Source organism: Chryseobacterium taichungense, assembly GCF_900109935.1.
Lineage (GTDB): Bacteria > Bacteroidota > Bacteroidia > Flavobacteriales > Weeksellaceae > Chryseobacterium > Chryseobacterium taichungense.
Genome location: NZ_FOBV01000001.1, coordinates 1 through 115,343 on the forward strand (window position 1 = coordinate 1; position 115,343 = coordinate 115,343).

The following is a 115,343-nucleotide window of genomic DNA, read 5'->3' on the forward strand; positions in this document are numbered from 1 at the left end:
TACAAAAAAGTAAATAATTTGGGATACAAAACCGCAAAAAGGAGAATAGCTATGGAACTTCGAGATATGATTACTGCTATTTTAATCGTATTTGCGGGAGGGGATCCCACAAAAGTTTTCAAAACATAAAAAGGTCGGAATTTCTTCCGACCATGACTAGGACAAAGCCCGTTCTTATCATCTCCTTATTTTAGATTGTTTAAGCATTTTGCACCAACACTTCGTTGCTTCGTCTCGGAGCTTTATCACACAGCAGATCGGCGATACTTTTTGAAATCAGGTTTCCTTCCGTAAGATTATCCAGCCAGAAAAATTCTCCCGCTGCATTGATTTCGATAAAATAATATTCATCTTCAGGAGAAACAATGATATCGATCGCTCCGTAATCTACGTGGTAAACATCCAAAAGTTCCAGCAGTTTTGCCTCAACATCTGACGGCAGTTCCGTGGGAACCCACTTGTCAATAAGATTAACACCATCTTTTCTCCAGTCGATTTTTGCAGCTTCTGATTGTTGAGAATCAATTTCGAACGCGAAAACATCCTGTCCGACAACCGTTACCCTCAGTTCTTTTTTCTTTTCAATTTTTTTCTGAAACTGCATCGGGCAATATAAAAGCGTATCCAGCTCCTCCAGTTTATCTTCATTCACAACATTGGTGAATACTACGCTCTCCACTCCGTCTTCGTAGATTGCAAAACCAGTCTGCATTTTTGCCACCACATTCTGATGTTTAACAACAAACTGCTTTGCTTCTTCAGGATTATTAGTGACACAGGTCTCAGGAATTTTAAGTCCTATTTTATCCGCGATTTTCAGCTGCTCTTCCTTGCTGTCTAGTCTTCTGTAAACACTTGGTTTCCCAAGAGAATAAACATCTACGGATTCCAGGAAACCGAAAAGTGTGTTGCGGATTTCTCCCATCGCTGCGCCAAAAAATTTTTCGTCCATTTCTTCTCTAAGGCCATTTCCAATATTGTATGCTCTTCTGTACCAGACTGCGGAAATATCATCCAGACGATGCTTCTTTTCGGGAATTTCGAGAGTAGTCGTCCATTTTCCATCCTGAAAAATGGTGGATAATTTATTTTTTAAAGGATATTCATCAACATTAAAGCGGATTACCTCACATCCGTTTTTATCAATATATTCGGTTACTTTTTCGATTGAAAAATTGTCTCCTGTATGCGTAATTATTAAAATTTTATTCATTGGTTTTCATTCTTTTTATAAGGTTATCGGCAATTCGCTGTGCGATGGGAAAATCAAGATCTTTCTGAAGCATTCCCCATTCTCCCTGCGGGTTGACTTCCAGAAAATAATAACTTCCGTCTGCTCCTTTGATCATATCTATGGCACCGATATAAAGGCCCATTTCGTTCATCATTGCGGTAAGATTTTGTTTAATATTTTCGGGAAGAAAATAGGCCGACCAGAAATAATTGCCCTGAGCAATTCTCCAATCGGTATTTTCACTGTTGTTGATTTTTCCTGTGAAAAATTCTCCGTCGAGATAAACGATTCTTAATTCATATTCTTTTTCAATATAGGGCTGGAAAATCATCGGACAATACTCAATATCCGCAATACCCTCCAAAGCATCTTCATCAATGATATTGGTTGAAAGAAAATTTTCCCCGCCCATGGACTTTGAGATCACGCCGTGAAGTTTTGCGACCATTTTCCCGTTACAGTATTCATGGAAGAAAGCAGTAATTTTATCAGCATCGTTTGAGAAGATGGTTTTCGGAACAGTTAATCCATGCTTTTTAGCGATATTAAGCTGCAGCATTTTGTTGCCGTCAATTTTATTTTCATTTTCGAAAGGATTGATCCATGGAAGATGCTCAAGTGCCGTGAAGAGATTGTAGCGCAACGTAGAATATTCTTTAAAAAATATCCTTCTGTAGTCTTCATCAAGCTCTTCCGGAATATTGATCTGCCACGACTTCCTATGCCATACTGCTGTAATTTCTTCCGATTTTATGGTATTTCCGGACTCATCTGTAAGCTCAAATCCATTTTCGCTGATACTTATTTTCTGATCATTATTTAATTTATCGGAATTCAGCCGGAAATATGGGATATTTTTACTTTTAAGATATTCAAAAAAGATATCAATATTATAAAAGTCGCGGGAATGTGTAATGCAAAGAATCATTTGCCGGTTTTTATTAAAAAAGGAAACTTAGAGTGTAAGTTTCCTTTCGATATAATTTGTTAATGTTCTGTATTAACTCTTCATTATACAGATGGAGAATCATCGTCACCGTCTGATGGATATTTCATGGTCTGAGCCATGTCATACTGAGGTTTTGTGATCGTATCTGCAGTTTTTGACGTTGTGATAGGACCATCCTGCGTTGCAATCGTAACATCAGTTCCTCCTTTGATTTTCTCAGGATCCTGAAGTTGTTTTTCAAGGAAAGACGCGAAGAATGGCTTCTTCTTTGAATTTTTGTTTTTCATAATAATTTTAATTTAGAGTTTCTTGAAATATAATTATTTAGTTTTTAAACTGCATTTGCATCTTCGTCACCGTCTGAAGGATACTTCATAGTAACATTATCACCTCCTGGTTTTGTAACATTGTCGCGAAGAGAACTTGTTACATTATCCTGCAATACAGAAGTCACTGCTCCTCCTTTAACTGTTTCCGGATCTTTGATCTGCTTCTCTAAGAATGAAGCGAAGAATGGCTTTTTGGATTTTTTACCTTCCATAGTATTAATATTTTATGATTTAGAATGCTCTAAAGTATTAAAAAAATATCACCTAAAGAAGATAAAAATATTTTTTAAGAAAATTTTAACAAATTACAACAAATAGAGAATTTTATTAATTAAAATTCAAAAATTGTTTAACAACATTAGCAAAATCAACAGGATTTTCCGCCTGTACCCAGTGTCCGGCATTCTTTACCGTTACAAATTCTGCTTTTGGAAATTGCTGTCTTATCGCAAAATGATCCTGCGGAAGAATATAATTTGATCTTTCACCGGCGATGAATAATGTCTTCCCTCCAAAAACACCGAATTTTATGGCATTGGATACAAATTCATTATACTTTTCAGATAATGTTTTAAGGTTGAATCTCCAGTTCAGTTTTTTATTATCGTCCCAATATAGATTTTTAGTCAGAAACTGAATGGTTGATTTTTCAGGAATATACTGACTCAGTACAGCTTCAACTTCATTTCTTGAAGTTACCGTATTGAAATCAACAGATTCCAGTGCTTTGATGATTCCCTGGTGATGCGGAGGATATGCTTTAGGTGAAATATCAACAACAATAAGGCTTTCAACCTTTTCCTGATATTTTATTGCAAATTGCATCACAGCTTTTCCGCCAAGCGAATGGCCAAGAATATGAGCTTTTGAAATTCCATAATGATCCATATACCGGAGAATATCATCAGCAAGATCGTCATGAGACATACTTTCTGAATGAAAACTACGTCCATGATTACGAAGATCGATAAGATGAACAGGAAGGTACTCTCCCATGTCTTTACCGAAACTTCCCCAGTTGTCAAGCATTCCGAATAACCCGTGAAATACCAGAAGCGGTGTCGACGAAAGATTTTCGCCAAATATTTTTGAATTTAAAATTTCCATACGTTTTTTGTTTTTGGATTGAAGATCAATGATGGAAGCTGGAAGTTTTATCAAATACTAAACTTTCAGCTTCTAATTTGACTGCAAGCCATCATTACCATTTCGCCAGCCTTTTTAAATAAGCCTGAACTGTATTTTCCAATCCCATGTATAAAGCTTCGGAAACCAGCGCGTGACCGATGGAAACCTCCAGCAGGTTTGGGATATTGTCGGCAAAATATTTAAGATTATCTAAACTTAAATCATGCCCGGCATTTAATCCCAAGCCAAAATTAGCAGCCACAACAGCCGTGTCATAATAAGGTTTTATGGCTGATTCTTTATCGACAATATAGTTTTTGGCGTAAGCTTCGGTATATAGTTCTATTCTGTCAGCTCCAGTTTTTGCGGCATATTCTACCAGTTCCGGTTGAGGATCCAGAAAAATTGAAGTACGGATCCCCGCATTTTTAAACTCTGCAATAATTTCCGTAAGAAAATCGAGATGTTTTCTGGTGTCCCATCCTGCATTGGAAGTAATCGCATCATCGGCATCAGGAACAAGCGTCACCTGCTCAGGTCTTACATCTAAAACCATATCAATAAATTCCCTGTGCGGATTACCTTCAATATTAAACTCCGTTGTCACAAGTGGTTTAAGATCATAAACATCTTTTCTCGTGATATGTCTTTCGTCAGGTCTTGGATGAATGGTAATTCCCTGTCCGCCAAACTCCTGAATTTTAACAGCAGCCTCCGTCACACTGGGCATGTCGCCTCCTCTTGCGTTTCTTAAGGTTGCAATTTTATTAATGTTTACACTAAGTTTTGTCATTTTACTGATACGTTTTTGAAATAGTCTGATAATAATTTTCCGTCACTGACATCATCAAATATATCCAGAACTATTCGATCTTTATACAGCTGCAAAGCTATTGATAAAATCCAAAATGCAGAAATGAAACGGTGATTTTTTACCTTTTAAAGAGCATTATATATATTGAAAAATTACACTTTTACCTGCATGACTTCAAGATCAAATTCTTTTGAAGCGACCAGCAAATGATCAAAAATATCTGATTGGATTTCCTCAAAACGTACCCATTCTGTATCTGTGGTAAAAGAGTAAATTTCAAGCGGAAGACCCTGCGGCGTAATATTAAGCTGACGTACCATCACTGGACCTTCTTTATCAAGCTCAGGAATTCTTTCGATATATTTCTGGGCATAATATCTGAAAACACCAATATTGGTAAGCTGTCTCCCATTGATGATTTCTTCCTTATGCATCATATTTTCCTTTTCTTTTTTCAGCTCGATGGAACTTTTATTTAGATAATCTGCAATAAGATTAATACTTTTCAGACGTTCGATATCTTCATCTGTAAGGAATTTAAATGAATTGATATTAAAGTAAATTGACTTTTTAATTCTCCTTGCATTGGTTTCTGAAATCACCTGAAGGTTTTTAATTTCCGTTGTCAGAAGATCATAGGTAGGAATCGTTGAAAAGGTTCTGTCGAAATTATTGATTTTCGTTGTCAGAAGGTTGATCTCCGAGATATTTCCCTCCAAATTATATTTTGGAATGCTCACCCAATCCCCTACTTTAAGGTTTTTTGAAGTGGCCACATGAAGCCCGGTGACAAATCCTAAAATGGTGTCCCGGAAAACCAAAACCAGAACGGCGGTTATCGCTCCTAAACTTCCGACAATCGTTGTCCCTTTAATTCCGAAAATCACGCAGATTCCGACTACTGAAAATAAGAAAATTCCTAAAATCTTCATTGTTTCGGAAATGGCATTCAGCGCCATGATTCTGTAGAAGTCCTGTTTGATAATAAAATAGTTCCTAAAAGCTGACAGTCCTCTGTACAACATTCCCGCGAAGATCATAACCATCCCCAAGTTTACAGATCTTATAAGGAAATTTGTTGTTTTATCAAGTGCACCAGCAAAAATAGATTCATGAATACTTCCAACAATCAAAAGCGCAAATAAATGGGCAAGCGAATTGGTGATTTTTGATTCGTAAATAGAATTGATAACTGGATATTTTTCTTTATTTCTAAAAATTCTGAAGACACTATTAATGATAATCTTAAAAATAAAATCAAAAACCAGAAAAATACAAATTAACAGTGTGATTTTTACAATGATATGGAATACGAATGCAAACCCATCGGGCGCTATTCGGCTGATGTATCGGTAAAGTGGTTCACTTAATCCCTGTATAAGGTCTTTGGTTTCTTCTAATTGATCGTTCATTACAACAAATTTAGGAAAATAAGGATGATTTCTTATAGGATTCTATGCATCAATTTTTATCCCAAAATGGATTTTATACACTATTTTAATGAAAATTAGAACTTATTTAAATTTAACTAAAAATAATTTTTGCAGATCATGTTGATATGCGATCTAAATGCAAATAATATAGTACAGTCTCTATTACACCGTTATGAAAATATAAAACTTTGATAAACTTCCGTAAATAATTATAAAAAAAATCACATTTTAATGAATTTATATTCAATTATTTATTATATTTGATTATAACTAAACAATTACAACGAAAAAGTTATTGCCGTACATTGTTTAGCATCCTAAACAGGAATTTAGATGTAATACATCTAATCCTACACTACGCAATTGTAAACCTTTAATAAAAACTTCACCTTAAACATGGAAGTGGCTTTTATAGAGCCACTTTTTTTTATATCTTTTCATTAAATTAAACTATATGGATACAACCTTAATTGATATTCTCTGCCTTATTCTCCTGTTTCTGGGAATTTTAGGGACCTTTCTTCCCGTTTTGCCGGGATTACTTTTAAGCATTTGCGGACTTCTGATTTATAAATTCGGAACCGATGCAGACTTGTCGATGATTTATGTTTGGGCATTTATCATACTTACCATCGCCTCAGTAGTACTGAATTACGTAATTCCCGCAAAAACCAACCAGAAGTACGGAGGCACACGCTGGGGAAGCATTGGCTCGGTAATCGGTACCATTGTTGGACTATTTCTGCCTATTCCTTTAGGCTTTTTAGTCGGAATGTTTGCCGGCGTTTTCATAGGCGAACTTCTTCACGACAGCAAAGATTTCAATAAAGCGCTAAGATCGACGAAAGGAGCTTTTATAGGATTTATCTACGGAACTGGATTTAGCTTTGTTGTCGGTGTGGCAATGTTTTTGGTGGTAGTACTGAATATGCTTGCTATTATTTAAAAGAAATAAGAAATGTTGTACAAAACCGTTATATTAAGCTTAGGATTATTATCATTAATCAATTGCAAAACGCAGAAAGAAGCGAACGTTTCAACAGAAAATCAGGTGGAAAATTCAGGAAACCTTACCAAAAATACCAAAGACGGCTCCATCATCTATTTCAATGAAGGGGAAAACAGGTTTTTGAATAAATACCAGATGAATGTTACATTCAAACGCATTTCGGAAGACAGCAGATGTCCGAAAGATGTCAACTGCATCTGGGCAGGTGTTGCTGTGGCTGAAATTGAAGTAATGGGAACCGCAACAAGACCCATGACTTTATCACTTGCAACCGTAGATAACAAAGGAAGAGATTATCATCAATCCGCAGATTTCAACGGCTATAAAATTACTTTAATGGAAGTGAATCCTTATCCCGAAGCAGCACAAGGTTCAAATGCACTGAACGATAAGTACCGGATCGGTATCAAAATTCAAAAATCCGATGAAGACTCTACCATGAAATAGGCTTTTTGCCTTTAGATACAAGATATTCATTAATTTTTGAGAAAGGTTTGCTTCCGAAAAAACCTCTGTGAACAGAAAATGGCGACGGATGCGCAGATTTTAAGATAAAATGTTTAGCCGGATCAATGAGTTCGGCTTTTTTTTGTGCAAAAGCGCCCCATAATACAAATACAACATTTTCTTTTTTATCTGAGATTTCTTTAATAATAAAATCCGTGAATTTTTCCCAGCCTAAATCCTTGTGAGAGTTTGGAGAATGTGCACGTACCGTTAAAGTCGCATTTAATAATAAAACGCCCTGCTTTCCCCAGTCATCCAATTCCTTGGACCTTCTTTCAATTCCAAGATCATCTTTAAGTTCGATAAAAATGTTTTTCAGCGATGGTGGCGCGGCAACCTGCTCTGAAACGGAGAAACACAGTCCATTTGCCTGATAATCATTATGATAAGGATCCTGACCGATAATTACTACTTCAATATCGTCAAAAGGAGTAATCTCCAACGCTCTGAAAATCTGACTTTTCGGAGGAAACACTTTTGTTGTTGCATATTCCTGCTTTACTTTTTCCCAAAGATTTGTAAAATATTCGGTGTTTTTTATAGGGGCTAATATTTCTGTCCAGGTCATATTACAATAGTTTATCTTATTAATTAAATATCAACATACACAGATCAAAAGAGCTGCCAGCTATAGCAAACATTAATAATTTTTCAAATATAAAAAATATATACTGAATGTATTTATTGGTTAATCGATAAAGTAACCATTAATAGCTGCGCACACAACAAATTCAGCGTGACTTTCATCAGCAAATTTCCCATCAGAGTTTATATGATTTATTTTATCATCTAACATTTTAACCTGAAATAAATTAAAAATCAAACATTAGCCATTTAGAACGAAAAATTATCAAAAATAAACATAAAATATTAAAAATCAGATAAAACATTATTTTTTAAAGATTTATATCATATTCAAAAATTATCATAAAATTAACATAATATCTACCTTTATATCATAAAACAAAGGAATATTAAATAATATAACTATTAAATATTTATCGATATGAAAACTTTAAGAATTTTCTTGAATACAACAATCCTATGCGGAACATTATTTTTTTATCAAAATGCAGAAGCACAAAAAATCAATCAGAAAACCACTACTATTCTTGTTAACGGAACCTCCCCTTTACACGATTGGGAAATGAACTCTTCAGCTGCCACTTTTACAGCAACCGTAAATGGAAACAGCATTGCCAATGCCACCTTTACCATGCCTGTAAAAAACCTGAAAAGCAAAAAAGGAACTACCATGGATAATAAAGCGTATGAAGCTTTAAAAGCAGCGCAATATCCTACCATTTCATTTACCGCATCATCAATCAATATGGGTAAAAGTAACATCAGCGGAAAGCTGACTATTGCAGGAGTTTCCAAAAATGTTTCATTTCCTGTAAATGTTGCTAAAAATGAAAACACCTATACCATTTATGGAACAGAAACCGTAAAACTTTCAGATTATGGAATGAGCAGACCTGGTTTCATGGGCATAAAAACAGGAGATGAGGTGACAATAAAAGTAAATATTGTAGCACAGTAAACCAATGAAAACAACATTAAAATCAAGCATTATGAAAACCAACTACATAAAAACAGCACTATTAGGAACCGTTTTACTCACCAGCGCCGCACAGGCTCAACAGTTTCCACTTGATAATCTGAAACCGCGGGATCAAAGAGGTATTAATATTTTTGAAAATCCTAAAGATTCCGTAACCACCTTTGAAAAACTTAAAGTAAGAATCGGAGGAGCTTTTGCCCTACAATTCCAGGGACTTAAACATGAAAGCGGCGCAGATCAATCCGTACCGGCAACCCAGCTTTACGATATCGGAAACAACTTCAACTTACCTACAGCTAACCTCGATCTTGACGTGGCGTTATATGACGGTATCAATTTACATTTAAGAACGTTCTTGTCTTCCCGTCACCACAATGAAACCTATGTAAAAGGCGGATACATCCAAATTGACAAACTGGATTTTATCCAAAAAGATTTTTTGAGTGACTTTATGAAACATTCAACCATTAAGTTTGGTCATGACGAAATCAACTATGGAGATGTGCATTTCAGAAGAAGCGATAACGCCTACACCACCCAAAATCCATTTGTAGGAAATTATCTGATGGACGCTTATGCAACCATGATCTTTGCTGAATATTACTACCGACGAGACGGCTTTATCGGAATGGGAGGTATTACCAACGGAAGACTTAACCAAAATGCCAACGGCGGAACAAGCCCTTCATTATATGGTAAAATAGGTTACGACAAACAGCTGACCAGCGACCTGAGAATACGTCTTACAGGATCCGTTTATAATACAGCCAATACACAGAGACTTGACTTTTATGACGGTGACAGAGCCGGATCAAGATACTATTATGTAATGGAAAATGCAGCAGCTACCTCTTCTGCCAACTTCAGATCAGGACAAGTAGTACCGGATTTTAAAAATAAAGTTACCTCTTTCATGATCAACCCGTTTGTGAGATATAAAGGTCTTGAATTTTTCTGAACTTTTGAAAGCGCTTCAGGACGAAATTTAGCAGAAGTTGACAGAAGAACCTGGAACCAATATGCCGGAGAGCTGATTTACCGTTTCGGAAATGATGACAATCTGTACTTCGGAGGAAGATATAACAAAGTAAAAGGTGAGCTGGCAACAGGCGATAAAGTAGACATTACCCGTTTCAATATCGGCGGAGGCTGGTTTATGACCAAAAATATCCTTGCGAAAGCAGAATATGTAAATCAGAAATATGACGGCTATCCTACTTCAAGCATCCTGTATGATGGCAAATTCAACGGATTTGTGCTCGAAGCAGCCATTTCTTTCTAAATGAAAATCAACCGTAAAAGTTTTATTTAAAACTTTTTCAAAAACAATCTGAATTATGAAAGCTTTTTTAACTGCCATTCCGTTTTTATTTGGAATATTCATGAATGCTCAGGAAAATTATGTTCAGATCAGCGGAAGCACCAATATCAATACTTTTAAATGTACGAATAATACATTCAAAGCACCAGGAGGGAACTTTATGATCAGCGAAAAAAACCTTCCTAATATCGCCCTAAAAGTAGATGATTTTGACTGCCGCAACAGAATAATGACTTCCGACTTTCAGAAAACCCTTTCAGCAGAAGACCACCCTTATCTTCATGTAAAGTTTCTTTCTTTAGATAAAAGCAAAACGGTGTATAATGCACAGATCGAAGTGAAAATGATTGACAAAAGCAAAATATATAATGTTACTTTTTGTCTGCAAAATGGGAAATTCACCGGTAAAAGAAGCGTAAAATTCAGTGATTTCGACATATCACCTCCAAAAAAAATGGGCGGAATGATTGTTGTAAAAGATGATCTCAATCTGGTATTTGCACTCTCAGCAAACACGCAATAATACAAAATACATTTTAGGTTGCACAAGAAAATGCTTAGAGATTGATGAAGTCTGCAGTAAATTTATACTGCAGACTTTTGGAGTTTAAAAGTCATTATCTTTATTACTCTTCAGACTGAAAACCAGATTATCAGGAAATCCTTCGTCCTCTCTATCTTCTTCCAAAGCGAAGTGGTGCCGTAGAAGTATTTTTTGTGAATCATTATTAAATCGATCTGTCATGGCAACTATTTCGGTTAGATTTAAATTTTTAAAAGCAAAATCGATCACTGTTGATAATGCCTCGGACATGAAACCTTTTTTATGATAATCAGGAAGCAGTTCATAGCCGACTTCAGCAGTTTGCCGGTCTTCAGAAAAATTCCAGAGACAGATCGTACCGATAAGACCAGGTTGCTCTTTTAAAGAAATCCCCCAATAGAATGTTTCGTTATTCCTTGTTTTTTCTTTAATTGTCAGGATAAACTGAAGCGCATCGTAATTATTTTTCGGAGAATTCCTTTTCACAAAACGATTAATCACTTCATTGCTTCTGATCTTTAAAATATCTTCAACGTGACTTTCGTTGATTTCTTTTAATTGTAATCTTTCGGTTTCCAGTTTCATATTTCAAATTTACTAAAACTAAGTCTTGAGCTAAAAATTTTTATAAACACATTAGAAAACTTTAAAGTTTATCATATTGAAGATAATAAAGATCACATAGAAGAAAATCAAAGATTTTCAAAACTAATGTGTTCTTGTTTACGGCAAAAATTTAACTTCAAATAACTAATGTGTTAAAATTTTGTTGATTTGTGGATTTAAATAAATGGCTGTTTAAACTTTTATATAACCGCAAAAGTTGCAAAAGACGAGCTCAACTTTTATTTAAAGTTGATAATTACAAATGAAAAGGTTACAATAACTTAAAAAAATCTTCGATTTTTATTCTTTTGAAAACTTTAAATACAGTAATCATTTCATTGTGATTATCTTTTGCAACTTTTGCGGTTAATTCTGAAATTAGTTTAAACAAGTTTTAAATGAAACAGACTCATTTTCAAATTAATTTCACATTTTCTCACTAAATTTGCCATGTGTTTATAAATAAAGAAGATTTAAATGAATTAGAGTTTCCGCAATTGCTCGCGGAAATCTCCCCTTTTGCATCTTCTCCAAAAACGAGAGAAAAAATTCTTCAGCTTCGTCCGATGGAAATTAACGAGGCAGAAATTTCCCTAAAAAAAACTTCAGAATATTTATCCAGCTTTGAAAGCTCAAATGCAATTCCGTTTGATGAATATGAAGATATTGAAAGCGAACTAAAACTTATGCTGATCGAGAATTACCGTCTCGAAAATAATGCGTTCATCAAAATAAAAACCATTACGGAACAGATCGGAAAACTTCAGAAATTTTTCCCGACGATGCCCGAAACTTTCCCTACTTTGATGGAAGATGTTTCCATTCTTGAGTTTAGAAAGGAGATTATTGATAAAGTTGACAAAGTTTTCAACCGTTTTGGAGAGGTTAAGAGTGAAGCTTCACCTGTTCTAAAAGTACTTCGATCTGAAATCCAGTTGGCCAAGAAAGCCATTCAGGAAAACTTTAACCGCGCTTTGTTTAATTACGGTCAGAGTGAATTCTTGGATGACATCCGTGAAACAATCATTGATGACCAGCGGGTTTTAGCAGTAAAATCAGGATTCAAGAAAAGAGTTCCCGGAAGAGTATTGGGATTATCTAAAACAGGTTCCATCACTTATATCCAGCCGGATTCTGTGGTGAAGCATTATTTTAAGCTTAAGGAAAACGAAGAGGAAGAAAAAAAGGAAATTGATAAAATCCTGCGAAAATTAACGGCCGAGCTTGCAGAATTTCAACCTCAGCTGTGGAGATACCAGAAGTATATTTTTGACCTGGATTTAACGAGAGCAAAAGCAAAATTTGCAGAGCTTATCAACGGTGTTTTACCGAAAATCAACCGACATAAAACTTTAAGGCTGAGAGAAGCATTTCATCCTTTATTATTCTTAAGGAACAAGGCGGAGAATAAAACCATTTTTCCACAGACATTAACATTAACGGACCATAACAGGATCATCTGTATTTCCGGACCAAATGCCGGAGGAAAATCTATTACTCTAAAAACAGTAGGATTACTTCAATTAATGATCCAGAGCGGAATTTTGGTTCCGACCCATCCGAAATCCGAAATGTTTTTCTTTGATAAAATCATGACGGATATTGGTGATAATCAGTCTATTGAAAATCATCTTTCGACCTATTCATCAAGACTGAAGAAAATGGGTGGAATTATTCGTGAAGCTGATGCCAATACCCTGCTACTGATTGATGAGTTCGGTACAGGTTCAGATCCTGAACTGGGTGGTGCGTTAGCAGAAAGTTTTCTTGAGTTTTTCTATGATAAGAAGAGTTTTGCCATTATTACCACACACTACACCAATATCAAGCTGGTGGTAGAACAGCTTCCGAATGCACAAAATGCGGCGATGCTTTTTAATGAAGAAACGCTTGAGCCGATGTATAAGCTGGAAGTCGGACAGGCAGGAAGTTCATTTACCTTTGAAGTTGCAGAGAAAAACAAAATTCCGAGATTTATTATTCATTCTGCTAAGAAAAAAGTGGAACATGATATTGTAAATCTTGATAAAACAATCGTAAAACTTCAGCAGGAAAAGTATGAGGTTGAAAAACTGAAAACCGATCTTGCCGAAAGAAAGGAATCTGTCGAAGATAAACGGGATAACCTGCAAAAACTGAACGAGCAACTTCAGCAAAAGCTATATAACTTCCAGAAATTATATGAAGAAGAGCATCGTAAACTTCAGTTCGGAAATAAGATTGAAACCTTCATCGACAGCTATACCAAAGGCAAATCAAGAAAAGATGTGGTGAAAGATTTTGTAAAGCTTCTGGAGCAGGAAAAATTCCGTAAGCTGGGAGCTGATAAAGATGAAAGCAAACGCCTTCAGGTTGTTAAACGAAAAATCACGCAACAACTGAAGAAAGAGGAAGTTATCGAAAAGATTGCCGAAACCAATGAAAAGCTGGAAGAAAAGCGAAAAACCGACCGCGCTTTGTGGATGAAAGTCGGACAACGGGTGCGTATTTCAGGAAGCACAAGTGTGGGAACTATTGAAAAAATTTCGAGAAATAAAGTGATTGTGAATTACGGAACATTCAAGACGACAATTGATGCGGATGAACTGGAGAGGATTTAATAATTAAATATAAAATCAGAGAGCTTTAATCAGCTCTCTTTTACTTTTTATAGCAAATTTGAGAATTGCAACAACATTATTATCTTCCGAAAAATATTTAATTAATATATTTGAACTGTCAAAAAAAATTCATGATGATTTCCGTAAAAAAAACGTTGTATTTATCAATTTTCAGTTTTCTTTTTATGGCTTTTGCCAAAGGGCAGAATAAAGTCCCTTTCGGTGTTGTAAAAGCTGAAGAAGGATACGCTATGGTGCGTGTTCATAAAGATGATTACCGAAAAATTATTGATAAAATCCGAATGAAAACCGGTGATGTTTTTATTTACGTAAAACCAGCTCCCGGCGAAACCGAATGGATCTGGATCAAATATCCTGAAAAAGATGACACCGACAAGCCATTCGTTAGATACGACAGCATTACAAAAGAAGGAATGGTAAACAAAAGCCGCGTGGTTTTCGTGGATAAACTGCCACAATTCACTCCGTCAAAATCAAAAAACGGAAAATCACTGATCTTTACAGACGACACCAACCCTAAAATTCCTGGAAACCAGAGAACAAAAGTGATTATCGATATCTACCCTTCTTATGCAAAACTTAAGAAACAGGAAAAGGATGCGGACGGGAATATTATTAAAATTGACAAAGTAAAATCCTGGGGTGTTGGCAAAGAGATCCCTGAAGGAATGACGGAAATAAAATCTATACGGGTTCAGCAGCCGGGAAGAGGCTCTGTCTTTGTGAGAGATGCTATCAAAAATATGTTCCAGCCGACGATGGATTTCAACAATATCGGTGTAACAGCGATTGATAACGATCATATTTTCCTCTATATGATCAATGGTTCCGGCGAAAACAGATATACAACGATTTGGACCATCAAACAAGGGAAGGTTCAAAGCCAGATCATTTACAAAAACCCTGAATAATTCACCAATAATCACTACTTTTGCTGCCGAAAAGAATTTACTTTTGGCTCTTTGCCTTATGTTTAAACTTTTCAGGAAACTGGTTTTGCTTAGCTGCAGATTAAAAGGGAATCGTGTGAAAATCACGAACTGTCGCGCAACTGTAAGTAACTGAAGTCTTTATTAAAAAGTCCACTGTACAGATTACGGGAAGGAAATAAAGATGTTACAAGTCAGGAGACCTGCCTTTTTCTTCACAATAAAAACTTTCGCGATTTGAAGTTTGTTGATCTAATGGATATTCAGAGATTTTCTTCTCTGCATTTTTCTGTTTGTTCTGAAAACATTCATTTCGCTTTAATTAATAATGTAATATGACTACAGAAGAAAGAATTGAAGCATCCGAAACCCGAATTTTCAAAGCCGTTTTTCCCAATACAACCAACCATTACGATACTCTTTTCGGAGGTACTGCCATGCAGCTGATGGATGAGGTTGCCTTTATCGCTGCAACACGATTTGCGAGAAAGCGTGTCGTGACCGTGAGTAGTGATAAAATTGATTTTAAAAGATCTATTCCTGCCGGAACAATTGTAGAACTGATCGGAAAGGTCATACATGTTGGAAACACGAGTATGAAAGTAAACGTAGAAATCTATACTGAACAGATGTATTCTTATGAAAGAGAAAGGGCGATCGTGGGAGATTTTACTTTCGTAGCGATTGATGAATTCAAGAAACCAATTCAAATACTATAAAGGGCTTCGGCGGCCTTTGGCCGCCGAAGCTATTATCTTTTTATCTCCCATAGATTGGGCAGATTTATACTTGAGGAAATATATGTAACCATTTGCTAAACCTGTGTAATTTGTGCAATCTTTGGGAGAATTCTATTAAAAGCTTAAGTCGATCTGATTTAAATTTACTTCAACACCTTCTCAGTTTCCAGATTTTTAATTAAGAGTAATTGAAAGGCCTCTCCCAACTCATCAGAGGCCCTGCTTATGGCATTTTCCAGCATATTTCTGATTTGTTTTTCGGTAACTCCGGCTTCCGTCCAGCTTTTTCCTGAAGTATGTGAATTTAGGATAAAAGGCATGATCCGGTCAATGGCGCAGGCAAAAATAGCATCCGGGGTTTGTTCTTCCTCAAATTCCAGCCAGAGATTGAAAAATTCCGACCGCAACGGTTCGTCTAAAATCCCGAAGATTTTTTGAGCTGAAACTTTTTCTCTTTCAAATTTTCCAACCATTGCTGCTTCATCAAACAAGAAAGTATCTCCCGCTTCAATTTCAACCAAATCGTGAATGGATAACATTCTGATGACTCTCAATAAATCTATATCCGCTCTGTTTTTCGCATATGGAAAAAGGATTTGTGCTAAAATAATGATCTGCCATGAATGTTCTGCCGTGTTTTCTCTTCTGGAATCGTCTGCATTGTAATTTCTTCTCTGTACATTTTTTAAGGCATCAACTGCCAAAATAAAATCGATTTCCTTTTGTATCTTCATTGTTAATCTTTGTAATATTCTTTTATTGGATACGTTTTAACATTTTGTATCCATTTATCATTGATAAATTCGCGTTTTGTCACGACAACTTTTTCTCCACCGGTTGCATCTTCTTCCAGTTCATAAACTTTAAATAAACCTCTTTGTGGCAATACAGAATATTCTGTCGTGAGATGCCAGCAACATCCTGATTTTGAGTATGTAATTAATCTTTTCCTCCCAGAATCTGTATTAAACATACCCAAATTATCATGAGCCAAGCCCGTTAATTCCTCACTTAAAACAAACTGTTTTTTAGTAATATTAAATACATAGACATCGTAAGAAGGTCCGCTATAACCACTTTCGTTACCATTTCTTATGGCAATATCTTCCGTTCCGTCAAAATTAAAATCATCAAAAACCAACGGACTTTGTTCATCATATAATTGAATGATGTTCGCGGTAGGCTTTTGATCTTCATTTAAATAGAAATTAAGATCATCAGATGTTAAAGTCTGAAATTTTTTGGAAGTATTCCTATCAAATAATTCTATTACAGCTTTTCCTCTACATTCTTCGTTATCACAGGTTTCGACATTAATTTTTACATCATAATTCTTCGATGCATCTTTTAATTCAAACTGAGCCTGACCAAAAGTAAGATTTCCTATAATAAGGAATGGCAGCAGAGATCCGTACTTTATCATATTTTGCGTTTTTTTAAGTGAAAAATTATTTCAATATATTACAAAAATAAGGGTTTTGATTGTAAAGCTGTTCTGTTTAGCATATTAGTTGTATTTTTAATTTAAATATTTGATATGTCTTCAAAATTCAATTATCCGCCGGAAATTAAAGAAAAAAGAAAATTGTATTCCCTTTTCAACGGGGTAAAAGATCCTTTAGGAGTGATCAGTGGAAATCATGCCATTGCAGGAGACAGCTATCATCTGAAAGCAACTTTCACAAATAAATATTTTATTTTTTCTCAGGATAAAGAGCTTGTCGAATATATTTTAAAGCAAAATCATAAGAATTATTTTAAATCTGAAATACAATCGGTCACTTTAGGAAAATATCTTGGAAAGGGATTATTGACCAACAATGGAAAAGATTGGCTTAAACAGCGAAGATTAATTCAACCAGGATTCAGTAAAGCAAAAATTGCCAATCTGGTTTCTATTATGAAAGAAGAGATCGATTCGGCTTTTTCACCTTTTGACAAAGAGCCTGAAATTGATCTCTACGACTTTTTTCATACGCTGGCTTTCAATATTGTCGCGAAAACTCTTTTTAGTTCGGATATTGATGAAAGTAAGGTAAAAGAATTAGGCAAAATCATCACTGAGGTTCAAGAAGTTTTTGCAAAGGAAGTAAGAATCCCTTTTTATACTCAAATTCTACAAACGCTTGGAGTAATCGACAAAACAATAAGAAAAAGCAACAAAGCAAAACAAATTATTCAGAGCGTTCTGGAAAAAAGAAGAAATTCCGGAGATGAGAAGAATGATTTGCTGGATATGCTCATTCACACACGATATGAAGACACACAGCTTCCGATGTCCGATGAACAGCTGGTTGATGAAATGCTTATCCTTTTCATTGCAGGCCATGAAACGACTGCGAATGCTTTAAGCTTTATCTTTTTTGAGATCAGTCAGAATCCTGAAGTAGAAAAAAAATTACAGCAGGAAATTACAGAAGAAGGCGAAAATCTTTTCACCACGGAAAACTTAATGAAAAAATCTTATACTTCCAATGTCATTAAAGAAGCCATGAGATTGCATTCTCCGGCTTGGGCAATCGACCGTCAGGCTTTGGAAGATGATCATTTTAAAGATTATTCCTGGAAAAAAGGAACTTTAATTATACTCTATATTACAGGGTTACACAGAAATCCAAAGTACTGGAGTGATCCTGATTCCTTTATCCCGGAACGTTTTGATGATGAAAATGCCAAGAATTTTGCGTACTATCCTTTCGGGGCGGGGCCCCGACTTTGCATTGGTGAACATTTTGCTATGATGGAAATGGCTCTTATCGTCCGTAAATTCTACAAAGACTACAGCTTTATATCTTTTCATAAGGAATTGCAGAAAAAAGCATTAGTTACCTTAAGAACAACAAGCTTAAAAGGTAAAATTATAAAAAATTTAACCTAATTTTCTCAAACTTCTCATTTCAAAAAATATAGTATTAAAAATAATTATTCTGATTTTCAATTAGTTAATCATTTGTTTTAAATTTTTTCACTACTTTGTATTGCATAATACCATTTAAATTACATATCTTTGTAATGTAAAATCGAAATAGGATCATCTAGCTAGGTTCCGGATTTCGAAAATTATATAACTAATTAACAAAACTTATTAAAGATGAATACTGAAAATACCAAAGCGCAAATGCGAAAAGGAATTCTGGAATTCTGTATTTTAAGTCTCATCAACCATCGTGAAATGTATGTTTCCGACTTAATAGATGAACTGAAAAAAGGAAAACTGGATGTAGTGGAAGGAACACTCTACCCTCTTTTAACAAGATTAAAAAACGGCGAATTTCTTTCGTACAGATGGGAAGAATCTACAGGGGGACCTCCAAGGAAGTACTACCAGATTACTGAAAAAGGCAAACTGTTTTTAGATGAACTTCAGAATACCTGGAATGAATTAACAGATTCAGTTAACCAAATCACTCAAAAACCTTAAAAAACAAAGCTATGAACAAAACACTCTCAATAGGACTCGCAGGTTATTCTTTTACCATAGAAGAACACGCATATATAAAGCTAAGCGATTATCTGAATGCACTGAGAAGCTCATTGGATGCTTCTGAAGCAGACGAGGTAATGCACGACATAGAAATCAGAATGGTAGAAATCTTTAAAGATTCTATGGCAAAACGTGAAGTGATCAACGACTCTGATGTAGAAAGAGTCATTGCACAAATCGGAAGCCCTGAAAAGATCGAAGAACAGGAAGAAGCGTATTATTCTGAAAAAAATACAAAAAGAACAGGTAGCGCAGGGACTGAATATTCTGACAAAAAACAGCTGTTCCGTGATCCGGAAAGACAAAAAATCGCCGGTGTATGCGCAGGTCTTGCTCATTATGTAGGAATGGATATTACTGCAATGAGAGCCATCTGGCTGGGAATTTTCATCCTCGGAATCTTTACAGCGGCTATTTCATCAACGTTGGTTTTCTTGCTTTACATCATCCTTTGGGCGGTATTACCAAAAGCAGAAACTGCAGCAGATTTCCTGAAAATGAAGGGAAAGCCTATGAACTTCGACAATCTTAAGAATGAGTCTAATAAATTGGTACAGTTTGCCAATGAATCTACTCAGAGGGTCGGAGAGATCTACATCGAAAACAAACCTTATATCAATAACGCTGGTAGCGGATTGTGGAACGTTTTACGATATATTCTGGGGGGAATCTTTGCATTCATGTCATTTTCATGCCTGATCGGTGTATTCGTAGTATTCGGTTTCATGGGAGCAGACAGCGACTTCCCTCCTGTAAGTGAAATGAATTTCTACTTCGATAACGACAATATGAAATACGTTATCATGGCATTAATTACCATTGGAAGTTTATTGCCTGCTATGTTGTTCGGATTATTAAGTATTAAATTAATTTCCCCTAAAACAAAATTAAGAAACACAGGTTGGGTGATTGGAGCATTATTCCTTGCATTGATCGCTTTGGGTACGTATTTCGGATTCAGCATGGCTAAAAAAGAAATGTTCCTGAAAGGTCATAAAGAAGATACGGAAGAAGTGTCGATCAATACAAACTCTGACAGCATTTATGTTGATTATAAGCAGGTTAGCATCCCTCAAAACTTCAAAGGATATGACGACGATATTTATTCTGATAAAGTTTCAGTGTATGAAAAGGATTGGATTCACGTTGATGTAACAAGAAAAGCCGATATTAAAACGCCTTATCTTATCATTAAAAAAGAAGCAAAAGGATATAATCTTCCGCTGAATGTAAATGTTCCTGTGGAAGTGATTAACAATAAGATTATTCTTCCTAACTACATTAAATACCCTTACGAACACCGATTCAGAGATTACAGTATCGATTATGAACTGGTGCTTCCTTTAAAAACAGTGGTTATTCCTGTGAAAAATGACGGAATCAGCTTCGACGGAGATCTTAATGCAGACGGAATAAATGATAATGATCAGGAAAGAGATGAAGATGGAAACATTAAAATCGAAAAGAATAAAATCACGGTAAATGGTTCTACTATTGAATATAATTCGGATGACGAAGATAGTGACAGCATCATTGTAAACGGCAAAAAAGTACCGAGCAACCAGGCAGATAAAGTGATCGATTCAATGAAGCACAGCATTAAGAAAATGAAAGGAGCCAATATCGATTTTAAAGTAGATGAAGGTAAAAACGAAATTTCCATACAAACTAAATAACTAAACTGCAGAGAGTGGCAGAAGGTGTGAATGGATAGCACAACCGTTTGAAATTCACACCCTTCTTCTCTCACTGAGAATTAAAAAAATTAGAATTTAGTTCGCTATGTAAATAAAATACATTACATTTGTGTAATAAAAATATAACCAAAAAACACTCAAAAATATTAACTAATCATGATACAACTGGCATTAGAAATTGTAATGAAAATCGTAGATTTAATCAGCGGTTTATTTTAAGAGCGATAATATTTCAATATATTTGTAAAGTATAACCAAAGCTTGGTTATACTTTTTTGTTTTTAATTCAGATTTTATGAGAAAGCTTTTTGGCAAAATGATGTTAAAATTAATGGGTTGGAAAGTCGTTTTACAGGGCGACGTAAACAGCCTCAACAGGTGTATTCTGGTAGTGGCTCCCCATACCCACAATATGGAATATATCCTAGGAAACCTTGCCTATTGGTCTCTTGAAAAGCCATTAAAAATAATTATCAAAGACGCTCACACCAAAGCCTGGTATGGCGGTCTGGTAAAAGGCCTGGGAGGCATCGGAATTGACAGAAGCCAGAAAAATGATCTTGTGAATTTTGTGGCAAAGCAATTTGCAAAAGATGATTTCAGCCTCGTTATCACTCCCGAAGGCACCAGAAGCTGGGTCCCGAAATGGAGAAAAGGATTTTATCATATGGCGTTGGCAGCAAAAGTACCGATCGTTCTTGCAGCCGGAGATTTCAAAAGAAAAATCATTTATCTGGGCTACACGATCCCTTATGAGAGAATCGAAACGGCATACTTTGCTGAGATCATGACTGAGATTCAGGATTATTACATTAAAAATGATATTGTTCCGAAAGTTCCCGAAAACTGGAATCCGAATATTATGGGGAATGATTCTGAATCTTAAGGTTAAGGTTAAGGTTAAGGTTAAGGTTAAGGTTAAGGTTAAGGTTAACAAAATTACTCATCACTCACTATTTATCAATCATCATTTATAATATATGTACATTAAAGATAAAACGAAAGAAGAAATATTAGAATTCATCAACAATTGGGGCGAAGAGACCTTTGCAAAAACGTTAGAGATAAAATTTATCGATATTGACGTTGAGAACGAAACGCTGACCGCAATAATGCCTGTTCTGCCAAGAATTCATCAGCCTTTCGGGATTATGCACGGTGGTGCTAGCTGCGTACTGGCAGAGACGATGGGTTCAAGCCTGTCGAATATTTTTATTGATGGTGAAAAATATTTCGGTGTCGGAACCAATATCAACACCAATCATTTAAGAAGCAAAAAAGACGGACTGGTAACCGCAGTGGCAAGATTTATCAGAAAAGGAAAAACAATGCATGTTTCCGAAATTGAGATCAGAGATGAGAAAGCCCAGCTGATCAGCCATACAACAATGACCAATACAATCATTAACAGATAAAATTACAGAAGCTCAAAAAAATTTGAGCTTTTTTTATTTTTTGCTGCAACCTTTTCAGCTTTGTGCATCTTAGTAATAGAAACTTAAAAACAATTTTCTATGAAAAAACTACTTTTACCCTTTTTTGTATCTGTTTTATCAATACTGAATTCATGCAGTACAACAACTGAAGTTAATGATGAAACAGCAGGCACAATTCCACAGTCTTATGATGTTTATATTGCAGGAAAAGAAAACAGCAAAGCCTGCTATTGGAAAAACAATGTAAAAACCGACCTTACTGGGGGAGACAATTTATCACCTTTGGAAATCAAGGTGGAAAACAGCAATATTTATGTAACGGGAAGTATCGGAATGACACCGACATCATTTAAATCCATACATTATTTCTGGAAAAACAATACCAAGAACGAGATTAAGCAGTATCTGGGAATTCCTTCTACAGCACAGAATGATATTACTGCGTTTGCAGTTAATAATGGAGATATTTATTTTGCTGGTTATGTTGAAAATCTTTCACCTGCCAATCCTGATGAGAGATATGAACTTTGTTACTGGAAAAACGGGGCAAAGACGATACTTCATAAAAGTCAATACATCGATTCTGCTGAAGGAGTTATTATCAACGGTTCAGATGTTTATGTATCAGCTCTTGTTGTTGATAATAACCAGAATACTGACAGAGGATATTTTAAAAATACGGCTTTCAATTCGTTGGGAAATCCTAATTATGTATTCAACTTTGCTAAAAATAATAACGGATTACATCTTCTTTTCCAGAAAAATGCAAAATATTATTCCAAAAATGTTTTATCAAATACAGAAACACTGATCGGTGATTACACAATAAGCTTACCTTTCTATGGAAAGATTACTTCTGATCCTGAAACCAATGATCTTTACACAACTTACTACAACCAGGGAAATGAATATTTCAAAAATAATAACATTATCAGTACAGGTTTTTCCTCTTTAACTTCTATTCAGGATTTATTTGTTTTAAACGATAATGTATTTATGATAAAATACAGCACTCCAAATAATACGTATCTTGGTAAAGTATTTATCAATGGCGTGGAAGCTCAAAGTATAAACGGTACACAAAACGGAACTGTAAACTACACCTCAACATTCAATTCAATATATGTTGTAGAAAACTAAAAACTATGTCTAAAATAAAGCCGGATTGGAACAAAATTTATTCAGGTTTATCCCCAAAACTTTTGGGGATTTGCCGCAGATATATACAGGATATTTATACAGCAGAAGATATTGTGCAGGATAGTTTCATCACGGCAATTCAGAAAAACCATCAGCTCAATGATGAGAAAGCATTGTTTGCATGGCTCAAAAAAATTGTCGTCAACAATGCTTTGCAGCATATCCGTAAACATAGCAAAGATACATTTGTCTCCACAGAACCATCAGAAATTCCAGATACTTATACAGAAATGGAACATCCTATTTTCGAAGAAAAAAATATCTTCATTTACGATTTTACCAATGAAGAACTACTGTCGTCCATCGACAATCTTCCACCCCATCATAAATCGGTCTTCAATTTATATTTTATTGAAAATCATTCACATGCTGAAATTTCCGGGCTATTGGGAATAACGGTAAATACTTCAAAATCTCATCTCCTGAGAGCAAAAAAATCGGTTCAGAATTATTTATTAAACAACGTTGTCAGTCAAAATACAACGAAAAATAAAATAGCGCAACTACTTGTTATTTTCGGGCTTGGAGGGTTGCTTTGGGCACAAACATTCCAAAACAAATTTGCCGATTTTAAAATATCTCCTTCAAAAAATTTTCAGATTCCTTCAGATATGAAAATTGGAAATACTTCCATTGCATATACAGGAAAATCTTTTAAAACCAAAATGATAGTCAGTATAACTTTTCTGATCATGATTATAACTTCATTATTCTTAGTTAATCATCAAAAAAATTTATCTGTAAAAAATCCCTTAAGTTCATCATCGGGGCAAACGAATGTAAAGAATGTCGCTAAAATTCAAAAACCAACCGAAGAAAAAAAAGTGGACAAAATAAACGGAAACTTATCCGATGAAAAGATAAAAAGTGAAGATATTGCGGATGTGAAGAAAAAAAGCTCATATAAACTACAGCAAACCAATGATGAGAAAAGTATTGATACAAAAAAGAACGGCAAAAAAATAATACCGAAAGATTCCCTCTATGAAGCCCCTCAAAGAGTGATTGTCGTAAAAAAAATCATCAAAAGGGATACGATATTTGTAGAAAGATAAATAGCCAAACCATGATTATAAGAAAGATATTTTTTCTTTTTTTTATATTTTTCATTAGCATTTTACAAGCTCAGAGAAAGAAGAAAGTAGACACGGTATATGTCTATGAAAATGTTGTTGTCTATGACACCGTTTATCTGATGAAACCTCTAAAGATTAAACCTAATGATCTAATATTTCAAGAACCGAAAGTAGAAGAAAAGTTTTTCGTACGAAATATCTATCAAGAAGAACTTGAGAAACAAATAGCAAAAAACAGAATACGGAAACAGAACATAAACACTTTTGAATACGGTATTGAAGCAGGATTTGGTTTCAAAAAAAGTGACTGGACGAAAATTATTGCTACGGACAAAGAACAATTTGGTCAAAAGTTAGGGATCTGGTTTGCCAGGACTTTATTTGCAAATACCTCTGTAATGCTTTCTGCCGATATATACCATTGGAATTCAACATTTGACATCGACGCCAACAAAGATGACAGCGTTCTGAATGGATTTTATTTTACAGAAGATCATCAGCCGCTACTTTTTCAAAGATTTAATAATAAACATTTCGATTACACCTTACAGCTCAAATTATTGTATGAATGGAAAAACCTGCGCCCTTTCGCAGGAATTCTCGTTAATCACAATACCTATAAAATGCAGTTTCTTGTTCCTGAAAATAACGTTCTGACAAAAATGGATGACTTTAAAAGCAGCCAAACCTGTCTTGGATTTTCATTAGGTCTTCAGTATAGATTTTTCAGAAAAATTCTTTTATCTTTAGAATATCAGCAATACCAAATGAAGAACGTTTCCTTAAAAAACAGATCATTTGATTTTGACATTTTTCAGACTAGTAATACCTTTGCAGAAAGGAAAATCAACTTCGGAATTTCATACATTATTTCCGGACGATGATATCCGAAAAGTATTATAAATGATTTACTTTAAACTTCCATTCGACGAGAATCTCTATTCCACAGACAATAATTACGATGAAAAGCATATCGCCTTTTACCCTTTTGAAGGCTTGGAAACAGATGAACATCCCGGAAAAATCATCGAAATAAGCCCTAAAGATTTTGATAAACTGACCTTTTCAGGTGAATCTTTACCTAAAGATGAAAATAAATTCATTGCCGAAACAAAAGATGATTATTTAGAAAATCTTGAAAAAGTCATTGAAGTGATTAAGGAAAATCAGTTGCCAAAGCTAGTATATTCAAGAAGAAAAATATTCACTGAATTTCGCGAAATTGATCTTAAAAAAAGTTTTGAAAATCTTTGTCAGTCTTATCCGAATGCATTCCGATATATTTTTATCAATGAAAAAAATGCATGGATGGGTGCTTTTTCTGAGGTTTTAGGAAAATTCAATAAAAAAACACATAGCTTTGAAACGATGAGCCTTGCAGGAACTCTTCCGGTTTCAGAAAGCTGGTCTGAAAAAGAAATTGAAGAACAGAAACCTGTCACTGAATACATCAGAAACATTCTTAAAAATTATTCTGAGGAACCAGAAGAGTCTACTACATACGATCATATATCAGGAAACATAAAACATCTCAGAACGGATTTTAAAGCTAAAATAAAACCTGAACATCTGGACGAAATTATCCGGCAACTCCATCCTACACCGGCAGTTTGCGGTATTCCGAAAGATTTTTGTAAAGAAAAGATCCGTGAACTGGAAAAATTTCCAAGAGAATTGTACGCAGGATATATAAAAATAGAAAACGAAGAAAATATTTATTACTTTGTAAATCTTCGCTGTTGCAAGCTATACGAGGATTCAATCCATATTTTCGTAGGTGGTGGAATTACGGCACAAAGTAATCCTGAAAAAGAATGGAGAGAAACGGAGCTGAAATCGGAGGCTATTCTGAAAAATCTTTCGATTGTACGTTGATATTTATCAAAGATAAATGACTACAACTAAATTTATTTAAAAAACAAAAACCTCTTCCTGTCCGAAAGAGGTTTTATATTGATATGAATTTATATTTATTTTTTAACGCCTATCTTACTCCATGTATTCATTACAAAAAGCAAAATAAGACCGATTACTGCTGAAGCTGCTGAAAATACAAACTTCAGATTATCTTCTGACAAAATATCAGATTGCCAGTCCAACGCATAAATATTGATTGCGATGAAAACAATAAACACTACTAAAAATACTTTATAAAACTTCTGCATGATTCTTAAAAATTAATATAAGCCTGCACCAATTGGGCAAAGTTTGCGGTGAATAATTTAATTGAAATTGCCAACAGGATAATTCCGAAAACCTTCTGCAGGATTGCCAATGTAGCATCACCGATTCTCTTCTCCAGCCAGTTTGCAGATTTCAGCACCAAATATACGAAAATTGTATTGAGTATAATTCCAAAAATGATATTAATATCGTGAAATTCAGCTTTTAGAGACAAAGTTGTTGTTAATGTTCCTGCTCCGGCCACCAAAGGAAAAGCGATCGGAACAATGGAAGCAGATCGTGCTTCGGAAGTTTTATTGATTTCAATACCCAAAATCATTTCCAGAGCAATAATAAAAATAACAAAAGCTCCGGCAATAGCAAATGAATTGACATCAACCCCGATAAATTTCAGAATTTTATTTCCTACGAAAAGGAAGACCAACATAATCAAACCGGCTGTAATGGTCGCTCTTTCGGCTTCGATTTTACCGAATCTCTGCTGCAAACTCACGATAATAGGAATCGATCCTATGATGTCTATCACAGCAAAAAGAACCATAAAACAGGTAACGATTTCTTTAATAGAAAAATCATTAAAAATTTCCATGCCTTTACAATTATTAATTTCGCAAAAATATGAAAATAAATTGATTATTTGCTAATTTGGGAATATAATTCTACTATCGACTGTAAAAGCATATCTATTGCTTCAGAAGATTTTACAGGAGCATATTTCTCGATTTGTATCTTTTGACTAAGACTTCTGTACTGTTCGGCGATTGCAGGACCTTTATAATTTTCAAGAAAATCTATAAAATCTTCTGCTGAACTTTGGAAATATTGACTTCTTACTTCAGAATCCAACTCATCATAGATTTGAAAAAACTTTTGATAATCTTTTTTATCCTTAAGATTTTCTAAATAACTGAAATAATCATTTACGTCTGTTTTCAGTCTTTCCCTAATCTCTTCTTCAGTTTCCGCAATCGAACCTACAGGTTCCAAAGGCTCAATTTTTTTATTTAGCCTACGTTTTTTCTGCCAGTTTCTAAAAAGAAGGTAAACTATAAATAATGCCAATAAAATAGCAATATTTACAAAAAGTATATTCCAATGGAATTTATTTTTTTCTTTTACTTTGAAGGAAGTCGTTTTTAATACGGGTGTATTAACTGTTTCTAAAAAAGTATTGGTATATTCATTTACTTTTTCTACCGTAGTGCGTGATTCCATGATCTGGTCATGAGAGAATGCATTAACATTCAACACTTCCTGACCAAGATTTATATATTCTTTTTTGGAAGGATCAAAAAATGCAAAGTTTTCAGTTTTTATAGAAATCTCACCAGCTTTTTTAGGAATAACAAGGTAATTCGCCAGAATTTCACCTTTCATTCCGGTGTTTTCTGTAGTTACTTTGGATGTAATTTTAGGAGCAAAAACATCATAGTCAGATGATTCCGCAATTTTTGGAAGTTCCAGATTTTTAAGATTGCCCTCGCCGCTCACTTTTACCAGTACATTGATGGGCTTTTTAACTTCAGCTTTTTCCTTTGAAACATTGGAGATGCTTACTTTAAAATTTCCGACAGCATTTTTAAAAGATTCCGGAGCACCTTCAGGAAGCTTTTTAACGTTAATTTTAACTTTATTAGAAACAATTTTATTTTTCCCAGCATAAGAACTCACAGAAGCCGAAGCTCCTGGCACTTCAACATACCCTGATTCATTAGGGAAAATCATAAATATGGCCAGAACCTGCGACGCCATATTTCCATAATCTGAAGGATCAATCTCAGATTTTGCCATGCTTATAGGATAGACGTCCAGATTGTTGTCCTTAGGCAGATGAATATTTTTTACCCTCCTTAAATTATCCATATTTCTGGAATACACTTTAAGAACAGCAATAGTGGGCTCATCCTGATAAACATCTCTGTCCTCAACCTCCATATTCAGATAAACATCTTTTGAGGTATTAACCGCTACAGAAGGTTTTTTGTCTGCTTCTTTAACAAGTATTTCAAATGGCTCTGTCTTATAGATCTTATTATTAAATGTGATCAGGAAAGAACCAATTTTCACTTTTCCTTTTTGCTTTGGCTCTAATGCTAATCGCGTTACAGACTGATAAATCACCATATTGGTCTCGGGATCCATAAGACCATTGGTAACAGAGCCGGTTCCGATAAGATTAAATTTTGAAAAATCGGGAGATCTCAGTTTTGTCTGCTGATTGTTGTAATCGCTTCCCTCAATTTCCAATAAAATGGTAAGATTAACGACATCAGTGGTAGTATATACCATTTTATCAGATGTTACCCTGAGATTGACCTGTCCGTAAGAGATTACGGATAATAATAGGAACAATATGTAGGTAAGTCTGCTCTGCATCACCAATCTTTCTCGTTGCTTTCAGGCATCGAATAAGAATTTTTATTTAAAATTCTTCTGGCGGTTTCTTTCTCCTTATCGCTTACTTTATTGAGTATCTGATTTTCAAGTTCTTTTGGGATTTTGCCTTCATTATTAGGTTTCTGGTCGGGATTATTCCCTTGTCCTTTACCTTGATTCTGCTGCCCCTGGCCCTGATTTTGATCTTTAGGACCTTTCTGATCTTCATTTTTCTGCTGGTCTTTGCCACCGCCTCCTTTGCCAGAATTATTCTGCTGTTGCTTTTTCTGCTGGTTTTCTTTTTCCTTCAGTTTGGCAATCTCATAATTTTTTCTGGTTGCCTCACTGTAAGGATTTTGTTTCAGAGATTGTTTATAAAATTCTGCCGCTTTTTCCGGCTGCTTCATCTGCATATAGGCGTTTCCTAAATTGTGAAGCGCCGCCGCTTTATCAGGGATAGTTTGAGAAAGTCTCTGTGCTTTTTCAAACTCTGCTTTTGCTTCTTCGTATTTTTTACTTTTATAGAGTGCATTACCAAGATTGTAATGCGCTGTAAAATCTTTATCGTTGTTTTTTATAGCTTCCATATATTTCACGGATGCTCCATCATAATCTTTACCGTTAAATTTTTCATTGCCTTCATATACCAGGGTACGGTAATTTTTCTGGCCGAAAACAAATCCTGAGCAGAAGAAAGCAGTAATAAACGACAAAAAAATGATTTTAGTATTCATCAGATGCAAAATTATTTCTTTATATGTTAATAAACAGTCTTTTATTTGTTAAAATTGGGTTAAAGTACAGGCTAAATTCGGGCAATTCGTGCCATTTTCAGACATTAAAATCTCTTTTAGGGTTAAACAGATAGATTAACAAAAAGAAAAATATCGCAACTGCGAGGAAATACTGATAATAATGGTTGGCATTCTGCGATTTAACCATCGTTTCAGAAGATCCGGTTTTCTTTTTCAACGCGTCAATAATTCGATCCGGAGCTTCATTGATATTATTTCCGTCGATATATGATCCGCCTGTAGATTCTGCCATTTTCTTCAATGCTTCCGTCTGTCTTTTTGAGATCACGGTCTGCCCCGACATATCTGTTTTATAGCCCATGAGCTGGCCGAACGTATATTCCGGAACCGGAGCACCTTCATCAGAACCTATTCCTACCGAAGTAATCATAATTCCTTCTTTTTTAGCAAGTCTTATGGCTGCTTCATCATTTCCTTCGTTATCTTCACCATCACTCAGTAAAACTACTTTTCTCGCGTCTTTATTAACATTCTTAAATTTCTGTACTGCTGTTTTCATACCGTTCAAAAAGTCAGTACCCTGTATCTGCATCGAATTGGTTTCTATACCTCCGATATAGGTTTCCGCAGAAGTATAATCTGTTGTAAGAGGCATTATTGATGTCGATTCTCCTGCAAATATTACAATTCCTACTTTATCACTCTTCATTTTCTGCATGGTCTGGATAATGAGATTTTTTGCTTCCGTCAAACGGCTCGGATTTATATCTTCAGCGTTCATCGAATTGGAAACGTCCAGCATGAAAATAACATTATTAAGTTTCTGATTTGTTTTAACTTCCTCAGAACCACTCAAAAGATCGATGATTGAGAAAATAAGAAATAAAGTTCCCAACAAATACAAAACAGGAAAAAATTTCGTAAAACCTGATTGTTTTTCAAACAAATGCTCATGAAACTGACTATCTGCAAAAAGCTTTTTCTTTTTCTTTTTCCATTTTAAAAAACGAACCAGAAAGACAGCTAACAGCGGCAAAAGCAACAGCAATAATAAATACCAATAATTCCCTAAATACCAATCCATTAGCTTAAAATTTTATAAAAAAACCATCTCAATAAAGCATCCAGAAACAACATTCCTAAAGCAATCCAGAGAAAAACTTTAAAATACTCCTGATAATTAAAAAGCTTTGCAACCTTCACATCCGATTTCTCAAGCTGATTGATTTCATCATACACCTCTTCAAGGCTTGTATTGGACGTTGCTCTGAAATATCTTCCCCCCGTCATCTGGGCAACTTCTTTTAAAACAGGCTCATCGATTTTCACTTCAGTCTCCGTAAAAACAAGATCTCCAAAAATATCAGTCTGTGTAGGCATCAGTGCATAACCGTTTGTACCGATTCCTATGGCATATACTTTTATATTATTATTTTTTGCCAATTCTGCAGCCAGGGCCGGAGGCATTGCATTTTCTATTGTATTGACTCCATCGGTCATTAAAATAACGATTTTGCTTTTCGCCTTGCTGTTTTTCAGGTGATTAACCGCTACCGAAAGTCCTTCTCCTATAGCCGTTCCCGGCTGGAGTTCCAGGGGATTAAGATTTTGTAATTCATCAATAACTACCTGATGGTCTGAGGTTACCGGAACTTTGGTAAATGCTTCCCCGGAATAAGTAACCAGTCCGATTCTGTCATTAGGTCTTTTCTGAACGAATTTAATGGCAATATCTTTTAAAGCAGTCAGACGATCCGGAGTAAGATCTTTAGCAAGCATACTTAATGAAACGTCTACTGAAAGCATAATATCAATTCCTTTTGTATCATCCCGATCCTGAGAAATTGTAAAAGTACGGGGCCTTGCCATCGCGATAATCAATGCAGACAGAATGATGTATTTTGAAATTTTCAATAAAAACATAACAATACGGATTCCTCCGCTTTCACCCATATTTTTAACGGTAGGAACTTTAATCCCTTTCCTTTTCTGACTGCTTATATCTCTGATGAACAGAGGAATAAATATCAGAAAGAGCAATAAAAACCACGGGCTGTAGAACTCAAAATCAAACATCTTTTCTCAAATTTTCAAATTCCAAATCTTTTGATGAACGCTTTACAAACTCAGTAATTTCTGAAAGGTCTTTTTCCATTGTTTCTTTATCCGGAAAAGTTTTTGCAAATTTCACAAGATCTCCTCTTAAAAATACGTCTTCTACAACACGCTCATTTTCCTGAGAGATTGTATTGTTTTTTTTCATAAGGTCAACCAGATCATCGGTCAACAGGACATCTGCAGGCAAACGGTATTGTTTGGTGATAAATTTTCTGGAGATATCAATCAGTTCAACATAGAAAGAACGGTAGTTTCCGGTTTCCACATATTTTTTCTTTTTAAGAGAATCCAGTTCTTTTAACGTCTGGTTGGTAGCAACCACCGGAGAATCTTTTGATTTTCTTCCGTATTTAACTATGATTATAATAGCAATAATAAGAGCAATCAACGCTATAGCCGCAAGAATATAAAACTTATACAGTTGCCAATAATCGGTAACTTCCAGCTTCACCTCTTTATTATTCATGATATCATTGATCTGATCGGTCTTCTGAGCCGTATTGATCACATCAATCTCGTAAGGAATTGTTTTCAGTATTTTTCCTCCCACTTTAAACTCAAGCTCCGGAATGGTAAATTTTCCTTCTTCAAAAACGGCAAATTCAATTCTTCTGTAATAAACGTCCTGCGTCTGCGAAATACTGTCTTTTACTTCCTCAAAATGAAAAGGCAGCAATTCATTTTCAGGGGCAGCAGAAACTTTTTCATTGCTCAGGTTATTAATAGTGATAACTATATGATCCACCTCGCCGAGAGCAATGGTTTTCTTTTCTACGCTGGAAGAAAGAATCTGTGAAAAAGCATTCGCACAGATAAGAAAACAAAATATAAATAATAATTTTTTCAATTTTTAATAATACGTTTTGGCTAAAGCCTTATGTTATTTTCTAATTTAAATGGGCTAAAGCCCATTACTATTGATGTTATTTCTTCTGAAAATAATTATACAACAACTTCGAATAATCTGATCCCGTATCCATATTCAGAAAACTGGCTGAGCTGTTGGCAAAATCTTCCTCAAGCGCTTTCAGTTTCTGTTTTTGTGCTTCTGCAAAATTATATCTCCATCTTGCATTGGATGTGTTTGCCCAGATCTGTTTTCCTGTTTCTGCATCATATAATAAAGTATAGCCAACATCCGGAATCTCATTATCTTTTACATCAAAAATCCGCATTCCCAGCAACTGATGCTTTTTAGATACAGCCTTTAACATTTTAGAATCATATTCATCTTCAAAATCCGAAAACATAAAAACCAGAGATTTTCTTTTAAAAATCCCCATCATATATTCCAGCGCCTTGTCAATTTTTGCTATGGCCGGAACATAATCAGCGGTCAATATCGTACTGATAATCGAGAGAATGTGCTTTCTGCCTTTCTGTGGAGGAATAACTTTATATACTTTATCCGCGAACAAAATCAGTCCTACTTTATCATTATTTCCCGCCGCTGAAAATCCTAAACTCGCCGCAATTTCTGCAACATATTCTCTTTTCAGCTGATTTTTGGTACCATAATCCATAGAAGCTGAAATATCGACCAGCAACATCATGGTGAGTTCCCTCTCCTCTTCCATTACCTTTACAAACGGCTCTCTGAACCGTGCTGTTTTATTCCAGTCGATTCTTCGGATCTCATCTCCAAACTGATAGGGGCGAACCTCCGAGAAAGTCATACCCTGACCTTTAAAAGCACTGTGATATTGCCCCATCAAAGTAGCTTCCGTTTTCTTTCGGGTACGGATTTCGATCTGCTTTACTTTTTTTACAATATCCTTTATCTGCATTTCTTACGTTTGAGAATATTAGTGTTTGAGCATTTTTTTTGAGTTTTTAAAATTTTTATCATCTTACTTCCCACTTCGATTTTATTTAAACTCTATAGAAACATTAAACCACTCATTATCAAATTTCGGACTGTATTTTTTGTAGAAATTAATGGCGGGCTCGTTCCATTTCAGCACCTGGAAAACCATTCCGCTATACTGGCAGGATTTTCCGTATTCCATGGTTGCTTCAAATAATTTCTTTCCAATTTGCTTTCCTCTCCATTTTTCCGTTACTACCAGATCTTCAAGATACAGCCTTCTGCCCTTCCACGTTGAATACCTGTCATAGTATAGCGAAATTCCAAGAATTTCTCCATTATGTTCAGCTACAAATGCTCCCCAAACCGGAGAATTTCCAAATCCATCTTCTATAAATTGCTCTAACGTTAACATAACTTCGTGTAACGCTTTTTCATAATCTGCCAGTTCTTTGATCAGCTGCAGCATCGGACCACAATCTTGCTGAACAGCTTTCCTTATGACAATATCATCCATTTACGGAGCCTGAATTTTCGCTAAAATTCTGTTAATGATTTCTTCAGATGAAATTTCTTCCGCTTCTGCCTCGAAAGTTAAACCTATTCTGTGTCTTAACACATCTTTTGCTAGTGATTTAACATCTTCAGGAATTACGAATGCTCTTCCTCTCAAAAATGCATACGCTCTGGAAGCAATGGCAAGATTGATCGATGCTCTTGGAGACGCGCCGAAACTGATGTAATTTTTCAGTTCAGAAAGACCATAATTTTCAGGAAAACGCGTAGCAAAAACCATATCAAGAATATATTTTTCTATCTTTTCATCAAGATAGATCTGGTTGATCAATTCTTTGGCAGCAACGATATGCTCAAGAGAAATCACAGGCTTTACTACAGGCTGGTGAGATGTTGAAACCATTCTCATGACCATTCTCTCATCTTCAAATTTAGGATAGTCAATCGTACATTTCAGCATAAAACGATCACTCTGCGCCTCAGGTAAAAGGTAAGTTCCTTCCTGATCGATCGGGTTTTGTGTTGCCAATACCAAGAAAGGCTTTGGCAGTTTCATGGTTTCATCACCAATGGTAACCTGTTTTTCCTGCATCACCTCAAGCAATGCAGACTGCACTTTTGCTGGTGCCCGATTGATCTCATCTGCCAACACGAAGTTCGCAAAAACGGGACCTCTTTTAATGGAAAAATCATTATCTTTAACATTATAGATCATCGTTCCTACGACATCTGCCGGCAAAAGATCCGGAGTAAACTGAATCCTGGAAAATTCACCATGAACAGCTTCCGCAAGGGTTTTGATGGCCAAGGTTTTCGCGAGACCCGGAACCCCTTCCAAAAGAACGTGACCGTTTCCTAAAAGCCCCACCAAAAGGCGGTCTATCATATATTCCTGGCCGATGATAACTTTATTGATTTCTTCGCGAAGACGGGAAAAATAGAAGTTCGCTTCCTTTACCTGTTCCGTTAACTGGCGAATATCTTCTGCTTGATATGTATCTGACATAGTCTAATTTAAAATAATTGGTAAATTTCTAATAAATACTTGCATAAATCAACACAATCAATGCCATTTTTGAGTTAAAGTTTGTTAAATATTCCGGCATTAATGCGAGATTGAAAATGAAGTAAACTTTAAATCTTTGTATTAATAAAGCAAATTTTCATAAAAATATATAAAATTTGATTTAATCATCCGTTCAAAAATTGTCATTTCCAGTTTATTAAACTATTTTTGGTGATTAAAATTTTGTAAAGTGAACTATCATTTTCAAGCTCACAGACAGGTACGCAGGAACCTTTTGGATATTTTACAGAACACTTCTCACGAAGATCTTTTGCTGATTCCGGACGGCTTCAATAATAATATATACTGGAATATGGCCCATACGGTTGCTACCCAGCAGCTTTTGCATTATTACTTAAGCGGAAATCCTTTCAGAATCGATAAATATTGGATTGAGACATACAAAAAAGGGACTTTGCCCAACCTGAATGTTCAAAAATCTGAAGTGGAGGATCTTGAATTTTTGCTTACAGAAACATCAAAGATTCTCATGAGGGATTATGACAGCGATTTCTTTTCGGATTACACTCCATACACCACAAGTTTTGGAATGGATCTTAAAAGTATTCAGGATGCTATCATTTTCAACAACATGCATGAAAGCATTCATTACGGCTATATCCTGGCGCAGAAAAGAGCAATTTTAGGAGAGAAAGGAAGATAAGTTAAGGGTGAATTTGCTTTGCTGTCAGAAGTAAAGGCGAATTTTTACAGCAATAAATTGACTCAAAAGCAAATTGACAATTGACATTTCACAATTTAACATATCAAAATGACAGATAAAAAAGACGATTTTATTTTTGGGCTTCGTCCCGTGATTGAAGCTATTGAAGCAGGAAAAACGATTGACAAGATCTTTGTGCAGAATGCATTACAAGGACCTATTTATACTGAGCTTAAGGCAATTTTAGCTAAAAATAAAATTCGTCCCAACTATGTTCCGGTTGAAAAGCTCAACCGTTTTACAAGAAAAAATCATCAGGGCGTGGTTGCCTTTATTTCAGATGTTCCTTTTCATAAAGTGGAAGATATTGTTCCTCAGTTATTTGAAGAAGGAAAAACACCTTTCTTATTAATTTTGGACCGATTAACGGATGTAAGGAATTTCGGAGCGATCTGCAGAACTGCCGAATGTGTGGGAGTAGATGCCGTGATCATCCCCGAAAAAGGTGCTGCGCCGATCAATTCAGATGCTATAAAAACATCTGCAGGAGCACTTTACAATGTAAAAATCTGTAAAGAACCGAATCTGGCTCACGTGGTAGATTTCCTTCAGCAAAGCGGAATCTCTGTATTTGCCGCCAGCGAAAAGGCACAAAAGCTCATTTATGATGTAGACTTTAAAGAGCCTTGCGCTATTGTAATGGGTAACGAAGAAACCGGAATTTCAAAAGAAGTTCTTCATCACGCTGATGAAAAAATAAAACTTCCTATCGAAGGAAAAATACAATCTCTGAATGTTTCTGTGGCCTGTGGAGCGATTTTATATGAAGCAGTAAGACAGAAAATGAAAGCTAATTCAGGACTGTAATAAGTTAATAATAAAATTTAAAAAGAATTTAATGAAAAATATAGCAGCATTAGCGCTAATCTCAACAATAGCACTAGTTTCTTGTAATAAAAAAGAAACGGCAAAAATCACAAAAGTAGATCCTAAAACAGGAAAAACCATTACCGTAGAAGTTCCGGCAGATTCTGTTGCAAAAGTTGAAGAAAATCCTGCCATTAAAGACTCCGCAGGCATTTATACCCAAAGTTTCAAGCTTGAGAAAGGAAAAACTTATCCTTTAACAACTTACCAGAGAGACACGAAAACAATGACAGACCCTACCGGGAAAACGCTTAATGCTACAAGTGAATCGACTGACGAGATGTCTTTTACCGTAAATGACATCAAAGGGAATGTTTATGATATTACGTTAAATCTTATTGCCAAAAGAAACTCTCAGACAGCACAGGGAAAAACAGTTGTTGTTGATACAAAATTACCTATCCCAAAAGAAGATGACCTGAAAATGATCTGGAACATCAACAGAGCACTTACCAGCAATAAGCTTAATATGAAGATGGACACCAAAGGGAATGTAATTTCCATAACAGGTTTTGATGCAGTTTACAACAAAGTGGGGAATTCAGTAGGTACTATCGTGAAGGATAAAAATCAGAAAGAAAGCATTATCGCTAGCCTGAAAGAATCATTCAACGAAAAGGTGCTGAAAGATCAGTTCAATAAAAACCTCACCATTATTCCGAGAAAAGGGGTCAAAGTAGGCGAAAAATGGACAAACAGCGAAAATGCAGATGCACAGGGAAAAATAAAAGTGACATCCAATTACGTATTAAAAAGTGTCGGAAATGGTATTGCTGAAATTGCTGTAACCGGAGGCATCCCTAAAAAAGTTGAAAAACAGAACCAGGGAGAAGTAACCCACAGTCTGAGCAGTGAACTGACACAAAACGGAACCATCAAATTTGATCAGAATACCGGATGGATCAATAATCAGAATATTTCTGTGAAAACAACACAGATCGAAACCATTTCAAACGGGAAAGAATCCCAGTCTATGAAAAGTGTTTCCAATTCTTCTGTAATGGTCAATCCGTCTTCAAAATAAATAGTTCAGAATTCAAGGTTTGGGTTTAAACTTCCCAACATTTAAAATAAACTCAAACCCTGAACCATAAACATTTAATTATTATGAAATATATTTTTGAGCTGGTATTAGCCGCAATCATTATTTTCTTTGTGTGGAATATTCTTAAAAGAATTTTCTTTAAAACATTTTATGGTTATAGATTTAACAATAACAATCAGAATAATAAGCAGCAGGATATTCAAAACTCAAATAAAAACAATAAAAATATCAACTGGGATGCTGAAACCGTAGATTACGAAGAGGTAAAAGACAGTAATGATAAAGGTAATTCTGAAAATAAAAGATAATAACCATCAACATGGCGAAAAATAAAAACCTGATTTATATTGCAATTTCATTAGTTGTATTTATCGTTCTAGCATTTTTATATTCCACTCCTGTTTTTACGGGAAAACAGCTTTTCCAGCACGATATCGTGCAGTACCGCGGCGGCGCCAAAGAACTTCTCGATTACCGGGCTGATACCGGAAAAGAAACCTATTGGAGTGACTCTATGTTTGGGGGAATGCCTACTTACCAGATGGGAAGCCAGTTCAAGGGAGATATTATTAAACAAATTGATTCTAAACTGAACTTTTTGCCGAGGCCGGTCAACTATATTTTCCTGCTCTTCGCGGGCTTTTTCCTGTTGGGAATGGTTGCTGTCAGAAACTGGAAATACGCCTTATTGGGAGCTACTTTTTTCGGGCTCTCAACTTATTTTTACATTGCCATTGCAGCGGGGCATAACGGTAAAATCAATACCATTGAATATTTCGCACCGCTTCTTGCCGGAATTTTACTGGTTTATATAAGAAAAAACTACATCTGGGGATTCATTGTAACGACTTTATTTATGGGGCTACAGATTGCAGCCAACCACCCGCAGATGACGTATTATCTGTTTCTTGCATTAGGATTTTTATTCTTATCTGAATTGATTCGTGCGATTCAGAAAAAAACACCAATGAAACATTTCCTGATCTCTTCAGGAATTATTGCAGCATCATGCCTGATTGGTGTCGGAATGAACTCTCAGAGAATTTTGGCAAATTCCGAATACATTAAAGAAACCGTTCGTGGAAAACAGATTTTAACCAACGAAAGTCACACTGGCGGAGCATCAGGAATGGATAAAGAAAGCATGCTGCTTTGGAGTTACGGAAAACTGGAAACCCTAAACCTCTTCATACCGAGACTGATGGGTGGCGGAAGCCAGGAACCTGAAGGAAAGGAAATGATGAATAAAGTGCAGAAGCTTGTTCAGGAAAATGTAGGTTCTCAGGCTGAAATGGACAGAATTTCCAAAGGTTTTGGCAGCCTTACCTACTGGGGCGACCAGCCGGGAACTTCAGGACCTGCTTATCAGGGAGCCATCGTATGTTTTCTGGCACTTTTAGGATTTTTCTTTGCCTGGAAAAAGTACCGCTACTGGATCCTCGGAGCAACGATTCTGACCATCTTTTTAGCATGGGGAAGCAACTTTATGGCACTTTCTGATTTCTTCATTGATTTTATTCCTTTTTATAATAAATTCAGGGCGCCCTCTTCAATCCTCGTAGTGGTAGAACTGCTGTTTCCTTTAATTGCAATCATCGGTTTATACAGATTTTTTACTGATAAAGAATTAACAACAGAATACAAACAGAAAATTCTTCTTTATGTTGGTGGAGGAACACTAGGTTTTGTGTTGATCCTACTGCTTTTCGGAAAATCTTTACTAGGATTCCACACAGACAACGAAAAAACATATCTTCCTCCTTTCCTGCTGGATTATCTGGTGGAAGAAAGATTTAAATTATTCAGAATTGACGCCATAAAAGCTTTTATATACGTTGCTATTGCTGTTGCAACTTTGTTTATGGTTTTAAAGCAAAAACTTAATCAAAATATTGCGCTAGTAATCCTTGGAGTAGTAAGTTTATTTGACCTTTGGAGCGTCAACAAACGTTATCTTAATGATGACAATTATGTTGACAAGATCTTTGCCGAAAATCCTTTCCAGACAGAAAGTTCAAATCTTATGGTGGAAAAAGTTCAGGGCAACCCAAACCTCGAACCGATCTTAGCAAATATAAACGTTAATAAAACATTAGAAACCATCGCTGAAAAAGATAAAACGCATTACAGGATCTTTAATAACATTTTAGGAACATTCAGCGAGACGAATACGTCATATTTCAAATCTTCCATCGGCGGATATCATGCGGTGAAGCTAAGAAGATATGACGACGTGATCAATGAATATTTCCAGATTATGGATTCAGTAAGAGTTCCGAATATCCTTAATCTTTTAAATGCAAAATACCTTGTCGTAGGTAGTCCTGATCAACCGCAGGCAATTCCTAATCCAAGAGCCAACGGAAATGCTTGGTTTGTAAGCGACCTGAAATTCGTAGAATCACCTAACCAGGAGATCAAATCAATTGGTGTCATTGACAGTAAAAAAACAGCAGTGATTGCTGTATCTGACAAAAAATACTTTGATGGCAAAACGGTTCAGGCAGATTCAACAGCATTTATCAATTTAACAAATTATCAGCCTAACGAGCTGGAATTCAAATCTCAGTCGAAAACACCTCAGCTGGCAGTATTTTCAGAGATTTACTATCCTCACGGCTGGAAATTCTTCATTGATGAAAAAGAAGTTCCTTACATCAAGGCAGATTATCTTCTCCGAGCAGTACATGTTCCTGCCGGAAGCCACAACATAAAAATGATCTTTGAACCCGAGGTAATTGAAAAAGGAAAATGGATCTCGCTTCTGTGCTTCGCCGTATTTATTTTACTGGGCGGTTTTGGAATTTATTTTATTTACCGCAAAAGAGGCAAAGGACAAATTTTAGCAACGAAAGAATAAGCAATTGTCATTCTGAACGAAGCAAAGCGCAGTGAAGAATCTCTAAAAATTTAAATAAAATAAACACGAAGATGAAAACCCTGGGAACTCACAATTATTATGTCTATATATTGACAAATAAGATCAAAACAGTATTATACACCGGGGTAACCAATGATTTAGAAAAAAGATTGTATTGGCATAAAAATCCAGAAGCGATAGATAAAAGTTTTACATTTAAATACAAATGCTTCTTTTTAGTTTATTTTGAATGTTTTAAGGATATTGATACTGCTATAAAAAGAGAAAAACAAATTAAAGGTTGGGTCAGAAATAAAAAAGAAGCCCTAATCAATGAATTTAATCCAACCTGGAAATTTCTAAATGATGAAATTAAATGAGATTCTTCATTTCGTTTCACTTCATTCAGAATGACATAATTATATGAGACAAAGGAAAATACTCATCATCACCTATTACTGGCCTCCGGCGGGGGGACCAGGCGTTCAGAGATGGCTGAAATTTGCTAAATATTTACCGGAATTCGGATGGAAACCGATCATTTATACCCCTGAAAACCCGAGTTATCCGTTGCTGGATGAAAGTTTAATGAAAGATGTTCCAGGAGATATTGAAATTGTCAGGACAAAAATCTGGGAACCGTATCAGCTGGCCGAAAAACTTAATAAAAGCAATAAAAAGTTCAAAGCAGGACAGTTCGATGTAGGAAAAAACCAAAGCTGGAAATCAAAGCTTTCAATCTGGGTGAGGGGTAACTTTTTCATTCCTGATGCGAGAGTGTTTTGGGTAAAACCTTCTGTGAAATTTTTAGAAAATTATTTAAAAGAAAATAAAATTGATGTAGTGGTGACGTCCGGTCCGCCACATTCCCTGCATCTGATTGGTTTAAACCTGAAGAAAAAATTCCCCGACCTGAAATGGATTGCTGATTTCCGTGATCCCTGGACGGAAATTTCCTATTACAAGCATTTAAAATTAACCAAAACCTCCGATCGTAAACATCGACAACTGGAAAGTGACGTTTTCAGAAATGCTGATATCACGCTTGCTACAAGTTATACCGATGCAGAAAATTTCAGAAATAAAGGAGCCAATTCGTTTTGTATCACCAACGGATTTGACGAATCTGATTCAAACACCCAAACCCTCAAACCTTCAAAATCTCAAACCCGTTTCACATTAAGCTATATTGGCGTTTTAGAACAGCTCAGAAACCCGGAAAATCTTTGGAAAGCACTTGATGATCTGGTAGAAGAAAATGCTGAGTTTTCTGAGAATTTTGTTTTAAAATTCGTAGGAAGAATCGACGATAAAATATTATCTACTTTAAAAAATTCTACACTAAGCAACCATATTCTAAACCTTGGATATCTTTCTCATGACAAAGCCATTGAAGAGATGCAGGCTTCAGACATTCTGTTGATTACCAATTTCCCGAATGAATCTTCAAAGGGAATTATTCCAGGAAAAATTTTCGAATATCTGGCGACAGGAAAACAGATTATTTCTTTTGGTCCGAATCATGCCGATGTTTCCCGAATATTGGAAGAAACAAAGGCTGGAAAACACTTCAGCTACACAGACTCTAAAACGGTAAAAAAATTTATCCTGGAGAAGTTTGAACTTTGGAAAAGTGGAAATCTTCTGAAAAACGATCAGAATATTGAGCAGTTTTCGAGAAAAAATCTTACAAAGAAATTGGCTGAGATTTTAGATAATTAATAGGTTATAGTTAAGGTTAAGGTTGAGGTTGAGGATAAGGTTGAGGTGAGAATATTTATGTTTTTTAAATTGTCCACTGATCATTGATCACCGCCACCAGATAATATTTGCCCTGAAATTTTTCAAAAACAAGACGGAGACATTTCCAATCCATTTCCGCATTGGCTTTTGAGCCTTTGATGAAATTTTCAGTAAAATCTGCTTTAGGATAAATCTGCTTTAAATTATTCAGTGAATTTCCGCTTCCCTGAAACTCGTTTATTGATACCTGGCCTGTTGCAAAATCTTTAGCATATACCCATTTTCCAAGATAATCGTTGATTGTTGCTTTATACAGATCACCGGATCCATCCAGTACACCCCATGTGAAAATTGTTTTTGTAGGTTGGTATTTTATGAAATCCGCTTTCGAAAACTTTTTATCTTCTGCCTGATTTACAAAAGCATACATTGAGAATCTCACTCCCTTTTCAGGATGGATATATTGTACGAACTTATTATAGTTTTTTTCTTTTAATGACAGAATAATGGCTTCATTCAGACTTTTCAGGGATTCCTCTTTTTTTATCGGTAAGTTTGTATTACTCGTATTATCAGTGGTTTGACCGGAAGAATCTTTAGTATCATTAACAAATTTTTCTGGATTTTTCTTACAGGCAAGCATACTCAGAATTAAGATCGAAAAGAATATTTTTTTCATAATTTAAAATGTCTTTGCTAAAGTCATCAAAACCGGTACCACTTTTTTGGATAAATTAATTTAAAACACCCAATATAAACCTATCATTTTTTACCTTGTATAAAGCCTTTCGTTATTGTTTTTGTAATTTTGTGAAATGGAAACGTTGGATATTCTTATCATCGGAGGCGGGCCGATCGGACTTACCTGTGCCCTCGAAGCCCAGAAAAATAATCTCAGCTATTTAATTATAGAAAAAGGAACAATTGTAAATTCTTTATACAACTACCCTTTATATATGAGGTTCTTTTCTACGGCTGAAAAACTGGAAATAGGTGATATTCCGTTTATTTCTACGGCTCCTAAACCCGGCAGACAGGAAGCATTGGAATATTATCAGGGAATCACAAGACAACGGAATCTCAATATCAATCTTTATGAAAAGGTAGAGAAAGTTTCCAGAGAAAATGATCTCTTTGAAATTGAAACTACGAAAGGAAAATATTCTGCGAAGAATGTAATTATATCAACCGGTTTCTATGATATTCCGAATCTGATGAATATTCCGGGGGAAGATCTTCCTAAAGTAAAGCATTATTATACTGAACCTTATCCATATGCTAAACAGAAAATCGTTGTTGTAGGCTCCAGCAATTCTGCGGTGGATGCAGCTCTCGAAACTTACAGAAAAGGCGCTGAAGTAACGATGATTATCCGTCATTCAGAAATTTCCAAAAGTGTGAAATATTGGGTAAAGCCTGATATTGAAAACAGAATTTCGGAAGGCAGCATTGCCGCACATTTTAATTCAGAATTAATTGAAATTAAAGAAAAAACTGTCATTTTTAGAAATGAAAAAGGTGAAATCCGTGAAATCGAAAATGATTTTGTATTGGCCATGACGGGCTATCTTCCCGACTTCGACTTCTTAAGAAATTCCGGAATTGAGCTACAGGGAGAATGTCTCAATCCTTTGTACAACAATGAAACAATGGAAACCAATATTCCAAATCTATATCTTGCCGGTGTTGTTTGTGGAGGAAAAGACACCCATCTTTGGTTTATTGAAAACTCCAGAATTCATGCGGAGATGATTATTCAGCATATTGTTTCCAAGTAATTCAAATAAAATAATTTCTGCAGATTATACAAATTGAATAGATTCTTTGTGAGTTAAATTTGTATTAGTTAATTAAAAATCGACCTTCACCCCGAAAACAAAATTTCTTTTGGCAGCCGGATTATAATAGCGATTCCCGAAAGCATTGATATCAAAACCGGAAACGTAATCTTCATTATACAGATTCTGTATTTGCAGGAAAATATTTAATCTTGTCTTGTCAAGCTCAAAAGGAAATCTGAACTGTATATTTCCCACAAAACTTGGATCTGACCATACGGAATTGGCATCGTTCAGTGGTATTTTTGAGGTGTAAAAATGTGAATAGTCTACAGCAAGTTTTTTAAACAAAACAAAATTCAGCAGGCTGTTTACGGTTGTTCGTGGAACACCGGTAAGATCATTCCCCGAATAATCTGCATCGTTCTGACGGTAATTTTCAAAGGTAAACCGGTAAAAACTTCCTGATATTCTGAATTTAAAAAAGCTGAAAATATCATTTTTAAGGTTAAAGCTTTTGGTTTCCATTAATAGTTCCAAACCTTTCTGAACACTTTCCCCTGAGTTAACGAAAAATTCCTGGCCAGCATCATTCTGACGTCTGACAATAGCATCTTTCATTCTGAAATCAAAATAACTTCCTTCTACGAAAACTGCATTTCCGAATTGCTTCCGGATTCCGATTTCCTTATTCCAGCCATATTCGGGTTTGAGCATTGCATTAAACTGCTGGTCCGACGCGCGGATTTCCTCATTTGTCGGTGCAGAATTTCCCTTTCCTATTTTTGCGCGTACTGAAAGCCCTTTAGCAAAAAGATAGTTCAGCCCAAAATTGGGAAGCCACTGGTTTTTAAAGCTTACTTTTCCTCTTGCGATATCAGGAAAAGACCTTTCCCAATCGTACGCATTTGAATTAAGGCTCAGGGAAATATCTGTAAAAAATTTATCATTAATATTTAGCTTTTGGGAAATAAAATAAAAGCCTGAAGTATTTTTAATATTGTCAAAATTCTGTGGGTTTCCCTGGATTCCTCTGTTGTTATCATAATTTTTAACGATAATCTCATTGATTCCTCCTTCAAACCCAAAACGATACGCCAATGAAATATGCTCCCAGTTTTTTTCATAGTTGAAATGAGTACGTAGCGCAAAATTTTTCTCAAATCGGTTTTCAAAATTGGTAATAAACGGATTTTCAAAATCGACATAAGAGCCCTGAACGAGAATAAAATGTGAAAAATGAGTGTTAAAGTTGTACTCATTGGAAAGCCCTGCCAGAATCATCTTATTACGAATTCCGACATCCTGATCTGTAGCACCCGGAAGGGTTTTAGTTGCCGGCCTGGCCTGTTTCCGATCAGCCTGCATCTGCTCTAGAGTAAGTCCGCCGGGTGTCTGATAATCGAGATCAGCATACAGAATCATGCCTTTCAGCAAGCCTTTTTCTGAATAGCTGAAATGATCTTTCACAAAAACCTGTTTACGATTGACTTTAGATTGCGCTCTGTAAGAATCTGTCTGGTAATAATTCTGGAAAACCTCTATAAAATGTTTTCCCAACTGCTTAGAAATGGTAAAGCTCTGGTTGAACATTCCATAACTTCCCGATGCAAGCTGAGCCGACGCCTTTTCGGAATCTGATGTTCTTAGTAGTAGCGTCCCTCCGGTCATGGCTCCGTAGTCGCCGCTTTCAGGACCTTTATAAATTTCCATTCTGTTGATGAGTTCGGGAGAAATTACATTAAAATAGGTATTTCCTGAAGCATCTGAAAGGATAAAATCATCGAGATAAACTTTTACATTTCTCACTCCAAAAGGAGAACGCAGGCTACTTCCACGCAGGGAAATCCTGTAACTTCCTGGAGATCGTTCTTCCATTCGGGCGCCGGAAATCTGGTTGATGGATTCCAGCATTCTTTCCGGTGGATTTTGATTCAGCAAGTTGCCTGAAACTACCGATACCGATTTGGTGGAAGAGATCAAAACCGCCGGCTTTTTGTAAGCATCAATCCGTACTTCAGAGATCAGTTCTGCTGAATCTTTTTCCTGTGCTGCTCCAAAAGCTGCTGATATTGCGGATAAAAGGATGTAAATTTTTCTCATTGCGTGTGAATAAGCAAAAATTATTCTTTTTTTTCATTTTATGGACATTGTGAAGACAATTTGAGATAATTCACCCGCGAATTCCAAAGACTACGCAGATTATTTATTTAAAAGCGTTATTATACGTTTATTTTAAAATCTTGTTGAATCTTTACTGAATAATAAGCTGATGTTATTTAATCTAAAAAGCCTGTCGAAAATCATTCTGACAAACTTTCTTGGATTGACTACTTTCGCGTGAGGGATGCGACGGGCGGCGACGCAGGAGCCGGTGCGAGTGAGGAACGAACGAGTACGGAAGCGAAGCGGACCCCAAAGCAGCCCGACCCAAATTTGTTGGGGAAACCTCATAGGTTTTTTTAAACCTATGAGGTTTAGCTTTGGAATGAGGGACACGCCCAAATTTCTATTTGGCTCGTTTTCTTTCATCAATCATCCACGGAACGATAAAGTAAAATGCAACGGCAATCAGTGTTGCTAAAATACCGGTTCCGATCCATAAGGTGGTAAAACCAAATTTTTGTGCAATGAGGGTTCCCAGATAAGGGGTAACGATAAAGGCTATAGAAAACGAAATTCCGTTTAGTCCCATATATGCACCTTTGTTATTTTTTCCTGATCGTAAGGCAGTGATGGTCGACATAAAAGGTAGTGCCCATATCTCACCTACGCATAGTAAGCTCATGGAAAGAACGAGCGTAAGCATACTGTGATCAAAACCCAGCATGGCGTACGAAAGTCCGCAAATGAATGTTCCCAGGAACATGGTGACAGCCAGGCTGAAATATTTTTCGGCCACTTGTACCAATCCCATTTCTAACAAAACAACTAAAAAACCGCTGTAGCCCAGAATATACCCTATATTCTGCTGACTAAGATGGGCTGAATCTTTATAAAAAATCGTCAGTGTACTGAACAGCTGGAAGAAACATATGGAAAACAACATGCAGAAAAAGCAATACAGCAAAAATTTACCATCACGGTACGGCGAATTTTCCTTTTTGATTTCAATAACTTCCTGCACTTTCTTGGCTTTTATTCTGGCCAGCTTGTTTCGTTTTTTAAAGAAAATAATATAAAGGATTCCCGCCAGTAAAGCAGCCAACGCGTTGGTAAAAAACAAAAACTCGTAGGAAATAGCCGATAAAATTCCGCCCAAGGCAGGACCGATGGAAAATCCCAGATTAACGGCCATCCGGTTCAGTGAGAATGCGCGTGTGATATTTTCGGGTTTTGCATACTTAGTAATGGCTACTGAGTTTGCGGGACGAAATGCATCGCTTACAATACTCTGAATCAATATAATAGCCGCCACACCAACTTCTGTTTTAAAAACAGGAATCAGACAAAACAATGGAACGCTAAGCAATAGACTGAGATACTGTACTTTGTATTCCCCGATCTTGTCTGTAATAAATCCGCCAAGCCAGGAGCCGATCACGGAACCGATTCCGAAAAAGCTGAGTACAATTCCTGTATTTTCTATGCTGAAATGCAGATGATTGGTCATATAAACTCCCAGAAACGGAAGTACCATGGAGCCGGCCCGATTGATGAGCATTACCAACGCCAGCATCCAGCTTTCTTTGGAAAGCCCTTTGAATGAGTTTGTATATAAATAGATAAGTTTCACAATTTAATATTTAATAATTTTTCTTTAATAAAATTTTATCCTGTTTTGTTTTTAAGTTGTCTCTTAGTTAATTCTGACATTTGAAGATTATTGCTTTTTAAAAACAAAAAACAGGACTTAAAAAATTAAGCCCTGTTTCATTTATAATGATATAAATAAATTTTACTCCGGCTTATAAGAGTCTTTTAATGTCACAGTTCTGTTGAAGACTAATTTGTCTTCAGTAGAATCCTGATCTTTCGTAAAATAGCCAATTCTCTGGAATTGCAGAGGTTCTCCAACTTCCACGTCTTTTAAACCTGGTTCAGCAAATCCCTGAACGGTTGTTACAGATTCCGGGTTAACGAAATTTAAAAAGTCTACGTCTTTTTCTGCATCTGGCTGTTCTACGGTAAACAATTTATCATAATTCCTTACCTCTACAGGAATCGCATGTTTCGCAGAAACCCAGTGAATGGTTCCTTTTACTTTTCTTAAACTTTCTTCCGTTCCGCTACCTGACTTTGATTTTTCGTCGTATGTTGCGTAGATGGTTGTGATATTTCCGTTTTCATCCTTCTCCACCCTTTCACCTTTGATGATGTAAGCAGATTTTAAGCGGACTTCTCCACCCAGTTTCAGTCTAAAAAACTTATTATTTGCTTCTTCCTTGAAGTCTTCACGTTCAATATAAAGCTCCCTGGAGAAAGGAATTTCTCTTGTTCCTGCGTTTTCCTGTTCAGGATTATTTTCTGTTTCCAGCCATTCTTCTTTTCCTTCAGGATAGTTTTCAATAACAAGCTTCACAGGATCCACAACTGTCATGACACGTTTTGCGACTTTATTTAAGTCTTCACGAACGCAGAATTCCAGTAACTGAAGCTCAATAAGATTTTCCCTTTTGGCAACCCCTACTTTCTCAATAAAATTCCTGATAGCAGTAGCTGTGTACCCTTTTCTTCTCATTCCTGAAATAGTAGGCATTCTCGGATCATCCCATCCATTAACTACTTTTTCGGCAATCAGCCTTTGCAGCTTTCTTTTAGAAGTGATCATATAAGAAACGTTCATTCTTGCAAATTCCCTTTGTTTGTTTCTCACTTTGGTTTCATCATAAACCTGATCCAGATACCAGTCGTACAACGGTCTGTGGTTTTCAAATTCCAAAGAACATAAAGAATGTGAAATTTGTTCGATATAATCAGATTCACCATGTGCCCAATCGTACATCGGATATATTTTCCATGCAGTTCCGGTTCTGTGGTGAGGTCTTTTTAAGATTCTGTACATCACAGGATCACGCATGTTCATATTCGGCGATGTCATATCGATTTTTGCACGAAGAGACATTGAACCTTCTTCAAATTCGCCGTTTTTCATTCTCTCGAAAAGATCCAAAGATTCTTCAACAGGACGATTTCTGTATGGAGATTCAATTCCTGGTTCGGTAGGGTTTTTTCGCTGTTCAGTAATCACTTCAGACGGTTGCTCATCTACATAAGCCTTTCCTTCTTTGATTAACTGCACCGCCCAATCATAAAGCTGCTGGAAGTAATCGGAGGCGTACAAAACTTTATCCCATTTAAAACCTAACCATTCAACGTCTTTCATGATAGAATCTACGAATTCCTGTTCTTCTTTTTCAGGATTCGTATCGTCGAAACGAAGGTTCACGGGAGCATTGTATTTTTCACCCAAACCAAAGTTGATGCAGATCGCTTTTGTATGACCTACATGCAGATAACCATTGGGCTCAGGCGGAAAACGGAAACGGATCTGATCTCTTTTCAGTCCGTTTGCCAAATCATCTTCGATAATTTGCTCAATAAAATTGAGAGATTTTTTTTCTTCTTCCATTGAATTCGCTTTAAATATGCCGTATATACGACAATTTGCAAATTTAGGAAAATTTAAAGTGTTATGGAAATTATAATTAATAGGTTTTACGGCTGGCGATTCAATATTTTAGCCTATCTTTGCCAAGAACTAAAACCGTTTTGAAATACTTTAAACATGTCTAATTATATTCCAAACCAAGGGAGATTACTCGTTACTCTACGAAAGAATCATTCACTACATGTAGATTTATCCTTTAACAATTCTGAAAAATATTTAAATAAAGAAATATACGAATTGTAATATTTCAATCAACTATCACACACCTATTTAAGCTCCGTTATGAAAAATATCATATTAAAAAATTGTAAACATACCATGGTATGGCACAAAGATTGTAACCAGATAAGCACACAGAACACTAAATAATATTATTATGAAAAAGGTTAAAGAAAAGTTTTCTTCATTTTTAGAATACCTTAGAAAGGCAATTTTCGTAGAAGATGTTATCTAGAACACACAATTACAGAAAGTACTCACCTATTATTTTAGTTATTAATTGATCTTTTTCTTTATAATGAATAATAACATCAATCAATGATTTAAATAATAGGATGAAATCATCAGAGAAATCTGAAAATTCCATCCTTAAGATTAATTTTTAAAGTACAATAATTCTCCTTTCAAATCAAGATTTGACGGAAAATTATTGACAAATAAAGATCCGGTACCCAAACCTTGGGGCATCGGATTTTTTTTGGTAAAGGTATACTGTGCGATGGCATTCAGACCGATATTGCTTTCGAGTGCAGAAGTGATCCACCATCCGATATTTCTTTTCTCAGCCAGGGAAATCCATTCATCAGATCCCGAAAAACCGCCGATTAAAGAGGGTTTTAAAATAATATACTGAGGTTTTACCGTGTCAAGCAACTCAATCTTTCGATCATTGTCAATAATACCTATCAGTTCTTCATCTAATGCAATAGCGGTCGGAGTGTCTGAACATAATTCTGCCATATCATGCCAGTTTCCTGCTTTTATAGGCTGTTCGATGGAATGGATATGGAGATGAGCCAATTGCTGTAAAACAGTTTTCGCTTCGTCTTTTGAAAAACCTCCGTTGGCATCCACACGAAGCTCCAGGCTTTCTTTTGGAAACTTATCCCTTAATTTCTTCAGAATTTCATGCTCTGATTTCCAATCGACACCGATTTTCAATTTAATACAATGAAAACCTTTTTCCAGCTTCTCCTGAATCTGCTCTTCCATATAATGAATGTCACCCATCCAGATCAAGCCGTTGATAACAATGGCTTTCCCTCCTTCAGTAAATTCGCCCGGAAAATAAATATCTCCGCCATTTTTCAGGTTTAAAATGGCCTGTTCATAACCAAACCAGATTGATGGGAATTCTTTCAGTTCGTCTTTTAAAATTTCAGAATCCTGATGAATATTTTCACACAGCCACTGAAGTTTTTTTTCATAGTCAGGCCTGTCATCAAAACTTAAACCTCTGAAAATCCCACACTCCCCTATCCCCTTTTTTCCATTTTCTGAAATTTCGAGAATAAAAGTTTCTTTTTCATGCAAAACACCGCGAGATGTTCCGCTTGGGCGCTTGAATTCTAATAAATATCTGAAATATTCTGCTTTCATTATTTTACACTGTCGATCCTCATAAATTCCTCTGCTTTTTCTACCATGTCAATACTTCCGCAGAAGAAAGGGATTCTCTGATGCAGCTCGGTAGGCTCAATTTCAAGAATTCTTCTGAACCCGTCCGTTGCCTTTCCACCAGCTTGTTCAGCCAGGAAAGCCATTGGATTACATTCATATAATAATCTCAATTTTCCGTTAGGAGCCTGTGAATAGGAAGGATAAATATAAATACCTCCTTTCAGCATATTTCTGTGAAAATCAGCGACAAGCGAACCGATATATCTTGAGGTATAAGGTCTGTCACCTTCTTCCATCTGGCAATATTTAAGGTAATTTTTTACCCCTTGCGGGAACTTGATATAATTTCCTTCATTGATTGAATAAATCTTTCCTGTCTTTGGGAAAGTCATATTCGGATGTGAAAGATAATAGGTACCTAACGAAGGATCAAGCGTAAAGCCATTTACCCCGTTTCCTGTAGTGTACACAATCATGGTAGATGATCCGTAGATTACATATCCTGCCGCAATCTGATTGATTCCTTTTTGTAAAAAATCTTCCAGCTGAACCGGTGTTCCGGGTTCGGTGACCCTTCTGTAAATTGAGAAAATCGTACCTACAGAAACATTGACGTCAATATTGGAAGAACCGTCGAGAGGGTCGATCAATACAACATATTTGCTTAAATGTCCGTTTTCGCCACATTTAATATCGATGAAATCATCATTTTCTTCGGAAGCAATTCCGCAGACAACCTCTCGCTGAGACAAAGCGGTAATAAAAATTTCATTGGCAATCACATCCAGTTTCTGCTGTTCTTCACCCTGAATATTCTGGTTTCCCGCAGCACCCGCGATGTCTACAATTCCTGCTTTATTAACTTCTCTGTTTACTACTTTTGAAGCCAGTCTTATCGCGCTCAGAAGCCGGGAAAACTCTCCCGTGGAATACTGAAAATCGTCTTGTCTGTCAATAAGAAACTCTCCTAAAGTCTGTAATGGTCGTTCTGACATATTTTGCTTTTTACGTTTCCTCCAAATTTCGTAAAATTTATCACATTTAAAAATAATTATTAATAAAAGACATTAATCACTGTTTATCAATAAGATACTAAGCAATTTTTGACTTTTTAATCAGAGCTTATCATAAAAATCTGTTCCCGAATAACATGAGGATATCATGATAAATTACGGAGATTAATAATTTTAATGAAATCTTAAGCTTGTGCTGATTCATCGCTATTTCATATCTCGTTGTAAATGTATAATTTTGTCACCCGTAAAATATTCCCACAAATTTTATCTAACAATTTTATTATTAACAATTTAATGAAAATTTTCAAGTTTGGTGGAGCATCGGTAAAAGATGCTGAAAGTGTAAGAAATGTGTCCATGGTATTAAAAAGCCAGGGATTTGCCAAGTGTCTGCTGGTCATTTCAGCGATGGGCAAAACGACGAATGAGTTGGAAAAGGTGGTGGAACTTTATTTCAAGAAAGATAACTATCAAACTGAGATTGAAAAAATAAAACGAAAACACATTGAAATTGCGGATGGATTATTCCCTGAAAATCATGCTGTTTTTGCAGAAATCAATTTATTTTTTGATGATATAGATTCATTTTTAAGAAGAAACAAATCTCCGAATTACAACTTCGTTTACGATCAGGTGGTAAGCTGTGGAGAAATGATTTCGACAAAAATCGTAAGTGAATACTTGAATGAAATTCAATTCATCAACCAATGGCTGGATGCAAGAGATTACGTAAAAACGGATAATTCTTACAGAGAAGGTGTGGTAGATTGGGTAAAAACTGAAGAATTTATTTCACACTTAAATAAAGAAATCTGCTATGTGACTCAGGGATTTATCGGATCTGATGAAAATAATTTCACAGTAACTTTAGGAAGAGAAGGCTCCGACTACTCCGCTGCAATTTTTGCCTATTGCCTTAATGCCGATGCTATGACGATCTGGAAAGACGTTCCGGGCGTGATGACGGGTGATCCAAGAAAATTCAAAGATGTAAGATTGCTTTCCAATATTTCATACGAAGAAGCCATTGAGATGGCCTATTACGGCGCAAGCATTATTCACCCTAAAACATTACAGCCGCTTCAGCAAAAGAATATTCCTTTTTATGTAAAATCCTTCGTGGATCCTACCAAAGAAGGTACGAAAGTAGGCGCTTCCGACAAAAATCAGAGTGAAGAATCTTATATTTTAAAAGAAAATCAAACTTTACTAAAAATTTCAACACGTGACTTCTCATTCATTGCGGAAGACCATATGAGTTTAATTTTCGGATATTTGTCAAAATACAAAATCAAGGTTTCTCTGATGCAGAATTCTGCGATTTCATTGGCATTATGTCTTGAAGATAAATTTAATACCATCGATGAACTGAATGAAGAACTTCAGAAAATATTCCGCACGGAAATAGTAAAAAATGTATCTTTATTTACTGTAAGAAATGCGAAGATGGACCACATAGATCAATTTTACCAGGAAAAAAGTGTATTATTGGAGCAGATTTCTAAGAATACACTTCAAATGGTAACACAATAAAACTAATTGCGACTAAACACACATGAGTTTAATTTCGAAAAACGATTTGATAAAGGCTTCCGGCTTGAATAAAATAGGATTTCTTAAGAATCCTGTAGCATCTGCCGTAATGAGCATTGCTAAAATAAATGAAGTAAACAAATTATACGATAAATTAAAAGATAAGGAAGGCAAAGACTTTTTCGACTCATTTGTGAGAGAGCGGAACTTAAGCTATATAGCTTTTGAAGAAGATCTGGCAAAAATCCCTAAAACAGGGCCGTTCATTCTTGTTTCCAATCATCCGCTGGGCGCAATTGATGGTATTTTAATGTGCAAAATACTTTCGGAAGTCCGGCCGGATTTCAAGGTGATGGGTAATTTCCTTTTGGAAAAAATCAAACCGATGGAACCTTATGTAATTTCCGTAAACCCTTTTGAAAACAGAAAAGAAGCTTACAGCAGTTCATCCGGAATGCGTGAAACATTAAAGCACTTGCAAAACGGAGGCTGTGTAGGAATTTTCCCGGCAGGAGAAGTTTCAAATAAAAATAATCCTTATGGAGAGATTTTAGATAAGGAATGGGAAAAACCGGCACTTAAGCTGATAAGAATGGCTAAAGTGCCGGTGGTTCCTATGTATTTTCATGCTAAAAACAGCAGAATGTTTTATCAGGTAGCCAAGCTTCATCCGAGCCTGCAGACCATGATGCTTCCTGCAGAAATGATGAACGACAGGGAAAAACCTATCAGAATCAGAATCGGAAAACCCATCGCAGTGAAAGCGATGGATGATATGGAAAGTATCGAAGAACTGGGCGATTTTTTGAAACGTAAGGTTTACATGATGAAATCTTATTATGAAAAAAGAAAATCTCTGGCACAAAGTATTAACCTTCAGAATCTTTCGGTAAAATTCCCTTTGATGAAGGAGGAAAATATTGTCCAGAATATTATTGATGAAACTCCGAAAGAAGATATTTTAAAGGACATCAAAAAACTCAAAGGCACCGATAAAATGTTCTTCAGCAATGGAAATTATGAGGTATATTTCACCAATTACGAGGAAATTCCTTCGATCATGAGAGAGATCGGCCGTCAGAGAGAACTTACTTTCCGGGCTGTTGGAGAAGGAAGTAATTTACCTTTCGATCTTGATGAATATGACAAGCATTATCACCATCTTTTTCTTTGGGACAATGCCGAAGAAAAACTTGTTGGCGCTTATAGAATGGCTCTTGGAAGAGAAGTCATGAAGAAATTTGGCATTAAAGGATTTTATACAAGTTCATTATTTGAATTTGAACAGGACATCCATCCATTCTTTAAAAAAGTGATCGAAATGGGACGTGCTTACATCTGCCAGGAATATCAGCAAAAACCACTTCCCCTTTTCCTTCTTTGGAGAGGAATCGTGCACGTTTGCCTGAGAAATCCGGATCATAAATTCCTGATGGGAGGCGTAAGTATCTCTAACAAATTTTCCGAATTTTCAAAATCTCTGATGATTGAGTTTATGCGTTCAAATTATTACGATTCAGCTGTGGCACAATATATTACTCCAAGAAATGAGTATAAGGTAAAGCTTCGTGACAGAGACAAGCATTTATTTTTCGAAGAGATGGAATCTGATTTAAACAAACTCGATAAAATTATCGACGACCTTGAACCTGAACTAAGATTGCCTGTTTTAATTAAGAAATATATCAAGCAGAATGCGAAAGTAATTGCCTTTAATGTAGATCCAAACTTTAATGATGCGATCGACGGATTAATGTACATCAGAATCAGCGATCTTCCAGAAAGTACGATTAAGCCAGTATTAGAGGAGATGAGCGAGCAGATTAGAAAGGAACAGGAAAATAATTCGGTTGAGAATCAGTAGGTTTTAAATTTTGTTAAAAAAATCGCAGTTAATACTTGCTTCATATACTAAAACTTACTACTTTTGCATCACTTTAAAACGACGAAGTAAAAAGAATGGTTTCTTAGCTCAGTTGGTAGAGCAATGGATTGAAAATCCATGTGTCCCTGGTTCGATTCCTGGAGAAACCACACAAAACCACCTGTAAAAAGGTGGTTTTCTTTTCAAGACTGTTTTAAATAAAATTTGCAAAGTGTAAAAATAATTATTACTTTTGCACCACTTCAAACGAAGTACAAAATTGGTTTCTTAGCTCAGTTGGTAGAGCAATGGATTGAAAATCCATGTGTCCCTGGTTCGATTCCTGGAGAAACCACACAAAAGTCATCTCATAAGGGATGACTTTTTTTGTTTTATGTCATATCATGATGTTAAGTTATCCATAATATCATAATAATTACCCCTTACTTACGTTGAAAATAAGTATATTCGCTTTTTAATTTTTGTTGAAAATGAAGAAGATTATTACCGTTTTGTTTTTATTTTCATGTATTGTAGCATTTGCCCAGGAAGCTATTCAATTTCAGGAACTGCCTTTTAAGGATCTTATCGTAAAGGCAAAGAAAGAAAAAAAAATACTTTTTATTGATGCCTATACTTCATGGTGTGGTCCCTGCAAAATGATGGAAAGAAACACTTTCACAAAAAAAGCAGTCGGCGATTACTATAATTCCAACTTTGTGAATGCAAGATTTGATATGGAAAAAGGAGAAGGAAGAGAAATTGCCGCCAAATTCGGCGTCCGCTCTTACCCAACCTATCTGTTTCTGAATGGTGACGGCGAACTTGTTTCACAAAATTTCGGTTATATGGAAGAGAGCATGTTTCTGTCAATGGCAAAAGATGTTAATTCACCCAACAACAAAAAGGGAACATTAAAGGAACGTTTTGAAAAAGGTGAAAAAGATCCTGAATTCCTGATGAACATCATGAGACTCAACTCAACATCTGATTTTGATTTTGCCAAAAGAGCTTCAGAAAGATATTTTGAAAATAAAGAAAAAACGTCCGAGCTCACGAAAGATGATGTAGGTCTTTTATTATTCTTCCTGAAATCCTCTGAAGATAAAAATTATACATTTTTCACCCAAAGAAAATCAGAGATCATCAAATTTTTACCTGAAGAAACTTACCGGGAATTCGATAATCAGCTTAAATTGGGAAAAGTCGTTGAACAGTCTATCGACCGACAAAATAAAAGAATTAATGATGATTATTTTATGAAAACGGCAGAACCGTTGGTTGGGAAACACGATGCAGAAGTAAAACTCAACCAAACTAAGCTGAGCTATTATGAGCAAAATGCAAATTTTCCGGAATATGAAAAAGCGGCCCTGGCTTATTACCGAAATTCAGAAGCATTTGAACCCAATGAACTATTGAAAGCTGCCTGGGTATTCTCTGAGCATATTACCAATCCTTCTTCACTAAAAAAAGCTGCAGAATGGGCAGAAAAATCAGTGATGCGTGGTGAAACCTCTGAAAACACCTACATACTTGCTAAACTCTATTTTCTTACCGGGAATAAAGATCAGGCAAAAACATATGCCGAAATGTCCAAAAATATGGCCAGCCAGGCTCAGAAAGATTCTACGTTAGCCGATACATTATTAAATCAAATCAACAGCAAATGATGAAAATTAAAGTCATTACAGCATTTCTTACTTTATTTTTATTAGGAAATTTACACGCCCAAGAAGTAGAGAAAGTAAATGAAACCAATGTCTATGTGAAAGGTAATGCATTACTTATTCCTATTGTCATTGTTAATCTAGCTCTTGAACACCAGCTTACCAAAAAAATTACTGTACAGGGAGATGTTCTGATTTCACCATGGAAATCATTTGCAGGCCATGAACTACAGTATTATTCTGTATCCGCGGAAGGAAGATATTATTTTAATGAAGCTTTCAAACACTGGTATGTGGGAGCTAATATTGCGGCCTCATCATTTGTATTACAAAAATGGAATTATTGGTCCGACGGCCCTTATTATAATGATTTCGGAGAAGTTTTTGTTACTTCAAATCTCTATCAGAAAGGCTATTCGGTACTTTTAGGTGTTACGTTAGGATATCAGTTTAAGGTTTCCGACAGATGGAACGTTGACTTGTACGGAACTGTAGGAACTTCACAGGACTTTTACAAAGGCTACGACAGAACCACAGGAGAACGCTACGACCGAAAAGATAATAAATTCAACAGAAGTGGTGAAGTCTTACCTTACCGAGGAGGCGTCATGATTTCTTATAAATTAAAATAATCCCCAATGAAACTATTTGGAAAAAATCACCTGATCATCTGCATTATCACTTTTGCCATTCTTTTCCTGATGAATTATCTCGGAAATAATGAAGCGGATAAGCTGCAAAGAGCTTTAATGATAGGAGCTGCAGGTGTAATAGGTTTATCAGTAGGGCTGCTTATCATGAATAAAGGTAAAGATGATAAAACGCCGCCACACGATTTTGACTGAGGGCAATTGAATGGTTAATAGTCAATTCACTAAAGCTCGTGAATTTTCTAAATTGGCTGGCAAAGCCAAAATTGACCATTGACTATTCACTTTTTAATTCTCATAAATAATATATTTCTTTCTTATTTTTTCAAATTGTTCCAGACCAGGTTTCCATGAAGCTTTAATCTCAGCGATGGATTTTCCTGAAATAATTTGCTTTCTCAGCTCGTCACTTCCTGCTAAAGTATCAAACCAGAAGTTCTTACCTGCAGCAGGTTTAAGGAAGAAATCAAGTTCAGGATTTTTGTAGTTTTTATATGCTTTGATAACCCATTCCAGATGCAAAGCTCTTAAATCTTCCGGATAGTTTGAAAGATTCTCACCAAAGCAAAGTTTTCCATTTAAAAAAGGATCTTTTGCTCCGAAATTGGGTTTAGGAGTAAATTGATACGGTAAACCTTTCGTCCATGGTGAGCCGTAAATCTGGAAAGGCAAATCCGTCCCCCTTCCAACAGAAACCTGAGTGCCTTCAAAAAAGCATAAACTTGGATACAGGTTGATGGATTTATCATTAGGTAAATTGGGTGAAGGCTTTTCTAAAACCGGATATCTTAATTTTTTATGATAATTCATCATGGGAATCAAGGTATATTTTGCCTGAATCCCGTTTTTCAGCCACTTTTCTCCATTTACCATTTTACCATATTCCCCTATTGTCAGGCCATAAACAACAGGAACCTCGTGCATTCCAACAAAACTTGTCCATTGTTTCTTTAAAACGGGACCATCTGTGTAGCCATCGTGCGGGTTTGGACGGTCAAGCACCATCACCTCAACATTATTTTCCGCGGCTGCCTCCATCAGGTAAGTTAATGTAGAAATATACGTATAAAAGCGAACTCCAACATCCTGTATATCAAAAACCACAATATCGATGCCTTTTAACTGCTCGGATTTAGGCTTCTTATTGTTACCATATAGAGAAATAATGGGAATTCCTGTTTTTACATCAACTCCGTTTTTCACTTTTTCGCCTGCATCGGCATCACCTCTAAAGCCATGTTCCGGGGCAAAAATGGATTTAATCTTAATTCCTTTCTGTACCAAAAAATCAACCACATGCGTTCTGTCGCTCATTAGCCCGGTCTGGTTGGTAACGACGCCTATGGTTTTACCCTTCAGCAAAGGCAAATATGCTTCCGGCTGATCGGCACCTGTCTTAAAACCTCCTGTAGCTTGAGTCTGAGAATAATATTGTTGGAATACTCCTAAAAAAATTAGGCAAATAAGAAGTAAATTTTTAATTTTGAAATCTAAATTCATAAGCTTGAAATTTCCTTTATATTTCTCGAGAAAAATAGCGTTTTCCAAAGATAACAAAAATAACCTTTCAAGGGTGATCATCTTCATCGGCAGGCTTTCTGTAGCGTTGGGAATCATTGTTTCTTTAATTACCGTTTCTACAGGATTCGGTTCTAAAAAGGCGATCAAAGAGAGACTGGCAGATTTCAGCGGACACATCACCGTAAAATCGACAAGATCAAACTCATCCTATAACACCTCTGTTCTTGACAATCAGGGGTTGGATGTTAAGAAAATCCGCCAGCTTCCTGATGTAGAGTCGGTACAGAAATATGCGATGCTCACCGGTATCATGAGAAACGAGCACAACTTTGCCGGAATCATTTTTAAAGGAATAGGAAAAGATTTTGACAGCTTAAGATTTAAAAAATTTCTGATTGCAGGAACCACACCGACTATTACTGAAAAAGGATACAACAATGGCGTGGTGATTTCACAGAAAGTCGCCAATGATCTTCATCTTAAAGTAAAAGACAGTATTGTCACCGTATTTTCAAAAGCAGACCAGCAGCCCATTTACAGAAAATTTGAAGTATTGGGAATTTACAAAACTGACATTAAAATGATAGACGATCAGTTTGTGATCGGAGATATCAACCATGTGCGGAAAATTCAGGATATGAAGCCGGATGAAGTGGGTGGTATTGATATTTTCTTTAAAAACGTAAATGATGCAGACACTGATTTTCCTGAGATCGAAAAGCTGATCGGCTATAAAAACTATGCAGAAAAAGCGACTGAGAAATTTCCCCAAATCACGGACTGGATCAGTATTTTCGATACGAATATTGCCCTTATCATCATCATTATGCTGATTGTTGTGGTGATTAATATCATCATGGTTCTTTTAATTCTTATTATCGAGAGAACCAATTCGATAGGACTTCTTAAGACCCTTGGTGCCAGCAACTCTCAAATCCGGGCTACATTTATCAATTATACGCTCATCATCATGATTCCCGGACTTCTATATGGAAACCTGATCGGCCTTGGGCTAATCTTAATTCAGAAGTTTTTTGGCGTTATCAAGCTCAACCCTGAGAACTATTACGTGAGTACCGTTCCGGTGGATCTCAACCCTTTTGTTATCATTTCCATCTCTCTGGGTATTCTGATCATTTCAGGTCTTGCACTTATCATTCCAAGCTACCTGATCAGCAAAATTTCTCCGGTGAAAGCGATTAAATATAATTAAAGGTGAATACTGAATCGTGAATTTACTTCGCGTATGAATTTAGAGTAACTGGAAAATTGACCATTGACACGCAGAAATTAACTATTGACATTAATGCTGAATGGTGAATTTTGCTGCACAAGTGAATATAGAATCACAGGAAAATTAACCCTTGACTCATAGAAATTGACCATTGACATTCTTTAATCGTACCACCCCTTAAGCTCAATAAAATTTAAAGCCGTATCTTTGTCATGCTTAAAAAACATTTATGAAATACGCAAACAACATCCTCGAAACTATAGGAAATACACCGCTGGTAAAGCTTAACAAAGTTTTGGGTGAAGATTTTCCGGCATTAGTTTTGGCAAAGGTGGAGACCTTCAATCCCGGAAATTCTGTGAAAGACAGAATGGCCGTGAAAATGATTGAAGACGCAGAAAAAGACGGAAGATTGAAGCCAGGAGGAACGATCATCGAAGGAACTTCCGGAAATACAGGTATGGGGCTGGCTCTTGCAGCGATCATCAAAGGATACAAATGTATTTTTGTAACCAACTCAAAACAATCAAAAGAAAAATGTGATATTCTACGTGCTGTAGGTGCTGAAGTTATTGTCTGTCCTACCGATGTAAAACCTACCGATCCGCGTTCTTACTATTCCGTGTCAAAAAGATTGGCTAAAGAAACAGAAAACGGCTGGTATGTGAATCAGTATGATAACCTGTCTAACAGAGCAGCACACTATGAATCTACTGCTCCTGAGATCTGGGACCAGACCGAAGGAAAGCTGACCCATTTTGTAGTCGGAGCCGGAACAGGAGGTACGATTACAGGTTGCGGAACATTCTTTAAAGAGAAAAACCCGGATATCAAAGTAATCGGCGTTGATACCTACGGTTCTATCCTGAAAGAATTTCATGAAACCGGCGAGCTTCATTACGATCATGCCTACACGTATATCACCGAGGGTATCGGGGAAGATATTATCCCTGAAAACTATGATATGGCCGTTATTGACCATTTTGAAAAAGTAACAGATAAAGACGGTGCCATTTATGCAAGAAAGCTTGCAAAAGAAGAAGGAATTTTCTGTGGATATTCTGCCGGGAGCGCCATTGCTTCTTTGGTGCAGATGAAAGATCAGTTCACGAAAGATGATGTTATCGTGGTTCTGCTTCATGACCATGGATCCAGATATGTAGGAAAGATCTACAATGATGAATGGATGCAGGAAATGGGCTGGCTGGATTAACGGTCATCTCTTTAAATACATAAAGAACTCAGAACATTTGCTCTGAGTTCTTTTATTTTATTAAACAAATATTATTCCTTAATTCTCTGCTTTAAAGCCTGCTTCAGGAAACTGTACTCTTTCTCGCTCATTGACTTTCTGGGAAACATGTAGCTGTGTTTACCTTCAATGCTGATGAATTCGTTGTTGCTGTCGAAAAACTCAAAATCTTTCCATTCGCTGGTTTCTTTGTCACCATCGATATTTACGGTAAAAAAGTTGTCGTCGAATCTGATCTCATAGATGCTGCAGTTCTCAAGCTTGGTTAAATAATGTCCCACATGCTTTTTCCATCTGGAGACTTTGTTAATGCTTACCGAAAGAAAAACGGCACACAACAGGAACAGAAAACTGACAAAATATAAGATTCCCGCTTTCTCTTTTGCGAAGTCATCCTTAAAAATAAATAAGATGACCAGAATAAGACCAATTACAATAGTGGTCACCGTTTTCCCCCGCGTTGTTGACGAAAAAAACAGGCTTCCCTGGTTTCCGCTGAAATAGATCTCTTCAAAGTCCTGCCTTTTGGGCTTCAGAACGATCACTCTCTCTTCACTCATATTGATTAATTATAAATACAAATATAAGTTTTTCCCTTAATCCATTTCAGCAAACCCTTATACGCTCCTACTCTCAACACTACAACTCTCAAAACTCACTACTCTTCGTACTTATCACTGATCGCCGAAAGCTTATTCATCAGCTCGCGATTCTTCTGTTTCAGTTCGTCCATTTTCCTGAGCATATCATGAATTACTTCAAGCCCCGGAAGATTGATCTCAAGGTCATAATGCCAGTTGGCAAATCTTTCAAAGGACGGCAGATCTTCATACATCAGATAGTGGATCTCATTTTCCGTGTGAACATGCAGCAAACCGGAATCGACCAGTTCATCAAAAAAAGTAACCTCAATATTGTATATTTTTACGAGTTCTTCCCGTGATATTCTTTCACTCATGGCTTAGGAATTTTTAAGTTGTTCGAAAAGTTGTTTCTGCTGATCGGTAAGATTCGTTGGCAGTTTTACATCATATGTCACAAACAGGTCACCGAATTGTCCTTCTTTCTTGTACACTGGAAAACCTTTTCCTTTTAATCGTACAGTCACTCCATTCTGCGTTTCGGGTTTTACTTTTAGGTTAACGCTTCCTGTCAGCGTGTTTACTTTTACGTCACCTCCCAGCACGGCGGTATAAAGATCAATAGAAACTTTGGTTTTCAGATCATCACCAATTCTTTCAAAATCCGGATCTGCCGGAATATTAAAGGTAATATATAAATCTCCTGCAGGGCCTCCGTTGTAGCCCGGACTTCCGTGACCTTTCAGCTTGATCTGCTGTCCATCGTATACGCCTGCGGGAATTGTAATCCTTACTTTTTTACCATTAATATCAAAAGTCTGCTGATGCGTAGTGGCAGCATCCCTTAAGTTCAGATTCAATTCTGCATGAACATCCTGTCCTTTAAATTTTCCTGAAGCGCTTCCTCTTGAACTTCTTCCGAAACCTCCGCCGCCAAACATGCTTTGAAAAAAATCTGAGAAATCTTCCCCTTCCCCAAAATCAGCGCCGGAGAAACCACCACCGAAATCACTGCCCTGGCTCTGATACTGCCTTTGTTTCTGCTGTGCTTTCTCATACTCTTCCCCATGCTTCCAGTGTTCGCCGTATTTATCATACTTGGCCCGGTTTTCAGGATTGCTGAGCACCTCATTGGCCTCATTGATCTCTTTGAATTTTCTTTCTGCTTCCTTATCATCAGGATTCAGATCAGGATGAAGCTTTCTCGCAAGTTTTCGGTAAGCCTTTTTAATATCGTCCTGGGTTGCGTTCTTATCTACGCCTAAAATTTTATAGTAGTCTATATAAGCCATAGAAACGTTTTTACTCAAATTTAAGGATTTTACAGAGGAAATTTATATAATGAAGTGTTAAAAATAAAGCTATCTTTGAGTAAAAAGCGCCTTATGAAAGAAGTTCTGAAAAACTACTCCGGAATACTGCTTTTACTTCTCGGGATCACCATCGGAAGCATTATTGGTATCGTTGCACCCCAGGTTGTAGGGTATATAAAACCTTTGGGCGATATCTTTCTCAATTTACTTTTCGTAAGTGTGGTTCCTCTGGTTTTTTTTGCCGTCTCCAACTCTATTGCCTCTCTCGATCAGCAATCGAAATTCGGAAAGATCATCTTTACAATGGCGCTGACGTTCCTGTTTTTCATTTTAACGGCAGCCGTTTTCACGATCTGCGCAGTGTATCTGTTTCCAGTTTCGGGTGTTTCCGGAAGTAAGGAAGTGATCGATGAGGTTGCATCCCAGGAAAGCTGGGGTAATAGGATTGTAAGTTTTTTTACAGTCGGTGAATTTACACAGCTTTTTTCAAGGCAGAATATGCTGGCACTGCTCATTTTTGCATTCATGACCGGTTTTTCAGCGAGAAAGGCCGGAGAACGCGGACAATCTTTCAGAATGTTTATTGCCTCAGGATATGAGGTAATGAAAGAACTCCTGTTGCTGATTATGAAGGCTGCTCCTATTGGACTGGGTGCTTATTTTGCCTATCAGGTAGCTACTTTGGGACCTCAGCTTTTCGGATTTTATGCCAAACCTTTAGGACTTTATTATATTGCCGGTGTTATTTATTTCCTGGTATTTTTCTCACTGTATGCTTTTATAGCAGGAGGAATAAGCGGAATCAGGAATTTCTGGAAGAATGCTATTTACCCAACCGTAACAGCACTAAGTACCTGCAGCAGCTTTGCCACTATGCCAGCCAATCTGCAGGCAGCATCTAACATGGGAATTCCCAGTCAGATCTCTAACATTGTAATTCCTATTGGGACTACGCTTCATAAGAATGGCTCTTCGATGTCTTCAATCATTAAGATCTATGTTGCTTTTATGATTATTGGCAGAGATTTTTTTGATCCGATGAACCTGCTGTTAGCGTTAGGCATTACCGTTTTCGTCAGTATTGTAGCGGGCGGAATTCCCAATGGCGGATATATCGGCGAAATGCTGATGATCTCAGTATACAAACTTCCCCAGGAAGCAATTCCTGCCGTGATGATTATCGGAACATTGGTAGATCCTTTAGCAACGGTTTTAAATGCTGTCGGACAGTTGATTGCGTCGATGTTTGTCAATAGGTTCGTGAAAGTTTAATGAAATTTTTAGTAATCTTTTATAAAAGAAAAACCTGCGTTGTATTTAAAAATACGCAGGTTTCATAAAACTCTTGCTGAAGAGTTGATCAACTTGTGCTGAAGAGTTGGGTAACTCTTGCTGTAGACTTTGACAACTCTTGCTGTACAGTTGCCTTAAGCATTAGCATAGTAAGTAATGCTTATTTAGCTTTAGTAAATACAGCTGTGCTTAAGGCATCGCTGATTCGTTTACCCGGACGGTAATTTACTTTTGCTCCTTTAATAAGGCTTACATTGAATTTTTCTTCGGTTTCAGCACTTCCGCTGCTTAGACTCGGATAAAAACTTCCCAGTTTATCAAGGCGAATGATCTTTCCGTTGACGAGCTGTTTATGAATGACATTTTCAAGAGCAATGATGACCCCTCTGATATCAGATTCGCTGAGTGATGAAAATTTCTCAATTTCAGACACAAGATCATCAATCGTAGCCTCTCCATCATTTTTTACAACTGCATACCATCTTTTTTCTCCTCCGCCAGCTACGCCTGGCTTACCGCGTTCAATTAATGAATACTTAATAGACATTTGTGTAATTTTTTAAATTAGAGGATAAACTTAATGAAATAATTAACACAAAAGCCCTTTGTAGATAAACATCTACAAGCCTATAGAAATAGTTCTACAAAATTTTCTTATTCTGAACGTAAAGCCATATTTATATTGTGATAATGAGCCAACAAAACTTAATTTCAGTGATCCTGCATTTTGATTAATTCTCACTCACTTCGCTTTACGGGCTCCAGATTCTCCAGTTCTTCAGGTGTAAAAAGGCGGTAATGAACTTTAAATGTTTTACCTAAAGGGGTTTCAAGGGAAAATCCGCCCGGTCCGAAGCCGTCGGTAACATCCAGTGTGAAATGGGAGTATTGCCAATATTCGAACAGATCACGGTCGATCCAGAATTCATGATTGTGAATGGTACCGATCATGGCATCATTCATTCTTGGATAAAATCCGCCTTTTTCGAAGCATTGCGGCTGTGTTCCTTCACAACAGCCTCCTGCCTGGTAGAACATGAGATCACCGTATTTTTTTTCTAACTCCCAGATGACTTCTAAGGCTTTTTCTGTAGCGGCAAGTCTTGATATTTTAGGTTTCATAATTTTTCTTTTGTTTTTATTTTTTAATGTTCTTTTGTCTTGAAACAAAAGAACCAAAAGTTCAAGACCTGGAAGCTACGGCTAAAAATGAATCCTGTTCTCTAAAAATTCTAAAACTTGCGCGAATTCACAATTTGTTCATCGGTCCAATATTGTTCTCGCGCTTCAAACACTAGAATTTTCTTAACGTTCACAGCATTAATTTTCTTAACGCCTGCGCTTCCTAAGTCGTTCATGATGTTAAAAAAAGTTCGGCGAAATTTCATTTCGCCGAACCAGACATTGTCATCATTAATTTGCACTTCCGGCAATATCGAGAACGATCCTTCCATCGATTTGTCCTTTTTTCATTTTATCAAAGACATCGTTGATGTCTTCCAGTTTTGCAGCTTTAACAGTTGCTTTTACCAGTCCTTCATTGGCAAAATCAAGAGCCTCCTGGAGATCTTTTCTTGTTCCGACAATGGAGCCTCTCACGGTAATTCTCTTAAGCACCGTTTCAAAGATCGGAAGCTCAAATGAACCGGGAGGAAGGCCGTTCAGCGCAATGGTTCCTTTTCTTCTGAGGACATCAATTCCCTGTTTAAAAGCGATAGGGGAAACAGCAGTAATCAATGCGCCGTGCATTCCGCCGACTTCTTTATGTAGGTATTCTCCAGGATCTGTGTTTCTTGCATTGACTACCAAATCTGCTCCGAGCTTCTTCGCCAGATCCAATTTATCGTCCGCTACATCAATAGCTGCTACATGCATTCCCATTGCTTTAGCATACTGAACGGCAACATGTCCCAATCCTCCGATTCCGGAAATAGCTACCCATTCTCCAGGTTTTGTTTCAGTTTCTTTTAATCCTTTATATACGGTAACACCGGCACAAAGTATGGGTGCAATCTCTAAAAAGTTGACATCACTTTTCAAATGTCCCACATATCTTGAATCAGCGATCACATATTCTGCAAAGCCACCGTCAACGCTATATCCTCCATTCTTCTGGGCTTCGCAAAGGGTTTCCCATCCTGTAATGCAGTAATCGCAGCATCCGCAGGCAGAATACAGCCAGGGCACCCCTACCGCATCTCCTTCTTTGACATAAGCTTCAGGACCACATGCGACAACAATTCCTACTCCTTCATGTCCGGGGATTAAAGGCATTTTGGGTTTTGCGGGCCAGTCGCCATCGACCGCGTGAAGGTCTGTATGACAAACCCCACAGGCGATAACTTTTACCAGTACCTCATATCTTCCCGGCTCACGTACCGGAACTTCTTCAATTTTTAACGGCTGCCCGTACCCTTGTACCACCGCCGCCTTCATCGTTTTTGGAATCATAATTCTGATTTATTTGAGTTTAGTTTTTTAATTTGTTTTGGGTTAGACTTTCTTAAGTTTTGTCTTTTTATTTCTTTCAGATCATGCTGATTTCACAGATTATTATATTTATTTAAATGATTTCCGCACAAAATCGAAATGCCTTTTTGACCATCTGAATCAATGTCGCAATATCCACGAGCGTTGTTGCGTGAGGGATAGGAAGGGCGGCGAGGAACGAGCCGGTGCGAAGCGAAGCGGAGCACCGAAACGAAGTGTAGCCCTGGATAGCCCGGCCGTTTTGTCCCGGCCAGAGGCCGGGGCAAACGGACACGCCCTAATATTAAATATAAAGATTATAAACCTTCACTCTTCCATGGAGTTCTTTTGTCTTAAAACAAAGACCTAAAAGTTCAATACCTGGAAACTAAAGATAAAGAAAATCAATTCTTTAGATCGGACTCACATTATATTAAAAGAAACCTAATTTATTTTTGTTGTAAGAGATCAGCATATTCTTGGTCTGACGGTAATGATCGAGCATCATCTTGTGATTTTCTCTACCGATCCCCGACTGTTTGTAACCTCCGAACGGCGCTCCTGCAGGATAAGAATGGTATTGGTTTACCCAAACTCTTCCCGCCTGAATCTGACGCGGAATGTTATATAACTGATGTGCATCTCTTGTCCATACTCCTGCTCCAAGGCCATAAATCGTATCATTCGCAATCTTAATGGCATCTTCTTCGTCTTTGAAAGTCGTAAACGCCAGCACTGGTCCGAAAATTTCTTCCTGGAAGATTCTCATCCTGTTGTTACCTTTGAAAATCGTTGGCTGGATATAGTATCCATCTTCAAGTCCTTCTCCTACATTATTGACATCTCCTCCTACAAGCACTTCTGCCCCCTCTTCTTTGCCTAATTTGATATAGGAAAGTATCTTATCTTTCTGAATTTTAGAAGCCTGGGCTCCCATCATCACTGTTTTATCCAACGGATTTCCTACTTTGATGGCTTTTACCCTTTCGATCACTTTCGCAATAAATGCATCCGCGATATCTTCCTGAACAAGCAATCTTGACGGGCACGTACAGATTTCTCCCTGATTTAGAGCGAAGAGCACGGCTCCTTCGATCGCTTTGTCTAAAAACTCATCATCGGCATCCATCACGGAACTGAAGAAAACGTTTGGAGATTTACCTCCTAATTCTAAGGTTACCGGAATTATGTTTTCGGTCGCATACTGCATCACAAGACGGCCTGTCGCGGTAGAGCCTGTGAAGGCGGCTTTAGAAACTTTAGGATTGGTCACCAAAGCTCTTCCCAATTCTGCACCGAAGCCATTAACGATATTCACGACTCCCGCAGGCAGCAGATCGCCTATGATCTCCATTAAAACCATGATAGAAATTGGGGTACTTTCCGCAGGTTTTAATACGACACAGTTTCCTGCCGCCAGGGCCGGAGCCAGTTTCCATACTGCCATCAGGATCGGGAAATTCCATGGAATGATTTGCGCAATTACCCCAAGTGGTTCATGAACGATCAGAGAAACGGTGTCTTTGTCCAGTTCGTTATGTGATCCTTCTTCTGCTCTGATCACTGAAGCAAAGTATCTGAAATGGTCAACCGCCAATGGTAAATCTGCAGCCAACGTTTCTCTCACCGCTTTACCGTTATCAATCGTCTCTACGGTAGCCAGATATTCAAGGTTCTGCTCAATCCTGTCTGCAATTTTATTTAAAATAACACTTCTTTCTGTTGACGAAGTATCTTTCCAGGTCTGGAATGCTTTTTCTGCAGCATTTACTGCCAGCTCAAGATCTTCTTTGGAAGAATGTGCCGCCTGCGTAAACTGTTTTCCGTCAATGGGTGATACGACGTCAAAATATTCACCGTTTACAGGAGCGGTAAATTTGCCGTCAATATAGTTATCGTATCTTTTTTTGAATTCAGGCCATTGCAATAATGTGTCTGATTGTTGTTGTGTTGTAGTGCTCATATTCGTACAATTTTTAATTTTTTCTGTAAAGCCAAGTTACATTTACGTTGCATCTTCGGATAGCAAAATCGTACAAAAAGACTTCAAAATCGTGCAGAAGGGTAATTTTATAATTCATTAACATTCATTGCATACCATATTTTCTTATATTTGAGATAAGCGGAAACGTAAAATGTTCTGAAATGAATGATCATAAATTTTTACTCAAAACTCCTGAATTAAAGAAGGAAAACCAGCTTTTAAGCATGGTTGAAAATCAGACGAAATTCAATTTGAATAATTGTGAATTCAGCATTTATGAGACGCATAAAGCGGCTTTTGACGTAAAACTGCATTTTGATACGATTGCTTTTACCGCTATGCTTCGTGGAAAAAAACACATGAAACTCGATAATAAGACCGGTTATTTTGATTATTATCCCGGAGAAAGTGTTCTGGTATCGCCCGGAGAAACAATGGTCATTGATTTTCCCGAAGCGGATGAAGTCCCTTCACAGTGCATTTCTTTGAGCCTGAATCCTGAGTTTATTGAAAATTCTCTCAATCATCTGAATTATCATTTCCCAAAAGCAGATGAGACTTCACAATGGAATATTGAACTGGATGAATATTTTCTTTTTAACAATCAATCATTAGCTTCTGCAACGAACAATATCATGCGGATTGCCATGGATGATAATTCACAAAAAGACATCATGGCAGATTTTGCCCTGAAAGAGCTATTGATACGTCTCATGCAGACCCAAGCCAGAAGCATGGTTGAGAAAACTGTTGTCAGGAACAAGTCAAGAATTGGTTTTGCAGTAGATTACATCAAAAAGAATCTTCATCAGAAACTTTCTATTGAAAGCATTGCAAAGCTTGCGTATGTAAGTAAATCGAATTTCTTCAGAATGTTTAAAGATGAACTGGGAACTTCACCCAATGAATTTATCCTTCAGGAAAGAATCAGCAGGGCGAAAGAATTACTGAAAAGCCAGAATAGCATAAAAGAAACCGCCTATCAGACCGGTTTTTCGGACACCAATTATTTCACAAGAGTTTTTAAACAGTTCGTTGGCGTTACGCCGAAGAGTTATCAGGATAGAGGTATATAAACTAATTCATTAGCATTATCCATTATCTTCATAACATGACAGTTGATAAATAAACTTATCCATATTTGGATTAATTCCTTCTGTCATAAAAGGTACTAACTTTTTCAATTGACTTTTGCTAAGGAAATAACTATCATATATTTCATCCGGATAGTCGTCATCTGATAAAATCAGATCATCCAAAGTTGCTAAAATTTTTTCAGGATCAATATTTAAAATATATTCTTTAACAAGATAATCGTCTTCTTTTCTAAATTCTTCTATAACTCTTACTATTTTCATACATTAACAAAAAAAACTCTAAAGATAGAGTTTTAATAAGTTTATTTCTGATAATGATAATATCTTGCTCCTTTTAAGACCGGATTTTCAAGTTCTACATATTTTAATCCGAAACCTTTAAAATTTTCATTTACTGATTCCTTAAGCTGCTTTCTGTGAAGCTTTTCATAGGCTTCAAAATTGATTGACCTTCTGTTTTTCAATTCATCAAAGAGGTTCCATTTTGCCACAACATTTTTCCAGTTTTCAGAAACTTTGCCTGTAAAAACTTTTGATTTCGAGCCGCTTCCGTATCCTAAAAATCCGATTTCCTGTCCTTTCAGTTCTTCATTCTCGTTAAAAGAAGTCTGCAGCGCTGAAAGCATTGCCATAAAAATGGATGCTGTATACATATTTCCTATTTCTGAGGACGCCCTTTGTGACTTTTCGATTTTCTCATTAATAAAGCTGATGTACTCTTCAGATTTAGCGACTGCTTTCTGTTCTTCAGGAGTAGCATAGGACAATCCGTTTTCTAAACTGTAAATTTCTGTGAAAACCCTTTTGCCATGGAAAGCATACGGAAGGTGAAATATCAAGTATTTCCAGTTTTCGTAAGGTTTGTCTTTACCTGTCAGTTCCTTATAATGTTCATACGCTTCCCTGATCCTGTCCTGATAACACTGATTAGAATACTGTCCGTCAAATACGGGTTCATCGGTAAAAACTTCTATTTTTTCAGGGTAGCTTTCGGGAGCATTTACTAATTCTTCTTTTTTAAAATGGCGTCTTGGCTTAAAGAAGTCGAAGACACTCTCTGTGGCTATTCCCCAGGTATTTTCAATTTCAATAAGATCTGGTTTTGACGATATTAAAACAGCTACTGCGCCTCCGCCCTGGGTATATTCACCAGAAGAAGCCAGTTCATATTTTGCATAATCACTGGCAATAACCACCGCTTTTTTATCAGGATTTGCCCGTACAAAATCCAGTGAATTATGAAGCGCATCTACCGCTCCGATACAGGCGAAAGTCATATCTACAACGTCACAGTTTCTGAAGCATCTGCTGCCAAATTCCGATTCGAGAACTTCTTCTACCATCTGCATGGCGTAAGAAGCCGTTGGTTTTGCTGCATCAAGAGCACTTTCAGTTCCCAGATAAATTCTTGCTATTTCTTTTGGATTGAGCTGATAGTCTTCTATTAATTTTAAAAGAGCTTCCGCCGCAAAAGTCGCCGCATCTTCATGCACATCGGGAAATCCCATTTTATGCAAGCCAAGTCCTTTTTCTAGTTTGGCTGGTTCAATACCTCTGTTTTCAGCTAATTCTTTAATTTCCAAATATAAAGAGGGCACATAGTAACTTGCTGCCTCAATTCCAAAAGTCATATTGTTAAATTTTATACGAATTTAAAAAATGTAAACGTTTAATCAGTAATGATTCCGGTGAAAATTTAATCAATTTTATTCTATATATATAAAAAGAGGCTATCCTAAAAGTTTGGACAGCCTCATTATTTTAACAATTAAATTGTAATTTACTTAAAATCTTCTATTGTTTTATTAATAGCATCAATCTGCTTGTTGATGCTTGCAGCGTTTTGTGGATTCTGTTTAAGAAGTTCCATCTTTTTGTTGAGACCGTCTTTCAGCATTTGGGATATCATCATTTTTGCCTGAGGATTATTTCCAATTTCTGACTTTGCGTGACCCAGCATTTTTGTTACGCTTTCTGTAGCTTTTAAGTTGTCTGAGCTCATAATCCAGTTGTATCCTTCCTCCGCGGATTTTCCTAATTCCGGATTTTGGAATTTAATAAACGGATAAAATGCTGCAAACTGTGCAATATTGGCCATCTGAGAAGTCACTTTATTCTTTACTATAATTGGAAGCATCTGCGCTGCAAGAGTTTCAGAGGCACCATCCAGATCAATTTTATCAGCATAACTGGCCGCTTTTGAAGGATCAACCGCAACGATAGCTCCAACGGAACTACCTTTTACAGCATTGGAAACAGCATTAACTCCTTTTTCAAAAATCGGCATGTATTTTTTATCTTTTGTTTTTGCCAACGTTGAGATTGCCGCCGCCTGAACGAGTGTTTTAGGATCATTGGTTGCTAGTTTTTCAACATCGGCACCTAAAGCTTTCAACTGGTCTGCATTGGAAAGATCCATTAACTGCAAAGCTTTTATTCTTGTTCTGAAATAAGGATCTTTTAAAGCTGCAGATAATAACTTGGTTGCTGCAGGATTTTTACCGACCTGGTCTTTAATTCCGTTTAGCGCATTATATCTGCTTTTAAATTCTTTAGACCCAGTAAACTGCATCAGATATTGCTCCGGAGTTTTTGTGTCTTTAATGTCTGCCAGTAAAACACCGTTTGCATTAATATTTACCAGATCTGCATTTTTAGAAACATCAAAATTAAATGTATTCTTTGCTTCTGCATTTACCCATACATTGTATCTTTTCGGTTTTCCGTTTTCGTAAACATCGATGGCCAAAGGAAACTGAAATGGCTGCTCCTGAGTCTGCTCGATCGTTAACGCAACCTGCTTTTTCACCGGCTCAAAAGTATAAGAGTAATTGATCTTCGGATTTCCGCTTCCGAAATACCACTGATTAAAGAACCAGTTCAGATCCTTTCCGGATACTTTTTCAAATGAAAGCCTCAACTGATGGGCTTCTGCATTCTGATATTCATTGGTTTTTAGGTAGTCCTGCATTCCGGCGAAGAAAGCATCATCACCCAGATAATTTCTGAGCATGTGAAGAATTCCGCCACCCTTTTGATATGTTACCAAGTCGAAAACATCTTCCCGTGAATCATAATTAAATCTAACCAGATCTTTGTCAAAGTTACCCGGTGTTGATACGTACATATTCACGTCTTTCATCAGATGGTAGTCTGCCTGATCTTTTCCGTATTTAAATTCGTTCCACAAATACTCGGAATAATTGGCAAAAGATTCGTTTACCGTAAGATTGCTCCAGCTTTCTGCCGTTACGAGATCACCAAACCAATGATGAAAAAGTTCGTGCGCAATGGTATCTTCCCATGTATTTTCATCGATCAGCTGTCCAGGTTTTTGGAGGATATCACTTCCGTGAAGTGTTGCTGTTGTATTTTCCATTGCTCCGCTTACGTAATCTCTACCAGAAATCTGTGCATATTTTGCCCATGGATAATCATAGCCTAGTTTTTTAGAGAAAAACTCAATCATTTCTGGAGTATTTCCGTAGATCTGCTTTGCGTAAGGCTCATATTCTTTCTCGATGTAATAGTCTACCGGGATATTTCTCCATCTATCTTTTACGATGGCATATTCTCCTACTCCCATGAAAAACAAGTAAGTAGAATGTCTTTTATCCATCACCCAGTGATCGGTTCTCATACCATTCGTTTCTTTCTGAGAATCTTTCATGATTCCGTTTGAGAGGGTAACATATTTATCAGGAACCGTCATGTAGATTTCCTGCGTTGTCTTCTGATTGGGCTTATCGATGGTAGGAAACCAGGCGGAAGAAGATTCCGTTTCACCTTGTGTCCAGATCTGTGTAGGCATATCAGGATCTTTTCCTTGCGCATTAATAAAATACAGACCCTTTGCATCATTAATGGCCGCACTTCCTTCCTGCTTTACTTCATTCGGACGGGCAGTATATTTAATGTAGACCGTATAATCCTGATTTTTCGCATACGTTTTATCTAGATTGATCTTTAAAACATCATCTTTATAGTCGTATTTTAAAGGAGTTTTTTTACCGTTCATATCCAGTGCCACTTCATGAATCAGCATTCCTTTCGCATCCAGTGTAAGTTCGTTGGAGGGATAAAAAAACGGAGACGCGGTGAGCCATTCTTCACCGTTCATCTGTTCTTTTTGATAATCGAAATTGACTTTAAGTTTGGTATGTTTGAGTTCTGTTACTTTCGTATGAGTGGCTCTGTAGACCTTTTCTCTTCCGGAAGAATCCGTTTGCGCCGCTACATTTGTGGAAAAGAAGATTCCTAAAAGAGCGATCGATAAAATGGCTTTTTTCATTATGATTAAAAATTATTTTTTTGTTAAAATATCAAAGATATCATTGACAAGGGTCTCGTAATCACCTTTTTTAAACTGTTCTTTGGTTTTGGCAAACGCTTTTTTAAGCTCACTTTCGGGATTTTCGTCGTCAATAATTTCTGCCGATGCAACACCCTTCAACTGAAGAATTGCATTTTTTAATATTTCAGCATCTGCATTTTCTTCGATATTTATTTTTAAATACTTCATTGTATTATTCTTTTGTGAAAGTTGTTTTCATTCCGCTTTGGATGATATCGAACTGGTTTTTCTCAGGATGAAAATTGATGACGATTCCTGCCATATCAAATTTAAAATTCATTGCAGAAGTCGCGTCTAAAGGAAATGCGCCTTGTCCTGTTGCTTGTGCCATCAGTTTTTTATCCTTGATAAAGATATTAATTTTTAAAGGAACACCTGGACTTGCATAATTGCCAACAAATTTCTGAAGATCAGCTTCCGGAATGTTTATCGTCTCAAAATTTGGGATCTCAAAATCTTTTCCGGTTGCGGTTTCAATCATTTTAATTGAAATTTCATTTGTATCCATATCCGACTGATTGGTATTAAAAGCTATCGCAACCTTCAAATCAGGAAAATAAAACAAAGCCGAACTGAATTTATCAATTCCGCCTGTGTGACCGAATCCCCAATACTTATCAAAAGGGACTTGCAACAAACCGTAACCATAACCGTCTACAAAATGTTTCATCTTTTGCAGACTTTCTTTTTTTACTAATTTCCCTTGTTCCAAACCAAGAATAAAGTTTAAAAGATCTCTTGGAGTCGAGATGATATTTCCCGCACCGATCGGAATTGTCATATCCGTTTCGGATGAAAGTTCATATTTTCCGTTGGTAAATTCGTAAGATTTTGCCTGATTTTTTGAGGTGTCGATTTTTTCTCCAACTTCTGTTAAAGTTAACTTTAAAGGCTTTGTGATTTTAGATTTAATTAAATCAGCATACGTTTTTTTATATATTTTTTCAAGAATAAAACCTAATAAAATGTAGTTTGAATTGCTGTATTCATGCTTCGAACCAGGTTCAAAATCACTCTTATATTTTTTAATGATATTGACTAAACTACTTTCTGTCTGAGACTTTGTATTGTATTGCCAATATTCTGCTTCGTTTGTTAAATTGTGAATTCCGGTTCTATGCTGTAATAAATTTTCGATCGTGATCTTATCAGCATTTGGAATTTCAGAATAAAAGTCTGATAATTTTTTGTCTAAAGAAACCTTTTTCTCTTCAACAGCTTTCATGATCAAAACAGCTGTAAACATCTTGCTGATCGAGCCAATTCGGTATTGAGTTTCCACATTTGCCTTTTGCTTTTTTTCAACATCGGAAAATCCAACCACTTTAATAAAAGTTGGATGATTATCTTCTGCGATAGCAAAACTTCCCATTACCTTATGGTGTACAAACAGGGAATCAAAGTAATTTCCTAATTTTTCTTTTACACTTTGTTGAGAAAATGCAATATTTGAAAAACTGATTGCTGAAAGAAAAAGTAACTTTTTAAACATATTCTGAGATTTAACGGATAAGTTGAAAAATTTCAGGAGATGTTACACAAAAAGTACAGTTTCAAGCTTTACTTTATATAATAATTTCTCATGAATTGTCCTTTTTTATAGCGAAATACTATTTTGCAGTCCTTCTTTCTTTCAAAATTATACACACGGATTTTTCCGGGATCAATACCGTTCATCTTACAAAGCATAGGTGCCTCCCAGTTATTATAGAAAACCGGTTCCCGGAAGGTAAAATTAGGATTGGTTTTAAGCTCGTTAAACATATCATAATCCACCGCAATCTCACCACTCGTGATGTTATTCTCTTTCAGAGCTGTTTTCAGCTTAGTAAATAATTTATTGTTAAATTCATTAGCATATATCCAGGAATTCTTGACACTGATATTGGTTATCAAAAACAAAAAGGCGGTACCAGCAAAAAATGCAGCAACAGTTTTATTTCCAACATTTAGTTTATTTCCGAAGAAAATAACCGCTGAAATTATAAATAAGGTATATAAAAGTCTTACTGCTCCCAAGTTTCGATTGTCAAACCCAAAAACAGTTGGCGTATAGGATGAAAAAAGAAAAATGCTCATTCCGCAAAAAATAGCGATTAAAGAAATAATTCCTATATTTTTAAAACGCTGCGATTGTTGTTTAAAATCATAATCAGAAAAGACTTTATATACAAGCGATGGAATGATCAAGAGCGAAATCCATTCGAGAAAATTTAATTTTCTGTAATTCAGAATACTTTTATACATCCCTGTGAAAATATCTTTACAAAATAATTTTACGAAATAAAGAGAAATCTGAGCAACTCTTTTAATATCGAAAATTTTGCTTATTTCATCCCGTTGATAAGATTGCACAAATAAGGCAGGCTGAAGTATTTTCCTGAAAATGATAATGGTTGCCAGCGTTAAAAAAATAAATGCAACTCTTTTTTTGTGCTCTTTAATCAAAAACAAATGAAGAAACACAAGAGGCAAAAAGATCTCATAACTTAATACGGAAGCGATGAAAAGTAATGAACTGATGAATATATTTTTACGTACATATACAAAATAAATACTCAAACAGAAGAATATAGTTGCCAGATTCGAGTTGAGCATGATTGTGGAAAACTGAATGCTGGTACCGATCATTGAACACGCATACAGTAAAGTAACCAGACTTGCCAATTGTGCAGACCATATTTTCTGCGCCACTGTATAAATCACCAATAACGAAAGTGGAAAGAAAAATAATCCCAGCCAGTAAACAGATTCGTTATATCCGGAGAGAAAAATCAGGGTTCCCGTTACAAATCCCGATACAGGCCTTGCCGCCATTGTCGAGGAGTCCAGAAAGGAATAAATAAAACTGAAATAAGGTTGTGAAATAGATCCGGCCTCGTACACCTTGCTCAGATCATCTGCTATCATAACTTTCTCCTTAAAAACTGAAAAGCTTATATAGAGCGTAAAAAGAATGATAGAAATATTCAGTAATACGGAATAATAGTTAATGCTTTTTTTCATGTTATTTTTTTCCAAAATTTGTGTCAGAAACTTTAGATCAAAAATAACAGATTTACAGCAATAAAAAAAGATTTTTCTGAAGCATCAGCTCTATCATACCGCGACAGGAGCTTTAATACCAGGATGCGGATCGTAATTTTCTAATGTAAAATCTTCAAAATCGAAATTAAAAATATCTTTAATTTCAGGATTAAGCTTCATCGTAGGAAGTGGTCTTGGATCTCTCGAAAGCTGTTTTTTAACCTGCTCGAAATGATTGTTGTAGATGTGAACATCACCAAAACTGTGCACATAATCACCTACCTCAAGCTCACAGACCTGAGCAACCATCATCAAAAGTAAGGCATAGCTGGCAATATTAAACGGAACCCCCAGAAAAACGTCAGCACTTCGCTGGTAAAGCTGTAGTGACAACTTTCCGTCGGCTACATAAAACTGAAATAGGGCATGACAGGGAGCCAGCGCCATATTCGGGATTTCGGCAACATTCCATGCAGAAACGATCAGTCTTCTGGAATCCGGATTTTTTTTGATCTGATCAATCACTTCCGTAATCTGGTCGACTACATTTCCGTCTGCTCCGTTCCAGCTTCTCCACTGCGCGCCGTAAACCGGTCCGAGATCACCGTTTTCATCTGCCCATTCGTCCCAGATCGAAACACCGTTATCCTTAAGATATTTAATATTCGTATCTCCTTTTAAAAACCATAACAACTCATAAATGATCGATTTCATATGAACCTTTTTCGTCGTCACCAGTGGAAAACCTTTTGAAAGATCATATCTTAGCTGATATCCGAAAACACTTCTTGTGCCCGTGCCGGTTCTGTCGGTTTTATCGGTTCCGTTATCTAAAATATGTTGTAAAAGGTCCAGGTAATTCTGCATTGAAAAAGATTTTATGGCTCAAATTTAAAGAAAGAATTTTGAAAACAGAATAAAAAAAGCATCCATTTTCATGGACGCTCTGTATCGCTGAGAAGCTTAATTTCTATTATACTGCGGTGTAGCCACCATCAACAAGATAATACGCACCTGTCATAAATGATGATTTTTCTGAACTCAGGAACAGCACCAATTCTGCCACCTCTTCCGGTTTTCCCAATCTGCCCATCGGATGTTTTGCAACAAGGGCGTTTTTCATATCGCCATTCATGTTTTCCAATAATGGAGTTTCAATATAAGCAGGACCTACTGCATTACAACGGATATTTTTCTGGCCGTATTCAGCGCCTATATTTTTAGTAAGACCTACAACAGCATGTTTGGCAGTCGTGTAAGCCGATGAAAGAGGTGCTGCCACCGTTCCGTGAATCGATGCCATATTGACGATAACTCCGCCGCCGTTTTTCTCCATCTGTTGCAGCTGGTATTTGCAGCCATAAAAAACACCATCAAGATTAACGCTTAATACTTTTCTCCAGCTATCCAAACCGTAATCTCCCGTCAGCGCCTGCTCTCCTCCTATTCCGGCATTGTTACAGGCAATATCCAGACGTCCGTAAATTTCTACTGTTTTTTTTACCAGTGCTTCTACTTCTTCGGCTTTTGACGTATCAGCTTTTACAAATGACGCTTCACCTCCTGCCGCTTTGATATCTTCTACTGCCTGCTTGCCATGTTCTTCATTAATGTCTGAAACAATTACTTTGGCTCCTTCTTTTGCATAAGAATGTGCAACGGCCAATCCGATTCCTGATCCGGCTCCTGTGACAAGAGCTACTTTGTTGGCTAAAATTCCCATATTGATAATTTTATTTGTAATAATTTGATACCACAATTTACGACAAAATCAGGAAAATGCTTCAAAAGTAAGCAATAAATTTTTCTTAAAATTTAACACTGAATATTAATTATTTCATAATTTACATAAAGAAATCTATCCTACAATTATTTTAAATTTTTACCAAATTTCTTTGATTATCTGTGGGACATTATTGAGACTAAAACTTTGTCCTTTTGATAACGCTGTCATCGATTTGGCTAGCGGAGATTCCGGCGAAATGGTTATAACTTTTTGATTGTCTAAAATGAGCTCTCCAGCAGCAACAGCAATATAGAAAAGTCCTTTATCGGTTTGTACCAAGGCTCCGTTTTGCACTTTTGTGCATGGTTCCGCATTAATTTTCTGAAGGACTGTTTGCTGACCCAATGTTTCATTCAGTTGTCTCTGTAAATTATTAATCTCCTGCTGCAGCATTTCCCTGCCGGTTTCATACTTGTCTCCCATTGAACTTTTGGTATCGTTATTTGAAGCGCGTGTACTTTCAATTAAATTTTCAAACTTTTCAATTTTCTCAATAATTCTTGTTTTCACTGCCTCCAATATCTTTGATTTATCCATAATCGAGCTTTTTATTTTTAGATATAAATCCAAATTTATTGAATAAATCTTATCAATAATCCGGCTTTTTAATATAACATAATATTAATCCTCGAAAATATATTTAAAATATTTTTTTATCCAGTAACATTGTAAGAAAACGTGGTAAAGAAACATCTCACAAAACAACTATAATATTCTGTTTTTGAATTATCTATAATTAATTAACATAATAAAATTTTTATCACTACTACTTGAAAATTGCTTAAATTTATCAAAACAAAAGGATATAATTTAATAAAATATACTATGAAAGAAAACTACTAATCTCAGATTTAAAAATTCTAATTTTAATAATCATTATGTAAAATTAGTCGTGTGATGCAATATTTCATAAAGAGGCTGTCCGAAAAGATTGGACAGCCTCTTTTTAATTCTAATTTTCGAATAATTCGCGGATTATTTATTTTTCAAAAACAGCGTAATCACCAGGTTTGAAATTGAAGCTTTTTCCTTCTTCAAAATTTTTATTCATTCTGGTAAATACATTTTTGAAAATACCTGATACATGTTCATCTTCGATATTGAAATCTACAGCGTCTTTCGACATATTTAACACGACCAAAACTTCATCGTTTCCATTTCTACGGAGGTATGCGAAAATTTTATCATTAGCCGTCGTATTAAGAATATAAGTTCCTACCTTGGGATCTCCACCTCTTAAAGCAGGATTTGAAGATTTCAGATTTAACAACACTTTATAAAAATCTGCCATCTGATAATCATTTGTCCATTGAATAGGATCTTTTTCAAAGAATTCCAGCCTTTTCATATTGGGAAGTTCCTGTCCGGAATACAATAACGGGATCCCATTCCAGGTCGCTGAAAAGACAGCCATTGGTTTGGTAATCACTCCATATTTTTCGTATTCGGTTCCGTTCCATGAATTTTCGTCATGGTTTGTTGTAAACCATGCTCTCATTGAGCCATCACCAATATTGGAATATTGTATCAAAAGATCTTTCAGCTCCTGTATCGGAAGATTTTTCTTGTAATAATCTTCAGATTTGTGCATCCATTTCCAGGAATAGCTGGCATCGAAAACTTTTCCGTATTCCGGGTTTTCAAGCTCATCGTATTCTCCAATCCAGAAAAGGGGTTTTATTTTTTCTACCTCAGGGCGGGCCTGTTCCCAAAAATCTACTTCAACCCAAGAAGCAAGATCACATCGGAAACCGTCTATTCCCGTTTCTCTGATCCAGAATTTCATAGCATCGATCATCGCCTGGCGCATTTCCTGGTTTTTGTAATCCAGTTCTATGATATCATCCATTCCGGAGGCTCGGTGAAAACTTCCGTCAGGATCTTTTAAATAAAATTCAGGATGCGTTTTTGTCCAAACATGATCCCAGCCGGTATGATTTGCCACCCAATCGATGATTACCTTAAAGCCAAGCCGATGGGCTTCATTGACCATATGCTTAAAGTCGTTCATTGTTCCGAATTCCGGATTGATTGACGTGTAGTCGGCTGCTGCATACTGACTTCCTAGACTTCCTTTTTTATTCAGCTGCGCAATAGGCGTAACCGGCATGAACCACAATGTTTTCACGCCCATGGCCTTCAGCCTCGGCATTTCTTTTTCAAATGCTTTAAAGGTTCCTTCTTTTGTATATTGTCTTACATTGACTTCGTAAATATTTGTTGTATGTTTCCAGTCCTTAGGTAGATCCGTCATTTTTGTTGTATTTTGAGTGGCGCAGGAAATAATTCCAAGACCGATGATCGCTATTAAAATTAATTTTTTCATTAATTCTCTTTTAACAAAAATAGCAATTGTGATCGGAAATAAGGAAGGCAAAGCCAATGAATTTAAGAAATAAGGGATTTATTTTATAGAGAAATCTTTAAATGAAAAGGCATAAATCTTTTTAAATACATTTGTCACAAAAGTTTTAACCAAAACGTTGAAAATAGAAAGAACATATAAGATTGAAAATCGAAGATTTTCATTGAACTTTTTTATACTATCTAATTGTCATTCTGTAAAATCAAAGCTTTACATATTCCACCTCATCTGTGAAATTTGTGCTATCTAACTGAGAAAAATTGCACTAAAAAAACCCCGAATAAATTCAGGGCCGTATATTTTCAAATGCTTAGATTATCTTTCATCATCATTATCATCCTCATCATCGAAAACATCATCGTTGTAGTCTTCTTCTTCCTCATCATCGAAGTTATCATCATCTTCATCTGCAAAATTGCCGCTTGATCCAAAATCATCCTCAAAGCTGAAATCATCATCCATCAGAGGCATTGCAGATTTCTTTTTAGATCCTCCGGTTCCGCTCTTGCTTGGTGCTTTTAATGGAACGTTTCCGAATCTGTATACGGTAATCGGATAATTTACGCCTTTTGTTTCATCAATGATCTCAACCAATTCGCAGAAAAATTCCCAAAGATCAAGAAGTCCGTACTGGAACTGAGCTTTATCACCTGTATTTTCGAAAGCTTCATCGATGTATACATCCGACATAATCTCTCCATCGCCATCGTCACTCATGTCTTCCAACGGAACACTTTTCACGATCGTTCCGTCTTCTTCCAGCAAATTAAAAGCAGAAAGCTCATCTCCCTGCAAGCTGAACGCGCTTTTAATTCCTAAGTGTAAGTTCCATAGCGTCTGTTTTCCTTTAACTTCGATATCCCGGAAAATATCTTCTTTCGCATCTAATATTACGCGGATTTTGTAAACCATCAGTTTTAAAATTACTTTTTGCCTTTGTTATTATGATAAATCTCTGTTGCAAATATAAAATAAATGAGATGTGACAAAAAAATATTTCTGAATTTTTTAAAATATTTTTTTTTCTTACATTTTGCAGAAATTATTTACTTTTTTCAAGCATAAAACTGAATTTTGTACCTTCAAGATACACGCTTTCGACGGTAATATTTTCATTGTGTGCTTCAAGAATATGCTTCACAATGGCGAGACCCAATCCGGAACCTCCTTCTCTCCTGCTGCGGCTGGTTTCCACACGGTAAAATCTTTCGAAAATTCGGGGAAGACTTTCTGCTTTTATTCCCATTCCGTTATCTATAACTTCGATGAGAACCTTATTTTTAAGGATGCTTGTTTTCACCACTACCCGGGCTTCCTGTCTGTTGGCATAATGAATGGCATTGGAAATAAGGTTGATGAAAACCTGTGAAATCTTCTGCTTATCTGCCTCTACAAAAATCTGCGGATGTAATGTCTGAATCTGAAGCGTTGCATTATGTTTTTCAGCTTCTAGGTCTAGAAGGTCAAAAATTTCCCGGATTAGTAAATTGACATCAAATTTTGACACGGTAAGGTTTATTTCGCCGGCTTCCAGCCTGTTGATCATATCAAGATCGGTAACGATCGCAATAAGCCTTTCTACCGATTTGTCGATCCTTTCCAGGTATTTGTCGCGGATGGTAAGATTATCGACTCCTCCGTCACGTAATGTTTCCACATATCCCTGGATAGAAAACAGCGGCGTTTTAAGTTCATGAGAAACATTTCCGATATATTCTTTCCGGTAGCTTTCCATTTCTTTCATCATATCAAGCTCTGTGACTTTCTGCTGATTGAGGTCTGAAAATCGTTCTCCTAATTCTTTAATGGTAATATTTTCATGGTCATTACTCACAATTTCCTGAGGCAAAAGCTGTGATAAGCCACGCACCTGCTTCTTTCCGTAATAATTGAAAAGAAGTTCGAGCACGATATAATTAATGATAAAAATAACAATAAGGCAGATAAAAAGCCCTATATTAAAGAAAGGAGTATCGTAATAGAGATCTTTTAGCGAATCGAAAGTGATTACTAAAAGAAACATCACCAATGTCAGAAGACAAGAGGCGACGAGGGTAAGTCTGTAAAATTTCAATTTTACAATTTTTATTGGTTTATGTAAAGATAAGCTTTTGAAAATGAGTATTAAACAATAAGTTTATATCCAATTCCTTTCAATGTCTGAATCGTATTGATGCCCAGCTTTTCTCTTAATCTACGGATATGCACGTCGATGGTTCTTTCTCCCACAATCACGTCATTTCCCCATACTTTTTCTAAAATTTCTTCTCTTTTGAATACTTTTTCCGTATTTGAAGCTAATAAATAAAGAAGATCGAATTCCTTTTTTGGAAGCAGAAACTGCTGGCCGCTTTTTGAAACCCTGAAATTGTCTTTATCAATCACAAGATCACCAATCTCAATAAGTTTAGAGTTATCGGAAACCTGGGAAGTAAGCTGCAATAAAGCATTCACTTTTGAAATAAGGATTTTCGGTTTGATAAGTTTAACGATATAATCGTTAGCGCCCGCCTGGAAACCTGCCAGCTGTGAAAATTCTTCGCTTCTTGCAGAAAGAAAAACAATAAGTGTTTTCTGAAGTTCCTTAATCTTTCGAAGTTCCTGACATGTTTCGATACCGTCTTTTTCAGGCATCATGACATCTAGTAAGATAAGATCGGGAACAATTTCTTTGGCCTTTTCAATACCTTCATTACCGTTGGTGGCTGTAAAGATATCGTAACCTTCCTTTTCTAAATTGTAAGACAGAATCTCTAAAATATCCAGTTCATCGTCTATTAAGAGGATTTTCTTTTGGTTCATTTCTAATTTTTACGAGTCAAAGTTAATAATATTTTAATCACAGTTTAATAAAAGGAACATCGTTCACATAAAGTTAACAATAATCTCTTTTTCTTAATGTTTAGTTAAGAAAAAATTAAATTTCCCTAAACCATTTACACGACAGATTCTTTCTTCCTTTGCAGCGAAATGAAAGATAAAGTAAAATGAAGAAACAAATTCACAAGAGCATTATGCTACTTGCCTTGTTCTCCGCCGGCTATGCATTTGCACAAAGCCAGGTTCTGGAAGGTAGGGTATTGGACGAAAAAGACAATACTCCTATTGAAGGTGTAAAAGTGAAGGTAAATGATCAGGAGGTGACGACTGATATTACCGGAAACTATTCTTTAAGCCTTCCCCCAGGAACCAATTACATCATCACAGTAACTTCCAACGGATACAACAGAAAAGAGATCAGCGAAGTTGTTGTAAAAAGTGATGCAAATACCCATCTTGACATTGTTCTTGACAAACAGTCTTCTACCAAAGAAAAGCAGATTGAAGGGGTGGTTATAAAATCCAACGCGAGAAAAGAAACGATTGCTTCCACGATTGGTTTACAGAGAAATGCCGGTGTCGTTTCACAGGTTATCGGTGTTGAAGCCATTAAAAGAAGCCCGGACAGAAATACAGGAGAAGTTCTGAAAAGAGTTTCCGGTGTAAGTTTATTTGACGGAAAATATATCGTGGTAAGAGGTTTATCAGACCGATACAACCAAGCCATGCTGAACGGGATCCAGCTATCAAGTACGGAACCGGACAGAAAAACTTTCTCTTTCGACCTTTTCCCGGCGAACGTGATCGAAACGCTTGTCATCAATAAAACATTTATCCCTGAATATAGTGGAGAATGGGCTGGAGGGTTGATCCAGGTAAATACTAAAGATATTCCCAACAAAAACTTTTTTAATGCACAGGTGGGTGTAGGAGGAAACTCTATCACTATCGGCCATGAATTTAAAATGCAGAAAGGTGGAAACTGGGATTTCCTGGGAATTGATGACGGGACAAGAAAACTTCCAAACGGAATGCCTGCAAAGAATGCTTTCAGTATTTTGAGTGATGCGGAGAAAACTGAATACGGAAGACAGTATACTAAAAACCTTGGATATAATTCAAATGGCTTTCCTGAAAATGTAAGCTTACAGTTAGATGGAGGTTTCAATACAAAACTTTTCGGAAAAGATTTAGGAGTTATTGCCGTGTTAAATTACAGCAACAACAAAAGAAAAATCGAAACCAACAACAGATTCTTTACGATCAACGGACTTTTAGCAGATACGAATTTTGATTACTATACTGAAAAATATCAGAACGATGTTATTTTAGGCGGTTTATTAAACTTAACGTTAAAACTTAACAACAACAATAAAATTTCCCTGAAAAACATCATCACCAACAACACGGTGAACCATATGTCTTTCAGAACAGGTAAGGATTTTGAATTTGATCCGATCAACGGAACCAACATTATCGCGAGGGAAATCGGATTTAAAGAAACGACTTTCTACAATTCAACCCTTAACGGAACGCATAAAATTGATGCTTTAGGCGGCCTTACGGTCAACTGGTACGGGAGTTTCGGTATTCTTGATCAGTACATTCCGTTATTGCAGCGTTTACAGTACAACCAATATCCTGACATCAACGGAAGTCCTTATTTAGCTTTGATTTCAAACGGTCTTTCTCAAAAATCAGGAAGTGTATTCTACTCTACACTAAGTGACTATCTATATAATGCAGGTGGAGATGTATCTAAAACTTTTGAGATGTTCGGACAAAAACAAACGATCAAAGGAGGATATTTATTCCAGGTAAAAGACAGGATTTATAACTCAAGACCTTTCTCTGTGAGACTTGCAGGATACAATCAGTCATTGCTTTCTCAACCATTTGAGACCATTTTTAATCCGGAAAATTTCGGAACGGATGGTAACAAATTTACCTTTGATGAGATTGGTGGAAATCAATACAGATATATTGCAAACACAATTCTTAATGCAGGATATTTACAATTTGACAATAATTTTACACCTTGGTTCAGAGCCGTTTGGGGACTTAGAATTGAAAACTTCGACCAGTTGGTAGGAAGTACCAAAAAGAGCGACGACCGTTTTGTAAACACTCGTGTTACTGACTTTTTACCGGCATTAAACATGACTTTCAAGCTGACCAACAACATGAATCTTCGTGTGGCTGGTTCGCAGACCGTTGTAAGACCGGAATTCAGGGAAGTTTCTCCTTTGGCATATTATGACTTTGATTTAGGGGCTACTGTAATCGGTAACAAATTTATTCAGAGAACAAAAATCACCAGTGCCGACGTACGTTGGGAGTGGTATCCTAGAAATGGAGAAATCCTTTCCGTGGCAGGTTTCTACAAAAATTTTAAAAATCCTATCGAATTATACTTTAACCAATCCGGGGTAGGAACCAGTAATACATTCAACTACTTGAATGTTGATAAAGCCGATGCTTACGGAGCAGAATTAGAATTCAGAAAAAAACTGGATTTCATGAGCGCTCTTAAAAACTTTACTTTGGGAGGTAACTTCGCTTTAATCAAAAACAGAGTAACTGACGAGGCCACAAATGTTGACAGACCTATGCAGGGACAATCTCCGTATACGGTAAACGTAAGCCTTCAGTATGATACTGAAAAATCAGGATGGTCTTCTACGGTTCTTTTCAATATGATCGGAAGAAGAATCCTGTATGTAGGAAACGACCAAATTCCGCCAATCTGGGAAAATCCAAGACCACTTCTTGACTTCCAGGTAGCTAAGAAACTTTGGCAGAATAAAGGAGAAATTAAGCTTAACATTTCAGATATCCTGAACCGTCACGCAAAATTCTACCACGATCTAAACAACAACAAAAAATACGACAGTGCAGATGCACTTGCTATCGACAGAGTAACAGGTACCAATATCAGTTTAACTCTCGGATACAGCTTTTAATTAATTTAATCAATATCTAATAAAAAATAATTCTTTATATCATGAAAAAATTTGTTTTATACTCTTTAATGCTTGGTACTCTTGCAACTACTGTTACAGCATGTAGAAACATAGAAGAAGATGGACAAACTATAGTTCAGAATGGTAACACAGGTGGCGGAACCACTGAAAACCTTATCCTTTCAGGAAAAATCACTTCAAATCTTACTCTTAAAGCTAATAATATTTACAAATTAAGAGGATTGGTATACGTAACAAACGGTGCTACCTTAACGATTGAGCCGGGAACCAAGATTGTTGGGGAAGCCGATAAGAACGGTGCTTTGATCATCACAAGAGGAAGTAAAATCATGGCAGAAGGTACTGCTTCCAACCCTATCATCTTTACTTCTGAAAAACCAAGTCCGAAAAGAGGGGACTGGGCAGGTTTAGTAATCCTTGGAGCTGCTCCTACCAATGCTTCTTTCAACGGACAGGCTGGTGTAGGTGAAATCGAAGGAGGAATCAACAACTCTGAAGGTTTAGGTCTTTATGGCGGAACAAATGCTGCTGACAACAGTGGTGTATTAAAATATGTAAGAGTAGAATATGCAGGATATGCATTCTTACCAGATAAAGAAATCAACGGAATTACTTTCGGAGGTGTAGGTAACGGAACAACTGTAGATTATGTACAGGTTTCTTATGCAAACGATGACAGCTTCGAATGGTTCGGAGGTACTGTAAACTGTTCTCACCTTATCGCTTATAAAGGTCTTGATGATGATTTTGATACAGACAACGGCTTTGCAGGAAAAGTTCAGTTTGGTATCGCTGTAAGAGATTCTCAGATTGCTGACGTTTCAGGATCAAACGCTTTTGAATCTGATAATGATGCCAACGGTTCTTCATTAACTCCACAGACTTCTGCAACATTCTCGAATATGACGATCATCGGACCTGTAAACTCTACAAGTTCATCTACAAACGTAGGTACGATCAACTCATTATTCCAAAATGCTTTACAGATCAGAAGAAACTCTTCAATCTCTGTATTCAACTCAGTATTTACAGGTTACCCGGTAGGATTATTTATTGATGCTACAAAAGGTACTCCTACAGATAACAACATCGGAAATTCAAGCTTGGTATTCGAGAATAACATCCTTGCCGGTAATATAACTCCGTTGAAATTCGGACCTTCAACGACATCTCCTACTCCTTTCACATTGGCAGATCTTACGAGCTGGTTTACCACCCACGGAAATTCAACATTAACGTATACTGCTGACGCGAAGTTTACAAATGCTTGGGCTCCTGCAGGAACAACGCCAAACTTCTCTCCTGCTTCAGGTTCTCCGCTATTAACAGGAGGAGTATTTACTCATGCTAAATTAACAAGCTGGTTTACACCGGTAACGTACAGAGGCGCTGTAAAAGATGCCACTGATACATGGTACGCTGGTTGGACAAACTACAATTTATAATCAGTAATTAGTTTCTTCATATCAAATTAAAAAACAGCATCGGAAATATTTCCGATGCTGTTTTGTCGTTTTAAAAATAGAACTCAAACTAACTTTATCTTTAGCTATTGAAACTAACTAATCATGATAGAAATAGAAATTATAGTTTGCTCCTTTGGAGCAATATCTGTGTAGTGATAACGTCAATGATGTTACCGGAACTCCGTAGGAGTTCAATTTATGAGGGATTATTTTTAAACAATTAAGACTAATAAAGGACTTAAGTTTAATTAAGACCATAACTAAATATTTTATAAGCAACGATCTTCAATCCATTTACAGATTACTTAACTTCCCTTAACTTCTTAAATTAATCTCAATGGTTCAAGTTTAAAGAAAAATAAGGTTTAATACTATACATCCATATTGTGAAAAATACAGAGAAAAATGGTAATTTGGTCTTCTGAAAAAGAAAAGCATTTAAAAATAGCTAGTAAGCATCATAAATCTGATATCTTATGAAAAAAAATTATCTGAAGCTCTTCGCTGCGGCAGTCATTATAAGTTCACCGTTTATTTTCCAGGCATGTACGGAAGACGAAGACGTTGCTACGATAGCAGTGGTAGGAATAGCCCAAGACCCTGCCAATTTCAAAGGAGAGGTTGCCAACGGTCAGGTTGTTACGCTTGATGCAACAAAGGTATATGTACTCAATGGCGCTGTACGGGTAAAAAGCGGAGGAAAGCTCGTGATCCCTGCAGGGACAAGAATCGTGGCTACGGCAGCAGCAGACTCATATATCCTAGTAGAACAAGGCGGGCAGATTTATGCCAACGGAACATCAGCCTCACCGGTAACATTTAACTCATCCGCTGCCACAGCAGGAAGCTGGGGAGGAATTATAATCTGTGGAAGAGCACCAATCAACACCGGAACAACTGGCACTACGGAAGTCGGAAGTGCATCTTACGGGGGAACAGCCGCTACAGATAATTCAGGATCATTAACGTATGTAAGGATTGAAAATGCAGGCATCAGCTATGCAACCGGTAAAAACTTCAACGGTCTTTCCCTCTATGGCATCGGAAGCGACACCAAAGTAGAGAATATTGCCGTGGTAAGCGGAGCCGAAGATGGCATTCAGATTTATGGAGGAACGGTAAATCTTACAAATATAGTTTCTATCGGTAATGCAGATGATGCATTGGTCTGGACCGACGGATGGGTTGGGACCGCTTCCAACATCTACACCAAAAGAAGAACCAGCGGCACCGGAAATACAGGAATCAAAGGACTAAGCAATGCCGCCAATACAGACGCGTCCCCAAGATCAAACCCTGTCATTAAAAACGTAACACTTATCGGTGGCACTACCGGAGAATCCCAGGCGATCAGATTATATTCAGGAACGTATGCCAGTTTTGAAAATGTCGTTCTCTCTGACTGGACAGACGGTTTCAGTCTTGAAAGCGATTCTACAGTGACCCATTTTAACGGGGAAAGTAAAATCAAAGATGTCTTTTTCGACACCAATGTCACGAATAAAATAACAGCCAAGGCAACCGATGGTTCGAATGTAGCTATACAGTCTTCCACCTATAATGAAAAAGCAGATGCTACCGGCGCCGGAAACCAGCTGGCAAGTCCTGCATGGGCAATCGGATGGTCATCTTTACAGTAAGAACATTAAAAAAATATACAGCAGCACCGGATTTTCCGGTGCTTTTTTATTCTATATGATCAAATATTTTAAATAAACCTGTCCGGACCAGTTGAGTATCTATTCGTCCCGATAAAGAATTCCAACGGCTGCGTTCAGAAAGTGAACATCTGGGTACAATAATCGGTTGTGATAGGTGGCTCAACCCCACCAGAAAGATCATAAACCTCGCTGGACTATTGTTTCAAGTGTTTGGATCAGTAATGTATCGGTCCGACGACATGAAAGATCTCATCAATGGTGTTTCCAATGGAAAGCGTGATATCATGAACCTCAAAATAGACGTTCAACAACCTGTCGCGACAGGCCAATCAGCCGACGGGATAAATAATGAACCGCTCCGGATCATTTGATCAAAGGTTCAGACCATTTTGTTACCGGTCTGAAGATGTGAAAAGCCTCATCAATGGTGTTCCCAATGGAAAGCGTGATATCATGAACCTCAAAATAGACGTTCAACAACCTGTCGCGACAGGTCAATCACCCCACTGGATATATAATGAACCGCTCCGGATCATTTGATCATAGGTTCAGACCAGTCTGTTACCGGTCTGAAGATATGAAAGACCTCATCAATGGTGTTCCCATTGGAAAGCGTGATTTCATGAACCTCAAAATGGACGTTCAATAACCTGTCGCGACAGGTCAATCCCCCGACTGGATAAATAATGAACAGCTCCGGAACATTGTATTGCATTTTCTGATCAGCATTTTACCGGTCTGAAGATGTCAAACACCTCATCAGTGGTGATTTTAATGGCAAGCGTGACGTTCGTAAAATTCAGGCTAATAACCTTAGCCCGGGATAAAAGGTACCTTAAATAATTGATTTTCAAAATAAAAATTATTTTATCGCAAAGAGAAACAAAGAAATGTTTAATTTTTGAGACGTTTTTAAGTTAACCAATGCCACTTCGTTTATCAAAGTAATCCAAGAATTTTGTATTACTTTAGTTTCACGACTTTGGATATCTTAAATTGATTATACTTTTTAGCTTTTCGATTTTTATAAACTTATTTCGAACTCAGGTTAAATAAAAAAGAGGCTGTCCTGAAAGTTTGGGCAGCCTCTTTTTTACGCCTGAAAATTGAACAAGTAATTTTTATGCTCCGTAGGAGCAGCATCTGTGTAGAAGAAAAAACAATAGAATATCGCAAGCACTCCGTAGGTGTGCTATGATAAGATAGAACTCCGACGGAGTTCCGGTACAAGATGCTGATATTGATCTACACAGATATTGCTCCGTAGGAGCAAATCCCGTGCTGTGCCATAAAATCATTTTTCAAATCAGATAAAGTCGTGGCGATTAGAAAAAAGGACTATCCAGAATTTTAGGACACTTTCTTTTAAATTTATCTTTAAATTATTTAAGAATACTCAAATTTTCTGACTGCTTCCAGTGTCATATCAATTTCCCTGTCTTTGATGGCATCACTGATGAAATACGTTTCATAACCACTCGGCGGAAGATAAATTCCGTTGGTGAGCATCTGGTGGAAGAAATTATTAAACAATGCATGATTGGCTTCCTGCGCTTCATCAAAATTAGACACCCGGTTGATATGGAAAAACACAGACATCATCGACCCTTTTCGGTTGATCTTGTGAGCAATTCCTTTTTCATTTAAAATTTTTCCGATTTCAAAATCTAACGTTTCTGTGGTTTTTGACAATCTGTTGAAAAATTCAGGATCATTTTTAATGAGCTGTAAAGTCTTCAGTCCTGCTCTCATCGCCAATGGATTCCCACTCAATGTTCCGGCCTGGTATACGCCACCTTTAGGAGCCAGGTGATCCATGATCTCGTTTCTTCCTGCAAACGCACCTACCGGAAGACCGCCCCCGATTACTTTTCCGTAAGTGACAAGATCAGCCTTTACGTTAAAAAGTTCCTGTGCCCCTCCAAAAGCCAGTCGGAAACCGGTCATTACTTCATCAAAAATTAACAAAGTTCCATTTTCGTCACAGATTTTTCTTAATTTCTGAAGGAATTCATTTTCGGGAAGAACACAGCCCATATTTCCGGCTACAGGCTCAATAATTACCGCTGCAATTTCTCCCTGATTGTGTCTGAACAAATCTTCTACCTGTTCAAAATCATTATATCTTGCGAGCAAGGTATCTTTTGCCGTTCCTGCGGTTACGCCTGGAGAATTGGGATTTCCGAAAGTGGCTGCACCACTACCCGCCTTGATCAAAAACGAATCTGAATGACCGTGGTAGCAACCTTCAAATTTTACAATTTTATCTCTTCCTGTAAAACCTCGTGCGAGTCTGACTGCGCTCATGCAAGCCTCTGTTCCTGAAGAAACCATTCTGATCTGGTCGATATTCGGAACATTTTCTACGATGAATTTAGCGATCTCCGTTTCAAGCTCGGTGGGTGCTCCGAAAGAAAAACCTTTCTCCGCCTGGATCTTTAATTCTTCCAGAACTTCAGGATGAGTATGTCCTAAAATAGCCGGTCCCCACGAATTAATATAATCAATATACGTATTATCATCGGCGTCGGTAAGGTAAGCCCCTTTAGCAGATTTCATAAAAACCGGCACTCCTCCCACAGATTTGAATGCACGAACGGGTGAATTTACACCTCCCGGAATGTATTGGTACGCTTCATCAAATAAAGCTGAACTTCTTTGGTATTTCATATTTAGTTGTTAGTTAATGGTTGTTAGTTGTCAGTTTATCAACCATCAACAAATTAATTTCTTGGTTTTTTATCAATCAAATAAATCAGTTGTCCGACTGAAGGCTTCTGTCCTTCATCCATCCTGTTTTTAGCATATAATTTATTTAATTTAATACCGAACTTCTGGGCGATATCATGCATATCTTCACCAGCTTCGGCTTTATAGGTTGCTGTATTTCCCGCTGAATTTTTGGATTCAAGGAAAACAATGTCATTTTTGTGCAGAACATCACCCTCCAGCTCGTTCCATTTTATAAGTTTGCTTTCGCTGATTTTAAACTTCTTAGCAATGGCTTCTATATTTGTATCTTCTGGGATAACGATGTATTTTAAGCCGTCATTCGGATGACTTTTAATTAAAATCGAATTTAGCATTTCTGCCTTTGTTTTGATTCTTTCAACTCTTTTCTGCTGCTGAGCGTAAGAAGTCTGCTTGTACGGAACTTCAATTATAACAGGATCTTTCGCTTTCTTAGTATATTTTTCGGGTTCCAGTTGAGCCATGAAAGCTCTGTCGTCTTTTAAATTAGGATACATTTTAAGGACTGCATAGAGAACTTCTTTTGAACTGGTATTGTCAAATTCGTATAGCCTGTACTTTTCAATCTTACCAATTAATATAGAAGCATAACGAGGGTTTGTAGCGTATCCTGCTTTTTTTAGCCCTGTAGCCCAGGCTTTATAATCTTTCATATCGAGATTAAAAAGGTTTGCGTAATATTTTCTTGTCGATAAAAATATTGAGTGGTCTTCGTATGATTGTCGCGGATCGTCATATACCCGGAAACATTCATTCGGAGCATCGTCCGTATGCTTCATCGTTTTGCCGGTCCAGTCTTCTTTACATTTGATTCCAAAGTGATTTTTACCTTCCAGCGCGAGACGGCTTTGCCCGCCACCGGTTTCCAGAAGTCCCTGTGCCAGGGTGATAGAAGCCGGAATTCTGTATTTTTCCATTTCTTCTACTGCGTATTTTGCAAATTTCTGGATGTATTGATCTTCAGTGGCCCAGGTTTGAGCTGAGAATTTTGATAAAACTAAAAGGCTTACGAGTAAGAAAAGTCTTTTCATCTTATAATTTTTATGGTTTTAAAATGAAAGATGGAACACTCAGTGTTTCATGTTTTCAATTTACTTTATATAATTAAATTTCTGTTCTGTTTTTTCAAAAGCATATTTGCGCCCTCGATCCCTTGTAATCCTCCGGTATGAAAGCACAGAATTTTACTGTTTTCAGGAAAATACTCTTTATTAATCATTTCAAAAATCTTCTCCATCATTTTTCCTGTATAGATAGGTTCCAGCGGAATTCCGTAATCTCTCTTAAAATCATTGATAAAACGGATATTCTCATCATTTATTTTACCATAACCTCCAAAAGCAGCGTCTATTAGACTGAAATTCTCTCTGGAAGTTAATTGTGAAATTCTATTTTCCAGTGAAGAATCACTTACCGCTTTAAAGCCGATAACTTTCTGATTTTCTTCACAGAATTTTGTGATTCCGGCAACCGTTCCTCCTGTTCCGACTGCGGTGCAAAGATAATCAAAATCTTTTGTTTGGTCATTCAGCATCATTTTAACGCCTTCTACAGCATCGTCATTTGTTCCTCCTTCGGGGATGACGAGTGCCTGAGGAAATTCTTTCTGTAAAAATTCGGTCAGCTTTTCTTTGTGACGGTATTCTTCACGGGTGACAAACTGCAGGTTCATTCCGTTTTTTCTGGCGAAAGATAACGTCGGATTTTCCCGCCATTTATCTTTTAATTCTTCTCCCCTGATGATACCGAGTGTAGGAATTCCGGCAATTTTCCCTAAAGCAGAAACAGCAGCAATATGATTGGAAAAAGCACCTCCGAAGGTGATAATGTAAGGCTTTTCAGGGTTTTTTGCTAAATATTTATTAATGTTAAAATATAATTTCCAGTACTTATTTCCTGAAATTTCGGGATGAACAAGGTCTTCCCTTTTCATAAAGAGCTTCACATTTTTTCCGAGTGGAATTTCAACGACAGGAATATGGATATACGGAATTTTCATCTCTGCAAATTTCCTGAATTTATTTTAAATGATGGCATGAAAAAAATAAAATGCTAATGATCAGAATTCTATCCTAATAACGCCGGGTGATTGGTGAACAGCTGAAATGATATCTTTAAATAACATTTTTATAGATTGATAATAAATATGTATTTTAGTTAAAAAATTCCCTACACAATTCTTCAACAGATGAAATTTATAAAACTCTTATATGAATAAAAATAAACATTTCCTAATTGCCTTTCTCATGCTCTACACCTCATTGTTGTTTGGACAAGAACCTTTCACATTAAACCAAGGTTTTTCAGAGAATAAAAATTATGTAGCTACCATTCCTTATACGGAAATTGCAGGAAAATTGATTATCAATGTATCGATCAATAACCAAAATAGAAAATTTATTCTGGACACTGGTGCTGCTACAGTGATCTCAGAAAATTTATTCAAAGAACTACATCCGAAAGTATTGCAAACGGTTAACGTTTCAGACTCATCCGGCAAGACCGATAGCTTACCCATTGTTTCATTATCTCAAGTAACAATTAATTCGATTTCATTTAAAGATATTCCGGCCATCGTTTCAAAGGAGTCAAAGATCATTTTTGAGTGCTTTGGAGTGGATGGATTTATCGGCAGTAATTTACTCCGCAATTCTGCTATTCAATTTGATGAAAAAACAAAAACAATTACCATTACAGATAAACCCAACTTGCTCAATCTTGATAAAAAGGATGCGGGTAAGATGGAACTAAGTTCAAGTCAGAGTGATCCGTATGTATGGATTAAACTTAAAAATGAAAAGGGAGATGTTGCCACTGAAAAGATACTTTTTGATACTGGAGACGATGGTTTTTACAGATTATCGATTAATGCCTATAAACATATCATCAAGGATGTAAATGTATTTGAAGTGAAGGCCAAAAGTACGGGATCTTTTACAGCAGGTATTCATGGAAGTGCTGAAGACACTGAAAATTACATGATCAACATACCTTTGATGGAAGTAAACAATATGAAATTTAAAAATGTAATCACAAAAACAACCTATACCGATGCTTCAAGATTTGGTTCCGGGATTTTGAAATATGGAAAAATAACATTGGATTATATTAATAAAAAGTTCTATGTACAGCCTTTTCAAAACACGTATGAAATCAGTTTACAAAAACAACAATGGCCGATTGATCCCGTATTGAATAACGACAAATTCGTTGTCGGAATCATTTGGGATCAGACACTTTCCCAGAAGATAAAAAAAGGTGATGAAATCATTAAGTTTGACAATATGGATTATCAGAAAATGAATTCCTGCGACATCACCAAATCAAATAAAGAAATTGATAAACAAAAAGCAATCATCGAATTAAAAGATGCGCAGACCGGGCAGATAAAGGAAGTAGAATTAAATAAATATTAATTAGCTGCCAGTTTTGCAGCCATCATTGATATTGAAGCAATCCTGTAATAAATACGGCTTAAATTGTTAATTCTTTACGTTAAATTATATCATCCTCAAAGCCTTGAATTGTGAACTTTAAACATTAAAACTAAAGATATCGCCAGAAGCTCCAGAATTTTCTTTTTCTCAGATAATCCAGATCATGTTCATTAGCGTAAGCTTCCCTTTCAAAAGAAATTCGTCTATAGGCATGATAAGGATTTTTTAATCTGAATAACCAGTAATAATACTCAATGACATAGAAAATATAGAAGAAAATCACCAGCAATTCCATTTGTTGTCTTAAATGGATTTTTTCGTGATTAATCAATACTTTATTTTTCTTATCTTCGAGATTCCTAACGAAGATGAAGGGAAAAAGAGTAATGCCGCTGATTTTTAATAATTTTAAAGGTTTATGGCATACAATTATCATGATAACAAATATAAAAGTTTTTTAGCTTAGAGATTTAACCTATGGCACTTTTTGACATCAAAGAAGGTGAAGATTTTTACTACAACGAGCAGGGGTATAAGGTTTTTACAGAAAAGTTTCATCTAAAAAGAGGATATTGCTGTAAAAGTGGCTGTAGACATTGTCCTTACGGATACGATAAAAAGACCGATACATTTATTAAAAACGATAAAAAAAATAAATAAAATGAAGCGCTATATTTTTATTTTGCTAGCTTCGGCTACTTTAGGCTTGACATCTTGTAGTCCTTTCAATGTACGTTCCGATTATGCGGATACTGCAAATTTCACCACTTACAAAACGTACAAGCTAAGAATTGATGATCTGAAACTGAATGATATCGACAAAGACAGGGTTTTAAATGAACTGTCGAAACAGCTTCAGAGTAAAGGTCTTCAATCGGGAGAAAATCCTGATCTGATTGTTAATGTAAAAGCAAACCATAAGAAGATCACCGACGTTACTACTTCTTCTCCTTATGGAGCATGGGGCTGGGGCGGACCTTTCGGATGGGGAATCGGGATGAACAGAACTTGGACCAGCAATTACAATGAAGGAGCCATCATCGTGGATATGGTTGATGCAAGATCAAACAAACTGGTTTGGCAGGGAATCGGAAGCGGAATATCCGTTGACCGTCCGAAAGCTAAGCAAAAACAAATCCCGGAAATTATGGCGGAAATCATGAAAAATTATCCTCCACAGAGAAAATAAGATTAACATTAATCAGATATATGGAAAGTCAATACGGTTTGTATTGGCTTTTTTTGTTGTTATTAAATAAAATATTTCACTGTACTTTAGAATAATGAAGTTAGAATTAACAATTCCGTAATTGTTAATTCATAAATTTGTCTTAATCTTACCAAACTAAAATATTAATATGAAAAAGTCACTATTGATTCTTGCATTCGCTTCTATATTGGCCAATGCACAGGCACCTTCAGGATATTATAATTCGGCAAACGGATTATCAGGTGCTTCTCTTAAAACAGCATTAAGTACAATTATTACCAACGGCCATCAGGATAAAGGATACAGCGGCCTCTGGACGGGCTATAAAACCACAGACATTGATAAAAATTATGAAAACGACGGATCTATTCTGGATATCTATTCTGAAAAACCCACAGCTGCTGATCCGTACAATTATACGCCTGGAGCAAACCAGTGCGGAACATACTCGGTAGAGGGCAACTGCTACAACAGAGAGCATATTGTTCCTCAAAGCTTATTTAACCAGGCATCACCAATGGTTTCTGATATCAATTTTATCAGAGCAACGGATGGTAAAGTAAACGGAATGCGTTCAAATTATCCTTTCGGAAAAGTAGGAACGGCCACTTTTACATCCAAAAACGGTTCCAAGCTTGGAAATTCGGCTTCTTCAGGATATTCGGGAACGGTTTTCGAGCCGATCGATGAGTTTAAAGGAGACGTTGCCAGAATGATCTTCTATTTTGTAACGCGCTATGAGAACAAACTTTCTACTTTTTCTTCGGGAAATATGCTGGGCGGCTCGTCGTTTCCGGGATTGCAGACCTGGGAACTGAATGTTTTGCTGGCATGGCATAATCAGGATCCGGTATCGCAGGCGGAAATCAACAGAAATAATGCTTCATACACTTTTCAGGGAAACAGAAATCCTTTTATTGACAACCCGGACTACGTGAATCTAATTTGGGGGTCAGGTTCAACAGGTGGTGGCGGAACAACGAATCCTCCAACCACAACAGGCTGTGCCAATGAAAATTTCGAAACGATTTCAACATCAAGCTCTTCTTCTTATCTTACCAGAACATGGAGTAACGGCGGAATTTCCTGGACGGCAACAGATGCCAGAACTGACCAGACCATTTCCTCAAAAGCTATTACGGTGAGAAATGGTGCTTTAACTTCAGGCAGTTCTGCGAATGGAATAGGCTCACTGACTGTGACTACCCAGCTAAAATTCTCAGGATCAAGCGGAACCTTTAATGTAAAAGTAAACGGAACAACTGTAGGAACAGTGCCGTACAATACCAACGCAACGACAACAACCGTCAATAATATCAACATTACTGGGAACGTGGTTGTAGAACTGGAAAATACCTCCAGCAGCAACAGAGTTGCCATTGATAACCTGAGCTGGACTTGTTATTCAGGTACTTCTAAGCAGATACAGAATTCTTTATCCGCTGTGAAATCGCTACAAAACCAGCTACAGATTTCACCAAATCCGATTTTAAACAATGAAATTTTTGTGAAAGGTGAAACCCAAAATATTAAAAAAGCTGAGATTTATAATCTGCAGGGAAAACTGATGCAGACAATCAATCAGCCTTTTGAAAGCAGCAGGAATTCTATTAAAATTAACAATTTACCACAAGGTATTTATATTTTGAAACTGGACGCTACGAGCCTGAAATTTATTGTAAAGTAAAAGAAATAAATCCTTCTTTTGATATAAGAAGGATTTATTTATTATTGATATGTTATAAAAAAGACCGCTCATTTGCGGTCTTCTCTATTTATTGTCTTCCCATTCTGGTAATTTGATTAATCTGTTCCATGTATCCTGCCCAGCCAACAGTTGCGAGCATGAAAACGAAGTAAACCAACTGAATACATCCTAAAACAAGACCGATAATACATAATATTCGTCCGGTATTCAGGTTTCCGAAATCCGAATATTGAGTGGGATTTGCATCGTAAATTAACTTATCATTTTTGTACTTACTCAGACCGATAAGTCCGCAAATAATACCGATAAGCCCTGAACAGCAGCAGGTACCTACTACTGAAATAATTCCTAAAATCAGCACTGTCTGTGCATTTGGCAATTTTTGTTCCATAGTTTATAATATTTTAATGTGTTGTTTTTTTAATGACTAAAATGATGTTTGTAGAAATAGGAGACGACCATAATCACAGCATTAACAGCCGCCAACATGATCAGCAAATTACCATAATTCCTTTTTTTATCTACAAAATTGAGGGCGACCGTTGCAAAAAAAAGCAACAAGGTATACACAGCAGGAAACATATGAAAAGCTTCCGTGAACCTTCCTTCAAAAACCATAACAATAGCCCTCTGGGTACCACAGCCGAAGCATTCGACCCCAAAGAATTTCTTGATAGGACATGGCAGCATGAAATCTTCTGCTTTCATAGTTTTATGTTTTTGCTGATCAAATATATAAAATTAAGAAGATATTTTCGCTCTCAGATACTGATGTGGAAAAAAGCAATCTTCATTCATTTCAAATGATCCCTGAACCGCAATATACGGATTTCTTAAAATTTCTCTGGCAATAAAAATCAAGTCAGCATCACCTTTTTCAAGGATTTCCTCTGCGTGATTGATTCTTTTAATCAATCCTACCGCTCCGGTTTTTACCGCTGCTTCGTTTCGCACTTGTGAGGAAAGAGGAACCTGATATCCGTCAAAAAGAGGAATTTTCACACCATGAATATTTCCGCCGCTTGAAACGTCAACAAGATCAACAGCGTGATTTTTTAAAACTTTTGCCAGTTCGACACTATCGTTGATTTCCCAGCCATGCTCTGCATATTCTGTTCCTGATATTCTTACAAATAAAGCAACGTTTTCATTCAATTCTTCGTTTACGGCATCTACAATTTCAATTAAAAAACGGATCCTGTTTTCAAAGCTTCCGCCGTATTCGTCAGTTCTGATGTTCGAAAGCGGAGATAAAAACTGATGAATCAGATAACCATGCGCCGCATGAATTTCGATAACATCAAAACCTGCATTTACAGCTCTTCTTGCTGCATTTTTAAAATTCTGAACCTGCTCTTTAATTTCTGCAACCGTCAAAACATGAGGAATTCTTTCGGTCGGGTGATATGGAATCGGGCTTGGTGCAATGGTTTCCCATCCTTCTTCTACAGGGATCTGAATAGTATTTTCCGTAGAACCCTTTCTGCCGGAGTGCGACAGTTGGATTCCGATTTTACTCTCTGAATTTTTATGAACAAATTCGACGATCTTTTTGAGGCTTTCTGCCTGTTCGTCATTCCAGATTCCCATACAATGGTTGGTAATTCTTCCGCGAGGCTCTACGCCTGTAGCTTCCACTATAAGTAAGCCTGCGCCACCCTGAGCCCGGCTGCCATAATGAACAAAATGAAAATCATTAGCAAGCCCGTTTTCACTGGAATACATACACATAGGCGACATTACCCAACGGTTTTTCAATTCAACATTTCTGAATCTGATTGGAGTATACAACATTTTAAATTTATTTTTTAAAAATTGAGAATTGCAAAGAGGAGGCCTTTATTGTCCACCTCATGAAAAAGAAGTAATTTTATCCCCCTTTTTTTAATCCACAATATATGAAAAAAGAAACTCACATCAGTTACGAATATTTTAAGAATAGCAGCGAACTGAACGATATAGAAAAAGAATTATTCGAAAGAGCGAAAGACGCCCGTGAAAATGCTTATGCTCCCTATTCTAATTTTCTGGTAGGCTGCTCGGTACTGCTTGAAAACGGAGAAATATATTCCGGGAACAATCAGGAGAATGCGGCTTTTCCTTCGGGGCTTTGTGCAGAAAGAACGACTTTATTCTGGGTAGCAGCCAATTTTCCTGAAGTAAAAATTAAAAAAATCTTTGTTGTTGGAGGCCCCAGGGAATTTCATGAGAAAAACCCTCCTATTCCGCCGTGTGGTGCGTGTAGGCAAAGTTTAATGGAATATGAAACCAAGCAGAATGAAAACATCGATCTTTATTTTTCGAGCATGAACGAAGAAGTTGTAAAAGTGCATTCTATAAAGGATTTGCTTCCTTTTTATTTTGATTCTACATTTTTGTAGTCATTTTTTTTTAGTGAATGGTGAATTTTGCTTTGCAAGTTAATGGTGAATTTGAAAAAAAAGATTGACAAGCGAAGCAAATTGACAGCTCACAATTGACTTTTGAATTAGTGTTTTAAACCACCCCGTCTTAATTTTCCCTGAAAATTAATCCCCTCTTCCAAGGGAGGGGAATTCTTGCCGTAAAACTATTACCATACAAAAGACTGCCATTTCTGTGGTGGCTGAGCTTGTCGAAGCCACCAGACCTGAAATCCTAGCCCTGATTGCAACGAAAATCCCGGAGTGGAGCGGCGGAGCCGCGTAATGAGGAATTGCAGTGGAAAGCAGGTTCCCGGCTCCTTAAAATTTAAATTGTATTGATCTAACAGGTGTAATGCAGCTTTAAATCACTTGTGTTTTTGGTTTTCAGCGTAATAAGTTTATATTTGCAGAAATTTTGGTTTCCAATTATTTGGAATGAAAAGGGAATCGGGTGAAAATCCCGGACTGTCCCCGCAACTGTAGATCGCAAAAGAAATTTCTACGACAAACCACTGTGCAAACGGGAAGGTGTAGAAAGCGAAAGTCAGGAGACCTGCCAGAATAGTAACTTAATACATTGCTTTCGGAGGAAAAGTAAAATAGAATGGATATAAAAAAATCTTTACTACTGATTTTTTCGGCTTATGGTTGCTTTCTTTCCGCACAGGAGAAAGCTATTGACACGGTTTATGTTTTTGATAACCAAATGAATAAAGTTAAGCTTTTTCATAAAGTCAACACCATTAAACCTCAGGATTTTGAAAAAAATTCTACCAATCTTTCCGAGCTCTTGCGTTTTCAGTCACAGGTTTACATTAAGGAAAACGGGCGTGGCGCCGTATCATCACCGTCTTTCAGAGGAACAAGCGCAGGACATACCGCTTTTGTGTGGAACGGAATCAATATCAACTCAACATTTCTGGGACAGGGAGATGTGAATAATATTCCGCTTTTCGGGTACGACGAACTTGAGGTAAAAGCAGGCGGCGGAAGCGTACAGTACGGAAGTTCGGCCATTGGGGGAAGTATTCATCTTAATAATAATCTGGAATTTAATAAAGGATTCCATGCACTTCTTTATTCGGAAGCAGGGTCTTTTGACACTTTTAATAATTTCCTGAAGGGTTCTTTCAGCAATGATAAATTCAGTTTTAAGGTTTCCGGAAACTATTTTATCAGCCAAAATGATTATGAAGTTCCGGAAAAGGAGTACATCAACAGAAACGGCAGATATTATAATACGTCCATCAACATCGGGACTTCTTACAAAATTGCGCCCCATCAGACGATTTCGTGGCAAAATCAGATCTTCGACGGTTCACAGCATTACCCGATTTTTACTGAAAACGGCAATAAAACAAAGTATAATGCTCAGACACTGAGAAGCCTTATTTCATGGGATATTTCCAGAAATGATTTTTCAAACAGCCTGAAAGCGGCTTACACCGAAGACAATTTCCAATATTTCGGGGATATCGATAAACCGAAAGAAAGCGGTGCGGAAGGTAAAAATTATATTTTCAGGAATGATTTTAATTATTTTATCACTCCGAAACTTAATGTAAATGTAATTGGCGAATTCCAGGTAAATAAAGGACTGGGTTACCAGTCGGGCATTGGCGATATCAGCAGAAACATGGGTTCCGTTGCCGGACTTGCCAGGTATTTTGTGAGTCAGAAACTTCGTTTTGAAGCAGGATTAAAAAAAGATTTTGTAGAAAATATATCTTCGCCTGTTCTCTATTCTTTTTCAGGAAAATGGGAGCCGTTGAAATGGTATCATATAGGATCAAGTGTTTCAAGAAATTTCAAAATTCCTTCATTAAATGATCTTTACTGGCAAAAAGGAGGGAATCTTGATTTGGTTCCGGAAACTTCGACCAATGTGGATATGGATCATGAATTTATTTTCGGGGATTTCAGACTGACGTTGAGTCCATATTATATGGACATTAAAAATTACATCGGCTGGCTTCCTACATCGGCTGGTTACTGGGCAGCCTTCAACACTTACAGCGTAGAAATATACGGGCTCGATTCTCAAATCACTTATCAAAAGAATTTTGGAAATCATAATTTCAGAGTTAATGCAGGCTACACGTATTCGAAATCTACCAACAAACAGACAGGAATGCAGATGATGTATGTTCCGCTGCATAAAGCATTTGGAAATATTGATTACCGTTATCGTTTCCTGAATGTTTATGTTCAGGGACTTTTCAACGGTTTGACCTATACCACTACTGATGAAAAAAGAGCTGATGCCATTGATCCTTATTTTGTTCTGAATACGGGAATTTCGGCTAATCTTTTAAAACATTACACCTTAGGGTTTAAAGTAAATAATATTACTGATACTGTATATCAGACAGTTTCATATTATCCTTTACCCAAAAGGAATTATAGTGTTTATGTACATATTAATTTTTAACATTTAAATATTATGAAAATAACTAAACTTCTGACTCTGATTTTTGCTTTTGCTTTGCTGTTTAATGTCTCTTGTAGCAGTGAAGACGGTATAACAACAGGAGAAATGTACTACGGCAACGGGTTTTTGCTCAGTAATGAGGGAAATTTTGGGAAACCAAATGCTGATGTCACTTTTGTAAGTTCAAATCTCGCCAGTAAGCAGGATAATATTTTCTCTGCTAACAACGGAGGATCTAATCTTGGTGATGTTTTGCAGATGATCGCCTTTAATGGTGATAACGCTTATCTGTTGCTGAATAACTCAAATAAAATTCAGATTGTCAACAGGTTTGATTTCAAAAAAGCAGGAGAAATTACCACTCAGCTGAATTCACCACGTTTCATGGCCTTTGCAAACAATAACATTTATGTAACCAATGACAAATACGGAGGTGACAAATTTGTAAGCATTTATAAAAGTTCTGATTTGTCTTTTGTGAAAAAGATTAATTTTACGGATACGGTTGAAAGAATTGTAGAAGCTGGGAATAATATTTTTGTACAAAATGCCTCTTTTGGATTTGGTGATAAAATTACTTACATCACGACTTCTAATAATGAAGTTCAATCTACCATTACGATCCCTAACGGCAATATCAATAAAATGATTGTAAACAACGAAACGGTATATGCTATTGCAGCGGGAACCAGCGATTCTTACATCTATCAGATTTCAGCTACGGGAGTTACAAAGACATACACTTTAACAGGTATTGCTGATGCTAATAATCTTGAAATTGAAAATGGTAAATTTTACTTTACCTCAGGACTTAAAGTATACACCATGGACCTAACGGCCACTTCAGCACCTTCTGCCCCATTATTTACAGTAGACAACAGTGTTGATCCTTATTCTAATTTATATGGATTCAGCGTTGTAAACGATAGAATTTTTGTTTCGGATGCTAACGGATTTACCGAAGACAGCAAGATCAGCGTATATTCTAAAAGCGGTCTTCTGCTAAGAAGTTTTACAGCAGGTAAAGCTACAAACGGAGCGTACTGGAACTAACAGTAAATTGTATTAAACCTTAATACAACTTTTTTTCATCATTTGTGTTTTTTTCCGGGCGGTTTCGAAGAAACCGCCCGGATTTTATTTTAATTCAAAAAAAAGCAACAGACCGGAATCTATTGCTTTGATATGCTAATGTTGTATTTTTCAGGCTAAAGTTAATCCTAACTTTAATGCTTCTTCGATCACAAATTGCTTTGCCTTTTCGCTGTCGTTTTCAATCTCGCCTTCAAGGATGGCTTCTTTTACCTTTTCTTTTAATATTCCGATTTCACGGCCGGGTTTCAGATTAAACATCGCCATGATTTCTTCTCCCGAAATGGGCGGCTGGAAATTTCTCACCTGGTCTTTTTCCTCTACTTCTTTAATCTTTACCGCAACATATTCAAAGTTTTTCTTGAATTTTTCCTGTTTTTTTGAATTCTTTGTAGTGATATCGGCTTTACAAAGTGTGAAAAGGTCTTCCATATCCTCTCCTGAATCAAATAACAGTCTTCTTAATGCAGAGTCAGACGCATCATCGGTGATAAGTGCAATCGGACGAGAGGAAAGCTTTACCATTTTCTGGACATACTTCATATCGTTTCCTAAGGGCAGTTTCAGCCTTTGGAATAATGTTTTCACCATTTTTGAACCTAAAAACTCATGTCCGTGGAAAGTCCATCCTGTTCCTTCAACGAACTTTTTTGTTGGTGCTTTTCCGATATCGTGGAGCAGTGCTGCCCAACGCAGCCATAAATTGTCTGTATTTTCTGAGATATTGTCTACCACTTCTAAGGTATGGTAAAAATTATCTTTATGAGTTTGACCTTCCACTTCTTCTATCCCTTTCAAATCAATGAGTTCAGGAATGATTAATTTCATCAGACCGGTTTCTTCCATCAGCTTGAGACCGATCGAAGGCTTTTTGGAAAGCATGATCTTGTTAAATTCAACCATGATTCTTTCCATGGAAACGATTTTAATTCTGTCCGCCTCCTGTTTTATAGCGTTAAGTGAATTTTCTTCAATCCGGAATTGGAGTGTAGAAGCAAAACGGATGGCTCTCATCATTCGCAACGGATCGTCAGAATAGGTTTGCGCAGGTTCAAGCGGTGTTCTGAGAATTCCTTTTTCCAGATCATCAATACCGTTAAAAGGATCTATGAGTTCGCCAAAATTCTTCTTATTTAAAGAAATTGCCATTGCATTAACTGTAAAATCCCTTCGTTTCTGATCATCTTCTATCGTACCACCTTCCACTTCGGGTTTACGGCTGTCTTCGGAGTAGCTTTCTTTCCTGGCTCCTACAAATTCAAGCTCGAGATCTTTATATCTGATCATCGCTGTTCCGTACGTTTTGAAAACAGAAACTTTCATTTTGGGATCAATTTCTCTCCCTACGTTTTGGGCAAGTTCAATTCCACTTTGTTCAGTCACAAAATCAATATCTGTAGACGCTTTTCTTTTCATGAGTAAATCACGGACATAACCTCCAACGATGTACACCGACTGGCCATTCCTTTCCGCGACTTCAGAAATTATTTTAAAAAGTTTAAGGTTTTTATTTTGATTAAGATTGATATTCATTGTAAATATTCAAAATTCAGAGTCTGCAAAGATAAGCGTATCATCCTTTTGTTCTATAATTATTTTTCTATGTTTTTGTCCCCATGCCACGATCGATTCTATGAGAGACTCTAAAGATTTGCCATGCTCTGAAAGCATATAATAAGAAGTATTGTCACATTCTTTTTTAGTAATCAGTAAGTTTTGTTCCAAAAACTTGAGCTCCCTGATGAGCGTTCTTGCAGTAATATGCTGAAGATCCCTCTGTAATTCATTAAATCGTTTCTCTTTATCACACAAGCTTGCAAGAATGGCACTTTTCCATCTTCCTCCGATAATATAAATAACGTCATTGACGTCTCTAAGTTGCAGTTGCTTTTGCTTATTTTTCATCATCCTGTTTTTCCGGTATCCTGAAAGATACTTATATTTTCATCAAAGATATTACAGCAAATTGGATTTTTATTTAATTTTACCAAAACATTTATGATGAAAGACAAATTACATGTACACCAAAACATTCCCTTATCGGTAAAAATATTCTCGTGGGTTCTCATCGTAGCGGGAATATTTTTCTTTTATGTTTTCACCTTCAATCCCGGATTATCTTTTCCGGGGGCAAGTATTACAGATTATTCCTCACGGCTGGGATTTAGCAGCACAGGAGTAAGGGTATTAGGCAGTGTCGTTGCTCTACTGATCTCTGTATCTTTAATAAACCTCAATGGCTTTTTATTACTTTGATTTCAAGACTGGTCATAGAAGCCGGTGATATTATTGTTAATGTAGCCACCCACGGAACTATAACCAACACCATTATGATCGGAGTTATAGCCATTCTTGAATTTTGGGCTGTTGTAAAGCTGTACCGAATTATTAAAACTTAGTATCGGCAATTATCCCCAATTATTCCCTAAGAACCTTTATTCTGTTATCACTCCAGATTTTGATGACGGATGAACCCGGATATTTTGAAACCTTCTCTCTGTCCTCTTCCACCGCATAATCTACCAAATTGACAATTTCAGGAGAAATATCAGAGAATTTCAAAGGACTTTTTTCACCACTGAAATTGGCTGAAGTTGAAACCAACGGCTTATTTAATTTTGTGATTAATTTTTTACAAAATTCATTTTTAACCAGCCTAATTCCTATGCTTCCGTCTTCGGCCAGGAGTTCTTTCGGCAGTCCTCTGGGATTTTCATAAACGATCGTTACCGGTTTTTCGCTCAAATCAATGATTTCCCAGGCCATTTCCGGAACGTCAACTAAATCCTGAAGCCTCTTTTCAGATTCTACCAAAATAATCATGGATTTGTTTTTTTCGCGTTTTTTGATCTCAAAAATTTTATTGACGGCTTCTATATTTGTCGCATCACAGCCAATTCCCCAGATCGTATCTGTGGGATATAAAATGGTGCCGCCGGATTTTAATATTTGTATGATATTTTCCATAATTCAGTAGGGGCGGGCTTTAGCCCGTCTTCAAAATTAAGCATTCATTCGGCTTTAGCCAAAACCTAATTTAAAATTATATTTTTCAATGAATTCCAGATATTCTTCTGTAAAACTTTTTTTCCTGTGATGAATTTCCTGATTCTTAATATAATTTCTAATAGATTCAATCATAGATTCTGATATAGAAACTGCAAAATATTCATCCTGCCACGAAAACTTTTCTTTTGTTAATTGATTTTTGTTAATCCAATGAGAAGGCTCTCCTTTTAATAATTGTACAACTTTTTCAATATTCTGATTCGAACCAAGAGAAATCAGACAATGGCAATGATGCGAATAACCATTAATCATATCTACAAAAATTCCTTTTTCTGAAGCATTTTCTTTTATATGTTTCCAAATTTTGAGTCTTAATTCAGGAGAGTTGAAATAAGGAATTCTATTTCTGGTCGAAAAGACAATATGAATATAAATTTTAATAAATGGCATTTGTGTCGTTTGTCCAAAAATATAAATTTATTTTAGATTTTGGCTAAAGCCAATTAAATTGTATTAAATAGAAAACGGGCTAAAGCCCGTTCCTATTGATGGTTGTAAAATTATTTTTAATTCTCAAATAAACAGAAGAACACATTATAAATAAAATTGAAGCCAGCCATAAAAAATATCCGATTTCTAGGCTGTAAATAGGAGCTTCTCTTCCACTTTCTGAAACTAATATAGAATTCCAGAATAGAAAAGATACAGAAATTAATAAAGCAATGATGCCGGTAACAATTGAAGCAAAAAACTTCTCAAAAAAGAAGCAGGCTATTGAGATAAAAAACCAAATATTTGCTGACCAAATAAAGAATTCCAAAATTCCACCACCTAGAAAACTTATACCACCGATTAGTAAAAGCTCAAAAGAACTAAAATCTCTAATTTCCTTGGATTCTGTAACTTTAAAAGCAGTAAAGAAGAGAGACGCTATAAAAATTAGCAGACTTATGAGAGCTAAAATATTTTTTAGGGAATACTTCATAACACCGGCAAATATCTTTCCCCAATAATATTCAAATGATGCACATTGTGACCAACAATTAATTTCCCGATGGTTTCTACGGAAATTTCATTCCCGTTGGCTATTCCGGTATTCTTTAAAACAGAAGGATTCAATGTTTCCAGCAATAACTGTGAAGATTTCCTCACAGTCTGATATTCATCCAATAAAGAGCTCAGACTTATTTCATTCGCATAAGAGTTTCTGGCGTAATTTTCCTCGTCAAAGCCGGGAAGTTCATTTTTGTCTCCCCTTGCGAAAGCCAGGATTCTGTATTGAAAAACCCTTTCGGTATCCGACAGGTGTAAAAGCAATTCTTTAAGTGTCCATTTTCCCTCGGCATAAGCGCAATGCGATTGTTCTTCAGAAAGTTTACTATAAATTCCAACTGTTTTCTCTTCTGTTCTTTTCAATTCTTCCAGCAAGTTTTCAGAAGGAATCAAATCTAAATATCGCTGTACGTATTTTTGAAATTCTGTCATAATTATAAGTTTAACAATGTACCAGTGTAGCAATGTAGCAATTATTGGTAAACTGCTACATTATTAAATGGTCACATTAATTATTGGTCCATTCATAGAAATTCACTTTGTCGTAAATTTCAAATCCGCAGGACGGATATAATTTATTTCCGATATCATTCGATTTTCCGGTTTCCAGAAGAATTCCGCAGGCATCAGTTGCTATTGCCATTTTCTTGGCTTTGTCAATCAATAGTTTAGAATACCCGTTTCCACGGTGATTTTCATTAACATATAAATCATTCAGCAACCAATAGCGTTTCATCCTTGTAGAGGAAAACAATGGATATAATTGTACAAAACCTACCAATTTGCCTTGATTTTCAGCAACAAAAATTTCAGAATCTTTATTTTCGATTCTTTCTGTGATGAATTTTTCGGCTGCAGGAATATCAGATTCTTTATGATAAAATATTCTGTACTGATCAAACAGTTCAGATAATTGTTTTACATCCTGAATGTTTGCTTTTCTTGTCATGATATGGGTTTTAAGACTTTGTCAAAGTTAAAAGTGGTGAAAATCTAACTTTGACAAAGTTGTGGAGTCAGATTAAGAAAATGCTCTTTCCAGATCTGCGATCAGGTCTTCCGCATCTTCAATTCCTACGCTTAGACGAACTAAATCGTCTGTAATTCCTAATTCTGCACGTTTTTCTGCAGGAATAGAAGCGTGCGTCATTAAAGCCGGATGATTTGCCAAAGATTCCACACCACCCAAAGACTCAGCTAAAGTGAATACTTTTACTTTTTCCAAAAACTTAATTGCATCTTCCTTTTTACCAGATTTGAAAGTGAAAGAAACCATTCCTCCGAAATCTTTCATCTGGGATTTTGCCAGCTCAAACTGAGGGTGGGATTCCAATCCCGGATAGATGACTTTATCTACGGCAGGATGAGATTCAAGATATTTTGCCACGGCCATTCCGTTTTCCGAATGTCTCTGAACTCTTAATGCCAATGTTTTAATTCCTCTTAATACTAAATAAGAATCGTGAGGACCTAAAATTCCACCACTAGCAAACTGAATAAAGTGAAGCTTTTCTCCCAATTCAGCATCTTTTGCCACTAAAGCACCCGCGATCACATCGGAGTGACCTCCTAAATATTTCGTTGCAGAGTGCATCACGATATCTGCTCCAAGATCGATTGGTCTCTGAAGATAAGGTGTTGCAAACGTATTGTCTACGGCAACCAGAATATCTTTTCCTTTTGCAACTTCCACAACCGCTTTAATGTCTACGAGTTTCATTAAAGGATTTGTCGGCGTTTCTACCCAGATCAGTTTGGTTTTATCGGTAATAACGTCAGCGATTTTTGAAACATCATCAAAATTCACGAAGGTAAATTTCAACTGGTATTTCTCGAAAAGTCTGGTAAACATTCTATATGTACCGCCATACAGATCATCTACAGCGATTACCTCATCTCCGGGATTTAATAATTTTAAAACACAATCGATTGCTGCCAGCCCCGATCCGAAGGCTAGTCCTCTGGCTCCATTCTCAATGCTTGCCAAAGAATCTTCCAACGCCTGTCTCGTAGGGTTCGCCGCTCTTGAATATTCGTATCCGGAATGTACACCCGGGCTTTTCTGTGCGAAGGTTGACGTTAAAAATACAGGAACGTTTACCGAGCCTGTCGCCGATTCGTGGTGTTGACCACCGTGTATTACTTTTGTATTGAAATTCATAATCTTAATAATTTAACAATGTATCAATGTACCAGTTTACCAATATTGTTACATTGCTAGACTGATACATTGTTATATTAGTTCTTACATTTTTATCGCAGATTTTACGGCAAACTCTTCTGCCATCTCCTCCATCCACTGGGCTACGTCTTCTTCTCCGGTTGCTCTTTGGTAAGTATTTCCCAGAGAAACCAGGATCTGATGGATGAACATTTTCATTTGGTCAACCGGCATTTCTTTAGTCCAAAGGTCGATTCTCAAAGCTTCCATGGCTTTATCGTCCCAAACCGAAATCATCGTTGCCTTGGTTGCTTCCTTTTCGATGCCGCCATCCTGAGCGTTCCAGGTAATATTTTCCGGGATGTGGTTTTCATCCAGTTCTACATCTATCGTAATCTGAGTTTTTCTCATAACTTTCTTTTATTTCTAAATTTGTTGCAAAGTTAATACTTCTTAAGCTTATCCAAAATTTCTACAAAGTTATCTTCATCCGGAAACGGTGTATTCAGGTTAAATATTTTACCTTCAGGATCAATAATGATAAATCTCGGAATCGATTGAATTTTATACGCTGCGAGAATCTTTTCGGCATTTTTAAGCCAAAACTGGGGAACACCTGACGGTTTTGTCTTTAAATAATTTTTCCACTTCGACTGATTTTCATCTACGCTTACAGAGATAAACTGAAGATTCTGATAATATCTGTATTGATTATTTCTTGCTTCAAAAACCGGCCGGATTTGTCTGCACGGCGCACACCAGGTTGCCCAAAGATCGATAATGACATATTTTCCTCGGAATTTTGAAAGGTTTACAGTTTTTCCGTTGTCATTTAAGAAAGTAAGATCCGGAAACACTGCGCCCTTTTGGGACCTATTGATCTGATCTAGCTTGGAATACAGCATTTTCCGGTAATCCGTATTTTTAATATTGTTAATTTCACCAGCGAATAATTTATTTCTCGTCAGGCTGTCGGTTTGAAGTTCCATAGTTTTAGACAAATGTTTCGACAACAGTCTGTCTTTTTCTAATCCTTGCGGCAGTTTATTGATTTTCGTGAAAAGTATACTGTCTGCATTGATCGACTGGTCTTTATCCGTAAGAAGATGGTCCAGCTTGAACTGAAGATAATTTTCGTTTTTGCTTAAAAGCCGTGATGGCTTACTGATATTGGCATTCAGTTCATCCACAAAAGCTTTAGGAGGGGAAAATTTAGGATCATTCCACGAGGTCATTTTTCGGTAATTACTAATCTCATTTAAGTAATTAATGGCCATCAACTGTGTTCTGTACGTTTTATATTCATCGGAAAGCGCATTGTTAGCCGGATCAGCAAAAACATTCAGAATTCTTTTCTTCTCTTTCCAGTCATCCTGAGCTGCCTCGTAGAATTTTTCCGGTTCATTGTTGTAGGGTTGATCATTCAGCACATACGTAAAATCCCTTCCAAAGGAATCCTGCTTTTCACGATAGGACTGATCTGCTTTACGATTTGACTTTATATAAGTCACCATTACGGTGTTGTTAAATTTAAAATCAAGATCAAACCAATCGCCGCTTCCCATCACCAGGACCAGCTTTTTATTTCCGATTTCAATAATATATTCATCCAACGGAAGTTTTTCTTTTGTAGTCCAGTTGAATGTATTATTGATTACGGGTGCGGCACCGACTTTCTTGTGAAAATCTGATGTATAAATTTTAACGGAATCGATTTTAAGATCTGTATCTAATGTTCCTTTCATAGAAACTCCTTCAGCAATGCTTTTATAAGGCTTCGGCAACTGAATAAAATAGAGAAAAACAAATCCGGCAACAAATAGTACCGATGAGATGACGATCTGTTTTTTATTTTTACCAAAAGCATTTTTAAATCCTTTTTTGCTGTACCAGAAATATCCTATGATGAGAAAAATAACCATCCAGAAAATACTCATAAATTCCGAATGTGAAATAAAAGTATTGAGGTTCCTAATCTCCGGAGCGTTCCAGAAATTATATAAAGAACCGTAAGGATTAAAAAAGAATGACTGCTTCTGAATGAGCGCGGTAATATTTGAGGCAATTCCCAAAGAACCGATCAGGAAAGACCAGATAAATCCATGAAAAGCGACCGAAATACAGAGCTGAAGAGCTGCAATTCCTAAAACTGTAATGCATATCCTGATATATGTTTTAATAGCCCATACTACATCAAAATCCATCAGTTTTACGGCATTCGGATGAATATAATAATCTGCCGTTGCCATGATCATACTAAATATAAAATATGAAGTGATGCACATTACACTCAGGATCACCACAATGATATATTTTGACAGATAAAGCTGCAAACGGCTTACCGGCTGTGTTTCCATAAGTTGCCATCCGTTGTTTTTATGGTCAGTCTGGGCAATCCTGTTTGCGGCCACAATAATCAGCAGCGGTAATATGAAAAATACAAAATATTTTAACT

Annotated in this window: 111 protein-coding genes, 2 tRNA genes and 2 riboswitches (1 of these 115 running past the window's edge); of the genes, 48 read left to right on the plus strand and 65 right to left on the minus strand. The window is 36.6% G+C overall.

The genetic code is table 11. The features are described from left to right. Positions 1–199: 199 nt before the first annotated feature. The 7 genes from BMW64_RS00005 to BMW64_RS00035 all read right to left on the minus strand — a co-directional run bounded on the left by BMW64_RS00005 (position 200) and on the right by BMW64_RS00035 (position 5,866). Positions 200–1,213 carry an MvdD family ATP-grasp ribosomal peptide maturase gene (locus BMW64_RS00005; protein ID WP_089997818.1) on the minus strand — a complete coding sequence of 338 codons (1,014 nt, stop codon included), beginning with the start codon at positions 1,211–1,213 and terminating at the stop codon, positions 200–202. After that, positions 1,206–2,162: an MvdC/MvdD family ATP grasp protein gene (locus BMW64_RS00010; RefSeq protein WP_089997819.1), complete on the minus strand. Its 957-nt coding sequence runs from the start codon at positions 2,160–2,162 to the stop codon at positions 1,206–1,208. The genes BMW64_RS00005 and BMW64_RS00010 overlap by 8 nt, the downstream gene beginning before the upstream one ends. 83 nt (positions 2,163–2,245) lie before the next feature. Then, positions 2,246–2,470, minus strand: a complete 225-nt coding sequence (locus BMW64_RS00015) for a microviridin/marinostatin family tricyclic proteinase inhibitor (protein ID WP_089997820.1) — start codon at positions 2,468–2,470, stop codon at positions 2,246–2,248. Between the two features lie 44 nt (positions 2,471–2,514). Then, positions 2,515–2,724 (minus strand): microviridin/marinostatin family tricyclic proteinase inhibitor, encoded by a 210-nt coding sequence (locus tag BMW64_RS00020; protein ID WP_089997821.1) that lies wholly within the window; start codon positions 2,722–2,724, stop codon positions 2,515–2,517. Between the two features lie 115 nt (positions 2,725–2,839). Further along, complete coding sequence (locus tag BMW64_RS00025; protein WP_089998476.1) at positions 2,840–3,619, minus strand: alpha/beta fold hydrolase; 780 nt, start codon at positions 3,617–3,619, stop codon at positions 2,840–2,842. 94 nt (positions 3,620–3,713) lie between these two features. Next, positions 3,714–4,433, minus strand: a complete 720-nt coding sequence (locus BMW64_RS00030) for a pyridoxine 5'-phosphate synthase (RefSeq protein ID WP_089997822.1) — start codon at positions 4,431–4,433, stop codon at positions 3,714–3,716. Positions 4,434–4,606: 173 nt separating this feature from the next. Then, the gene (locus BMW64_RS00035) at positions 4,607–5,866 is read right to left on the minus strand and encodes a mechanosensitive ion channel family protein (RefSeq protein ID WP_089997823.1); all 1,260 of its coding nucleotides are present in this window, start codon (positions 5,864–5,866) and stop codon (positions 4,607–4,609) included. Positions 5,867–6,341: 475 nt separating this feature from the next. Between BMW64_RS00035 and BMW64_RS00040 the strand changes: the two genes are divergently transcribed. Together BMW64_RS00040 and BMW64_RS00045 are read left to right on the plus strand one after the other, a co-directional pair. After that, positions 6,342–6,833 carry a DUF456 domain-containing protein gene (locus tag BMW64_RS00040; RefSeq protein ID WP_089997824.1) on the plus strand — a complete coding sequence of 164 codons (492 nt, stop codon included), beginning with the start codon at positions 6,342–6,344 and terminating at the stop codon, positions 6,831–6,833. Between the two features lie 12 nt (positions 6,834–6,845). Next, the gene (locus BMW64_RS00045) at positions 6,846–7,343 is read left to right on the plus strand and encodes a hypothetical protein (RefSeq protein ID WP_089997825.1); all 498 of its coding nucleotides are present in this window, start codon (positions 6,846–6,848) and stop codon (positions 7,341–7,343) included. On the opposite strand, the gene BMW64_RS00050 is transcribed toward BMW64_RS00045, so the two are convergent. Continuing rightward, entirely contained in the window at positions 7,330–7,971 is a 642-nt protein-coding gene (locus BMW64_RS00050; RefSeq protein ID WP_089997826.1) for a uracil-DNA glycosylase, read from the minus strand. The genes BMW64_RS00045 and BMW64_RS00050 overlap by 14 nt on opposite strands. A 438-nt stretch (positions 7,972–8,409) precedes the next feature. On the opposite strand from BMW64_RS00050, the gene BMW64_RS00055 reads away from it, so the two are divergent. The 4 genes from BMW64_RS00055 (at position 8,410) to BMW64_RS00065 (ending at position 10,811) form a co-directional block, all read left to right on the plus strand. After that, on the plus strand, positions 8,410–8,946 hold the full coding sequence (locus BMW64_RS00055) for a YceI family protein (protein ID WP_089997827.1): 537 nt from the start codon (positions 8,410–8,412) through the stop codon (positions 8,944–8,946). Positions 8,947–8,977: 31 nt separating this feature from the next. After that, complete coding sequence (locus BMW64_RS00060) at positions 8,978–9,925, plus strand: hypothetical protein (protein WP_317048305.1); 948 nt, start codon at positions 8,978–8,980, stop codon at positions 9,923–9,925. Positions 9,926–10,123: 198 nt separating this feature from the next. After that, positions 10,124–10,249 (plus strand): hypothetical protein, encoded by a 126-nt coding sequence (locus tag BMW64_RS21060; RefSeq protein WP_317048306.1) that lies wholly within the window; start codon positions 10,124–10,126, stop codon positions 10,247–10,249. A gap of 55 nt (positions 10,250–10,304) precedes the next feature. Next, positions 10,305–10,811, plus strand: a complete 507-nt coding sequence (locus BMW64_RS00065; protein WP_089997828.1) for a hypothetical protein — start codon at positions 10,305–10,307, stop codon at positions 10,809–10,811. Between the two features lie 84 nt (positions 10,812–10,895). Here BMW64_RS00065 and BMW64_RS00070 read toward each other — a convergent pair whose 3' ends face one another. Further along, complete coding sequence (locus BMW64_RS00070; protein WP_089997829.1) at positions 10,896–11,417, minus strand: GNAT family N-acetyltransferase; 522 nt, start codon at positions 11,415–11,417, stop codon at positions 10,896–10,898. 473 nt (positions 11,418–11,890) lie between these two features. Here BMW64_RS00070 and BMW64_RS00075 point away from each other — a divergent pair, with 473 nt between their 5' ends. From BMW64_RS00075 to BMW64_RS00085, 3 genes are all read left to right on the plus strand, one after another. Next, entirely contained in the window at positions 11,891–14,038 is a 2,148-nt protein-coding gene (locus BMW64_RS00075) for an endonuclease MutS2 (RefSeq protein WP_089997830.1), read from the plus strand. 110 nt (positions 14,039–14,148) lie between these two features. After that, positions 14,149–14,970, plus strand: a complete 822-nt coding sequence (locus tag BMW64_RS00080; protein WP_228400808.1) for a hypothetical protein — start codon at positions 14,149–14,151, stop codon at positions 14,968–14,970. 63 nt (positions 14,971–15,033) lie between these two features. Beyond that, a riboswitch (cobalamin riboswitch) is annotated at positions 15,034–15,213 on the plus strand. A 110-nt stretch (positions 15,214–15,323) separates the two neighbouring features. Further along, positions 15,324–15,707, plus strand: coding sequence for an acyl-CoA thioesterase (locus BMW64_RS00085; RefSeq protein WP_089997832.1), 384 nt, complete (start codon positions 15,324–15,326; stop codon positions 15,705–15,707). A gap of 164 nt (positions 15,708–15,871) precedes the next feature. On the opposite strand, the gene BMW64_RS00090 is transcribed toward BMW64_RS00085, so the two are convergent. After that, positions 15,872–16,462 (minus strand): HD domain-containing protein, encoded by a 591-nt coding sequence (locus BMW64_RS00090; RefSeq protein ID WP_089997833.1) that lies wholly within the window; start codon positions 16,460–16,462, stop codon positions 15,872–15,874. 2 nt (positions 16,463–16,464) lie between these two features. Further along, the gene (locus BMW64_RS00095) at positions 16,465–17,151 is read right to left on the minus strand and encodes an XAC2610-related protein (protein ID WP_089997834.1); all 687 of its coding nucleotides are present in this window, start codon (positions 17,149–17,151) and stop codon (positions 16,465–16,467) included. A 114-nt stretch (positions 17,152–17,265) separates the two neighbouring features. Between BMW64_RS00095 and BMW64_RS00100 the strand changes: the two genes are divergently transcribed. The 9 genes from BMW64_RS00100 to BMW64_RS00140 all read left to right on the plus strand — a co-directional run bounded on the left by BMW64_RS00100 (position 17,266) and on the right by BMW64_RS00140 (position 26,496). Beyond that, positions 17,266–18,606 (plus strand): cytochrome P450, encoded by a 1,341-nt coding sequence (locus tag BMW64_RS00100; protein ID WP_089997835.1) that lies wholly within the window; start codon positions 17,266–17,268, stop codon positions 18,604–18,606. Positions 18,607–18,819: 213 nt separating this feature from the next. Further along, positions 18,820–19,149: a PadR family transcriptional regulator gene (locus BMW64_RS00105; protein WP_089997836.1), complete on the plus strand. Its 330-nt coding sequence runs from the start codon at positions 18,820–18,822 to the stop codon at positions 19,147–19,149. Positions 19,150–19,160: 11 nt separating this feature from the next. Beyond that, the gene (locus BMW64_RS00110) at positions 19,161–20,888 is read left to right on the plus strand and encodes a PspC domain-containing protein (protein WP_089997837.1); all 1,728 of its coding nucleotides are present in this window, start codon (positions 19,161–19,163) and stop codon (positions 20,886–20,888) included. 316 nt (positions 20,889–21,204) lie between these two features. After that, the gene (locus BMW64_RS00115; RefSeq protein WP_089997838.1) at positions 21,205–21,795 is read left to right on the plus strand and encodes a 1-acyl-sn-glycerol-3-phosphate acyltransferase; all 591 of its coding nucleotides are present in this window, start codon (positions 21,205–21,207) and stop codon (positions 21,793–21,795) included. A gap of 100 nt (positions 21,796–21,895) precedes the next feature. Continuing rightward, entirely contained in the window at positions 21,896–22,324 is a 429-nt protein-coding gene (locus BMW64_RS00120) for a PaaI family thioesterase (RefSeq protein ID WP_089998477.1), read from the plus strand. A 99-nt stretch (positions 22,325–22,423) separates the two neighbouring features. Then, positions 22,424–23,485: a hypothetical protein gene (locus BMW64_RS00125; RefSeq protein WP_089997839.1), complete on the plus strand. Its 1,062-nt coding sequence runs from the start codon at positions 22,424–22,426 to the stop codon at positions 23,483–23,485. A 5-nt stretch (positions 23,486–23,490) separates the two neighbouring features. Next, complete coding sequence (locus BMW64_RS00130; RefSeq protein WP_089997840.1) at positions 23,491–24,600, plus strand: RNA polymerase sigma factor; 1,110 nt, start codon at positions 23,491–23,493, stop codon at positions 24,598–24,600. A gap of 11 nt (positions 24,601–24,611) precedes the next feature. Further along, positions 24,612–25,505, plus strand: a complete 894-nt coding sequence (locus BMW64_RS00135) for a hypothetical protein (protein ID WP_089997841.1) — start codon at positions 24,612–24,614, stop codon at positions 25,503–25,505. A 19-nt stretch (positions 25,506–25,524) separates the two neighbouring features. Continuing rightward, positions 25,525–26,496, plus strand: a complete 972-nt coding sequence (locus BMW64_RS00140; RefSeq protein ID WP_089997842.1) for a chorismate-binding protein — start codon at positions 25,525–25,527, stop codon at positions 26,494–26,496. Between the two features lie 95 nt (positions 26,497–26,591). On the opposite strand, the gene BMW64_RS00145 is transcribed toward BMW64_RS00140, so the two are convergent. The 10 genes from BMW64_RS00145 to BMW64_RS00190 form a co-directional block, all read right to left on the minus strand. Next, positions 26,592–26,786, minus strand: a complete 195-nt coding sequence (locus BMW64_RS00145) for a hypothetical protein (RefSeq protein ID WP_089997843.1) — start codon at positions 26,784–26,786, stop codon at positions 26,592–26,594. A gap of 5 nt (positions 26,787–26,791) precedes the next feature. Next, positions 26,792–27,394: a MarC family protein gene (locus BMW64_RS00150; RefSeq protein WP_089997844.1), complete on the minus strand. Its 603-nt coding sequence runs from the start codon at positions 27,392–27,394 to the stop codon at positions 26,792–26,794. Positions 27,395–27,438: 44 nt separating this feature from the next. Continuing rightward, positions 27,439–29,181 carry a BatD family protein gene (locus BMW64_RS00155; RefSeq protein ID WP_089997845.1) on the minus strand — a complete coding sequence of 581 codons (1,743 nt, stop codon included), beginning with the start codon at positions 29,179–29,181 and terminating at the stop codon, positions 27,439–27,441. Next, entirely contained in the window at positions 29,181–29,915 is a 735-nt protein-coding gene (locus BMW64_RS00160; RefSeq protein ID WP_089997846.1) for a tetratricopeptide repeat protein, read from the minus strand. The genes BMW64_RS00155 and BMW64_RS00160 overlap by 1 nt, the downstream gene beginning before the upstream one ends. 97 nt (positions 29,916–30,012) lie before the next feature. Continuing rightward, complete coding sequence (locus BMW64_RS00165; protein ID WP_089997847.1) at positions 30,013–31,020, minus strand: vWA domain-containing protein; 1,008 nt, start codon at positions 31,018–31,020, stop codon at positions 30,013–30,015. Beyond that, positions 31,020–32,012 carry a VWA domain-containing protein gene (locus BMW64_RS00170; protein WP_089997848.1) on the minus strand — a complete coding sequence of 331 codons (993 nt, stop codon included), beginning with the start codon at positions 32,010–32,012 and terminating at the stop codon, positions 31,020–31,022. Before BMW64_RS00170 ends, BMW64_RS00165 begins: the two co-directional genes overlap by 1 nt. Beyond that, on the minus strand, positions 32,005–32,901 hold the full coding sequence (locus BMW64_RS00175; protein WP_089997849.1) for a BatD family protein: 897 nt from the start codon (positions 32,899–32,901) through the stop codon (positions 32,005–32,007). Before BMW64_RS00175 ends, BMW64_RS00170 begins: the two co-directional genes overlap by 8 nt. Positions 32,902–32,977: 76 nt before the next feature. Continuing rightward, on the minus strand, positions 32,978–33,841 hold the full coding sequence (locus BMW64_RS00180; protein ID WP_089997850.1) for a DUF58 domain-containing protein: 864 nt from the start codon (positions 33,839–33,841) through the stop codon (positions 32,978–32,980). A gap of 81 nt (positions 33,842–33,922) precedes the next feature. Continuing rightward, positions 33,923–34,378 carry a GNAT family N-acetyltransferase gene (locus BMW64_RS00185; RefSeq protein ID WP_089997851.1) on the minus strand — a complete coding sequence of 152 codons (456 nt, stop codon included), beginning with the start codon at positions 34,376–34,378 and terminating at the stop codon, positions 33,923–33,925. Beyond that, the gene (locus BMW64_RS00190) at positions 34,379–35,383 is read right to left on the minus strand and encodes an AAA family ATPase (protein WP_089997852.1); all 1,005 of its coding nucleotides are present in this window, start codon (positions 35,381–35,383) and stop codon (positions 34,379–34,381) included. A 250-nt stretch (positions 35,384–35,633) separates the two neighbouring features. On the opposite strand from BMW64_RS00190, the gene BMW64_RS00195 reads away from it, so the two are divergent. The 7 genes from BMW64_RS00195 to BMW64_RS00225 all read left to right on the plus strand — a co-directional run bounded on the left by BMW64_RS00195 (position 35,634) and on the right by BMW64_RS00225 (position 42,661). Next, the gene (locus BMW64_RS00195) at positions 35,634–36,107 is read left to right on the plus strand and encodes a DinB family protein (protein WP_089997853.1); all 474 of its coding nucleotides are present in this window, start codon (positions 35,634–35,636) and stop codon (positions 36,105–36,107) included. A gap of 108 nt (positions 36,108–36,215) precedes the next feature. Continuing rightward, positions 36,216–36,974 (plus strand): 23S rRNA (guanosine(2251)-2'-O)-methyltransferase RlmB, encoded by a 759-nt coding sequence (gene rlmB / locus BMW64_RS00200; protein ID WP_089997854.1) that lies wholly within the window; start codon positions 36,216–36,218, stop codon positions 36,972–36,974. 31 nt (positions 36,975–37,005) lie between these two features. Further along, entirely contained in the window at positions 37,006–38,058 is a 1,053-nt protein-coding gene (locus BMW64_RS00205; RefSeq protein ID WP_089997855.1) for a DUF6263 family protein, read from the plus strand. Between the two features lie 83 nt (positions 38,059–38,141). Next, on the plus strand, positions 38,142–38,387 hold the full coding sequence (locus BMW64_RS00210) for a hypothetical protein (RefSeq protein WP_089997856.1): 246 nt from the start codon (positions 38,142–38,144) through the stop codon (positions 38,385–38,387). An 11-nt stretch (positions 38,388–38,398) separates the two neighbouring features. Beyond that, a complete protein-coding gene (locus BMW64_RS00215; protein WP_177175202.1) occupies positions 38,399–40,939 on the plus strand; it encodes a hypothetical protein in 2,541 nt (846 codons plus the stop codon). Positions 40,940–41,010: 71 nt separating this feature from the next. Further along, entirely contained in the window at positions 41,011–41,319 is a 309-nt protein-coding gene (locus BMW64_RS00220; RefSeq protein WP_089997858.1) for a GIY-YIG nuclease family protein, read from the plus strand. A gap of 43 nt (positions 41,320–41,362) precedes the next feature. Next, complete coding sequence (locus BMW64_RS00225; protein ID WP_089997859.1) at positions 41,363–42,661, plus strand: glycosyltransferase family protein; 1,299 nt, start codon at positions 41,363–41,365, stop codon at positions 42,659–42,661. A 64-nt stretch (positions 42,662–42,725) separates the two neighbouring features. Here BMW64_RS00225 and BMW64_RS00230 read toward each other — a convergent pair whose 3' ends face one another. Next, positions 42,726–43,361, minus strand: a complete 636-nt coding sequence (locus BMW64_RS00230) for a hypothetical protein (RefSeq protein ID WP_089997860.1) — start codon at positions 43,359–43,361, stop codon at positions 42,726–42,728. A gap of 136 nt (positions 43,362–43,497) precedes the next feature. Between BMW64_RS00230 and BMW64_RS00235 the strand changes: the two genes are divergently transcribed. After that, the gene (locus tag BMW64_RS00235; protein WP_089997861.1) at positions 43,498–44,460 is read left to right on the plus strand and encodes a YpdA family putative bacillithiol disulfide reductase; all 963 of its coding nucleotides are present in this window, start codon (positions 43,498–43,500) and stop codon (positions 44,458–44,460) included. Positions 44,461–44,532: 72 nt separating this feature from the next. Here BMW64_RS00235 and BMW64_RS00240 read toward each other — a convergent pair whose 3' ends face one another. The 5 genes from BMW64_RS00240 to fbp form a co-directional block, all read right to left on the minus strand. Further along, the gene (locus BMW64_RS00240; protein ID WP_089997862.1) at positions 44,533–46,563 is read right to left on the minus strand and encodes a TonB-dependent receptor; all 2,031 of its coding nucleotides are present in this window, start codon (positions 46,561–46,563) and stop codon (positions 44,533–44,535) included. A gap of 406 nt (positions 46,564–46,969) precedes the next feature. Continuing rightward, on the minus strand, positions 46,970–48,139 hold the full coding sequence (locus BMW64_RS00245; RefSeq protein ID WP_089998478.1) for an MFS transporter: 1,170 nt from the start codon (positions 48,137–48,139) through the stop codon (positions 46,970–46,972). 219 nt (positions 48,140–48,358) lie between these two features. Next, a complete protein-coding gene (locus BMW64_RS00250; protein WP_089997863.1) occupies positions 48,359–50,032 on the minus strand; it encodes a glutamine--tRNA ligase/YqeY domain fusion protein in 1,674 nt (557 codons plus the stop codon). A gap of 633 nt (positions 50,033–50,665) precedes the next feature. Next, positions 50,666–51,670 carry an o-succinylbenzoate synthase gene (gene menC / locus BMW64_RS00255; RefSeq protein ID WP_089997864.1) on the minus strand — a complete coding sequence of 335 codons (1,005 nt, stop codon included), beginning with the start codon at positions 51,668–51,670 and terminating at the stop codon, positions 50,666–50,668. Further along, positions 51,670–52,686: a class 1 fructose-bisphosphatase gene (gene fbp / locus BMW64_RS00260; RefSeq protein WP_029295033.1), complete on the minus strand. Its 1,017-nt coding sequence runs from the start codon at positions 52,684–52,686 to the stop codon at positions 51,670–51,672. The genes menC and fbp overlap by 1 nt, the downstream gene beginning before the upstream one ends. A gap of 315 nt (positions 52,687–53,001) precedes the next feature. Between fbp and BMW64_RS00265 the strand changes: the two genes are divergently transcribed. From BMW64_RS00265 to BMW64_RS00295, 7 genes are all read left to right on the plus strand, one after another. Continuing rightward, positions 53,002–54,240: an aspartate kinase gene (locus BMW64_RS00265; protein WP_089997865.1), complete on the plus strand. Its 1,239-nt coding sequence runs from the start codon at positions 53,002–53,004 to the stop codon at positions 54,238–54,240. A 22-nt stretch (positions 54,241–54,262) separates the two neighbouring features. Beyond that, on the plus strand, positions 54,263–56,104 hold the full coding sequence (locus tag BMW64_RS00270) for a lysophospholipid acyltransferase family protein (protein ID WP_089997866.1): 1,842 nt from the start codon (positions 54,263–54,265) through the stop codon (positions 56,102–56,104). A gap of 97 nt (positions 56,105–56,201) precedes the next feature. Further along, positions 56,202–56,274 (plus strand) — tRNA-Phe (locus tag BMW64_RS00275). A gap of 112 nt (positions 56,275–56,386) precedes the next feature. Continuing rightward, positions 56,387–56,459: transfer RNA gene (locus BMW64_RS00280), tRNA-Phe, on the plus strand. A 136-nt stretch (positions 56,460–56,595) separates the two neighbouring features. Further along, complete coding sequence (locus tag BMW64_RS00285; RefSeq protein ID WP_089997867.1) at positions 56,596–57,777, plus strand: thioredoxin family protein; 1,182 nt, start codon at positions 56,596–56,598, stop codon at positions 57,775–57,777. Next, positions 57,774–58,406: a DUF3575 domain-containing protein gene (locus BMW64_RS00290; protein ID WP_228400810.1), complete on the plus strand. Its 633-nt coding sequence runs from the start codon at positions 57,774–57,776 to the stop codon at positions 58,404–58,406. Before BMW64_RS00285 ends, BMW64_RS00290 begins: the two co-directional genes overlap by 4 nt. A gap of 6 nt (positions 58,407–58,412) precedes the next feature. Continuing rightward, positions 58,413–58,619, plus strand: coding sequence for a hypothetical protein (locus BMW64_RS00295; RefSeq protein WP_089997868.1), 207 nt, complete (start codon positions 58,413–58,415; stop codon positions 58,617–58,619). A 93-nt stretch (positions 58,620–58,712) separates the two neighbouring features. Here the strand turns inward: BMW64_RS00295 and BMW64_RS00300 are convergent, their stop codons facing one another. Further along, positions 58,713–59,924, minus strand: a complete 1,212-nt coding sequence (locus tag BMW64_RS00300; protein WP_089998480.1) for an exo-beta-N-acetylmuramidase NamZ family protein — start codon at positions 59,922–59,924, stop codon at positions 58,713–58,715. 4 nt (positions 59,925–59,928) lie between these two features. On the opposite strand from BMW64_RS00300, the gene BMW64_RS00305 reads away from it, so the two are divergent. Beyond that, complete coding sequence (locus BMW64_RS00305; RefSeq protein ID WP_089997869.1) at positions 59,929–61,158, plus strand: ABC transporter permease; 1,230 nt, start codon at positions 59,929–59,931, stop codon at positions 61,156–61,158. A 250-nt stretch (positions 61,159–61,408) separates the two neighbouring features. Then, on the plus strand, positions 61,409–62,392 hold the full coding sequence (locus BMW64_RS00310; protein WP_089997870.1) for a PLP-dependent cysteine synthase family protein: 984 nt from the start codon (positions 61,409–61,411) through the stop codon (positions 62,390–62,392). A gap of 71 nt (positions 62,393–62,463) precedes the next feature. On the opposite strand, the gene BMW64_RS00315 is transcribed toward BMW64_RS00310, so the two are convergent. From BMW64_RS00315 to BMW64_RS00325, 3 genes are all read right to left on the minus strand, one after another. Continuing rightward, positions 62,464–62,991, minus strand: coding sequence for a hypothetical protein (locus tag BMW64_RS00315; RefSeq protein WP_089997871.1), 528 nt, complete (start codon positions 62,989–62,991; stop codon positions 62,464–62,466). Between the two features lie 98 nt (positions 62,992–63,089). Continuing rightward, the gene (locus BMW64_RS00320; RefSeq protein WP_089997872.1) at positions 63,090–63,389 is read right to left on the minus strand and encodes a chaperone modulator CbpM; all 300 of its coding nucleotides are present in this window, start codon (positions 63,387–63,389) and stop codon (positions 63,090–63,092) included. Positions 63,390–63,392: 3 nt separating this feature from the next. Further along, a complete protein-coding gene (locus tag BMW64_RS00325; RefSeq protein WP_089997873.1) occupies positions 63,393–64,304 on the minus strand; it encodes a DnaJ C-terminal domain-containing protein in 912 nt (303 codons plus the stop codon). A 93-nt stretch (positions 64,305–64,397) separates the two neighbouring features. Between BMW64_RS00325 and BMW64_RS00330 the strand changes: the two genes are divergently transcribed. Next, positions 64,398–65,597: a dicarboxylate/amino acid:cation symporter gene (locus tag BMW64_RS00330; protein WP_089997874.1), complete on the plus strand. Its 1,200-nt coding sequence runs from the start codon at positions 64,398–64,400 to the stop codon at positions 65,595–65,597. Between the two features lie 181 nt (positions 65,598–65,778). Here the strand turns inward: BMW64_RS00330 and BMW64_RS00335 are convergent, their stop codons facing one another. The 4 genes from BMW64_RS00335 to BMW64_RS00355 form a co-directional block, all read right to left on the minus strand. After that, positions 65,779–66,165 (minus strand): HU family DNA-binding protein, encoded by a 387-nt coding sequence (locus BMW64_RS00335; RefSeq protein WP_089997875.1) that lies wholly within the window; start codon positions 66,163–66,165, stop codon positions 65,779–65,781. Between the two features lie 191 nt (positions 66,166–66,356). Then, positions 66,357–66,740 (minus strand): DUF779 domain-containing protein, encoded by a 384-nt coding sequence (locus tag BMW64_RS00340; protein WP_042719775.1) that lies wholly within the window; start codon positions 66,738–66,740, stop codon positions 66,357–66,359. A 291-nt stretch (positions 66,741–67,031) separates the two neighbouring features. Further along, positions 67,032–68,069, minus strand: a complete 1,038-nt coding sequence (adhP, locus tag BMW64_RS00350) for an alcohol dehydrogenase AdhP (RefSeq protein WP_089997877.1) — start codon at positions 68,067–68,069, stop codon at positions 67,032–67,034. Positions 68,070–68,520: 451 nt separating this feature from the next. Next, complete coding sequence (locus tag BMW64_RS00355; protein WP_089997878.1) at positions 68,521–70,050, minus strand: aldehyde dehydrogenase family protein; 1,530 nt, start codon at positions 70,048–70,050, stop codon at positions 68,521–68,523. A gap of 182 nt (positions 70,051–70,232) precedes the next feature. On the opposite strand from BMW64_RS00355, the gene BMW64_RS00360 reads away from it, so the two are divergent. After that, the gene (locus BMW64_RS00360; protein ID WP_089997879.1) at positions 70,233–71,147 is read left to right on the plus strand and encodes an AraC family transcriptional regulator; all 915 of its coding nucleotides are present in this window, start codon (positions 70,233–70,235) and stop codon (positions 71,145–71,147) included. Positions 71,148–71,162: 15 nt separating this feature from the next. On the opposite strand, the gene BMW64_RS00365 is transcribed toward BMW64_RS00360, so the two are convergent. The 13 genes from BMW64_RS00365 to BMW64_RS00425 form a co-directional block, all read right to left on the minus strand. Further along, positions 71,163–71,429, minus strand: coding sequence for a DUF7683 domain-containing protein (locus BMW64_RS00365; RefSeq protein ID WP_089997880.1), 267 nt, complete (start codon positions 71,427–71,429; stop codon positions 71,163–71,165). 41 nt (positions 71,430–71,470) lie between these two features. Further along, a complete protein-coding gene (locus BMW64_RS00370) occupies positions 71,471–72,799 on the minus strand; it encodes a hydroxymethylglutaryl-CoA synthase family protein (protein ID WP_089997881.1) in 1,329 nt (442 codons plus the stop codon). A 149-nt stretch (positions 72,800–72,948) separates the two neighbouring features. Further along, entirely contained in the window at positions 72,949–75,459 is a 2,511-nt protein-coding gene (locus tag BMW64_RS00375) for a M1 family metallopeptidase (RefSeq protein ID WP_089997882.1), read from the minus strand. Between the two features lie 12 nt (positions 75,460–75,471). Next, positions 75,472–75,690: a hypothetical protein gene (locus BMW64_RS00380; RefSeq protein WP_089997883.1), complete on the minus strand. Its 219-nt coding sequence runs from the start codon at positions 75,688–75,690 to the stop codon at positions 75,472–75,474. Between the two features lie 4 nt (positions 75,691–75,694). Further along, entirely contained in the window at positions 75,695–77,014 is a 1,320-nt protein-coding gene (locus BMW64_RS00385) for a serine hydrolase domain-containing protein (protein WP_089997884.1), read from the minus strand. A 68-nt stretch (positions 77,015–77,082) separates the two neighbouring features. Continuing rightward, entirely contained in the window at positions 77,083–78,528 is a 1,446-nt protein-coding gene (locus BMW64_RS00390; protein ID WP_143052615.1) for a hypothetical protein, read from the minus strand. Positions 78,529–78,621: 93 nt separating this feature from the next. Next, on the minus strand, positions 78,622–79,416 hold the full coding sequence (locus BMW64_RS00395) for a thymidylate synthase (RefSeq protein ID WP_089997886.1): 795 nt from the start codon (positions 79,414–79,416) through the stop codon (positions 78,622–78,624). 106 nt (positions 79,417–79,522) lie between these two features. Continuing rightward, the gene (locus BMW64_RS00400) at positions 79,523–80,272 is read right to left on the minus strand and encodes an SDR family NAD(P)-dependent oxidoreductase (protein ID WP_089998481.1); all 750 of its coding nucleotides are present in this window, start codon (positions 80,270–80,272) and stop codon (positions 79,523–79,525) included. Between the two features lie 159 nt (positions 80,273–80,431). Further along, the gene (locus tag BMW64_RS00405) at positions 80,432–80,872 is read right to left on the minus strand and encodes a hypothetical protein (protein ID WP_089997887.1); all 441 of its coding nucleotides are present in this window, start codon (positions 80,870–80,872) and stop codon (positions 80,432–80,434) included. A 442-nt stretch (positions 80,873–81,314) separates the two neighbouring features. Beyond that, positions 81,315–82,661, minus strand: coding sequence for an alpha-amylase family glycosyl hydrolase (locus BMW64_RS00410; RefSeq protein ID WP_089997888.1), 1,347 nt, complete (start codon positions 82,659–82,661; stop codon positions 81,315–81,317). 354 nt (positions 82,662–83,015) lie between these two features. Beyond that, on the minus strand, positions 83,016–83,612 hold the full coding sequence (locus tag BMW64_RS00415; protein WP_089997889.1) for an IS1096 element passenger TnpR family protein: 597 nt from the start codon (positions 83,610–83,612) through the stop codon (positions 83,016–83,018). A gap of 130 nt (positions 83,613–83,742) precedes the next feature. After that, positions 83,743–84,774, minus strand: coding sequence for a sensor histidine kinase (locus BMW64_RS00420; protein ID WP_089997890.1), 1,032 nt, complete (start codon positions 84,772–84,774; stop codon positions 83,743–83,745). Positions 84,775–84,824: 50 nt separating this feature from the next. After that, entirely contained in the window at positions 84,825–85,502 is a 678-nt protein-coding gene (locus BMW64_RS00425) for a response regulator transcription factor (protein WP_089997891.1), read from the minus strand. A gap of 185 nt (positions 85,503–85,687) precedes the next feature. Here BMW64_RS00425 and BMW64_RS00430 point away from each other — a divergent pair, with 185 nt between their 5' ends. From BMW64_RS00430 to BMW64_RS00440, 3 genes are all read left to right on the plus strand, one after another. After that, on the plus strand, positions 85,688–88,483 hold the full coding sequence (locus BMW64_RS00430) for a TonB-dependent receptor (RefSeq protein WP_089997892.1): 2,796 nt from the start codon (positions 85,688–85,690) through the stop codon (positions 88,481–88,483). 41 nt (positions 88,484–88,524) lie between these two features. Next, positions 88,525–89,949, plus strand: coding sequence for a hypothetical protein (locus tag BMW64_RS00435; protein WP_089997893.1), 1,425 nt, complete (start codon positions 88,525–88,527; stop codon positions 89,947–89,949). Positions 89,950–90,446: 497 nt separating this feature from the next. Beyond that, entirely contained in the window at positions 90,447–91,610 is a 1,164-nt protein-coding gene (locus BMW64_RS00440; protein ID WP_089997894.1) for a hypothetical protein, read from the plus strand. 1,407 nt (positions 91,611–93,017) lie between these two features. On the opposite strand, the gene hemL is transcribed toward BMW64_RS00440, so the two are convergent. The 3 genes from hemL to BMW64_RS00460 form a co-directional block, all read right to left on the minus strand. Beyond that, positions 93,018–94,301 (minus strand): glutamate-1-semialdehyde 2,1-aminomutase, encoded by a 1,284-nt coding sequence (hemL, locus tag BMW64_RS00450; protein WP_089997896.1) that lies wholly within the window; start codon positions 94,299–94,301, stop codon positions 93,018–93,020. 53 nt (positions 94,302–94,354) lie between these two features. Continuing rightward, the gene (locus tag BMW64_RS00455) at positions 94,355–95,413 is read right to left on the minus strand and encodes a glucosaminidase domain-containing protein (RefSeq protein ID WP_089997897.1); all 1,059 of its coding nucleotides are present in this window, start codon (positions 95,411–95,413) and stop codon (positions 94,355–94,357) included. 65 nt (positions 95,414–95,478) lie between these two features. After that, positions 95,479–96,381 (minus strand): 1-aminocyclopropane-1-carboxylate deaminase/D-cysteine desulfhydrase, encoded by a 903-nt coding sequence (locus BMW64_RS00460; protein WP_177175203.1) that lies wholly within the window; start codon positions 96,379–96,381, stop codon positions 95,479–95,481. A gap of 211 nt (positions 96,382–96,592) precedes the next feature. On the opposite strand from BMW64_RS00460, the gene BMW64_RS00465 reads away from it, so the two are divergent. Continuing rightward, positions 96,593–97,798, plus strand: coding sequence for a retropepsin-like aspartic protease (locus BMW64_RS00465; protein WP_089997898.1), 1,206 nt, complete (start codon positions 96,593–96,595; stop codon positions 97,796–97,798). Positions 97,799–97,928: 130 nt separating this feature from the next. On the opposite strand, the gene BMW64_RS00470 is transcribed toward BMW64_RS00465, so the two are convergent. After that, the gene (locus tag BMW64_RS00470) at positions 97,929–98,255 is read right to left on the minus strand and encodes a hypothetical protein (RefSeq protein WP_089997899.1); all 327 of its coding nucleotides are present in this window, start codon (positions 98,253–98,255) and stop codon (positions 97,929–97,931) included. A 41-nt stretch (positions 98,256–98,296) separates the two neighbouring features. Here BMW64_RS00470 and BMW64_RS00475 point away from each other — a divergent pair, with 41 nt between their 5' ends. From BMW64_RS00475 to BMW64_RS00485, 3 genes are all read left to right on the plus strand, one after another. After that, positions 98,297–98,479, plus strand: coding sequence for a DUF5522 domain-containing protein (locus BMW64_RS00475; RefSeq protein WP_066441318.1), 183 nt, complete (start codon positions 98,297–98,299; stop codon positions 98,477–98,479). 1 nt (position 98,480) lies between these two features. Further along, positions 98,481–99,008, plus strand: a complete 528-nt coding sequence (locus BMW64_RS00480; RefSeq protein ID WP_089997900.1) for a DUF4136 domain-containing protein — start codon at positions 98,481–98,483, stop codon at positions 99,006–99,008. A gap of 169 nt (positions 99,009–99,177) precedes the next feature. After that, complete coding sequence (locus BMW64_RS00485) at positions 99,178–100,716, plus strand: endonuclease (RefSeq protein WP_089997901.1); 1,539 nt, start codon at positions 99,178–99,180, stop codon at positions 100,714–100,716. 88 nt (positions 100,717–100,804) lie between these two features. Here BMW64_RS00485 and BMW64_RS00490 read toward each other — a convergent pair whose 3' ends face one another. The 3 genes from BMW64_RS00490 to namA are packed head-to-tail and all read right to left on the minus strand — an operon-like array spanning position 100,805 to position 102,531. Further along, positions 100,805–101,128 (minus strand): CCC motif membrane protein, encoded by a 324-nt coding sequence (locus BMW64_RS00490; RefSeq protein ID WP_089997902.1) that lies wholly within the window; start codon positions 101,126–101,128, stop codon positions 100,805–100,807. 29 nt (positions 101,129–101,157) lie between these two features. Then, complete coding sequence (locus tag BMW64_RS00495) at positions 101,158–101,445, minus strand: DUF2752 domain-containing protein (protein ID WP_089997903.1); 288 nt, start codon at positions 101,443–101,445, stop codon at positions 101,158–101,160. Between the two features lie 33 nt (positions 101,446–101,478). Continuing rightward, positions 101,479–102,531, minus strand: coding sequence for an NADPH dehydrogenase NamA (gene namA / locus BMW64_RS00500; protein WP_089997904.1), 1,053 nt, complete (start codon positions 102,529–102,531; stop codon positions 101,479–101,481). Between the two features lie 104 nt (positions 102,532–102,635). Here namA and BMW64_RS00505 point away from each other — a divergent pair, with 104 nt between their 5' ends. From BMW64_RS00505 to BMW64_RS00515, 3 genes are all read left to right on the plus strand, one after another. Beyond that, entirely contained in the window at positions 102,636–103,118 is a 483-nt protein-coding gene (locus BMW64_RS00505) for a cytidine deaminase (protein ID WP_089997905.1), read from the plus strand. A 423-nt stretch (positions 103,119–103,541) separates the two neighbouring features. Further along, positions 103,542–103,717: riboswitch (cobalamin riboswitch) on the plus strand. 29 nt (positions 103,718–103,746) lie between these two features. After that, the gene (locus BMW64_RS00510) at positions 103,747–105,573 is read left to right on the plus strand and encodes a TonB-dependent receptor plug domain-containing protein (RefSeq protein WP_089997906.1); all 1,827 of its coding nucleotides are present in this window, start codon (positions 103,747–103,749) and stop codon (positions 105,571–105,573) included. Between the two features lie 12 nt (positions 105,574–105,585). Further along, positions 105,586–106,626, plus strand: a complete 1,041-nt coding sequence (locus BMW64_RS00515; RefSeq protein ID WP_089997907.1) for a YncE family protein — start codon at positions 105,586–105,588, stop codon at positions 106,624–106,626. A 150-nt stretch (positions 106,627–106,776) separates the two neighbouring features. On the opposite strand, the gene BMW64_RS00520 is transcribed toward BMW64_RS00515, so the two are convergent. Both BMW64_RS00520 and BMW64_RS00525 read right to left on the minus strand, forming a co-directional pair. Next, the gene (locus tag BMW64_RS00520) at positions 106,777–108,198 is read right to left on the minus strand and encodes a CCA tRNA nucleotidyltransferase (RefSeq protein ID WP_089997908.1); all 1,422 of its coding nucleotides are present in this window, start codon (positions 108,196–108,198) and stop codon (positions 106,777–106,779) included. 9 nt (positions 108,199–108,207) lie between these two features. After that, a complete protein-coding gene (locus BMW64_RS00525; RefSeq protein ID WP_089997909.1) occupies positions 108,208–108,573 on the minus strand; it encodes a winged helix-turn-helix transcriptional regulator in 366 nt (121 codons plus the stop codon). A gap of 90 nt (positions 108,574–108,663) precedes the next feature. Between BMW64_RS00525 and BMW64_RS20360 the strand changes: the two genes are divergently transcribed. Next, on the plus strand, positions 108,664–108,921 hold the full coding sequence (locus BMW64_RS20360) for a hypothetical protein (protein WP_143052616.1): 258 nt from the start codon (positions 108,664–108,666) through the stop codon (positions 108,919–108,921). Positions 108,922–109,083: 162 nt separating this feature from the next. On the opposite strand, the gene BMW64_RS00530 is transcribed toward BMW64_RS20360, so the two are convergent. The 8 genes from BMW64_RS00530 to BMW64_RS00565 form a co-directional block, all read right to left on the minus strand. Beyond that, entirely contained in the window at positions 109,084–109,632 is a 549-nt protein-coding gene (locus BMW64_RS00530) for an L-threonylcarbamoyladenylate synthase (RefSeq protein ID WP_089997910.1), read from the minus strand. A gap of 54 nt (positions 109,633–109,686) precedes the next feature. Then, positions 109,687–110,124, minus strand: a complete 438-nt coding sequence (locus BMW64_RS00535) for a transposase (RefSeq protein WP_089997911.1) — start codon at positions 110,122–110,124, stop codon at positions 109,687–109,689. Positions 110,125–110,203: 79 nt separating this feature from the next. Continuing rightward, complete coding sequence (locus BMW64_RS00540; protein WP_089997912.1) at positions 110,204–110,659, minus strand: hypothetical protein; 456 nt, start codon at positions 110,657–110,659, stop codon at positions 110,204–110,206. Continuing rightward, positions 110,656–111,159, minus strand: a complete 504-nt coding sequence (locus tag BMW64_RS00545) for a DinB family protein (RefSeq protein ID WP_089997913.1) — start codon at positions 111,157–111,159, stop codon at positions 110,656–110,658. Before BMW64_RS00545 ends, BMW64_RS00540 begins: the two co-directional genes overlap by 4 nt. 76 nt (positions 111,160–111,235) lie before the next feature. Beyond that, positions 111,236–111,676: a GNAT family N-acetyltransferase gene (locus tag BMW64_RS00550; protein ID WP_089997914.1), complete on the minus strand. Its 441-nt coding sequence runs from the start codon at positions 111,674–111,676 to the stop codon at positions 111,236–111,238. A 72-nt stretch (positions 111,677–111,748) separates the two neighbouring features. Further along, positions 111,749–112,888, minus strand: a complete 1,140-nt coding sequence (locus BMW64_RS00555; RefSeq protein WP_089997915.1) for a cystathionine gamma-synthase — start codon at positions 112,886–112,888, stop codon at positions 111,749–111,751. 84 nt (positions 112,889–112,972) lie between these two features. Then, entirely contained in the window at positions 112,973–113,299 is a 327-nt protein-coding gene (gene gldC / locus BMW64_RS00560; RefSeq protein WP_072885393.1) for a gliding motility protein GldC, read from the minus strand. A gap of 32 nt (positions 113,300–113,331) precedes the next feature. Beyond that, positions 113,332–115,343, minus strand: partial view of a thioredoxin-like domain-containing protein gene (locus BMW64_RS00565; protein WP_089997916.1) — the 3' portion only. The gene runs 190 nt beyond the window's last position; the window shows 2,012 of its 2,202 coding nt (coding positions 191–2,202); its start codon lies off the right edge, out of view — the gene reads right to left on this strand; it ends in the stop codon at positions 113,332–113,334.

What these genes read in the sequence shown, in the direction of transcription:
- BMW64_RS00100 (WP_089997835.1), top strand. Translation starts at nt 17,266, where the DNA reads ATGTCTTCAAAATTCAATTATCCGCCGGAAATTAAAGAAAAAAGAAAA.
- BMW64_RS00155 (WP_089997845.1), bottom strand. Translation starts at nt 29,181, where the DNA reads ATGCAGAGCAGACTTACCTACATATTGTTCCTATTATTATCCGTAATC.
- BMW64_RS00515 (WP_089997907.1), top strand. Translation starts at nt 105,586, where the DNA reads ATGAAAATAACTAAACTTCTGACTCTGATTTTTGCTTTTGCTTTGCTG.
- BMW64_RS00545 (WP_089997913.1), bottom strand. Translation starts at nt 111,159, where the DNA reads ATGACAGAATTTCAAAAATACGTACAGCGATATTTAGATTTGATTCCT.
- BMW64_RS00400 (WP_089998481.1), bottom strand. Translation starts at nt 80,272, where the DNA reads ATGGGAATTTTAGCCAACAAAGTAGCTCTTGTCACAGGAGCCGGATCA.
- BMW64_RS00035 (WP_089997823.1), bottom strand. Translation starts at nt 5,866, where the DNA reads ATGAACGATCAATTAGAAGAAACCAAAGACCTTATACAGGGATTAAGT.
- BMW64_RS00205 (WP_089997855.1), top strand. Translation starts at nt 37,006, where the DNA reads ATGAAAAATATAGCAGCATTAGCGCTAATCTCAACAATAGCACTAGTT.
- BMW64_RS00065 (WP_089997828.1), top strand. Translation starts at nt 10,305, where the DNA reads ATGAAAGCTTTTTTAACTGCCATTCCGTTTTTATTTGGAATATTCATG.
- BMW64_RS00315 (WP_089997871.1), bottom strand. Translation starts at nt 62,991, where the DNA reads ATGAGTGAAGAGAGAGTGATCGTTCTGAAGCCCAAAAGGCAGGACTTT.
- BMW64_RS00150 (WP_089997844.1), bottom strand. Translation starts at nt 27,394, where the DNA reads ATGGAAATTTTTAATGATTTTTCTATTAAAGAAATCGTTACCTGTTTT.
- BMW64_RS00095 (WP_089997834.1), bottom strand. Translation starts at nt 17,151, where the DNA reads ATGATAAAGTACGGATCTCTGCTGCCATTCCTTATTATAGGAAATCTT.
- BMW64_RS00090 (WP_089997833.1), bottom strand. Translation starts at nt 16,462, where the DNA reads ATGAAGATACAAAAGGAAATCGATTTTATTTTGGCAGTTGATGCCTTA.
- BMW64_RS00180 (WP_089997850.1), bottom strand. Translation starts at nt 33,841, where the DNA reads ATGCAGATAAAGGATATTGTAAAAAAAGTAAAGCAGATCGAAATCCGT.
- BMW64_RS00335 (WP_089997875.1), bottom strand. Translation starts at nt 66,165, where the DNA reads ATGTCTATTAAGTATTCATTAATTGAACGCGGTAAGCCAGGCGTAGCT.
- BMW64_RS00425 (WP_089997891.1), bottom strand. Translation starts at nt 85,502, where the DNA reads ATGAACCAAAAGAAAATCCTCTTAATAGACGATGAACTGGATATTTTA.
- BMW64_RS00290 (WP_228400810.1), top strand. Translation starts at nt 57,774, where the DNA reads ATGATGAAAATTAAAGTCATTACAGCATTTCTTACTTTATTTTTATTA.
- BMW64_RS00230 (WP_089997860.1), bottom strand. Translation starts at nt 43,361, where the DNA reads ATGAAAAAAATATTCTTTTCGATCTTAATTCTGAGTATGCTTGCCTGT.
- BMW64_RS00245 (WP_089998478.1), bottom strand. Translation starts at nt 48,139, where the DNA reads ATGCTGGCGTTGGTAATGCTCATCAATCGGGCCGGCTCCATGGTACTT.
- BMW64_RS00550 (WP_089997914.1), bottom strand. Translation starts at nt 111,676, where the DNA reads ATGACAAGAAAAGCAAACATTCAGGATGTAAAACAATTATCTGAACTG.
- BMW64_RS00520 (WP_089997908.1), bottom strand. Translation starts at nt 108,198, where the DNA reads ATGAATATCAATCTTAATCAAAATAAAAACCTTAAACTTTTTAAAATA.
- fbp (WP_029295033.1), bottom strand. Translation starts at nt 52,686, where the DNA reads ATGTCAGAACGACCATTACAGACTTTAGGAGAGTTTCTTATTGACAGA.
- BMW64_RS00465 (WP_089997898.1), top strand. Translation starts at nt 96,593, where the DNA reads ATGAATAAAAATAAACATTTCCTAATTGCCTTTCTCATGCTCTACACC.
- BMW64_RS00085 (WP_089997832.1), top strand. Translation starts at nt 15,324, where the DNA reads ATGACTACAGAAGAAAGAATTGAAGCATCCGAAACCCGAATTTTCAAA.
- BMW64_RS00045 (WP_089997825.1), top strand. Translation starts at nt 6,846, where the DNA reads ATGTTGTACAAAACCGTTATATTAAGCTTAGGATTATTATCATTAATC.
- BMW64_RS00070 (WP_089997829.1), bottom strand. Translation starts at nt 11,417, where the DNA reads ATGAAACTGGAAACCGAAAGATTACAATTAAAAGAAATCAACGAAAGT.
- BMW64_RS00395 (WP_089997886.1), bottom strand. Translation starts at nt 79,416, where the DNA reads ATGCAGAATTACCTGGACCTTTTACAACATATTTTAGATAACGGAACC.
- BMW64_RS00220 (WP_089997858.1), top strand. Translation starts at nt 41,011, where the DNA reads ATGAAAACCCTGGGAACTCACAATTATTATGTCTATATATTGACAAAT.
- BMW64_RS00030 (WP_089997822.1), bottom strand. Translation starts at nt 4,433, where the DNA reads ATGACAAAACTTAGTGTAAACATTAATAAAATTGCAACCTTAAGAAAC.
- BMW64_RS00140 (WP_089997842.1), top strand. Translation starts at nt 25,525, where the DNA reads ATGATTTACTTTAAACTTCCATTCGACGAGAATCTCTATTCCACAGAC.
- BMW64_RS00110 (WP_089997837.1), top strand. Translation starts at nt 19,161, where the DNA reads ATGAACAAAACACTCTCAATAGGACTCGCAGGTTATTCTTTTACCATA.
- BMW64_RS00040 (WP_089997824.1), top strand. Translation starts at nt 6,342, where the DNA reads ATGGATACAACCTTAATTGATATTCTCTGCCTTATTCTCCTGTTTCTG.
- BMW64_RS00370 (WP_089997881.1), bottom strand. Translation starts at nt 72,799, where the DNA reads ATGACTTTTGGAATTGAGGCAGCAAGTTACTATGTGCCCTCTTTATAT.
- BMW64_RS00020 (WP_089997821.1), bottom strand. Translation starts at nt 2,724, where the DNA reads ATGGAAGGTAAAAAATCCAAAAAGCCATTCTTCGCTTCATTCTTAGAG.
- BMW64_RS00385 (WP_089997884.1), bottom strand. Translation starts at nt 77,014, where the DNA reads ATGTTTAAAAAGTTACTTTTTCTTTCAGCAATCAGTTTTTCAAATATT.
- BMW64_RS00185 (WP_089997851.1), bottom strand. Translation starts at nt 34,378, where the DNA reads ATGGATGATATTGTCATAAGGAAAGCTGTTCAGCAAGATTGTGGTCCG.
- BMW64_RS00190 (WP_089997852.1), bottom strand. Translation starts at nt 35,383, where the DNA reads ATGTCAGATACATATCAAGCAGAAGATATTCGCCAGTTAACGGAACAG.
- BMW64_RS00130 (WP_089997840.1), top strand. Translation starts at nt 23,491, where the DNA reads ATGTCTAAAATAAAGCCGGATTGGAACAAAATTTATTCAGGTTTATCC.
- menC (WP_089997864.1), bottom strand. Translation starts at nt 51,670, where the DNA reads ATGAAAGCAGAATATTTCAGATATTTATTAGAATTCAAGCGCCCAAGC.
- BMW64_RS00495 (WP_089997903.1), bottom strand. Translation starts at nt 101,445, where the DNA reads ATGAAAGCAGAAGATTTCATGCTGCCATGTCCTATCAAGAAATTCTTT.
- BMW64_RS00170 (WP_089997848.1), bottom strand. Translation starts at nt 32,012, where the DNA reads ATGTTTGATTTTGAGTTCTACAGCCCGTGGTTTTTATTGCTCTTTCTG.
- BMW64_RS00390 (WP_143052615.1), bottom strand. Translation starts at nt 78,528, where the DNA reads ATGAAAAAAAGCATTAACTATTATTCCGTATTACTGAATATTTCTATC.
- BMW64_RS00215 (WP_177175202.1), top strand. Translation starts at nt 38,399, where the DNA reads ATGGCGAAAAATAAAAACCTGATTTATATTGCAATTTCATTAGTTGTA.
- BMW64_RS00060 (WP_317048305.1), top strand. Translation starts at nt 8,978, where the DNA reads ATGAAAACCAACTACATAAAAACAGCACTATTAGGAACCGTTTTACTC.
- BMW64_RS00440 (WP_089997894.1), top strand. Translation starts at nt 90,447, where the DNA reads ATGAAAAAAAATTATCTGAAGCTCTTCGCTGCGGCAGTCATTATAAGT.
- BMW64_RS00310 (WP_089997870.1), top strand. Translation starts at nt 61,409, where the DNA reads ATGAAATACGCAAACAACATCCTCGAAACTATAGGAAATACACCGCTG.
- BMW64_RS00270 (WP_089997866.1), top strand. Translation starts at nt 54,263, where the DNA reads ATGAGTTTAATTTCGAAAAACGATTTGATAAAGGCTTCCGGCTTGAAT.
- BMW64_RS00050 (WP_089997826.1), bottom strand. Translation starts at nt 7,971, where the DNA reads ATGACCTGGACAGAAATATTAGCCCCTATAAAAAACACCGAATATTTT.
- BMW64_RS00460 (WP_177175203.1), bottom strand. Translation starts at nt 96,381, where the DNA reads ATGAAAATTCCGTATATCCATATTCCTGTCGTTGAAATTCCACTCGGA.
- namA (WP_089997904.1), bottom strand. Translation starts at nt 102,531, where the DNA reads ATGTTGTATACTCCAATCAGATTCAGAAATGTTGAATTGAAAAACCGT.
- BMW64_RS00165 (WP_089997847.1), bottom strand. Translation starts at nt 31,020, where the DNA reads ATGGATTGGTATTTAGGGAATTATTGGTATTTATTATTGCTGTTGCTT.
- BMW64_RS20360 (WP_143052616.1), top strand. Translation starts at nt 108,664, where the DNA reads ATGATGAAAGACAAATTACATGTACACCAAAACATTCCCTTATCGGTA.
- BMW64_RS00365 (WP_089997880.1), bottom strand. Translation starts at nt 71,429, where the DNA reads ATGAAAATAGTAAGAGTTATAGAAGAATTTAGAAAAGAAGACGATTAT.
- BMW64_RS00250 (WP_089997863.1), bottom strand. Translation starts at nt 50,032, where the DNA reads ATGGAAGAAGAAAAAAAATCTCTCAATTTTATTGAGCAAATTATCGAA.
- BMW64_RS00505 (WP_089997905.1), top strand. Translation starts at nt 102,636, where the DNA reads ATGAAAAAAGAAACTCACATCAGTTACGAATATTTTAAGAATAGCAGC.
- adhP (WP_089997877.1), bottom strand. Translation starts at nt 68,069, where the DNA reads ATGATTCCAAAAACGATGAAGGCGGCGGTGGTACAAGGGTACGGGCAG.
- BMW64_RS00300 (WP_089998480.1), bottom strand. Translation starts at nt 59,924, where the DNA reads ATGAATTTAGATTTCAAAATTAAAAATTTACTTCTTATTTGCCTAATT.
- BMW64_RS00360 (WP_089997879.1), top strand. Translation starts at nt 70,233, where the DNA reads ATGAATGATCATAAATTTTTACTCAAAACTCCTGAATTAAAGAAGGAA.
- BMW64_RS00430 (WP_089997892.1), top strand. Translation starts at nt 85,688, where the DNA reads ATGAAGAAACAAATTCACAAGAGCATTATGCTACTTGCCTTGTTCTCC.
- BMW64_RS00555 (WP_089997915.1), bottom strand. Translation starts at nt 112,888, where the DNA reads ATGAATTTCAATACAAAAGTAATACACGGTGGTCAACACCACGAATCG.
- BMW64_RS00285 (WP_089997867.1), top strand. Translation starts at nt 56,596, where the DNA reads ATGAAGAAGATTATTACCGTTTTGTTTTTATTTTCATGTATTGTAGCA.
- BMW64_RS00330 (WP_089997874.1), top strand. Translation starts at nt 64,398, where the DNA reads ATGAAAGAAGTTCTGAAAAACTACTCCGGAATACTGCTTTTACTTCTC.
- BMW64_RS00525 (WP_089997909.1), bottom strand. Translation starts at nt 108,573, where the DNA reads ATGATGAAAAATAAGCAAAAGCAACTGCAACTTAGAGACGTCAATGAC.
- BMW64_RS00410 (WP_089997888.1), bottom strand. Translation starts at nt 82,661, where the DNA reads ATGAAAAAATTAATTTTAATAGCGATCATCGGTCTTGGAATTATTTCC.
- BMW64_RS00475 (WP_066441318.1), top strand. Translation starts at nt 98,297, where the DNA reads ATGGCACTTTTTGACATCAAAGAAGGTGAAGATTTTTACTACAACGAG.
- BMW64_RS00225 (WP_089997859.1), top strand. Translation starts at nt 41,363, where the DNA reads ATGAGACAAAGGAAAATACTCATCATCACCTATTACTGGCCTCCGGCG.
- BMW64_RS00535 (WP_089997911.1), bottom strand. Translation starts at nt 110,124, where the DNA reads ATGCCATTTATTAAAATTTATATTCATATTGTCTTTTCGACCAGAAAT.
- BMW64_RS00435 (WP_089997893.1), top strand. Translation starts at nt 88,525, where the DNA reads ATGAAAAAATTTGTTTTATACTCTTTAATGCTTGGTACTCTTGCAACT.
- BMW64_RS00295 (WP_089997868.1), top strand. Translation starts at nt 58,413, where the DNA reads ATGAAACTATTTGGAAAAAATCACCTGATCATCTGCATTATCACTTTT.
- BMW64_RS00530 (WP_089997910.1), bottom strand. Translation starts at nt 109,632, where the DNA reads ATGGAAAATATCATACAAATATTAAAATCCGGCGGCACCATTTTATAT.
- BMW64_RS00105 (WP_089997836.1), top strand. Translation starts at nt 18,820, where the DNA reads ATGAATACTGAAAATACCAAAGCGCAAATGCGAAAAGGAATTCTGGAA.
- BMW64_RS21060 (WP_317048306.1), top strand. Translation starts at nt 10,124, where the DNA reads ATGACCAAAAATATCCTTGCGAAAGCAGAATATGTAAATCAGAAATAT.
- BMW64_RS00115 (WP_089997838.1), top strand. Translation starts at nt 21,205, where the DNA reads ATGAGAAAGCTTTTTGGCAAAATGATGTTAAAATTAATGGGTTGGAAA.
- BMW64_RS00125 (WP_089997839.1), top strand. Translation starts at nt 22,424, where the DNA reads ATGAAAAAACTACTTTTACCCTTTTTTGTATCTGTTTTATCAATACTG.
- BMW64_RS00265 (WP_089997865.1), top strand. Translation starts at nt 53,002, where the DNA reads ATGAAAATTTTCAAGTTTGGTGGAGCATCGGTAAAAGATGCTGAAAGT.
- BMW64_RS00405 (WP_089997887.1), bottom strand. Translation starts at nt 80,872, where the DNA reads ATGGATAAATCAAAGATATTGGAGGCAGTGAAAACAAGAATTATTGAG.
- BMW64_RS00015 (WP_089997820.1), bottom strand. Translation starts at nt 2,470, where the DNA reads ATGAAAAACAAAAATTCAAAGAAGAAGCCATTCTTCGCGTCTTTCCTT.
- BMW64_RS00470 (WP_089997899.1), bottom strand. Translation starts at nt 98,255, where the DNA reads ATGATAATTGTATGCCATAAACCTTTAAAATTATTAAAAATCAGCGGC.
- BMW64_RS00240 (WP_089997862.1), bottom strand. Translation starts at nt 46,563, where the DNA reads ATGAGAAAAATTTACATCCTTTTATCCGCAATATCAGCAGCTTTTGGA.
- BMW64_RS00540 (WP_089997912.1), bottom strand. Translation starts at nt 110,659, where the DNA reads ATGAAGTATTCCCTAAAAAATATTTTAGCTCTCATAAGTCTGCTAATT.
- BMW64_RS00380 (WP_089997883.1), bottom strand. Translation starts at nt 75,690, where the DNA reads ATGAAGTATTTAAAAATAAATATCGAAGAAAATGCAGATGCTGAAATA.
- BMW64_RS00025 (WP_089998476.1), bottom strand. Translation starts at nt 3,619, where the DNA reads ATGGAAATTTTAAATTCAAAAATATTTGGCGAAAATCTTTCGTCGACA.
- BMW64_RS00355 (WP_089997878.1), bottom strand. Translation starts at nt 70,050, where the DNA reads ATGAGCACTACAACACAACAACAATCAGACACATTATTGCAATGGCCT.
- BMW64_RS00490 (WP_089997902.1), bottom strand. Translation starts at nt 101,128, where the DNA reads ATGGAACAAAAATTGCCAAATGCACAGACAGTGCTGATTTTAGGAATT.
- BMW64_RS00340 (WP_042719775.1), bottom strand. Translation starts at nt 66,740, where the DNA reads ATGAAACCTAAAATATCAAGACTTGCCGCTACAGAAAAAGCCTTAGAA.
- BMW64_RS00480 (WP_089997900.1), top strand. Translation starts at nt 98,481, where the DNA reads ATGAAGCGCTATATTTTTATTTTGCTAGCTTCGGCTACTTTAGGCTTG.
- rlmB (WP_089997854.1), top strand. Translation starts at nt 36,216, where the DNA reads ATGACAGATAAAAAAGACGATTTTATTTTTGGGCTTCGTCCCGTGATT.
- BMW64_RS00235 (WP_089997861.1), top strand. Translation starts at nt 43,498, where the DNA reads ATGGAAACGTTGGATATTCTTATCATCGGAGGCGGGCCGATCGGACTT.
- hemL (WP_089997896.1), bottom strand. Translation starts at nt 94,301, where the DNA reads ATGAAATACCAAAGAAGTTCAGCTTTATTTGATGAAGCGTACCAATAC.
- BMW64_RS00160 (WP_089997846.1), bottom strand. Translation starts at nt 29,915, where the DNA reads ATGAATACTAAAATCATTTTTTTGTCGTTTATTACTGCTTTCTTCTGC.
- BMW64_RS00005 (WP_089997818.1), bottom strand. Translation starts at nt 1,213, where the DNA reads ATGAATAAAATTTTAATAATTACGCATACAGGAGACAATTTTTCAATC.
- BMW64_RS00455 (WP_089997897.1), bottom strand. Translation starts at nt 95,413, where the DNA reads ATGAAAAGACTTTTCTTACTCGTAAGCCTTTTAGTTTTATCAAAATTC.
- BMW64_RS00485 (WP_089997901.1), top strand. Translation starts at nt 99,178, where the DNA reads ATGAAAAAGTCACTATTGATTCTTGCATTCGCTTCTATATTGGCCAAT.
- BMW64_RS00325 (WP_089997873.1), bottom strand. Translation starts at nt 64,304, where the DNA reads ATGGCTTATATAGACTACTATAAAATTTTAGGCGTAGATAAGAACGCA.
- BMW64_RS00375 (WP_089997882.1), bottom strand. Translation starts at nt 75,459, where the DNA reads ATGAAAAAAGCCATTTTATCGATCGCTCTTTTAGGAATCTTCTTTTCC.
- BMW64_RS00010 (WP_089997819.1), bottom strand. Translation starts at nt 2,162, where the DNA reads ATGATTCTTTGCATTACACATTCCCGCGACTTTTATAATATTGATATC.
- BMW64_RS00055 (WP_089997827.1), top strand. Translation starts at nt 8,410, where the DNA reads ATGAAAACTTTAAGAATTTTCTTGAATACAACAATCCTATGCGGAACA.
- BMW64_RS00320 (WP_089997872.1), bottom strand. Translation starts at nt 63,389, where the DNA reads ATGAGTGAAAGAATATCACGGGAAGAACTCGTAAAAATATACAATATT.
- BMW64_RS00415 (WP_089997889.1), bottom strand. Translation starts at nt 83,612, where the DNA reads ATGGTTTACAAAATCCGCGTAATATTAGATGCGAAAGAAGATATTTTC.
- gldC (WP_072885393.1), bottom strand. Translation starts at nt 113,299, where the DNA reads ATGAGAAAAACTCAGATTACGATAGATGTAGAACTGGATGAAAACCAC.
- BMW64_RS00135 (WP_089997841.1), top strand. Translation starts at nt 24,612, where the DNA reads ATGATTATAAGAAAGATATTTTTTCTTTTTTTTATATTTTTCATTAGC.
- BMW64_RS00145 (WP_089997843.1), bottom strand. Translation starts at nt 26,786, where the DNA reads ATGCAGAAGTTTTATAAAGTATTTTTAGTAGTGTTTATTGTTTTCATC.
- BMW64_RS00510 (WP_089997906.1), top strand. Translation starts at nt 103,747, where the DNA reads ATGGATATAAAAAAATCTTTACTACTGATTTTTTCGGCTTATGGTTGC.
- BMW64_RS00210 (WP_089997856.1), top strand. Translation starts at nt 38,142, where the DNA reads ATGAAATATATTTTTGAGCTGGTATTAGCCGCAATCATTATTTTCTTT.